A 115,343-nucleotide genomic window follows, 5' to 3' on the forward strand; every position below is an offset into this window, starting at 1 on the left:
ACGGCTTAATGGAACGTTCACTTCTGTTGTTGTCGATTTCTAAATGTCCGTCCAATAAAAAAGCTTCAAGATGATTCCATTGATTCAAACAATAAGTGATGGCTTTTCCTAGCGCGCTTTTTGGTAGAACGAGATCTTTTTATTCATAAATCCCAGCTGAAAAAAGGTCCAGAATGGGCCTGCTTTTTTCCAGTCGCTGCTCATATCGTTCTGTAGAGTCGACATGTTTTAGCTTTCTTTCGATAGAATAGAGATGATTACAGAAATACAACCCTTCGCTCGCCTTCACCTTTTTTCCCTGCTGTGAATCAGGTAAAGCCTTTAAGGCTTCATCAAACTTACGTCTGGCATGCGCCCAACATCCCACAAGGGTGACATCCGGTACTTGATTGTAACCACTATATCCATCCACTTGTAAATAACCTTGATAACCCGTTAAAAAACGTTTCGGGTGTTCGCCTGCTCTTGTTGAGAACAATGGGGATATCATCTCGCCCTGTGCGATATAACCACAGATAGGACTTGGTAGTTGCGGCACGACCAGGTTCACGTAAGACTTGGAAGGTTGTTTCATCCGCATGAAGGATGGTTCGAGCAAGTAGATGCTCATGCATCCTTTTATACAATATCACTAACCATTGACTAGCCCCGTATAATAACCAATTTCCCATCGTTTGACGCGATAAGTAGATTCCCATTCGTTCAAAATGCTTTTCCTGACGATAAAGAGGCAATCCTTCTACATATTTTTGAGTCATGATATACGCCATAATGGACGGGGAAGTTATACTTTTGGGAAAGGCAGGAGCTGGCATATTCGCAGTCACGATCGGTGTGGAAACCTCATCTAGTTCACACTTGCGGCAAGTATATATGTATCTCTTATGTTCTGTCACCTTTACTTCTGCAGGAACAATCGTCAGTTCCTTACGGACTTCTACACTCATCTCATGTAGAGCACCACCACAGCACGAACAAACCTGTTCCTCGTCAGCCAAACGATATTCAATCGTTTCGATAGAAAGGTTTTGGACGGACTCATCCCTATGGGACTTTAATTGATACACGTGCCGTTCAAAGAAGTATAAGTTCTGCAGGTACATCAAGATTTCCTGTTGCATCTACCAATGTAAATACTGCTGCTATTACTGGAACCACAACATATGAAATTAGAATCGCATATACAGTAGCATCAAATGTAACCTCATCAAGTGCTATAAATATCGATATTAACGCAATACGTTTTCCTTAATAAAAGTAAGGGTTCGATTCAGTAAATCAGTATGAAACATAAAAAAGAGCATCCTGTAATGATGCTCTTTTTTATAATAGATGAGATTCGTTTTTCTTTTAGTGAACTAACAGGTGCTTTAGCTTAAGATCAGAGCTGTCTTTAAGGCAGCTCTTTCTTTATGCAACTAACGGGGCAGGTTAGTTCAACAAGGATATAAAAAGCATTATGAAGTTCGGAAAATTACTGTCTCCTATATTTAGGTGTTACTTGTCCTACAATATGCAGAGGTATGGTTTTTCAATTTTAAAACCTGATTATTTTATATAGTTGACCCAGTCAACTATATGCATTATACTGTCATTAGTTCAAAGTTTCAGAATATTAAGGAGAATTATCTATGGAATCAAATAATTATGTAGAAAAAATTCGAAAATTCAACAGGTATTATGCAAATGTTCTGGGCAAAATTGATCAAGAAATTTATAATCAACCTTTTCCATTAACAGAGGCACGGGTAATAACAGAAATTAATTACAGAAATGGTTGTACTGCTACTGAAGTTAGAGAAAACCTAGGAATTGACCGAGGCTATATGAGCCGAATTGTCCAACGATTTGAGGATGAAAATATCATCATAAAAAAACAGTCAACAGAGGATAAACGACAGTATTCACTCTATCTCACCGAATTTGGAGAAAATATTTACAAAGACTTAGTTGAAAATGCAAATCGGGGAGTAGATAAAATGATTGATAATTTATCAAATGGTGATCTGTCTAAGCTAGTCACATCCATGGAAAGAATCGAATCCATTTACTCGGAAGAACGTTCCTCCCATTCAGAAGTCTTAATTCGACCATTTCAACCCGGAGATGTAGGATACGTCGCATACCTTCATGGGAATTTATACGATAAGACATATAAGTTCGGACAGATGTTTGAATATTACGTCATGAAAGGTTTAACAGAATTTATGATTAATACCGATGGGGGAGAGCTTTGGATTGCGGAAGTGAATGGCGAAATTGCCGGTTCGATTGCAATTACGAAGTTCAGTGATACAGTAGCACAGCTAAAATGGTTTGTTTTAAATGAAAATTATCAAGGCATGGGAATAGGGAAAAAACTTATGGAGACTGCCCTCAACTTCAGTAAAGAACAAAATTATCAGCATGTCTTCTTATGGACGGTAAGCACGTTAGAAACGGCTCGCCATCTTTATAAAAAATATAATTTTAGACTAACTGAAGAAAAACCGAATGAAGAATGGACTACAACTAAATTAATCGAAGAACGATGGGATCTCATTCTTTCCGATGAAAACCAAACAAAGTAAAGCAAAAAATCAAAATTAGAAACAAGGGATGAAAATTGTAAAGTTTGTGAGTGAGTACACTTAAACTAACGGGTGCGATAGTTCTATAAGAAAAGAAAAAAAGTCGATTCCTTTACGTAGAGGAAATCGACTTTTCAGCTTGGAATTTTCTTAGCGTACAAAATTTCCAAAATGTTGGCTGTACCCCTTTATAACGAAATAGCTCCTGTAAGTACAGCAATAGTAATCATGACTACACATGTTCCCACTGCCCACTTTAAGATGAATTTTTGATGTTCTCCAAAATCTACCTTTGCCATACTTACCAATAAATGAGTTGAAGCAATTAGAGGACTCATTGCATGGATCGGTTGCCCAAGTACCGAAGCTCGTGCTATTTCAACTGGATCTACTCCATAAGCTGCGGCAGTTTTTGCTATGATAGGGACTACTCCAAAATAATAAGGATCATTTGCCATTACGTATGTTAGTGGGAGACTTGTAATTGCAGTAATGAGCGCAAAAGATGAACCTAGTTGCTCAGGAATTATTGAAATTAGACTGTTAGCCATTTCATCAACCATGTGTGTTCCCGAAAGAATACCTGTAAAAACTCCCGAGGCAAAAATTAAAGCCACAACAATTACTACACTGTCAGCATGAGAAGAAAGTACTTTCTTTTGTACTTCTAAATTAGGGTAATTAATTAATAAAGCCAGTGAAAATGCGATGATAAACAATACTGATAGAGGCAGAACGCCTAGGACAAGAGCGACAATAAGTGAAAGCGTTAACAATAGATTGAACCATATTAATTTTGGACGTTTTAAATCTATTTCTATTGCGGAGGCTTGCTCTTGATTTGCTAGAAAATGTTGTGACAAATCAAGATCAAGAATCCCTAATCTTTTCCGTTCTTTTTTGCCCAAAACATATGCTGTGAATAATACCCATAGAAAACCACCTATCATTACTGGTACAAGAGGTAGAAAAACTTCATTAGCATCAAGTTTAAGTGCACTAATTGCTCTTGCAGTAGGTCCTCCCCATGGAAGAATATTCATTACCCCAAAGGCCATCATTGATACACATGTTAAGATGAGTGGGTTCATACCTAAACGGATATAAAGAGGTAACATCGCTGAAACTGTTATTATATAGGTTGTCGTACCATCACCATCTAAAGCAACTAGACTTGAAAGAACTGTTGTACCGATTACTACTTTCAAAGGATCTCCTTTGACAATATAAAGAATTTTAGATATAAGTGGGTCAAACAATCCAGCTTCTATCATTATTCCAAAATACATGACTGCAAACATTAGCATAATTCCTGTAGGAGCTACACCCAACAATCCTTCTAATACCATAGGACCTAAATCTTTTCCAAATCCACCGATTATAGCAAAGAATAGTGGAATAACAATCAATGCAATCAAAGCTGACATCCTTCTTGTCACTATAAAGAAGATAAAACACATCATCATTAAAAAGCCTAATAAAGCAATCACCAAATCCCCCCTGATCAATTGAATTCGCTTACAATTTGATTTATCTACAGTTTGTACAAATACATTTATTGTAAAGAAGGGAGATTCAAGACTAAAATAACTTCTCGAATCTCCATTGAAAAATAAATCTCCAACATTATTTATGAAAGACTTCTGGTTCTAAACTGCCATCTTCTTTTTTTACCAGTTGGCGTATAACAGTTTGCATAATTCCCCCATTATAGTAGTAATCAATATCTATCGAACTATCAAGACGAACAATAACATCAAATTCAAAGGAACTGCTATCTTCACGAATCACTTTTACTTTTATCAATTGACCTGGTTTAATTTTATTACTCAAACCGACAGTCTCAAAAGTTTCATTTCCAATAATGTTAAGTGATGAGGCATTTTGTCCTTTTAGAAATTGTAGAGGGAGAACACCCATTCCAACTAAGTTATTCCGATGAATACGTTCAAAACTTTCTGCAATAACTGCTTTTACCCCAAGAAGATATGGCCCCTTTGCAGCCCAGTCACGAGAGCTTCCAGTACCGTATTCTTTACCAGCCATAATGAATAACGGTGTACCATTTTCCTGATACTTTAAGGAAGCTTCATAAATGGACGTAATTTCATTCGTTTGAAAGCACCTAGTAACGCCTCCCTCAGATCCAGGAACTATTTGATTTCGAATTCTTATATTAGCCAATGCAGCTCGAATCATAACTTCATGATTCCCTCGACGCGATGGATAAGAGTTGAAATCTTTTATAGTTACTCCTTTCTGTTGTAAATAGATTCCTGAGGAACTATCAGGCTTTATGGCTCCAGAAGGAGATAAATGATCAGTAGTTACTGAATCACCAAGCTTCGCAATTAGACGGGCACCTTTAATATCCTTAATATCAGCAGGCTGTACTGGAAGATCTTTAAAGAACGGTGGCTCTTGAATGTATGTTGAAGATTGATCCCACTCATATAACTTCCCTTTAGGAATATTAATCGAATTCCAACTTACATTTCCATCGTATATGCTTTTATATCTTTCTCTGAATAATTCAGGTCGAACAGCATTATTTAACAATTCTCCAATTTCCAGAGAAGACGGCCAAATGTCTCGCAAATATACAGGTTGGTTTGCTTGATCATATCCAATGGGCTGACTTGAAAAATCAATATCAACCGTCCCTGCAAGTGCATATGCAATAACTAATGGAGGTGATGCCAAATAATTTGCTTTAATCTGAGGGTGAACACGGCCTTCAAAGTTTCTATTGCCTGATAGTACACCAGCTACAACTAAATCGTTATCCACAATTGCTTTGCTGACTTCAGGAAGAAGCGGTCCTGAATTTCCTATACAAGTTGCACAACCGTACCCTGCTATATGGAAGCCAAGTGTTTCCAGATGTCTTATAAGCCCCGATTCTGCTAAGTAGTCTGTTACAACACGTGATCCTGGTGTCAACGAGGTTTTCACATAAGCGGGTATTTGTAGCCCCTTTTCCACAGCTTTTTTTGCTACAAGACCTGCCATGATTAATACAGTCGGATTTGATGTATTTGTACAGCTTGTAATAGCAGCCAGAACAACTGACCCATTTTTGATTCCAGATTTTTTGTCAACAGCATGCTCTATTAGGACTTCTTTTGTTAAATCGAGTTCATTCAATCCATAGCCACCTTTATCAATGGGTGAACGGGCGACTTCTTTAAAATTTTGTTTCATCTCAGTTAATTCAACTTGATCCTGAGGGCGCTTAGGTCCTGCAAGGCATGGTTTTATCGTGGATAAATTGAGTTCAACTAAATCTGAATAAACGGGTTCAGAGCTATCTTGGTCCATAAACATACCCTGGGCTTTATAATAAGCCTCAACTAACGCTACTTGCTCTTCACTGCGGCCAATTAGCCTCAAATAGTTTAAAGTTTCCTGATCTATAGGAAAAAAGCCCATTGTCGCACCATACTCTGGTGCCATGTTGGCAACAGTTGCACGGTCAGCTATACTCATTTCCCCTACACCAGGTCCCAAAAATTCTACGAACTTACCTACAACCCCTTTTTTTCTAAGGAGACTTGTAACTGTTAGTGCAACATCCGTTGCAGTTGCACCTTCTGGGAGTGATCCTGTTAATTTGAATCCAACTACTTCTGGAATTACAAAATAGACTGGCTGACCTAACATCGCTGCTTCTGCTTCAATTCCTCCAACTCCCCAAGCCACGACACCTAGTCCATTCACCATCGTTGTATGTGAATCTGTTCCTACAAGTGAATCAGGATACACTACTGTGGTATCACTTTCCTCCTTTGTGGCTGCAACTGAAGATAGATACTCCATATTAATTTGATGCATAATCCCCGTTGCTGGAGGAACTACAGAAAAGTTATTAAAGGAGCCCTGAGCCCAGCGGAGAAAACGAAAACGTTCCATGTTTCTCTCAAAATTAAGCTTTTCATTTAGCTGCATCGCATCAGTTCTACCGAAATAGTCAACAGTTACGGAGTGGTCAACTACAAGGTCTACCGGTATTAATGGATTTATATTTGATACGTTCCCACCGATGCGATTCATAGTCTCACGCATCGCAGCTAAATCAACTATTGCTGGTAATCCAGTTGTATCATGAAGAAGGACACGTGCGGGTTTAAATGGAACCTCCTGATTTGGGTCTCGCTCGATTAACCAATTTGCTAATGCACTTACATGGCCTTCAGTTACACTTACACCGTCAAAATTTCGAATGGCTGCCTCTAATAACACCTTTATTGAGTACGGTAATTGAGAAATATTCCCTAATCCATTTTCCTCTAATATTTTAATTCGATAATAACTATATATCTTTTCATTAATGTAGAGCTCTGACCGAACATTAAATTGTTCTTCAATTCTACTTTTCAAGTTTCGTTCAACCCCTTTACTTAAGTTCTAATTAATTTCATTTTATTTCAAATTTCCTTATGCGAATAATATCAATATTTCATAGGGTAATATGAAACTTTTACATATTAAATCATCGGCTATTTTTCAAATTCTACTCTTTATGTTATTGTTCTAGTGTAATTGCATGAATAGTTACATAATTTGAAAGTAAATATAAAACTTAGGGGAGTTTAAAGCAAATGGATGATCGTGACTGGCTTATATTACATACATTATTTAATGAAAAAAGTATTACAAAAGCTGGACAAAGCCTATTTATTGCCCAACCTACGCTTACAAAACGTCTCAAGCAAATTGAAACAGAATTTGGGGTTAAAATTGTTGATAGGGGAATAAAAGGAGTACGGTTCACTCCAGAAGGGGAGTATTTAGCTAAGCGTGCCGAAGAAATGCTCAATTCCTTCCGCGAAATTAAAGAAGATCTAGAAAATTTTAACCATAGTGTATCTGGGACGTTAAGATTGGGTGTTTCCAATTTTATTAGTAAATATAAGTTACCACTCTTATTAAAGTTGTTTAAAGAACAATATCCAGATGTTGAGTTTCAAGTAGACACAGGCTATAGCAAAGATATTTTCAATTTAGTTTATAATCAAGTTTCTCATGTCGGATTTATCCGCGGAGATTATAGTTGGCCAGATGAAAAGCATTTACTATTTGAAGAAGAGCTTTGTATTGTATCTAGAAATGAAATAAACCTGACTGATCTTCCCAATCTCCCTAGAATTGACTACCGAACAGATCAACTCTATAAGCAAATCATTGAAAATTGGTGGGCGGAACATTATTCTCAGCCTCCATACATCGCTATGTCAGTTGACCAAGGTGATACTTGTAAGGAAATGGTTTTGAACGGATTGGGCTATGCTATTATGCCTTCTCTTTTTTTAGATGGCATTAAAGATATTCATAAAATTGACTTAAAAAATAAGAAAGGAAATCGATTAACTCAAAAAACTTGGATGTTTTATTATAAAGAATCAGTAGATATGAATGTTGTCCGAGCATTTGTAAATTTTGTAAAAACCTTAAATGTATATTCACTTTAAATTTCATTTTAAAAAACATTTGAAAGGATAGAGTATTACCTTCTATTCCTTCAAATGTTTATTTAAAGAAAAGACTATTTATTTGATAAATTCATATAGATATTTTCTTATTTCTTCTCGATTACCTGAAACTTTCTCTGCTCGCTTATTATCATTTTCTAATTTTCCTAATGATTGATCTAAAACCCTTTCTTCTAAAGCTTTAGGAATTACGACTACACCATCAATATCACCAACAACAATATCTCCCGGATGTATAGTTGTCCCACCACAAGAAATTGGGACATTAATTTCACCCATGCCTGCTTTTCCACTCGCAGCAATAGTTGTTCCCTTGCAAAACACTGGATAGTTCAAAGCCTTAATACCTTCAAGGTCGCGAACTACTCCATCTACAATAATTCCATTAATACCCAATGTTTGAGCCATACCAACAATAAAATCACCTGCTATTGCTCGATACGTATCTCCTTTTGCATCAATAACCAATACATCACCTGGTTTAGCCTCACGAATTGCTTTTAGGACAACAAGATTGTCACCTACAGGCATCTTCACTGTAAAAGCTCTTCCTGCAACTCGATAAGTATCCTTTACTGGTTTTATAGTAGGGGATAAGTTGTTAAGTCCTTTCATAGTATCTGATATACATGTTGTAGGAATTTTAGAAAACCTTTCAATAATATACAATTAAGACACCCTCTCTTTCAAATTAATTTAGAATGTTTTAGTATAAGACTTAATTTCATTATATTAATAGAAACAGTAAATATATAATTCAAACTTTTCATATCTATCTATTTAAAATTCGAATAACATTTATTTTAGTTAAAGAATTAAAATAAATAGAAGAACATGTCACGTACTGGTCGTTTCGTTCGTTGCAGGCTAGTTCCATAAACAATTGGTGTATTATGGTATAATTTGAGTGCTATTAAACAAAAATTTGTATTACTAGGAGATGGAATTTTGAGCAATCCTTGGAAAGAAATAAAACTCGAAATTTATGAAAACCACATGAAGTCTGATGCTGTATTTCAATTACAAACTTTAAATCAAATAACAAAAGAGCAATTTGAAAGTTATGGGCACGAAATTGTTGGCATCCTTGGTGTTGCTGGAGGAAATGGACTAGACGAGATTGATTTACATACAACTAAAAAAATATATGGTTTTGACATAAATAAAGATTACATAGATGCCTGTCAAAATAGATATTCTTATATGGGGAATACTCTTGAGCTAGTGCAATGTGATATTAGTGATAGTACATTTACATTACCAAAAACAGATTTACTAATTGCAAATTTAATTATTGAGTATGTTGGAGATTCGACATTTGTTTCCCTAATAAATCAGAACAGAAATCAAGTAGAAGTTGTTTCTTGCACTATTCAAAAAAATCAATCTGACGGCTTTGTAAGTCAATCAAATTACGTATCAGCCTTTGATCCATTACTTTCAATTTCACATGATGTTGATGCAAAAAAATTAATTGAACTATTTTCTAATGAAAAATTTAGTTGTATTAAAACCAAAGAGTACACTCTTCCTAATGGTAAAGAATTCATTAGACTAGATTTTAAAAAATCATAACAGATATTATGCAATTAGTTTTGATCACTAAAAAAGGGATAAGTTATTTAAAAAAGACATCACTTCTTAAAGAGTGATTCCTTATCTATTGAGTCATTAAATGCGTAGAGTTTGGATATGCCTTTAATCTCTTGTCAAAAGTGAATTGAGTTTATTCTTATTTTTATATTGGAAGTAGGTTTATATATCTTCAATGACATAAATGGGAATTGAAATATCACTATTCTATTTTACCTAATGGTTGCGTTAGCTGAAGATCGGAGCTGTCTTTAAGGCAGCTTTTTCTTTATGGAACTATCGGGGCAGGGTTAGTTCCATAACAAATGGATGTTATCCTTTAAAGGTATTATAAAAATTCGATGTACAGTTATTTAATTAAAGTCTAAGAATATGTTAGTGAGGTATTCAAAATAATGATGAAAATAGTATCCCCTAAGCCATTTTTTTATAAAGGTGGAGAGAAAGCCGTTTTACTTTTACATTCTTTTACAAGTAATACGATTGATATGAAAAAGTTAGGAAAGTATTTGCAAAAGAACAATTATTCTTGCTATGCACCATTATACAGTGGCCATGGCTTATCAGCAGAAGAACTTCTCACATATAGACCGTCAGATTGGTGGAAAGATGTATTAAACGGTTACCAGTTGTTAAAGGATGAAGGTTTTAAAAATATAGCTGTGATTGGTCTCTCTCTTGGTGGTGTGTTTGCATTAAAAGTTGGTCAAGAGTTGAAGATAAATGGTGTGGTGACAATGTCAGTGCCAATACATAGAGAAGCTACTTTTCTACAAAAACGTGTCTATCACTATGCAAAAGGATACAAACAACTTGAAGGGAAAAATGAAGAACAAATAAATTTAGAAATGAAATGTCTTAAAAATATATCTATCGATTCATTAGTTGAGTTCCAACAGCTAATTGATATAACGATGGATAAATTAGCACTTTTAACGTCGCCAATTCGTATATTATATGGTGAATTAGATGAACCATTGTATAAAGAGAGTGCAGAGGTAATTCTCCAAAGCGTTGAGACGAATCAAAAAACAATGAAGGGATATCCGAACTCTAAACATTTAATGACATTAGGCTCGGATATTAACGACGTGAACAAAGATATTCTTACCTTCTTAAATGATTTAATTTGGTAGTTTTAATGGATATTCAACTTTATAGTGTGAGCTATGGCTTCCAATGGATTCAATCTACTAAAGAAAAAAATCTTTTCAAATCATCTAATTAGAATCTGACAAAAAATCATCAAAAAGGGGATGGAACATTGATAAACCACTGTGTCCCTGCCTCTTCCTTCCTTTTAAAGTGTCCGATTCTTGACATTGTTATAAGAAATGGTCATGTAACAATTAAAATGCCCCCTCACTGAATGCTTTCATCCTAAAAATATGGTGTGTTGGATATTTCACTTATCTTTTTGGATGAAAGCATAGCATGAAGTATATTACATAATGTTGTAATTCCTTGAGTTAATAATTCCTCATTTAGATAAGAGTAACTAATCCGCAAATGATTATTTTCTTGCCCGGACGTGAAACATGCTGTTCCCGGTAAAAATGTAACCTGTTGTTTTTTTGCTTCAGATAAAAGAAAGTGACTATCTATCCATGATGGTAAACTGATCCATACATTTAATCCTCCCTCTGGTATCGTCCAAGATACACCCTCAGGAGAAAGACTTGTAAGTAAATCAAGAACTAAATCTCTTCGAATCTTTAGAGCTGTCCGCAACTTCTTTGTGTGGTCTATCATTCTTTTAGAGTTAATTAAGGGAATAATTGCCTTTTGCGTGAGCAAAGGACTTCCTAAATCAGCATTTGCCTTTGCTGCTAATAAACGATTGAAAATGGAGCCAGCAGCTGTTAATATTCCTATTCTACAACTTGGTGCAATAGTTTTGCTTAATCCTTTTAAATAAATCACATTCCCGAACTGATCCATACTTTTAAGGGTGACAGGTGGTTTTTTTTTAAAATAAATCTCGCTGCATGGATCGTCCTCTACAATAATACAATGGATGCTCCTGGCTATATCAAGTAACTGCTTACGTCGTTTTAGCGACATAACAACACCTGTTGGATTATGAAATGTAGGAATAGTAAAAATAACTTTTGGTTTATGTTTTTCACACATATTTTGGAGGATATCTATTCGCATACCATCTTTATCAACAGGCACTGTGAGTATGGTAGCACCTCTTCCACGAAAAATATCAATTGCCCCTGGGTAGGTAGGTGCTTCCATTATCACCACATCCCCGGGTCCAACAAATGTACGAGCAATAAGATCTATACCTTGTTGTAGACCACTTGTGACTAAGATGTTTTCGGGTGTAGAGAGAACCCCTGATTTTTTTAAATACGCAGACATTTCACTCCGTAGTTGACTATCACCTTGGATATTTCCGTATATAGACAATAACTCTGGGTTTTCTGAAAGAACCCGTTGAACCTCCTGCCCGAAATATCTATTTGGAAGAAGTTTGGGATCTATCATTGATGATGAAAGATGAACTTTTTGAGGGGCCATATGATAACGAGCAAACTGGGATCTGGGTAAATAATCTTGAAGCGATAATTGCCAATCATATGAAGGAAATGCTTCTTTTTCTCGCTTTTTCTCTCTTATTTTTGTTTTTACAAAAGTACCTTTTCCTTGGATAGAAGTAACAAAACCATCTAGTTCTAATTGCTTGTACGCCTTGACAACAGTAACCAAACTTACTTCCAGTTGTTTGGAAAGGGTGCGTACGGAAGGCAAATTCAATCCTTCTTCCAAAAGTCCTGAACGGATACGGTCAACAATGGATTGATATATTTGTTTAGATAGGGATACTCCTGTATTTCTTTGAATATCAATTTGCACCAAAAATCCTCCTCAGTGTTATACATTTATTTAGTGTTATAGTTCATTCCATATAGTTGATGATAAGATATTTATTTTAACACTTGAACGTATTTTAATCATGCTATTCTTCTATAAGGTAAAAAATGCTGGTAAGTAAATAATACGGGTATTTCTATAGATGAATATAAAAGGTTAAGTGTTATAGAAATGTATTGAGTGTTATATATACGTTAAAGTAAAATTGCACTTAAAGTTGAACATAACATTACACCTGGAGGGAGATTGGCGTAAAAAGTGGAAAAGATAAATTCAGATTGGGAAAACATGGGATTTTCTTATAGAAGGACAGATAAACGATATGTTGCTAATTTTAAGGATGGGAAATGGGATGAGGGAATCTTAACACAGGATAACACCATTGTTTTAAACGAATGTGCAGGTGTACTCCAGTATGCTCAGACTTGCTTTGAAGGGATGAAAGCATATACAACAAAGGACGGTAAAATTGTAATTTTTCGACCTGATCTAAATGCACATCGTTTAGAAGATTCTGCGAAGAGAATACATATGGCTCCATTTCCAAAGGATCGGTTTGTAGATGCCGTTATCCAGACAGTGAAAGCAAATGCTCCATACGTACCGCCATATGGCTCTGGTGGTTCATTATACATTCGACCTTATCTGTTTGGAACCAACCCAGTTATTGGAGTTAGACCTGCTGAGGAATTTCAGTTCAGAATATTCACTACACCAGTTGGTCCTTACTTCAAGAATGGACCAAAGCCCCTTACCCTTTGTGTTAGTGATTTTGACCGTGCTGCTCCTCACGGAACCGGAAATGCTAAGTTAGGACTTAACTATGCCATGAGTCTTCACGCTCTCGTAATAGCAAAGGAAAATGGATTTGATGAAAATATGTATTTGGATTCTGCAACTAGGACGAAAGTAGAAGAAACAAACGGAGCCAATTTTATATTTGTTACAAAGGATAATAAACTTATTACACCAAAATCAAAAACTATTCTTCCTTCCATTACTCGGCGTTCACTGATGGTCATTGCGAAGGATTACCTTGGACTTGAAGTAGAGGAAAGAGAAGTATATTTTGAGGAAGTAAAAGATTTTGCGGAATGTGGTTTGTGTGGAACAGCAGCCGTAATTTCACCTGTAGGTAAAATAAATGATCATGGAAATGAAATATGCTTCCCTAGTGGAATGACAGAAATGGGACCAGTATCCAAAAAATTATACGATACATTTACCGGGATTCTGTTAGGTCGCATCAAAGCCCCTGAAGGATGGGTTAAGGTGATTGAATAATCTAATCCACAGTGAAAGGAGGAGAACTTGTGAATCAAAAACGCTTATTCCTAACTTACGGATTAGTATTTTTTGTTACGGCTATTTGGGGACTAAATATTGTTATTATTAAAGTATTGGTGGAAGATTTACCTCCACAAACAATGACGGCATTTCGAATTATGATGGCTGGGATTACGGCATTAATCATAATTGTTCTTGGGAAATCATTTCGTCGCTTATCGAAAAGGGAATGGATTTATACACTACTCGGAATGTTATTTGGTGTAATTCTACATCACTTGCTTATAGCAGTAGGCCTAACAATGATTAATGCTTCGAATGCTTCTTTAATTCTTGCATTGGTACCACTTACAACAGCAATACTTGCCTTCCTCTTTTTAGGTGAACAATTAACAAGATTGCGAATGATTGGTTTTTTTCTTGCATTAACTGGCGTCTTTTTTATTCAGGGCGGTTCATTTAGTAATATGCAATTATCTCAAGGAGAATTGTTTTTATTTATTGCTATGTTTGTCCAAGCCATTAGTTTTATTTTTGTAAAAAAGGCAACAGCAACACTTGATTCAAAACAAGTAACAACAATAATGTACCTAGTAGGCTCAATTGGTTTGTTGATCATTAGTTTTATAACTGAACCTGGAGGAGTCAGTGAAATGACTTCAGCTTCTTCATTTACTTACTTCTTATTTATCGTATCAGGGATAGTGGCAACAGGAGTGGGGTATATCGTTTTTAATGCAGCTATTCAGCAGATAGGAGCAGGACAAACAGCCATATTTAATAACTTTGTTCCTTTTTTTGGTCTTGTATTCTCCGCACTGTTCTTAAATGAAACCATTACAACTTCACAATTGATTGGATTTGTGTTTATTATAGCTGGTGTTCTATTTGGTACAGGTTATATTGAAAAAATAAGGGATAAAAAGCATAAACAGATTAATCATACTAATAAGATTGTGGGATAAACTGACATCACATAAGTCGTTCAATCGTCACTTCCCGTGTTAATTTAAAAGCAAAGATACCACCTACTGATAATCCAATAAGAGAAATATGCATTTTGTTTTATCTTTGCACCAATCATTTATACTAGATTCATTTCTTTGGGGGTTCTTAATTACGGTGATTTACACAATACACAAAGAAAAGCATCCTTTTCAACAAGGGGCTTTAGATGCCATTCCTATTAGTGTCAGTACGTTTATATTTGGCGCTATTTTTGGTGTAGTATCCATTCAGTCAGGACTAACTGTATTAGAAAGTTCACTCATGTCGTTTGTATCCTTTGCTGGATCGGCACAACTTTCAGTCTTGGAATTATTAGGACATACAGGTTTTTTCACACTTTTTATGACGACATTTTTATTAAATGCAAGACACCTCTTATATGGCTTAACCTTAACACCTCATGTACAACATGAAAAAAAGGCAACAATCAATACCATAGCCTTTCTATTATCCGATTCCATGTTTGTTCTTGCAAATGCGAAACTAAAAAAAGAACCGATACAAAGCAGCTATTTAATTGGAGCAGGAGTTGTTGTGTACTTATCGTGGGGGATTGGTACAGCAATTGGAGCATATTTCACACAATTTATGAACAGTGACAATACATACGGTTTAGAATTTGCCAGTACAGCTTGTTTTATTTTGCTTGTCATCGGTGACCTCGTTTCACTTCGACGAATACTAACGCTGATACTTTGTGCCATTTTTGTACTTGTGTGCTATACATTCTTTCCAACAGGAGTACTATTACTCTTGTCTGGCCTAGTGGCATTTGTCATTGGTTATTTTTCAAGCGAGGACGTTTAATATGGATATGATGATACTGATTATTGTGTTAATGGCACTAGCTACATTTTTAACACGCCGATTAATGCTCATTGTACCAGAAAAGTATTTAACCCTAAGTGTGAAAAGGGGATTACTTTATGTACCCATTGGTGTCTTTGCAGGACTTATTTTTCCAACACTTTTCCTTGAAGAAGGACAGCTGGTATGGAAGATGGACTACTTATTAACTGCAGTTGTTTGTATTCTACTCATGCTATGGAAGAAAGATTTCTTATTTAGTTTTATTGGTGGGTTATTATTTATTGTTGCTTTACAATTTATTATGTAAAAATTAAGTGAATGGACATTTCTCCATTCGCTCTTTCATGCCTTCTACTTTGTATTGTAAACGCAGAACCACCAATCCGTGTCTTGGGAGACGTCCGGATAAACTAGAAACTAAAGATATTGAAATCGCTCATTGAAAATGGTACATCAATTAAAGATGTGGCGGAAAAATGGGCAGGTTAGCAAGATTGTGAATGGATGTACTTAAACTAACGGGTGCGTTAGCTGAAGATCAGAGCTGTCTTTAAGGCAGCTTTTTCTTATGGAACTATAGGGGCAGGTTAGTTGCATAAGACAAGTAGGATTAAATAAATCTATTATTGAAAAGGCTATGTTAAACGATTAGAGAAAGCAATCGGCTCCAAGTTATCTAAATCGAATACCCTTTGTACAGATGCTTGGCGGGCTTTCAAAACCTATGCAAAAGATAAAGGATTGGAGCACTATCCCCTTCAAATCAGATGGGAAGGAACGTGTAAAAGGGCTTTACCATATCCAAAATGTCAATAACTATCACAGCCGTATGAAAGGTTGGATGGACCGTTTTAATGGTGTGGCAACAAAATACCTCGACCATTATTTGAGTTGGTTTCAATTACTGGATTTAATTAGATTCCGTAATGATTCTACAACGGTAAGCAAAATGGTTATTGATAGCTGCTTGTTATCCACCGATGCTACTTATGATAAATTAAGATTATCGACATTTAAGTTATAGCTTGCCTTAAAAATAACCTAAGTAGGAGGGAAGAATTTGAAAAAAGATTATTTCGTTCAGAACTCACACGATAGCATAATAAATGATTTTGCCCTTCCCAAAGATATATTTAAATCAATCGATGTTGGAATTAGAGACATAGAAACTGACTTTCTTTTTACGTTGATTCAAAATATGTTAAGCTTTCCTGTTTTCTTTGTGCTGGAATCTGTGATTTTTGAACACATTGAAAGGATTATTTTAGAAAAGAGAATCCCTTCCTACAAATTTGCTTCTGACGGTTTAATTATCAAAGTTGATTCGGTTGACACACTAGAAGTAATTTGTGATTGTACGATTGATTTAGTTTTAAATGGATTGAGCGTGTTTATTTTCTTTGGACAGGGACTTTCTGAAGGGAATTTAGTTCCAACAAGAAGCTGGGATAAACCTACTGAATTTAAAAACCTTGATTTTGAAAAGGTCGATACATTTATTGATGTACACGAGGTTGGACTTACTATATTTAGTAAGAATGACAAATACAACTCCCCTAGAAAAGTTACACACTATATATCGGAAGCCTACTCGCTTGATTTGGAAAACAGTGACATTTGATGGGCGGATTAGCTTAAATAGGAACAAAATCAAGGACCTGATTTGAGGTCCTCAATTTATATTCTTTTATCAACAATATTATTTAACAGAGTACCTCTTTACGTTGTATATCCGTTTTTTCGGAAAAAAATTTCGCAAAATTAAATTGAAAAATCTCAGACTGATTACCTATTTATTAAAATACTATGCTATATTCAAAGGAAAGTTAGTTACTTAAAGGGGATACATAGTTATGACAGAAGAAAAGGAAGATAAGAAAAAGGTTGCAATACCTATAGAAGGCGAAGAAAAGAAAAAGAAAAAGTGGTATTGGGGCTGTGGTGGTTGCGGTTGTTTAGGTTTCATCTTAATAGTACTCATAGGGGGCTGTGTTGCACTATTTGGTGGTACCGATGAAGATGATTCCGATAAAAAGGTAGATAATAAAGTCGTCAATGTAAAGGAAGAAGAAAAGGACAAAGCTAAGAAAGAACAAGAAGAAAAAGAAAAAGCCGAACAAGCTAAAAAGGAACAAGAAGAAAAGGATAAAGCTGAACAAGCTAAGAAAGAACAAGAGGAACAAGAAAAGGCACAACAGGCAGAACAGGATAAAAAGGAAGCAGATCAGGCGAAAACTGAAAAAGCATGCCTTAATATTAAAGGTAATACATCAAGCTCGGGAGAAAAAATCTACCATGTACCAGGTGGACAATTCTATGACAAGACAAATCCAGAACAGACTTTTTGTACTGAAGGAGAAGCAAAGTCTGCTGGTTATAGAGAATCTAAAAGGTAAGAAAAAAGGGTGCTACTGTTAATTAAGTAGCACCCTTTTTCATTTATCAAGGTTTTGTGCAGTTATAATATAGATGTTTAATTTACAATATAGTTATATAAAAAATAATAAAGTTGTTTACTTCTTATGGAACTAAAGGGGCAGGATAGTTTAAGAGTGCTCTTTGACCTTTATTCAACAATTGGGCCAGTTTGTTGAAGAAGGATATTTTCTGTTTTTAGAGAAATAGAATTTAAGAATACAGGATATTGCAAAATAACAAAAGTTGTTCCGCAAACGGGCGCTATTCTTTAATAAGAATCGCTTTTTTAATGAACTAACGGGTGCGTTAGACGAAGATCGGAGCTGTCTTTAAGGAAGCTCTTTTCTTATCAGATATAAGGGGGGGAATCATTTTGTATCGAAAAGAGCTTTTTGTCTTCGACCAGGAGCAATCTGTCCCGGCCGTAATCCGAAATTATGAAGAAAAAGACTTTCCCGGCTTAATTCGCGTTCAACAGGAAAGTTTTCCACCACCATTCCCGTCTGAATTATGGTGGAATATGGAACAATTGCATAATCATGTTACCTTGTTTTCCGAAGGATCCTTATGCATCGAAATCGATGGTGAAATTGCGGGTTCAATGACTGGATTGTTGGTTGACTTTGATTCCAAGCATCCGGAACATACATGGGAGGAAATTACAGACAATGGGTATATTCGAAACCATAATCCATATGGTAATACGCTCTATGTCGTGGATATTTGCGTAAGTCCCTCCTATCGAAAATTTGGTTTAGGAAAGTGGCTGATGTTCTCGATGTATGACGTTGTTGTTCATAAAGGATTGGAACGGTTACTGGGAGGAGGAAGAATGCCTGGATATCATAAAAAAGTGAATGATCTGACGCCGGAACAATACCTTGAATCTGTCGTAAAAGGCGAACTGAAAGATCCGGTCATCACCTTCCTGCTCCGCTGTGGTCGTACCCCCGTTCAAGTAGTGGCAAACTATTTAGAAGATGAGGAATCACATAATTACGGGACACTGATGGAGTGGAAAAATCCTTTTTGCCCATCAAAGTCAAAACAAGGAGAGAGCTAAAATAAATGGAATATATCAGATGTTGAAGTAGGTCAAGTGGCATCTCTTTATGAATATGCCCCTCATATAAATGAAAATAAATATCCGGATGTAAAATGGGTTAAGTTAAACCAATTACACAAAGTTGTTCTATATCCCAATATACGTACGGAAATTCTTAAATACCACGAGCTAAAGGTAAATATTGAACTAACAGAAGAACATCTATTAGAAGAATATTCTTCTTGCTACAAATACATTTAAAATAAAGAACTAATATTAATTCAATAAAAGCCTACATCCTTATTGGGGATGTAGGCTTTTATCGTTTCTAATTCACTTACTAGTTTCAGAGGATATTGTATGAAACTATGGAAATTAACGATGATGATTGCCCAGGTGTGTGATTTGGTAGTTGGCGAACTTGTACATACTTTTGGGGATGTCCATATCTACTCTAAACACTTTGCAATGCCCCAACTTCACCATTTATAACAATGGTTTTTCGTGAATTTCCCATCCTTAACCTTCGTTTCCTGGTCCGATAAAAGCGACACACCATCTCCTGCAGCGTTAAACTATTAAAAATGTATGGTTTAGATATGAATAATAGCATTAAAATTGCAAGGCACCAAGATACCAGAGGTGTAGACGTACACGAATTGTTCGCATCCGGACATTTCGAATTGTATCAATCCTACCAAGAAAGAAATGAATTTAAAGATTGTGAGTACCTAGTTTCCACTTTAGGTATTGATAATAGCCAGGCCTTATTTATAGAGGTGTACGAGGTTAAAAACATAACTCCGGTAACTGGTTTTCCAGATCACTATGATGTACCTTTCAAGGGGAAAGCAAAGGTTAGAAGCAAATATAGATATGAATTAGAAAAATTAGTTGGATTCGAGGACTTGGAACACAGGCTTGTAATCCAGTGGGAGGGCGTTGCTCAAGGATGGTGTGTCAAAATTAATACATTTAACAATGAAGTTGTCCAATTGATGCCTAAAGGATATGTAAGAGACTTCCCTGGATATTTAGAAATCGATCTATCTTTTCGTGAACTGCAAGGCATAGTGAATGATCCTAACGCTAATGCGATTTGGCATAAAATGCTTTCTTCAGTTGGGGCTGTCTACCTGATTGTCGATACAAAAGAAGGGAAGCAATATGTTGGGTCCGCCTCCGGAAAAGAGGGTTTGCTCGGACGATGGAAAGAATACTCCATTAATGGTCACGGCAATAATAAAAAATTAAAAGAACTCATTGATGCTGACCCTCAACGAATACATTCATTAAAGTATACAATCCTTCAGCCTTTACCTAAACACTTAACGATAAATGAAATCCTTAAAGAAGAAATTAAATACAAGAATAAACTAGGAACAAGAGCATATGGGTTAAATTTAAATTGAATAGAAATAAAGCTGACACTTATCAGTCAACTTTTTCTTTAATATGGGTTGTTAAGAGAGTTTAGAATTTAAAAATACGAAATCAAAGAAATGATTCTGTCTTTTAACATTTACGGTTGTAATAATAGTTTGGTGTTTTGTTGAATATTAAAACGTCCAATAGCTTCTTTAATGATTTTAGCAATAGCTCTTGCAAGCGGTACTGGAATCCCGCTACATCCGTTACTAGAAAATCGATAAATAAAAATAAGAGATGAAACATATGGTAAAAAAGTAGTTCCATTATCCTTAACCTTGAGATAATATCATAACTAACACAATTGAAAATGTAGTAATAAGTATATAGAAATTCAAAAAGGGGATGAATTGCTTGATTATTAGGAAAATAGAACAATCTGAAATAGAAACTGTTCGTAAAAAAAGACTTGAGTGTTATGAAGAATATAAAAATTTGGTTTCAGAAGATCATTGGAATGCACTTAAAGGAACATTATCTTCAGAAAACGATTTAAAGCCGGGTGTAGAAATTTATGTGGCGGATATAGATGATAAAATTATAGGAAGTATTGTCCTGTTCCCAGGGAAAATGGAAGCATATGAATGGACTACGAATGTACCTGACTATCCAGAAATTCGAATGCTTGCTGTTGATAGGGACTATAGAGGAAAGGGAATAGGGAGATATCTAGTTCAACATTGTATTGAGACTTCCTATAAGCAAGGGTATAAATCCGTTGGATTACATACAGCTGAGTTTATGAAAGGTGCTCTTTCTTTATATACTAAAATGAACTTTGAAAGAGTACCGGAGTTAGACTTTGAACCTGCTAATGATGGTATTACTGTGAAAGGTTTTAAATATTCGATTCAGCAATAAATATCATTTCAAAGGTCTGAACAAGGATATCTAGAGATAAGGAACTGTGAACAGCAACATAAAAATTTTGTATTTCTAAATTTCAATTACAATTAAAAGATAAGCACTGTTAAGGATTTTGTTGATTTTCTTAATGAACTAAAGGGGCAGTTTAGTTCAACAAGGATTTGCTTACGAAGTTAAAGAATAACTAATGAAATACATTTTATAAGGAGTAATTTTAAAGCGATTAATGAGGAAGAAATCGTTTCGCTTATTAGAGAAGATAAATGGATGATGGAAATATTAGAATCTGCCAAATCATTGAATTTGCCTGATTGGTGGATATGTGCTGGTTTTATCCGATCAAAGGTCTGGGATGTATTACACGATTTTAGCGTAAGAACAACTATTCCAGATATTGATGTGATCTATTTTGATCCAACAAATATTGATAAATTAGAAGAAAAGAAAATCGAAAAAAAACTAGAATCCCTTATACCCACTATCCCTTGGTCGGTAAAGAATGAAGCGAGAATGCATGTTAAAAGTAATATGCCTCCTTATTCTTCGTCTGTAGATGCTATATCGAAGTTTCCAGAAACAGCGACAGCTTTAGGAGTAAAGTTAGATGAAGATGACAATGTAATATTAACAGCACCTTGTGGAATTCATGATGTTATTAATTTAGAGGTAAAACCAACACCTTATTTTAAAGAGACTAAAGAGCGAGTAGAAATTTACGAAGATCGCATAACAAAAAAGAATTGGAAATCAACCTGGAAAAAGTTAAAAGTTAACCACATCAAAACCTCTTCTTAAGCTAACAAGTGCATTATCTTAAGATCAGAACTGTCTTCAAGGCAGCCTTTTCTTTATGCAACTATCGGGGCAGGTTAGTTGAATAAGGAATTCCATTTTCCACACAAATGAAAAGGTGTTAAATGGTATGATTAAATAAAAATTGTACCAACATAATTTTTAGGGGGAAATATATTCTTGAAGATAGTTAGAATTATCTTAGCAATAATTGTTCTTGCTTTATCAGCCAATCAGCTAATTACTGGTAGTTTTGAGTTGATGCCATATTCTATGTTGTTCGTGGGTGCACTTATGTTAGCGACTGGATTAGCCGAACTTCAAAAAGATAGAATAGGAGGATTTTTGGGGTGTGTTGTTGTCTCATTATTTGTTTTCTTTGTTTCCATACAGGGTTTCTTAATGAACTAACGGGTGCGTTAGCTGAAGATCGGAGCTGTCTTTAAGGCAGCTTTTTCTTATGGAACTATCAGGGCAGGTTAGTTCCATAAGGATTTTGTTATGATTAATACAAACAAGTTATCGGAGGTCATAATGGATAAAGAACAAGAAAAAAGAATTGTAAAAAGGTTCTTTCCAAAAAGACTTCATACTTTGTATAGAAGTCTTTTTGTCTGTTATTATTTAGATTATTGGATAATTCAGCTCGTAACTTGGGTAGCAATAGTATGGTGGTCTCAGTCCTATTTTTGGCATGGGCCAGGAATCCTCCATATAGACCATCTTTACTTTTTCATTTGAATGGTTTACTAGCAATAGCTTTACTTCTGGATTAAATTCATATCTCAAAATGGTAACCCCCTTCCATTAGGAATGTGTTGATTCTCCCCCATCAACATGAAGAACTTGACCAGTAACAAAACGAGAATCATCAGAAGCAAGATAGACAAAGGTTGGTGCGAGTTCAAATGGATGGGCAACTCGTTCCATTGGATTAAATGCTCCATATACAGCAACTTGGTCTGACGAGAAACTTGCTGAAATAAGTGGAGTCCAAATTCGGCCGGGGGCGACGGCATTGACTCGGATCCCTTGTTTCACGACATTTTTAGCCAAGGCACGTGTCCAACCAACTATTGCTCCTTTTGTGGCCGTATAATCAATCATTTGCTGCTCACCTACATACGTCACCACTGAAGAAGTGCCAATGATTGAGCTGCCTGGTTTTAAATGAGGAAGCGCTGCTCTTGTTGTGTAAAAATGAGAGTATATATTAACTTTGAAGGTGTCATCGAATTGCTCATCTGTAATGTCAAGCAGACTTAGTTGTTGGAATTGGATACCAACGTGGTTACAAAGAATATCGAGACGTCCAAACGTATTTACTGTTTGTTCTACAATGGAGATACACTGTTGTTTGTCTCGCAAGTCACCAGGCATTAGAAAACAACGTTGTCCGAGTTGTTCAATCCTCGTTTTTGTTCTATTTGCATCCTCATGTTCATCTAAGTATGAAATAGCAACATCTGCACCTTCTTTAGCAAACGCAATTGCTACTGCTGCACCAATACCACTGTCACCCCCTGTAATAAGTGCTACTTTTCCTGTTAACTTTCCACTCCCTTTATAGTTCGGGTTTTCGATAATTGGAAGGGGTACCATAAATTTTTCCACTCCGGGATGGCGCAGTTGGCGCTGTTCAGGTAAACTTATCGGAATTTCTTCGTAACGTGTGATTTTCCCATAGTTTGGGTACATGGGATAAGGTTGAGTTTTCATGTTCGCTTTAAACATTTGTTGCATTTGCTTTATTTGGTCTAATTGACGACTTTGATCCTTTTGATCCATGGAAACCTCCTATAGAAATAATTTCTCTATAGAATGTTTATGTTGTTCACTACAAATAATGTAAAATAAGTGTGAAAAAAGTTGTTTACTTTCAACACAGAAGCGTATTCTTCCCAAAAGAGACACCTTTTTTCTCGCTGCATCTTTCGAACAAATTCAGGACCTAAACGAGGCACCCCTACTTGTTCGCAAAATTCGGGTAGATTCTCTTCATATTCATCCCATGAAATGAGTTGTTTTCGATTATCCTGAATACTCGGCAAATTATATTCCTTCTCTTTGTAAGAACTTTTTGATAACTTCATTTTATACTAAAATAAAAAACCTATCATCGGAGGTAGGTTAGGTTATCTTTAAATTACTATAATTTCCAGAGTGGCCTCTTAATCAGCGAATCGTTTCCTTACCCCTTAATGAACTAAAGGGGCAGGTTAGTTGAATAACAGTTACAGAAATCAGTATGAAATCCTTACTTCAATGCAGGAAGTAAGGATTTTTTGTTGAACAAATAAAATTAGAATATTATGGAATTTTTATGTGAATAGGAGAGTTTAATATGTCGTTTATGATGGTTAAAAAAGAATTTAAGCTTGTTGGATTAAAAGGTAGTGGGGAGTTTGTTAACTTTGGTAATTTAGTACCCTTGCTTGCAAAGCAACTATTAAGTCGATTAAACGAAATCCTAAATCTAACAGAGAACGAAATTGCATTATTTGAGCCTAAAAAGGATGAGGAGCATAGGATAGGTCATTATTATGTAGGGTTAATTGTGAGTGAGAAATTAAATGAAGTACCAATAGGAATGGATTATATTGAAATAAATAAAAGTTACATAACTACAAGAGGGAATATATCTAATTTGGGGGAACTTCATTTGAATTTATTGAATTGGGCAGAAGAACAAGGTTATCAAAGAGATCTCGATTCTTATATTATCGAGACATATCACCCTATGGGGGAAGGAGATGAAGAAGTACAGATTTATTTACCAATTCAAGCTTAAAAGACAAATCAAAAGCCTTCTTCAACAAACGGGTAGTTTAGTGAAAGAAAATAAGGGTCATTTTTTTATGCACCTCGAGTAGTTTACAATTATGAAAATTTGCCCAATTTGGAATAACAAAAGTTGGTGAAAGAATGTACTTAAGCTAACGGGTGGTTAGTTTTAGAACAGAGCTGTCTTTAAGGCAGCTTTTTCTTATGGAACTATCGGGGCAGGATAGTTCCATAAGTAGATGTTTTTAATGTGGTATTATATGGATATAGAAATAACTTACATAATTTGTAGGGAGATGATTTAATGTCATTTAATATTTTAATACCAATTATCATAATGGGTATCATAACTCTTTGCGGCTTTGGAATTTTCAAGATTGCCAAAATCATAAAAAGGTAATAACTTTCAATAATTTAAATATAGGTGCAATAGTTGAGAATTGAGGCTGGCGGATGTGGCAGCCTTTACTTAATGAATTGAGGGGGCAGGATAGTTGAACAGTTTACGGATTATAGAAAGTCATAAGTTGAGAGGAATATATAGATGTCAAACCATGAAAACGAAGAAATGCTAACTGGAGGGAATGTTTCAAATGTTTATCGTTCGGGAGATACTGTTCGACGAGAATTAAAGCCATATAGTCCCAAAATTCATAAGCTATTAAAGCATTTGGAGAGCAAAGGTTTCAGTTATGCACCAAAGTTTTTAGGTATTGATGAAAAAGGAAGAGAGATATTATCATTTATTGAAGGAGAAGCTGGTAATTATCCTTTAAAGGAATACATGTGGTCTGAAGATGTCTTAATAGAAATAGCGAAAATGCTCCGTCTTTATCATGATTCTGTCAGTGATTTTTCATTTGATGGTAGCTGGGAATCGATAGATAACACCCCCCAACAATTTGAAGTACTATGCCATAATGATTTTGCGATGTACAACATTATTTTTAATAATGAAAGACCAATGGGCATTATTGATTTTGATGTTGCTGGACCTGGTCCAAGACTTTGGGACATAGCTTATTCTCTTTATACTTGCGTCCCCTTAAGTAAATTTTATCTTTCTGAAACAGGTGAGAAAGTTTATTATAATTCATTACAGCATGCTAACTGTATAAAACAAAGAGTTAGATTGTTTTTTGATTCTTACGGTGAGGGAATAGAAGAAAATTATTTGGAAATGGTATTGCTACGATTAGAAGGGTTATGTAAAACCATTACAAGAAAAGCCAGTGAAGGTGATACTGCTTTTCAAAAAATGATTGCTGAAGGGCATCTCGAGCATTATGAAAATGATATCAGATTCATTCGACAACATGGAAAAGAGTGGATTTAAGGGTAGATTTTTGTTGAACTAACCGGTGCTTAACTTCATAAACAGGAGCTGATCAGCAGCTTACTTCTCATGCCACAAACGGGGCAGGTTAGCTTGAAGAGGGAAAAGCGAGTATTTGGGATATTTTTATAATGGACAAAAAAGGGGAGTGGAAAATGGAAAGTGAATCTTCGTTAAAAGAACATTTACGTCAACTGGAAGAGAAGTTGTTAAAACCAGAAATTCGTACATCTAAAAAAGAGCTTAATAATTTACTTGCAGACAATTTTTTTGAATTTGGAAGTTCTGGTAAAGTCTTGTACAAAGATGAGGGGATTGGCGAAGAAGGAATAGGGGAGGTAAAGATGACATTGAGTGATTTTGATATACATCCATTTTCTTTCGTCCCCTTTGATAACGACACTCATTGAATTCTCCTATTACTCAATCAACTCCTTCACATCCGTTAATACATATTTTATATTCTGCTAAATCTCCTGTTTTAAGTTTTTTCACGTTTTTCAGCCAAATAACAAGAGAATACTGATAAGTATGCCTGAATGTTTATCGACTGGACAAGGTTTATTATATATGATTGCTTATATTCTTGGGTTTTCCATACCTTTCTTAACAATGTCATTTTTTATAGGAAAATCAGGATGGATAAAAAAATATAACCACAAAATAGCTCAATTTGGTGGTTATATAACAATTATTATGGGGATTGTCTTATTTTTTGATTGGATGACCAAGATTACATCTTATCTAATAAATAATGTATTTGGTGGCTTTACGGGTTTCTAATGCTAATAGAAACGGGTGCTTTACTTCAATAAGGAAGGTTGCTAGGCAGCCTTTTTCTTAGGCACTAAAGGGGCAGGTTAGTTTAATAAGAATTTCTTCTCTAAAGAATTATTATTGATATTATGAATTACTTGTATACTTTTAATTACTTTTTGTGAAATAATATGTAAATGTGGAAATGTTACTGAAAAAATTTAATCACAGAACAAATAAAAAGAAAAAATAAAATCATAAAACAAAACAAAAAAAGATAACATTTTAAGCCTTTTTTAATTGGTTATCCTCCATACTTTTATTTAAAAAATTACATTTTTAGTAAAATTAAGTTAAGTTAAAAGATAATATTTACAAGGGGAAAAAATGAAAAATTCAAAGTTGGATTACAACCTAATTACACTTTTACTTTTACTATTTATAACAAGTTGTATAGCTATATTAAATGCTCAAGATTTTGGTCAATATGAAGGGAATTTTTTATTTAGACAAATAACCTGGTATATAGTGGGGATCGGAATAATTGCAGGAATTATGTATTTAGATTCTGAACAGATCTTTCGCTTGAATTGGTTTATATACTCATTTAGCATAATTCTATTAATCACGTTAATTTTGGCACCTGAATCAATAGCTCGTGAAATAAATGGAGCCAAAAGCTGGTTTCAACTTCCGGGAATCGGATCTCTACAACCAGCTGAATTCACAAAAATATCTTTAATAATTTGTTTAAGTTTCTTAGTACAAAAACATCATGAAAAATATTTAGATAAAACTTTAAAAACAGATTTGTTACTGTTAATTAAGATGGGAGCTGCTACAGCTCTTCCTATACTTTTAATTATGCTACAACCAGATTTAGGTACGTCTTTAGTATTAATATGTATTTTTACTGGGATTTTTATTATTTCGGGCATTTCATGGAAAATTATTAGTGTTATTTTTATTATTATTTCCTTGATTTCTAGTATTCTTATATACTTAGTCTTTTTCAACCCTGAAATGCTTCAATCAATGGGTTTCGCAACATATCAATTAGGAAGAATTTATGCTTGGATCGATCCAGAATCTTATGCATCAGGTGAAGGCTATAATCTAACCAAAGCATTATTAGCCATTGGTTCAGGAGGGGTATATGGTTATCTGGAAAAGGGTATATATGTTCCTGAAGCACATACGGATTTTATATTTAGCGTTATTTCTTCTAAATATGGTTTCTTTGGAGCTAGTATTTTAGTAACAATTTATTTTCTCCTTATTTCGAGTATAGTGAAGTTAGCTCTAGACGTAAAAAATAGTTTTGAATCTTACATATGTACCGGTGTTACTTCTATGATTTTTTTCCATGTTTTTGAGAATATAGGGATGAATATAGGCCTAGTACCTATAACAGGAATACCATTACCTTTTATAAGTTATGGAGGAAGCTCATTAATTGGTAATATGTTAGCGATGGGGTTAGTCTTTTCAATAAGCTATCGAAAAAAAACCTTTATGTTTGATTAAGATGGCTAAGTATTCCAGGATTAATTCTAGGTATGTTTTTATAAAGAAAGCTATTTATTAGACGGTAAAACCGTCTTTTTTTTATGTCTCAGTCTTTGTCAACTCAATAAAGCCTTATGCAACTAAATGGGCAGGTTAGTTCTATAAGAAATTGGAATATTGTGGTATTATATTTAGGTTATTGTCTTCAACACTCAATGTTAAGGTGGATCATTTAATGGTTTGGAATTCACATCCATTTTTTAGGAGGATAGGCCTTTGTTTACTTTGAAAAAGATCACAGTGGGGCTCCTGCTTTTAGGTAGTCTTGCTGCTTGTGAGACAGAACAAGTCAAACATACTGATAAGGTAGATAACCAAGAAGGAACAACTAAGGAAGAACCCACAAGAACTAACAGCGTTCCATCTTATGAAGTAACCAAGTATCATATTTACGGCGGTTGGATGACAGATAAGTCATACATAGTGATTTCATCTAATGGCGATGAGCTAAAGTACGAAAATATCAAAAAGAAAAACGAAAAAAAGGATATCAGATACTTTAAATTAGCAGAATCCACGGGAAACAAAATGACTGCGGTATTATACAGCAAAGAAAAGACCAATCGGACTTCATTTATAACTTTAGAGTTAAACAAGGATAGAACAGAATTAACTATCACTATGCCGAACGAAAAACCGGTAACCTACACAAAAGCAATGATGGATCCGGAAGAGTTTAATCCTGAATTTGAGTGGTGAAAATTTTTCCGTAAAATGGAATATATAAGTATAAAAGTTAAAAAATAAAGGGTGTTTTTTTGGGGGGAAATATTGGGGATTCAGATGTTTTTAAGCAAGTTGTAAAGAGACTTTGCAAAATCAAAAATATTTCTCCCCGGAAGCCCAAATTTGAAGTTATCGAGAACTTAATGGTTGTTAGTATAAAGAACCATTTAAAAGATGGAGTAGACTTAGATTGTTTTAATATTTTAAATCTGATTTACCAAATAATTGGACCTTTAGGGATAAGATTCAATCAACAAATGTACCACTATCCAAATTCGGAAAGACTGGCTAGAGTAACAGTATCTTTTAAAAAAGAAGATTATGATGATTTAAATATGAAAATGAAAGATATGATGACATAATTTTATATTGCAATCGGGCACGATTTTTGAATAAGGTTCGCTTTTCTTATAGAACAAACGGGTGCGTTAGCTGAAGATTGGAGTTGTCTTTAAGGCAGCGCTTTTTAAAAATTATATTATGTTTTACTGAGAGATAGAGGGAGGGGAATTTTCAATGAGTAAAGCAATTATTTTTGATATGGATGGAACCTTATTTCAAACAAATTTAATTTTAGAACCTGCCCTTGAAGAAACATTTGATGTACTACGAAAAGAAAGTTTATGGGATACAATAACACCGATTGAGCAATATAGGGGAATTATGGGTGTCCCTCTACCAGTTGTATGGGAAACACTTTGCCCAAACCACTCACTAGAAATACGAGTAAAGAGCAATGAGATTTTTCATAAAAAGCTTATTGAACTAATCCAAGCACAAAAAGGTGCATTATATGCTGATGTGGAGAGAACATTAAATGAGTTATGTAAAAAGTATCCCTTATTTATTGCCAGCAATGGACAGATAGAATATTTACAAGCAATTGTAGAAACCTATAATTTGGATAGATTTATTCAAAATACATATAGTATCCAACTGATTAAATCTGGGCATAAGTCTGATTTAGTGCAAATGGTGAAAAGTAAAAATCAAATTGGAAAAGGTTACGTTGTCGGAGATCGTTCTTCAGATATAACTGCTGCTAAGGATAATGAACTTATTGCCGTTGGTGTGAACTTTGACTTTGCTCAAGAAGATGAATTAAAACAAGCTGATTTTGTAGTGAATAATTTCAAAGAAATCTTAGAGTTAGTTTAAACTTCAAAAGGCTGCCAATTGGCGGCCTTTTGAAAATACGATTCTTAGCATTATCATACATTCGCATTAAAGTGAAAAAATACCCTTAATGAACTATCGGGGCAGGTTAGTTGAAGAAGGAACTATTTTGAACTATCTAGAAGTAAAGACTATAAAGAAAAAGGATAATGAGGTGTTTGTATAGAAAAGGTACCTGTTAAAACGATTAAGAAGATAGAAGAGGACATTGAAAAAAATGATTTAGGGAAAGCAAGGGATAGACTACACGGGTTAATTTCCACCTATCCTAATGAGTTAGAACTTCGCAGAAAGTTGGGGGACATTTATTTTGTATTAAAATACCCTTCGATGGCCGGTCGATATTGGTATCTAGAAAAGAATAAGACACCTGAAATGGTAGATGCGTGTATTCAGTTTGAAAATTCTATGGGTAACGATCCTATTAGAATAGCAAGAGTTCTAAAATTTAAAGGAGATAGTGAAATAATAAAAAGACTGCAAGATCAAGCAATTTCTCCTATACAAAATAAAGTTAAAGAAAAATTAACGGAAGAACCTGATGAGACATTGGAGGATAAGTTATTTACTATTGGGTGTATCACGATATTAATATTAATCATTTTCTTTACATTAATCGGAATTTACACTCTCTTTAGCTGGTTTTTTTGATCCCTAGAATCTGCGAGGTATTTATAGTTGTTGTTCTCCCTAACGCGTGCGTTGGCAGGAAATCGGAGCTGTCTTTAAGGCAGCTTTTTCTTTATGCAACTATCGGGGAAGGTTGGGGAGAAGGAAATTTCGGTAAGATAGCGAATTATGCAATAAAATGAAGCTAAAGGTGATTAGCTATGACCACAAATGATGTGCAATATCTACGCTCAGGATTAAGAGTCAGGTGTGAGAAGGATGTAAATCCATCAGTAATACGAACTTGTTTAAGCTTTGCGGTTTGGTTACGTATATACATGGAATTTCCTATAAGGGTTGTTGTATATCTAAAAACGGATTCTCAACTTAAAACCAGAGATACAAGAGAACTGGCAAATGCTACTTTTTTTGCACCTTATGATAAAACTGTTGAACCTTACATAAGAATTGCAACAGGAGATTATGAAGAATTAGTTTCAGAAAGGAAAAAATAATGCTTTATGGGCAATTTTACGCAGCACGGCTCATGAAATAATCCATTATCAACAATGGCTAGAAAATAAGGAAATGGATGAGAAAGAAGCAGAAAACAGAAGCGAAGAATTATTAGATAGTTACTATGAATTTTGTGATTTGATATTATTGTTTGAATAAACAGGTCCATTAGTTGAGATATAGAGTTGCCATGTGGTGGCTTTTTTCTTTATGGAACTAAGGGGGCATGATAGTTGCACGAGGCTTAATTATTTTCGTTGCAGAATATATGCTCATAAATAGTTCAGATTGAGGAGATTAGAACTATAAAAGTTGTGAGTTGAGTTTAGCTGTAATTGCAATTAGTTCAGTAGTAATAGCTTTGAGAATGGGCAATGTAGCTAATTACTTGTATGACTTAGTTATCAGGAAATCGCTAATCTTTTCTCATCCTGCTAGGCCATTTTCTTTTTAACTGACAGGTGCTTTAGTTCGTAAAAAGATAAAAGGAGAGTACATATTATTCATGGTTAATATGTGCTCTCCTTTAATATTAAGGTTTTTATAATTTTGGTCTTGATAATTGAAGTTCAGTTATAAAATCTCCATCTTCGAAGGGTTGCTCTGTTTTGTGTAATAGCGTTGGGAAGATAAACAAAGTTACCATCATAAAAAATTGTCGCACAAAAAATCAATATTCTCTTAGGTAGATAATGTAAAATCAAAGGGAAGGTGTTATTGATTCGAAGCACAAAGGAACAGGTACCAATGGTGGTACCCTAGTGATATAGCTTATTTCATTTAACTTCTTACAATTGTATTTTCTTCTTTGCATGCTTTAATGACTTCTAACCAATGATTCGGCTTTTGTCCTTTAAACTTCTCTTTCAAATTGAATGTAGCTAATCTTTCTAATTTGTTTTTTGCTGCCTTAGACATGACTGAATTAAGATTAGAAGCTTCTAACATTTGGATAGAACCATCTAGTTCAATTGATCTTCTTAATGCATGAATAGACGTTCCCGTTACTAATCGATTCATGGTTTCTTTAAAGCTCTTGCTATCCATAGTTTCACTTATCGAATCTAAAACCAATTCTTCTATATTAAATTCATGGGCGGCCTCTAACAACTCTAAATAAAGCGCGGCTACTCCCTTCATATAAATACTACGGACTAGTTTTATAGCAGAAGCGTCGCCAGGATTCTCACTCACCTTAGTTATATCCATGCCGTATGGAGTCATTAAGGCGATAAGCCGATCTACTCCGTTACCACTTGCTGAAATAGGAACTTTATGTTTATAAACTGGTAAGGGTCCTAACATTGCTGCGTCGACAAAAAATGCTTTTTTTTCTTGTATGTTTTTGTTAATATTTTGTTTTACTACAGGAGTCGAAGCCGATACATCAACGTAAATACAATCTTTCTTCAGATGAAGTTTTAACACTTCGCTAACCTCATAAGCTTTATCAGCTGGTACTGCTACCATGACTACATCAACTTCATTTAATACGCCCTCGGGATCGGAACGAAGCTCCACTTGCGCTTGTATAGCCCGTTCTTTTATTTGCGGACCGAAAGTAGGATGGTCTAACATGACATCATGAGCGAGGATCTTCTCTAAACCTTCTTGTTTTAATCCAACGGATAATTCAAAGGCTGCTTCTCCAAATCCAATAAAACCCAATTTCATTCTAAAGTTCTCCCTTCTTTTTATAGTCCATACGCTTTTATTTGTTCTCTCAACCAAGGAGGTTCAATGCTTCCTTCTGGTTTACCTTGCTTGCGGGTTGTTTCATAAGCTGTAATGGTTTCTATGCGCGTTTTCTCATAATCTAGTTTTTTCTCTGCCTTAGAAAGAGCCACTTCAATCTTGTCTCTTGGAACCACAATAACACCATCATCATCACCAATGATCAAATCTCCTGGAATTACAGATACCCCTCCACAAGAAATAGGTTTATGAAGCTCACCAGGACCATCTTTAAGAGGACCGTTTGGAATAAATCCTTTTGCAAAAATAGGGAATTTTAATTGGCTAAGTGTTTCTTTATCACGAACTAATCCATCAATGATGACTCCTTCAAGTCCAATGGCTTTCGCAGCTCCTGCCATCAATTCTCCAAGGTAGGCGTTTGAAGTATGTCCTTTTCCATCCGCAACTAATACATAACCTTCTTTCCCATCATAGATAGCTTGATGAAGGAACAAATTATCTCCAGGTCTTAAGCTTACTGTTAGAGCAGTACCAACTACTTTCATACCTGGTGCTACAGGCTTTATTTTATAATCCATAGAACCTGTACATCCCATCGCATCTGATATAAGTGTAGTGTTAAGACGTTTTGCTCTTTCGATAATTTCTTCCGACAATAACGGTGCTAAGTTACTCAATGACATGCACTCCTTTTACTTTTTTATGTTTCCAATAACTAAACAATTAGCTACTAAATGTAACTTGTTATCTTTGATGTACTATCAACTAAGATAACGCTTTCAAAAACTACATAATTTTTAGTGTATCTCCTGTCTTTTCAACACTTTGTCACGTTATTTTACTAAGTTTATTGACAAAAAAAGAGTTGTAGGTCATTGGAAAATCCACTATTTTTGTTAACTTCAGTTTCAAAGTAATAAATATTACTAAAACTTGTTTGGGGGTAATATTTATTACTAATAACTTAAATGTATACTAACAGCGTTATTTATTAAAGTAAACCCTTTTTTTTAATGACATTGAAAAGAAACTGAATTTTAAGAAGAAAAAGGGCTTAAGAACAAAGAAAGCGAATTAGATTGTTAACTTGAAAGGTTCAATCACCTTTATTAGCTCATTTATTCCGAAGTTCTAAAAGAAATTAATTTTATTTACTACTTATGAAGTAATCATGCATAACGTTTATGGATACGTTCTAGAAGTTTCAGGTAAGGAAATTATTAATACTCTTATTTAAGGGACTCCTTTTTACATTAATAAATAAAAATGCTAAAATTCAATTAAATATCGTAATAAATACTTTATTGGAATAAAAAAATATAAAATTTACACTATAATATGTTCAATTGGAGCGAATCTTATGGAAAACCCAATAATAAAATTAAAAAACAAGATATCAGAATTAACAGAAACACAACAAAGAGTTGCGGACTATATTATTAAAAATCCTGTGGATGTCGCTTTTTTAACCGTTGATCAGTTGGCTGGAATTGTAGGAACTAGTACTACCACCATTATGAGATTGACTTTTAGTCTGAATTATTCGGGATATACTGAATTTCAAAAAGGACTTCAGGAACTTTTACGTAATAGAGCAGCTCCTCAAATTAGATTAGAGGCAAATTTGAAAGATTTAAATGAAAGTGATTTGTGGATTCGCTCTGCAGAAAGTCAACTCGATAATATTCAATCTACAGTAGAGATGATTTCCACGGAGAGTTTAAATAAAACGATGGAAATGATTGTGTCTGCAGATCGAATATTTTGTACCAGTGTGAGAAGTGGATTACCAGTGGCACAACATTTAACTTTTGGACTTAATCGTCTACTTGGAAACTGTGAATTGATTGTTGCTGATTTAAGCGATTGGGTTGACAAAGGAATTAATTTTACTTCGAAGGATTTAGTCATCGCAACCTCTTTTCCAAGATACGCTAGAAGAATTGTTGAATTCGCGATGGTAGCTAAAGACAATAAGGCACAAATTATTTCTATTACTGATAGTTATTCTTCTCCTCTAGTTAAGTATTCGGATTTAGTATTGCCATGTAATTCTAGTAGTATCGCTTTTCATAATTCACCAATAGCATCTATGCTTGTAGCAGATTATCTTGTAAGCGCAATAGCCATTAATTATCCTGAAAAAACAAAAAATCGTCTTGATGAAATTAATTCAATTCTTACCAAAATGAATTATCACTATAGTGATTAAATTTAAAAGATGATAGGAGCAAGGATTCAATTGAACCCTTGCTCCTATCATCTTTTTATTTCTTCTTAACCAGATATCCTACTCACCATCATCTACTCTCTGCTTGATAAAAAAAGGTTTACTTTCAATAAGCATCCATGATAGTATGCTTTTAATAGTTAAAAATATTACAACATAAACTATAAAGGTAAAAAATATTACTACGAAAAAGGACGTTAATTCTTAGAGATATAGTTAGTTTTCTCCAATTTATGGTTTTGTTAAAAATATCACCAGTATATGCCTGAATTTTTTTACAAAAGAAATTATTATAATATGCTGAATGACTATTGGAATCTAAGAATCATCGAATATTGCTTTATTTTTAAAATTAAAGGTTTTTGAAAACGTTATCTTTTTGAGTTTTTTGTTTACAGATAATAAATGATCTTTATGTTACTTTAACTATTAGAAAAATTTCTTACATGTAATGAGCACTCTTTAATTAAAGTGGTGATTCATAAAAAAATTTTAAATGAAAAAGAGGTGTAATTAAGTGAATAATTTAAAACTGTAAAAATCAGATCAGACTATTAAAAGAGCAAGATACCAGCGTATTGGTAATATTATCTTAACGGATCTAATGTTCAATTGGATGTATAATTACTAGTACTTCAAGATATGGTTCATAGCAACAATTACAGGGGAATTCAATAATGTCAGTTTTGTAAACCCTTACAATGAAGTGGTGTTAAGAGTCCATTAAGCAGTGCTAACTTATATTATTGAAAATTTTCATATATGATTCGATATAACGTATTCAACATGTATTCTAAAAAGTCAGGGAAGATAAAGAGGGGGCATACTATGTTAACATTTCTGGGATTTGCCATGATTGTGGTCTTTATGTATTTAATCATGAGTAAGCGCTTATCAGCATTCAGTGCACTTACGGTTGTTCCAATAATTTTTGCGCTAATTGCAGGATTTACGGATTTAGGACCGATGATGTTAAAAGGTCTAGAGACTATAGCTCCTACTGCTATTATGATTATTTTTGCCATTCTTTATTTTGGTGTATTAATTGATACAGGATTATTTGATCCACTAGTATCAAAAATTTTAAAAATGGTAGGCGGTGACCCATTAAAAATTGTGCTGGGCACTGCGATTTTATCATTGGTAGTTGCTTTAGATGGTGATGGTACTATTACCTACCTTATTGTAGTAACAGCTTTTCTTCCTTTATATAATAAACTGGGTATGAATAAACTCATTTTGGCCTGCATTCCTGCGTTAGCGATGGGGGTTATGAACTTGTTACCGTGGGGTGGACCAGCTGCCCAAGCTACGGCGGCGGTAAAAGTGGATATAATAGACTTGCTTTTGCCAATCATTCCTTCTATGATTGCGGGTGTGTTATGGATTTTAGGAGTGGCATACTTCTTGGGTCGACGTGAGCGTAAGAGATTAGGAGTTATCAATATTGAAGCTAGCTTTAATGAAGAAGAACTTGCTGCTGCACTTGAGGTAGGAATGGACTCATCAATAAAACGACCTAAATTATTTTGGTTTAACCTAGGCCTTACGATTTTAGTATTGGCAGCTTTACTTACGGGCTTCCTACCGTTGCCTGCGTTATTCATGCTCGGCTTTGCCATCGTCATGATTGTAAATTATCCAAACTTGCAGGACCAGAAGGATCGCTTACACGCACATGCAGGTAATATATTAACTGTTGTCTCCATGATATTTGCAGCAGGTGTATTTACTGGGATTATAGATGGTACTGGCATGGTTAGCGCGATGGCAGATACCCTAATAGCAGTTATTCCAGACTCTCTCGGACCAAAATTAACAGTCATTGTTGCACTTATAAGCATGCCATTTACATTTTTCATGGCTAATGCTCCCTTTTATTTCGGGATTATTCCGATTATGGCAGAAACAGCTGCCAACTTCGGTATCCATCCGATGGAAGTTGGACAAGCTTCTTTATTAGGACAACCCTTGCACTTGTTAAGTCCACTCCAAGGTTCTATCTATATATTAATGGGGCTTCTTGGTATAGAAATAGGTGATCATATTCGCTTTACAGCCAAGTATGCGATAGGTACAGCATTAGTTATGATAATTGTTGGTGTTTTGTTCGGAGTACTATCCATTTAATCATATAAACATAATAAATTGCAGAGAGCTAGTAATTCAAAATAGCTCTCTCTTTTATTGGTCTAGAATTACTTATTATTGTAACTATTTTATTTCACTCTTATTTATAAAGTACTAAAGTTGATTTTACTTTTTAATTAACTTCTAATGCACCAGGATTAAGCAGCGTACAAAAGCTTTAAAAGAAGTCCAGGATGCTTAGTAGGCCTTGGTATAGCAATGGGTAATGCAGATGAATAATTAATTTTTTTTGCTGATCTTTACTAAAAAAACAGTGAATACGGTATAGCTTTTATATAGAAAAAGTAATTGAAATTTTGTACTTAAACTAACGGGTGCCTAAGTTCATTAACAGGGGTTGTTTCGGCAGCCTTTTTCTTATGGAACTAACGGGGCAGGTTAGTTGAATTAAAGGGGAAAAAAGAATGCAATAGTTTTCATTTTACTTAAAAGCTGTAAGTTATTATAACTAAGCATTTATATTACATAAATAATGACATGACTGTAGGCTATTTTTCATACAATATTTTTGGGGTGAAAAAAATGACAAGAGCAAACTACCGAAGTTCAGACGTTGACTTAATGGCAAGGATGATGAGAGCAGAAGCCGAAGGTGAAGGACAACTAGGAATGTTATATGTTGGAAATGTAATTGTGAATCGTCTTGTAGCTAATTGTTTAGACTTTAAAGGTTTAAGAACAATTCCACAAGTCATTTATCAAGTACAAGGAGGAAATTATTCTTTTGAAGCTGTTCAAAAAGGGAATGTATTTTATCAAAGAGCGAGAGGTATTGAAAGAAGATTAGCAGAACAGAATTTGAAGCACTGGAGACAGCATCCGGCTAGATATGCGCTTTGGTATTTTAATCCATATGCTCCATGCCCTCCAACATGGTATGATCAGCCACATACTGGTCAATTTAAAGACCATTGTTTTTATGAACCAAAACCTGGAACATGTGATAGTGTTTATAGAGGTTAAGCTTACTCTTTGAGTAAGCTTTTTTACATATTTAAAATATTTATACAATATAAAACTTTTAGTAATAGTTTTTATCTAAAAAAGTAAGATTGTGAATTATTGTACTTCAGCTAACGGGTGCGTTAGCTGAAGATCGGAGTTTACTTAAGGCAGCTCCTTTTCTATGCAATAAACGGGGCAGGTTAGTTCCATAAGCGTTGTGTACTCGAAATACGAAGGCTTAGTTTATTTATTTTTACCCAACTTCTCGTTACCCGTTTAAAGTTACCCGTAATTTTAGCTAACAATAACTGTAGTTCTGTTATTATATTTTCAACTTCATTGATTCTTTCTATTAGACGAAGAGCCTCCCTATCCTTTAAAAATTTAATTTGTTTACCTTTGTAATAGATTACTACTGTTCCTTTTTTCGTTATTCGATAAGTAAATGGTTCTTCACTTAATCTGTTTCGTTTGTCTATATCGCTCACTACACCGTCTCCCTACTTATTATAGTTCAAAGATTATATTCAAAAAAGGCAGTTGATTCTCCTGTTTTCTTTAAATATTTTTATTCACAGTCTGTGTCAAATCTGTGATAAGTCTTATAGAACTAACGGGTGTGTTCGTTAATAGCTGTGGCGATTGGCCTTTTTCTTATGGAGCTAATGTAAGCAGGGTAGTTTTAATTAGCTATAAAAAATGTCATTAATATTTCAAAATAGATGCATATCCGTTTCGGATCTATTCATTAGTTCATATCCTATTAATACTAGGGAGGAGATGAATAGATTGGCATCTAATGATGAATTGATTTGTCAAAAGTTTGCTAGGATTATCGGCGGCCAAGAAGGATTTGCGGGTGGCAAATGTGTGGCAACCATAAATCGAAATGAAATAAAAGTAAAAATTTTAGGGGAACGTTTTAGTGTAACCTCTTCTTTCTCATATGAATCCAGAGATAATCAGACTGGACGAGCATTGTGCCTAGGCAGGGTAGCACTCTTGCAAAAAGAAGTCGGGAATTTTGTTGCTTCCATTCTTAAACAAGGAATAATAGTTTCATCCGTACACAATGAGTGGCTATTCGATAATCCGAATTTGGTTTACGTTAATATCGAAGCTGTTGATGATCCATTAGTTTTTGCAAGGAAAGTCAGAAAAGCGTTAAGGAACTAATGGATTTCCCACTAATGGTAAAACGGAGCTGTCATAAAAGCAGCTATAAACTGATCACGGTAAAAACCGAGTTTTGTTGAACTAAAGGTGCGTTAACTGAAGATCGGAGCTGTCTTTAAGGCAGCTTTTTCTTATGCAACCATCGGGCAGATTAGTGGAAGAAGGTATTTATTGTTCAGCTAAAGAATAGTATTCGGTAAAGGTTGATTTTAAGGAATAAACTAACTTAATATCAGGAGGGGAAAATGGTTGATAATAGTTATGAGAAACAACATCTCAAAAAACTTAGGACTTTTACTTATATCACGATAGCATTAATATTTTCAATGATATTTCTATTTATTAGCATTTTTCTTTTGTATTTTCCTATGATAGGCATTTTAGACCTTGTGTACTTTACACCAAAAATAGCAATTTTCGCATTCTTGATTTCTTGTGTATTTTCTGTTTTAGCTATAAAAAATCTCTTTGGTAAGATATTGTTAGTATTAAACATATTTCTAATGCTATTTATGATTTTTTATGGACCATAACTAGATACAATTAAATGAGGACTACACATTTTAGATATCTAATATGTGTAGTCCTTTTCCTATCAATTGTGGAAAATGTTTGTTTTTTGAAGGTGATTCTCTTATTTTGTTGTATTTTTATTAATTGATGGATTAATAAAAATACAACAAACGGAGGGAAATCAAATGTTTAACAATTGGAAAAAAACACTGATGGCTGGAGTGATCAGCTTATCCTTGCTAGGTACTGGGTACGCCAGTCACGACCTGATCTCCTCGCAAAACGTCTCGGCTGAACCGGCAGCTAAAAATGCACCAGGGCATTTGAAAAAAGTGGAGTCTTCCCAGCTTGATGAAATTATCAAACGTGGATACATCAGGGTAGGAATGACCGGGGACTACAAACCCTTTACCTATTTGAACCCGGAAACAAATGAGTATGAAGGCTTTGACGTGGACGCTGCCAAAGAGCTTGGCAAAGACCTTGGTGTGGAGGTGAAATTTGTCGCTACCACATGGCCTGCGATGATGAAAGACTTGCAAGCGGACAAATTTGATATTGCTGTGGGCGGTGTGACTCGCAACACAGCCAGACAAAAAAGCGCTTATGTATCCCAAGGTTACCTTTCATTCGGTAAGGTGCCTTTGATTCGCAAGGAAAATAAAGACAAGTATCTTACCATTGAAGATATTAACAAGCCTTCTGTACGCATTGGCGTAAATCCAGGCGGAACAAACGAAGAATTTGTCCGTCAGTATCTAAGCAATGCTAACGTAACGGTTGTAGAAAACAATCTTGATATCCCACATCTTGTTGCAGATGGTACGTATGATGTTATGATCACAGACACAGTAGAAGCAATGCTGTATGCAAAAGATGATCCAAGATTGTATGCGGCTCAAACTGACAAGCCTTTCACAAACAGTGAAAAAGGTTATATGATCCCAAGAGGCGATTTCATTTATGCAAGCTACTTGGAAATGTGGATGGATGAAATGAAGCTCCAAGGGAAATTTGATGCTCTCTACAAAAAGTGGATGGAATAGAATCTGCCCTTAAAACTGCCGTGTAGGGAAGCATTTTTTCGCTAACAGGTGCTTTAGTTTGGTTAGAAGTGAATTAGAAGTTTTTTACGGTTTATAAAACTATAAGCTTGTCTCAGTATTACTCTGTGGACATTACGCCCGGTCACCCCAATTTCCATAGCACATTAGAAATAATGTCACAAAAGTCTATTCTTTAATTCCCACCGGTGTTTGTACCTTAAAAAAAGGCCATCATTTGATGGCCTTTTAAATGTAAAAAACATCCTTAATTTACTAAAGGGGCAGGCTAACTCATTAATTTTCAAGCAGAAAAATAAAAATCCACTCAGAGTGTTTTTTAATCGCGCATTGCTCCTGCCTCTCGGGAAGTCATTGCACCTTGTCCTTCGCTTACATCTTTTTGAATTTGTTGTTTTACTTTTTGTGCATCAGATCCGGCAAATTCCGGTTTCATAATTGAACCCAAGTTTCCTTTAGCTGGTTGATTTTGTTGCATACAAGTCCTCCTCAATTTATTGTTTGACAATCTTATTATTTACAAAAAAGTTCAAGAGTACTATTTGAAATTTTTTTAACAATTGGGCCCGATTGTTGAAGAAACTGAAGCAAATTACTTTTGCAAAAATAGCCCTGAAAACGAGTAACATCTCTCGGAAACTCAAGTGATGCTCTACATACTTCATCGTATTATTTTGTGGAATTGAAGGGAATAGCAGTTCCTTTTCTTATGCAGCTAAAGGGGCAGTGACTTCAAACAATTTAAGTTATTCAAATAGGTATTTTTTTGTTGAAAAACAATACTTTTAGTGTAAAATTACACTAAAAAGGAGAATTTAGTATATATGGAAAAAGAAGACTTCATCAATTTAATATCAGAAAAAATGAAACTTGTTCGCACAGAACAAAGTTTTTCTCAGGATAAGATGTCTGAAATTCTAGGGATTTCAAAAAAAACACTAGTTCAAATTGAAAAAAGAAGAACAGAAGCCAATTGGACCACCGTTGTTGCCTTTTGTGCTTTGTTTAATCATAGCCAATTATTGATATCATCAATTGGTGACAATCCAGTTGATTTTGTTCAGTTAATTGCTAGCAAAAATGGTGGTACGCCTAAAGAAAAAACAATGGGTGGTAAGATATGGTGGAAAGAAATCGAGTCTAGAGGGGATTTTCGTTTGCAACAAAATTTGATTAGTAACCATTACCGTATATTGGATCAATATGATTATCGTTGGCATAGTTCTTTTGATAAAGAAGAGAGTTTAAGTCGTTTAAATGAATTACAGGATATGGGGAATATCGAGATAGACAAAGGTATAGGGATATATGAAGAATAAGATTTTGCTTGTTCTATTGATAATAAGTTTAGGTGTGAATTTTTATATATTCGGAAAATGGTTTCTGACTGAACAAAGGTATGAACCTTCCTCTGAAGAAAAGGTTATTTTAAGTGAAATGTTACTGAAAACAATTGAGAGTGAAGAGTATAAAAGGTTAGCAGAAAAAGAGAATATCATTGCTATTGATGCAAACATGGATAAAAATAAAGGTGGAGTATTCCCCTACTATTTTGAGGTAAGTGTTCGTACTGACATACAAACCTATCTGTTTGCTTGCAGTAATGAACAATGCTCAGAAATGGAAAGCGCAGGAACGACTTATTCTCGATATAAAGAAGAAGTACCCAGAATTCCATTTAAAAAATAGAGAAAAGCCAAAAAATAACTGAAATAAAAGAAAGCCTACATCCTTTAATAGCAAGGGTCGTAGGCTTATTTTATTCTTATAGTTGTTTAATTTACAATAAAGTCGTACCGATTTAAAAAAAGTTTAACCGTTTTTCTAATAGGGGCAGGTTAGTTCAAGAAACCAAAAGGGGTTCTACCTAAATTTTAAAACAAACAAGACTAGATTATACTTAATGTTTTTTTTACTATAATCCTTATTGGATTGAAGAAATTTGCGACACTCCTGCCGAATTACTGGCTAGCCGAGACACCGCAGCCGCTCGCGGCGACGAGGCTTGGCAGGCAGTCGGCGGAAAGGGAGCGATTTCTGAAATCAACTGGAACGTTTTTAAAATAAAAAACTTCAGTCATTCTCGCTTTTCTTCGAATTTGTCTACAGTCTGAAACCATTCTATAATGAATGGTTTTTATCTTTATCATAATTTGGTGATGTACTGGAGTGTGTTAATATGCGGTCTAATACTTTTTCAGTAAAATGCATAAAGAAATTAAGTATTAGCCCCCCTAAACAAACGGTTAATAAAGTTCCAACGCCAATAGGTCCATTTGAAATCATTGCCAATATCAAGAATAGGAGGTAAATGAATGTTCTCGAAAGGAATATATTTGTTCTAGTTAATTCTTGTATGATTAATGTTAATCGGTCAACTGGGATCGGTGCAAAATTTGTGTGTAAATATGTTGCAGTTCCTAATCCTATAACAACTAAGCCGATTCCAAAACAAACAACTTTGCTGTACCAAAGTTCAGGTGTTATCAAATTGTGGAATAAAAAAAGCCACATATCAATACCGATACCAGTTATAAATGCTGTTAACAATCCCAATACTTCAGGTCTTTGTCTTTTTAAAAATGAATTACTGCATATCAATATTAAAGCTATTATTATTTCCCAACTTCCCACAGTAAGCCCCACATTTATGGACAGTCCCACCAAAAGTGCATCAAAAGGTGAAGTTCCAAGGTCTGATTGTATAGTGAAAGAAATACCAAGGGTTAATATTATAATTCCCAATACATAAAAAACATATTTCACTTTACTAGGCCCCTCCATCATATTTTTTTGTTGCAAACGCAACAAAGCTGAGTTAAATTAAATATATGGTATTTTTATTGCATTTGCAACAAAAATACACACTAAGGGGTTAATTATGAAGGAAATTCTTCGTGAAATTGGAATGATAGCAAGAGCATTAGATTCCATAAGTAATATTGAATTTAAAGAATATGACCTTACAAAAGGGCAGTATTTGTACCTTGTTCGAATATGTGAAAACCCAGGCGTCATTCAAGAAAAGTTAGCTGAGATGATAAAAGTAGATCGAACAACAGCAGCTCGTGCTATAAAAAAACTTGAAATCAATGATTTATTGTAAAGAAAGAAGATAAACATAACAAAAAAATTAAAAAACTCTTTCCAACAGAGAAAGGGAATAAAGTTTATCCTTTCATAAAAAGCGAAAATGATTATTCCAATATCGTTGCATTAGAGGTATTTTCCAAAAGAGAAGTAGAAACCATTTTCAATCTTCTTTAAAGAGTTAGAAGAAATAAAGGAGCGATATATTTAAATGACTATAAAAAAGTGTACCCTTGAAGATACACGCAAACTTCAAGAAATTAGTTATGAAACATTTAATGAGACGTTTAAGCATCAGAATTCTCCCGAGAATATGAATGCCTATTTGGAAAGGGCATTTAACTTAAAACAATTAGAAAAAGAATTATCCAATATTTCTTCACAATTCTTTTTTGTTTATTTTGATAATGAGGTCGCTGGATATTTAAAGGTCAATACCAATGATGCTCAGACTGAAGGAATGGGTGATGAATCACTTGAAATCGAGCGGATTTATATAAAGAACAAATTTCAAAAACTTGGGCTTGGTAAATATCTGTTAAATAAAGCTATGGAAATCGCAATGGAACGTAATAAAAAGAAAATCTGGCTGGGCGTATGGGAAAAAAATGAAAATGCTATTGGCTTTTATCAGAAAATTGGGTTTGTACAAACTGGAGCCCATTCTTTTTATATGGGTGATGAAGAACAAACGGACTTTATAATGACCAAAACACTCATATAATTTATCTTGAAAGGTACATCATTGATAAATAATGAAGGAAATCCAAATTCAAACAAATGGCAGATCTGATGGAAAAGAGATTTAAAAAATCACATATAGCCCACTTTTATTTAACCCTCAGGTTCAATAATTTTGGATGGTACTGCACGAACGGTTAAAAACAAATTGGAACTCATTACTCACTTTATTATTTACCCGAATTACATGACGGATTCATGCTACTGCCGGTTTTATTCGGAGTATATTTCTTCATTCTGATCTCATACTAAAGTTAAGAAGGAGGGGTATACATGGCAAAACGAACAAAGAAAAATGATGCAGATCAAAAAAACAAACAAGGGTTTGATTCAAGCAAAACTGATTCTGAATTCTCTAAGGAATTCGGCAGTGCAAATGCTAATCAAGCACATAAAAATAAAGTAAAAAAAGAAAAAGCATCTAAAAATCAAGGTGAGTGGAAAGGCATGCATTGATGCCTGCTCGAGTACGCTTATCGTGCTTCAAACTTTTTACTTAACTTTATGTAAAGGAGCTTATTTAGATGACTCAATCCAAGCGACAGCAAGAACGCCAATGGAAAGATCGTAAACAATCTCAGAATCCACATGGTAAGGTCAATTCCTTTGAACAATTAGCTGAAGATACGGGCAAAAATGAATCTGAAACTAAGTAAAACGGTTCTCTTTTCGTTACCTAAAAGGCCATAATCATCGATGATTATGGTCTTTTTAGGTTTATATATACGAGCTGGCTTTTTTTTAGGTAATAGAATGATTCGTATGTCATCCCCTTAAGTAGATACTGTAAAAGACAAAGACTACATAAAAATGCGGATTATTACAAAACCTTTTAGTAAGGAGTTTTTTGGAAGGGGGGAAAGATTAGATATATGTTTTCGTTACGGGGAGATGCTCATAAAATTTATCTTCAATTAAAAAAAGCCTCATACAAAGACCGATCTTTCAAAGGGATGAAGAAACTGATTGAAGTGGAAGAAATTCAAAATTTTTATAGTTCGATTGATAGTGATACGTTAAAAAAAATTTATTATTGTATGATAAAAGAGAAAAACGGATCGGGGATCATTCCTATTATAATATCCTCTGGGCCTTGGCTTTTTCTTCTGTTTTCAAATCAATTGCAAGATTTCCTTTTTAAAGATGGGAGTTTGCTTTGGGTCGTCTTTAGTATAATATATATTTCGATTCTTTCCATAAGTGTGTTTCTTCACTTTCATGAAAGATCATGGTCTTTTGTTCATATTGAAATCATTCAAGAAATTTTACATGATCGAAAAGGGATAAGGGAAAAGGCATGAGGTTCTCTCAATGGGGAGTTTTGCGGGAAAAACATATACTTTCTCACTGTTTTCTGGTGTATTATTAGCACGAAATATTATAGCAAAAATGAGGCATTGAAACCTTTAATGAATAGTGATTATTTTTCTACATATTCAATCTTAATCCCATTTACTCTTTCATCCAACTCGTAAGTTCGGATGTTTTTTTTATACAGTGGCATGTACAATTTGATCGTTGATTGGAACGTAGGGCACCCGCTCCAATCAACTTTGTTTTAACTTTTAGAAAGAACCCTTTTGTCTACAAACTGCGCGATTCTTAAAGAAGAATCGCTTTTCTTATTGAGCTTACGGGGCAATTACTTTAACAAAAGTAATGTAATATATAATAAAAAAGCGTGTAGTAGAGGAGTCAGAAAATAATATGGAATGTCATTGTGAACAAAAAGAAACAAGTGAGTTAAAAGTTGAAGGTGATGTTGGGGCGGACCGTATATGGTGCAATCAATGTGGTTGTAACTTGGAAATAGAGGATATTCCGATTTCAAATAAGTTAAGTAGAGAATTGATTGAATGGGTAAATATGTATGGTGAATGGATTGATTGGGATGAAGATAAATTGCTTCATAATGGGATTGAACTTGAAGAAGAACACAATAAACAAGGATTAAATTTAACAGAGAAAGTTAAGAAAGAACTTGAAGGGAAATATAGAATTAAATTTTCACCTTTGACAATGGCAAGAATGTATGCCAATAAAAATCATTAATCCTCATTCCACTAACAGGTGAGTTAGATGAATATCGGAGCTGTCTTAAGGCAGCTTTTTTATATGCAACTATCGCGGGAGGTTAGTTCATGAAGGACAAATGAAACTTTATATCGAAATTAATTAAGTAAGAGATTAAGTAAATGTAAAAGAGGTAGAACAATGGCTGTTTCAATCAACCCCATTTCCAAAGATGAAAAGCATATTCTTCAGAATTTATATTCCCTTTATTTACATGACCTTTCGGAGTTTACCGACGGTTTAGACATATCAACAGATGGTTCATTTGAATTTGATTCATTTGAATTAATTTGGAAGAGGGAAGGATTAACACCATATTTTTTGAAAAAAGATATGAAAATTGTCGGTTTTTTATTACTGTTAGAAAGGCCGTTTTTAAATAAGGACTATGATTACAGCATTAATGATATTTTTATTTTGAAAAAATATAGAAGAAAAGGTGCTGCAATTTCATTATTAAAGGAATTGTTTAAACAAAAAAAAGGTAGTTACTTTGTTGTTCAATTAGCCAAGAATATCCCTGCTGTTATATTTTGGAGAAAGATTTTTAGTGAGCTAAATATAGATTTTGAAGAAAAAAAGCAAATTGTCGATAATGAAGAATGTTTGGTTCAATCCTTTCAAATTTAAACAGATATTAAACAACGGGTGCATTAGCTGAAAATCGGAGCTGTCTTTAAAGAAGCCTTTTCTTTAGGATCTAAGATTAAAAAGCGATCTTAAGATCTTAATATATTCAATTGATTATAAAAAAGGTTCAGGTTAGCACAACCTGAACCCAAAATATTATTGAGGCGTATTTAGATTTTGTGCCCTTAAGTAACTTACAACTACCTCTCCAATTTGTCTGCCAAACCTTAAGCCTTCATTGTTATCCACGTTAAAATGTACGCCAGCGTACAAACGAGATTGAGCACTTTCTTCCATTATTTTTTTTATTTCTGAAGACTCTTGATGGAAGAAATAACTTAATACTGTCTCTGCACATCCCGCCACAGTTGCGTGTGCAGAAGGGTAAGCGGGAAAACGAGGGGTAAACAACACAGTAGACAGATTTCTGCCATATTGATTTGGACGTGCAACATCCCAATGATATTTAAGAAACCACGTGATAACAAAGGTATCATTCATAGCCGCGTGGAAATAACTCTGAACCCTTGCAACACTCGGTGATCCCAGCATATACTTTTCAGATAAATTGAAAATTAGAGTGGTAATTTTCGCCGTTAATTCACCTGTTCCCCAATATTGTGCGATGCTTATTTGCTGGGAAGTCAATGACTTTAATGTATCTTCTACAATGAATAACTCTGTTACCCAATCAATATCTAGAGGATTTTTAATTCGCCAAATGATTCGTTGATGAAAGGGGTCCAGGAACTCATTGTCTCTTCCCCTTGAAATAAAAAACATTGGCCAATTTCCTGCTTCTGGAGAACCTTTAGGGGGGTTACTTTCCCCTGGGTAAGGAAATTCTGTCCATCTTCTATAACTTGTTCTCATAAAGACCACCCCCTAATAAATGTTCTCCTTGTTCCTTATGATTAAGAGTAATGAAATATGACCATATAACTTTTTGATCCCTTATCAGAGAGAAAGATCAGGGGGTTGAGCCAATTTATGCCTTTATAGCTGATTCTCCCAGCTTTACAACATAAATTAACATTTCAAAGTTTTATTTGAAAAACTTCCAAATATTCTAAGGTATTTTAATGATCATATCCTGAAATAATAAAAAAAAAGCAGGAGAAATAATATGAACAGCAAAAAAAGTTATAAAGGATTTATCGCTATTTTTATATCTGTCTTAATGTTGAGTCACTCGGTCTATGCGAATGAATGGGAAGATAAAGAAGTACCTATAAACTTTAAAACTGAGATATTACCTTGGGAGATAGTAAACAACACTATTCCTAATAAAACGACTTTCACCATTATAGACATTGAAACGGGATTATCATTTAAGGTTCAACGAAGAGCAGGTAGTCATCATGTCGATGCTCAGCCAATAACCAAGGATGATACTCAGATTATGAAGAAAATTTATCATAATCAATGGAGCTGGAAAAGAAGAGCGATTATTGTATTAATTAATAATCAAATGATCGCTGCCTCTATGAATGGAATGCCACATGGTGCCGGTTCTCTTCAAAATGGTTTTCCAGGCCACTTCTGTATTCATTTCTATGGAAGTTTAACGCATCGTTTAAAAAACGAAGATTCCGCGCATAAATTGATGATACTGAAAGCGGCCGGTAAGCTTGATGAATATTTAGGCACGATAAGTCCCTACGAACTTATCCATATTTTTACCATTGCCATAAATCAAGGAGATCGAAAATTATTATCAATGACCTTATCAAATTCGGATCATTCCAAACGTTTCATTAAACTTGCTGAAAATATTACATACTTTGGGGTTGGAGATTTTTCAAGACAACCACTTGAAGACGCAAACAGGTTAATATTCGTGGATGTACCGGTTCAAGTGAAGGTTTATAAAGAGAGAAAAGGGAGTGAAAGCAAAATCATCCATTTTATGATCCGTAGGGAGAGTTTGACTGATTGTTGGTTCATTGATCAAGAGGCGATCTATGAAGCCTTAAAATAAGATTTGTGAAGATACCGAAAAATAAATTCCAATCCATTGTGGGGGTGCATTCTATGCGATTAACATGGATTGCCGGACTTTTACTATTCGTTCAACCTGTGAATATTTCTGAAAGCTTATCGGTAACCCACCAAGGACAAACGATTGCCAGTGTCAACCATGCTGATATTACTTTGCCCTTACTGGATGTTCCTATCATGGACGTGGATAAATACAATCAATTTGTCGAAAAAATAGATCGACAAGTGTACCAAAAACCTGTAGATGCCACAATAGACAAACAAGGTAATATTCTTCCAGGGCGGGTAGGTTACAAGCTATACCATCAAGCATTTAAAGAGCAATTTTATTCCTTTTTGTACAGTGGTAAAGCATATAAACTAGAAGTACCTTTGCTTGCTATTCATCCAAAAGTTGACAGCGAATTACTTGCAGAGATTCGTGAAAAAAAGATAGGTGAATATAGAACTTATTTTAATGTGAACAACAAAAATCGTACAAATAATATCTCGCTTGCTACAGAAGCCATTAATAATTATGTCGTGTTTCCTGGAGAGGTATTTTCTTTTAATCAAGCCGTTGGCAAGAGATCACTAAATAAAGGATATATGCTCGCTCGAGTTATCGTTAAAGGAGAGTTTTCTGAAGGGATTGGTGGAGGGATATGTCAGGTGTCATCCACCCTGTTTAATGCTATCGACAATGCAGGATTGAAAACTATTCAACGCTATTCCCATACTAGGAGCGTTCCGTATGTTCCATCTGGCCGCGATGCTACAGTAAGCTGGTATGGTCCTGATTTTAGTTTTAAAAACACATACAATCAACCTATTCTAATCCGAGCTACAACCCAAGGAGGAATGGTAAGTATCATGGTTTACTCTTCAGATATGATAAATTATAAGACACGAAAAGTTCCCGCTGCTTCAAATCAGAAATCAAAAGAACAGATTTACCGTTCCTAAAAGTACACTTTTACGAACGGTTACTTTTTTATAAAATCATCTACTAAAATATTTCTGAAAAATTTCATTTTCAATCCAACAATATGGACGGGATACGCAATAGCCTTTCGTTGTATAATTTCTGAGCCTTCCCCTTGCAGCTAATCTTCGGAGCTATAAATGAATTTCACCAACAATTATATCCTGATACTAGCTATAGAATTGTTTCCTGTCTGCAGGAGTGACAAACTCCATTATGCCGGCTGGCTTTATCCGGTTATTTTCTTCAATTCCTAGAAGCAAACCAATTTTGTCTATTCTTAATCCGGTTATTAATGCATTGGTATATTGAAAATTAATAACCGTATCAAGACCTAAATTATAAAAAAACTTAATAAATAAAGGAGAGCACATATTAGCCATGTATAATATGTACTCTCCTTTTCTTTTTATTTAACTAACGCAACTGTTAGTTTAAGTAGCTTTTGTAGAGTTGACACAATATGTACGGTGAACATTAATACTCCTTAAGAATAGTAATAAAATAAATGAATGTGGTATCCTATTGACTAGTAATATTATCCAAATGAGGATTAAAGAGGATGAACGACGACCAATGCCCTAACTGTAACTCAAACAATATTAAGAAAGAAGCTCTTGGAACCGGGTTTAAATTTGTTCAAATGTTTTCCTATGATAATTTAAGGAATAAACCTTCCAAGATTATTTCTCATCGGTAACTAGAGAGTGGAGGCCCGTTCATATGGGTGAATTATTATCGTTAGTATTAGATTTTTTATTCGTTGCATCAATGTCATTGCTTAATAGTAAGAAACATACGGACAAACACATTAAATTTTAAAAGAATACGATTGGTTTACGGCTTTGTATTACAATCCTAAATACACTAGGCTTTTTAATTACGACAAACAAATTAGAGGTAAATAACAACCAAGGGAGAGATAAGTATTTTTTTATACGTTTATGAAGCAGGAATAATTCTAGCAATGATTGTATTCGGACTCGCTTATGTATTTGTAAAAGGGATAGAGGATAGAACGCAACTCTTACTTCAATTTTCGCTAGGCATATTGATTTTAGTGTTTTCCTTATCTGTGATTGGTGGGTTTGAGGGAATGCCGTATGCTGTGTTGAGCCTTGGAGTATTCACACTGGCGATTCTATACTTTTTCTTAAAGAAATATGTTATAGGAAAGAAAATACTCTTTATAGGGGTTCCACTCATCGTCGTTATTCATATATTCATTGGGTTCATCAATCAAGTGGACTACTGGGTAGTGGATAAAGAAAGACTGACGGATGATGAAACCGGGGATTATATTGAAAAAATCGAGAAAGATACATCGATTGTCGGTTACAAAAAGTTTAATGGAGGTGAAGGGGAGGACTTTTTACTAATATCATTGGGTGGTGAAAGAAAGGGAAATACCATTGAAGTGTTGGAAGTGAAAGACGATAGTGAGAAGACTATCATTCGCATTCGGACATCTTATAATAAAAATCCTGAGCTAATCCGTATATAGCTGTAGCACTTACTCGTATTAAATCAAAGGTAGTCATTTTGGATACGGATGGAACAAATTATGGGGATGGTATATTTGATTAAACCTTTATAATTTGTTCATACTTGGATGGTTCCTTTTTCTTATGGAACTAACGGGGCAGGTTAGTTGTATAAAGAAAATTAAAATTTGGTGGTAAAATTAGTTGATTATGTAGATTAGGGAGAATATTGAATAAATGAGTGATTGGTTATACATTCTTTATGCTGTAATTTTAGGAATAGTATCTTGGTTTACTGAGGAAATAGTAACCTTTGTTATGTTGGGGGTTATTCTAATTGCATTGAATAATATAAATTCAACTCTTAAAAAGATCTATCTTCAAAATAATGAGAGAAGTAATAACGAAGATAAATAGATGTGAAAATAATTTGATTTAAAACTAAACGGTGCTTTACTTCAATAACAGAAACTGATTAGATTAGAAGCTCTTTTCCTTATGGAACTAACGGGGCAGGTTAGTGCAATAAAGCGTCCAGGGGTTATAATTAAGGATGCAGTTTTATTAAAAAACTAGCAAGTTATTATGTTAGAGAAGAGGTTAACAATGAAAAATAGAGAGGGAGCTATCGGTTACTGTTTGGGAATGGGTAATACATATGAAGATTATCCATTTCGTGATAAGAATTGGACGTTAATGCGACATATAGATAACAAGAAAGTGTTTGCGTGGATATTTGAAAAAGATGGACATATTTGGATTAATGTGAAATGTGAACCTGGTTTTTTAGATTATTGGCGTCAGATTTACCATTCGGTAGTTCCGGCATTTCATCTTAATAAGGACCATTGGAATTCGATAATTCTTGACGGTACTGTTCCAAAGGAAGACATTTACGAAATGATAAAACAAAGCTATATGATAACTAAAAAAAATAATAGTAAAGTTAATTTCAAAAAGTGAAGGCATTGATTCAGCAGGAAGGATTTATGCCTTTTTCTGTGGAACTTACTATGATTGTGAAATAATCTACTTAAAGTAATGGGTGCGTTAGCTGAAGATCGGAGCTGTCTTTAAGGCAGCTTTTTCTTATGGAACTATCCGGGCAGTTTAGTTGAATAAGAAATTTTGGATAATTATAGTAAATGTATACAAGAATAAGTATCCAAAATTAAGGAGGATTTCTTATGATATTTGATAATCTAAATAAAACAATTACCTCTAAAAGGCTAGTACTAAGACTGTTTCAAAAATCTGATGCAGTAGCTGTTACTAAACTTTGTAATAATTATAATATTTATAAAAATACATTGTACCTACCTTATCCATACTCTATAGAGGATGCTTTATCATGGATTGAGCATCATCTTGATAATTTTAATGCAAATATATCATATGAATTTGCTATAACAGATAAGGAAAGTGGAGAATTATATGGAGCTATAGCGTTATCTAACAACCAAAAGTTTAATAATGGTGAAATAGCCTATTGGATTGGTGAAAAATTTTGGGGAAATGGATATGCTACAGAGGCAGCGCAAGCTATATTACATTTTGCATTTGAAGAAAAGCAATACCATAAAGTATTTGCTCGTTACTTTAATTCAAATCCAGCTTCAGGAAGAGTGATGCAAAAATTAGGCTTGAAAAAAGAAGGGATATTAATTGACCATGTGAGGAAAGAAAATCGATTTGAAGATCTAGTATATTATGGAATTATTAACTCAGTAGGATTATAGATTATACTGCTTATTTGTAATCGGTTCCGTTTTTGGGTGGAGATATGCTGAATTATTCGCCAAATGGTGGGCCGACGGTGAATTAATGGGTTCAACCAGAAATATCTGGCTGCACTTATTCTACTAAAGGAAGGTTGGGTGAGGCAGCCTATTTCTTATGGCACTAACGGGGCAGGTTAGTTGAAGAAGGATTTTGTTTTTACGTTAAAACAGTTTAACGGTTTTAGGAGGTGAAAATGATGAAACGTGCGATAGGAATATTTCTTACTCTTTCATCTTTACTAACATACTTAATTGTGGACATGCTTTATGATCCTCTTGAGAATAAAATAATAACAACCGATATGAATTCAGTTACAACAGCAACAGTACTATATCAATATCCTTTGATGTATTGGGTAATTTGTGTCATTTTAATAATTACTTTTATTCTTGGGATTTACTTTATTTCTAGCAAAGGAAAAGCAATATGAGGAATGTCCACTCTGTGATACTCCAGAATATACTAGAAATAATTGAATCGAACTAATGGGTGCTTTACTTCAATAAGGGAGTTGCTTGCGCAGCTCTTTTTCTTATGGAACTAACGGGGCAGGTTTGTTGAAGAAGGATTGAAACTTTATTAATTTAGGAATCGTATAAAAGAGAGTAATACGGGTAGGAAACGATAACGATAAGGAATGATAAATAATGGAAACTTGTAGCAAATGCGGCAACGAACTTACTAGAGCCTATATTTCTGGAATTCAAGGTGAATTTCAGATAAACAAAGAACCAAGAGGTTTTTTCACGGATAGTCCGATTTACAGCAAAGTATCTACTTATGTTTGTTCTAAATGTGGGTATTTAGAGTTCTATGTAGAACAACCTGACAAATTCAAATAATGAAAGGAATTTCTACTTCTTGTAAAAGACTCAAGGTTGCCGAGGCAGCCTTTTTTTTATGGCACTAACGGGGCAGGTTAGTAGAATAAGACAAGTAGGATTAAATAAATCTATTATTGAAAAAAAGAGTGATTAACAGAGAAAATTTTATTAAGCTAACTTGTGCTATAGTTCAAGATGTGTGGCTGCCACCACCATTATCAAATGAATTGAGGATGGAAATTGAAATGAAGAAAAATATGTTTAGTTTTACGTCAGCCATAGTTGGAGTTATGGCTCCATTACTTTTATTTGCTGCAATTGAAATAATTAAGTTTAGTGATATATTACTAATTAGTAGTTTGAGCCTGTATGGTGTTTCTATTATATGTACGATTATCGCTGTGATAAGGAAAGAACAACATAAGATGAAGTACATCCCATTCCTTACACTAATCCCCTTTACTCTTTATCAATTATTAATTTTATTGGTTTATTCATTAGGGAAATTCATAAATGGGTAAACTAACGGGGCAGCATTCCTGTCCTGTATTAAATGAAATACTAAAAAGTTTGTGAAGAAATAAACTTAAACTAACGGGGCAGATTAGTTGTATAAAACATGTGTTTATCTTTAATTGGTAATATATTTGAAGCACATTTGCCTGTAAAAAATTTAGATGTTTCATTGGAGTTTTATAAAAAGCTGGGTTTGGAACTTGCATGGCGTGATGAAGAAACTGCTTTTTTTGGGATTGAAAAAGGAAAAAGTTGGTTAGGTTTGTGGGAGGGAAATGAGTATCAAACGCCATACCATCCTTCCTTACGACATATTGCTTTTCGAGTTTCATATGAAAATTTAAAAGATTCTTTAAAATGGTTAGATTCTATTCAAGTTAAAGTCTTGCCATTTGGTAGTAGAAAATCCATTGAGCCATTTATTCGACCATATCAAGAAAATGCTTCCGTTTACTTTGAAGACCCTGATGGTAACAGTTTGGAAATGATGTGTTCTGTTGAAGTTCCTAATGCTTTAAAACATATTACTGATAAGCTGTCCTTTGAAGATTGGGAGGAATTAGCTAAAAGTAAATTAAAAAAAGTGAAGGCATAATTATTTATTTTGCTTAATGAACTAACGGGTGCTTTAGATGAAAATCGGAGCTGTCTTTAAGGCAGCTCTTTTCTTATGGAACTAAAGGGGCAGATTAGTGAAAGAAGGAATTTCCATCTTTCACACAAATGAAAAGGTGTCAAATGGTATGATTGAAAAAGAAATTGTACAGAACTTAATTTTTAGGGGGAAATATATTCTTGAAAATGGTTAGAATTATCTTAATAATAGTGGTTATTGTTCTATCAGGTTATAGTCTAATAACTCAAACCTTGGAGTTAATGCCTTATTATATGTTTTTCCTTGGGGCACTAATATTGGTGACAGGATTAGCCGAAATTCAAAAAGACAGAAAAGGATTTTGGGGGTATATTAATATTGCTATCTCTTTATTTGTTTTCTTTGCTTCCATACAGGCTTTCTTAATGAATTAACGGGTTCGAGCTTGATGTAATAGCGATTCTTCGCTATTGGTGATACCGGTGGCCGGGGTCGAACCGGCACTCCAGAGGAACACGATTTTGAGTCGGGCTAAAAAATGTTAAATTCCCCATTTGCGGAAACCGATATCCCTTAAAAACCATCATATTTCTCCCTCTTTTTGAACCGCGCAATGGGGAAACAAGCAAAAATTAGTCTCAGAACTATGAAAAACCACCAAAAAAACAGTAAATTCCTAATCAAATGGCAACCCCAAGAGAACCACAAGCATAGAATTTCCAGATTCAGTGCCACTATGGTTTGATACTTATATCTTTCCGCTAAACTCCCACAGCCCAAGCTGCCCTTTTGCAGGAATATATTCATCGAGCATCCGCATGTCCTCAATTTCCCAGGCATAGCCGCCAACTCTGTAATCCCCTAAAAACAAGTCGTTCCCTGAAATAACCCGACTATCTTCTAAGACCGCCCAGTTTCCATTGTTTTCTTCTATTTTCAAACAGTTTTTCAGCTTGCAGACTCCAATTATCATTCCGGTCGGCAGATTATCTTCTGTATACCCATGCTTAGCCAGCAGCTCGGCAACTCCATCCAGTCTACAGGCGGGCTTATCTACTTTTTTGCTCGTATGAATAGCAAGAGGACCCCGATAATGCGTTCTCCAAGTCCTTGTTTCATATTCGGCTTCCCTAAGGACAAATAAGCTTGCCCAAGGCTGGATCATCGACAGTACTTTCATTATTAATCCCCCTGCTCCTGACATCATTAAGTTAATTGGTTATATAGTTCCCTTGAATAAGGATAATATAGACTGTATCTAGATTTAATGTTCTCTTTTGCCATAAAAAAGACAGCTAACCAAAATGTACGCTGTCCTCGTGGTCCTAACTATATTTTGTTGCAACACTAAGTGCATGTGGACATAATAGATGCTAGTGCATTATTTTGGCAGTTCTACAGTAAACGGTTCTAACTTTTCACTGTCCATAAAGCTAGAAAAATCGAATTGTAGAACAGTTTTCTCCTGCTTAAAATCAGCTATTTTTTCCTTTGTTTTGTCTATTAACTTGTGCTTAACGGCAGCTCACAAGGGAATACCCTAAAAAAGGCAATACTAAAGACACCTTGCAACATCGAATTTTTTTCCATACTATAGGGGTAAGGAAATTCCATATTTAGTTTTATAGGATTATTGATTTAAAATGTTTGGAGGCAGGGTATTGCGAGTACCTTGTCTTTTTTTTTTCATTCGACTTAATTTCGTACCCTTTTTTTATTTATATTTTCAATCGGTGAAAACTCTTTGTGCTTTCTGATAACGTCTTAAGAAAACAAATTTACATAGTGCTTTACCATTTCCATTGATGTATGTCCTAAAATTGCTTGAAGTTCAAAGATACCAGCAGATGCTTCTACAGATAATCGAGCAAAAGTATGTCTGAATTTATGACAAGTAGCTTGGATATTTATCGCTTTACCGTATCTGGATATTTGCGATTGCATCTGTCTTTTAGTTAATGGATCATTGTCGATATTTACAAATAGAAAATCATGTTCTAATACTCTCTAATCGAGAGGTATCGTTGGAGTTGTTCTTTCATCCTGTCTTGAATCGGTACGAAGCGTTGTTTGTATCCCTTTGTGTTTTGAATCAGTATTCTTGAGCGCGAGTAATCAATGTCTTTTATATTGATTCCTATACATTCAGATGCCCTTATACCTGTTTCAAGCAGCATCATAATTGTTAAGTCTCTGATGCCTGTAAATTTTCTGTGATTAGGTTGTTTAAAGAGAAGGTCAAGTTCATCATTTGTATATGTTGGAACAGCGCACTTCCTATCTTTTAACAGCTTTATTTCACTCATTGGATTTTGTTTCTTCGTTATTAGCCGCTCTCTAACGAGGAAATTAAAGAAAGCTCTTATCTCCCTTAAACGCGTGTTAATAGTTACGGTCTTACAATTCTTGCTTTTCATATAACGAATGTCGCTTCGATTCAATGGTTCGAATGAGGCAGGTAATTTTGTAGTAAGTGTAGAATTAACTGAGGAAGAAATTAAAGAACCTCGGGTTCAATGAGAAGGAGGAAGAAGAGTAATGAATAAAGACAACCTATTTATATATATTCATCCTGCTTCTACAAAGACTGATGTTGATTTCTTTGGATATGATCATGAGGACACCAAATTTGAAGCACCTACACTGGCTAAATTAGAAAAATTTGATGATCTTTCTAGTTGGCTTCATAAAATGCCTGAGGTCTCAAAAGTTCATTTAGCTGATATTACTTTAACTGTTTCAAATAACACTATTGAACTTAAGGATGAAGAATACACAAAAAAAGGCACAGAGATTTAGGAGTAACAAATAAAGATTCAAATTGAGGTTCAATTGTTTGCGAACGGTGCTAATTTCTTACAGTCTGGTAGTTGTTCAGTAATAACAACTGACTTTAGAAAAGAACCGGAATGGACTGCTGCTGTATCAGCATATGAGTGGATACAAAAGATAAAAAACACTGTTCGCTATCCAGACGACTTTCAAATTGTTAGAGTTGTTTACAACGGAGAAAATGACATTACAGATTTAGTAAGAAAAGTACGCCATATAATCAACTAATATTTTGGATTGGACAACCCTTAAACCAAAGAATTTAGAGGGCTTTTTTTTTATTTGTATCAATTTCTATTCTTTTTTTACATGCGATAATAAGGAAAAAAAGCTAATTTCGGGGGAGAGATATGTTTTTAATCGGAGCAGCAGTTCAAAGTTCAGGGTTACCACCCAGTTTTTATGGTTCATTAATCGGTTCATTTATATCAGGTTCGGTAGCAGTAGGCATATTGATTTACAACAACTGGCAAAAGAACAAGGAATTTAATTTTCGTTGCTATGGCACAATGAAAGTTATTAATGATCATTTGGTTTATCTATCTCAATGGGAACAATTGACATTGAAAGTATTAAGAGAAATGATAGATAAAGAAGGTTATGAAACGAAGGACTTTTAAAAATTCTTAAAAACAGCAAAGGTTTTTTCGAAGAACAACATACATTATTAGAAAAAGAGCGAGCAAATATTCCTTATGACTTTACAACCAGATACTTCACAATCGTAAGTGCCATCCATTCGGTCACTGTTGCATATGATCAGCTCATCGAGGAACCCGGCGATCCTGATAGATATGAAACTCTTGTTAATCAGATGAGTTATTGTAACAAGATTATAAAAGTATTTAATAAGAATACCACTCAATACCTGAAAAACGTGGAAAAGAAATATAAAATAAAGGATTTTTATTAATACACTAACCGGGAGGATGTAAATGAAAAATTTACTTAAATTATCTTTGATTCTTGCCTGTGCCTATTTTTTGATTCCGGCATCCGAAGATTGGATGACTTGGAAACCATCCCTTTACCTTTTCGATGAAAATGGAAAATTAGTGGATAAATTAGAAGATATACCTAAACATCCTCCAATTAATTTGGCAGATTTTTTTCCTTAATTCAAATAGATAAATTAGTAGATACACCTTAATGAATCTCTTTAGAGGTTCTTTTTTTATTCACCTTTCAATTGTGTAATTGTGGTTTTGTGTTATGAAAGCATTAAATGACTCTAGTGTGCATTTTTACATGTTCAACTAACGGGGCAGATTAGTTCAGGAAGCATAGTTTATTCGAACTGTGCAACATAATCATTTTAAATTACTTCAGAATATTTTTTGATCTACTACGAATCCTAATTTTAGGAGGCGACAAAAATGAAAAAACAAGAAAAATCAAAAAATCTTGGCCAAAAATCCGATTCAATGAATGCCTTGGATCAAGGGTTAAACTTGTTTCCACAAATAGTTAATAACGCTACTGGTATTGACAAGGGGAACGACGGTAAAATAAATAAAGATGATTAAATTGAACGCCTTTTTTGTGGCGTTTTTCTATCTTTTCTAATGATCCTCTCCATCCTACTCCCTCCTTCACTTGTCAACTCAACAATAAGTCTTATAGAACTATCGGGTGCGTTAGCTGAAGATCAGAGCTGTCTTTAAGGCAGCTTTTTCTTATGGCACTAACGGGGCAGGATAGTTCATTAAGAAACGCAATAAAATCTTGGTTTTATTGGTGATAATCAACGAACAGAATTAAATTCCAACAAAGGTATAATTTATGGTAAAATAAGGGTTTGTTTGAGCTGGAAGGAAGGGTTGATGGAGTGTATTTGATTAATGGTAGTTTACTTATTGGAATTGGAGTTATATGTTATTTGGCTGGAAGAGGTATTTTAATAGGGTTTAAATTAAAAAAACAAAAACAAGTATATTGGTTAAGGGAAGTTATTAATTTTCTTTTTGTTTTATACATACTTATGGTTGTTTCCGTTACACTGTTTCCATTAGCTTTATGGATTGATTTTAATATGCAAAATATTAAGTTTGGCTTAAATCTCATTCCATTTGTTGGAATTATAAACGATATTAAACAAATAGGTATTGCATATGACGGTGATACCGTGTTTATGATTAGTCTAATTATTAGAAATGTGGGTGGAAATATATTATTATTGATGCCTTTGGGTGTATTATCACCGATAATATGGAATAAATTTAAGGGTTTTAAAAATATTGTACTATTCGGTTTTGTTATATCAATTAGTATAGAATCTATACAATTTATTGAACTAATAGCAGGTGGTCGGGGAAGAACAGTTGATATTGATGACGTAATTTGTAATGTATTAGGTGTTATTCTTGGATACTTCATTTATAAATTTACGTTTAAAATAGCCGATAAATTTCAGATCGAAATATTACAAAATTTAAACTCTGGGAATTCAAGTTTGTTTGATAACGATAAAGGAACTAAAATATAAATTTTATTTAATAAACAGGTGCTTTAGCTGACGATCAGAGTTGTCTTTAAGGCAGCTTTTTCTTTATGGAACTATCGGGGCAGGTTAGTTCTAGAAGCGTAGCTTATTCGAACCTTGTTCATTGACTATTTATGTAATAACACCTAAAATTTAGTTAATGAAATTAATTGGGCGGTGTAAATTTGTTAACTACTATAAATATTCCAGGATTAATTCTATCTTCTCTTTTCGCAATATTAGTTTTGTTTTTACTTAGAAAACTAGTGCAATCTATTAGACGGTAAAGCCGTCTTTTTTTATGTAACAGTATATGTCACCTCTACAATAAGTATTATGGAACTAAAGGGGCAGGATAATAAAGGAGTGTTTTTTTGAAAAAGGTGTTAATAGGTATTATTAGTATTGTGGTTTTATTTATAGGTTTTTTCTTATATCTGAAATTAAACCAACCCTTAGTAGCTTATCCAAGTGCTTCAGCGAATGATAAACAGATACAATTGGTTTCGGTAGGAAATAAAAGTCCATTTGGGGATATTCAAATTGAAGAAGTTCTTGTCAATGATAAAGTTGTACCCTCCAAAGTGAAATTACAAGTGAGTTATCATCCAAAAGGGTTTATTATCTCTGACCATTTTAATGGCGAAGAAGAAAGTGAATATACCTTCAAAGGATTAGATTCTATAACTCTTAAACCAAAGACAGACCCACAAAAGCAACTCGATAAAGTAAATGCTGGTACTGCAACAGAATATGATACTATTTATGCTCTTTCGTTAGGGCATGAACATAGTATTGACAGAGTCATAATTAAATACCACCATCTTGGCATGTCACATGAATTGGTTGTGTCAATAGTTGGATTGTGAAATCCTATACTTAAACTAACGGGTGCGTTAGCTGAAGATCAGAGCTGTCTTTAAAGGCAGCTTTTTCTTAAGGAACTATCGGGGCAGGTTAGTTGAAGAAGGAAGGATTTTGTTTTTACGTTAAACTGTATACAGTTTAACGGTTTTAGGAGGTGAAAATGATGAAACGTGCGATAGGAATATTTCTTACTCTTTCATCTTTACTAACATACTTAAATGTGGACATGCTTTATGATCCTCTTGAGAATAAAATAACAACAACCGATACGAATTCAGGAGTTACAACAGCAACAGTACTATATCAATATCCTTTGATGTATTGGGTAATTTGTGTCATTTTAATAATTACTTTTATTCTTGGGATTTACTTTATTTCTAGCAAAGGAAAAGCAATATGAGGAATGTCCACTCTGTGATACTCCAGAATGTACTAGAAATAAGTGATTCGAACTAATGGCTGCTTTACTTCAATAAGGGAGTTGCTTCCGCAGCTCTTTTTCTTATGGCACTAATGGGGCAGGATAGTTGTATAAAGAAAATTAAAATTTTGTGGTAAAATTAGTTAATTGCGTAGATTATGGAGGAAATTGAATAAATGAGTAATTGGTTATACATTCTTTATGCTGTAATTTTAGGAATAGTAGCTATGTTTACTGGGGAAATAGTAACCTTTTTTATGTTGGGGGTTATTCTAATTGCATTGAATAATATAAATTCAACTCTTAAAAAGATTTATCTTCAAAATAATGAGAGAAGTAATAACGAAGATAAATAGATGTAAAAATAATTTGATTTAAAACTAACCGGTGCTTTACTTCAATAACAGGAGCTGATTAGAAGCTCTTTTTCTTATAGAATAATGATTACCTAATTTTAAGGTAGCAACAGTGACCCCTGCACTTTTTAATTTAACCCAAGCAGTATACAATCTAGCTCCATATTTTTTATCTTCATGACGATATGGTCCCATTTAAAAAAAAGCAAAAATAAAAGCCTAACCAAGACTTTTAGTCTCGAATAGGCTTTTATTTTTTGGCTTTTATTTGATTCATTTCTGCCAGAATTTCTTTAGCACGCTCCTCAGCACGTTCATAATTTCTTTCCTCAACTTCGATGAGCTTTCCATCAATTATAAAATTATAATGGTATTTCATTGAACAATTCCTCCTTCTTTGTTGTTCCATAATATAACATATTTTTATATGTTTTTTCCTTTGAAAATGTAAAGATTAGATTTTTAAAGTTCACGGTCAAACCGCGTTTTGGGTCCTGTAGTGTGAACGACACTTCACACGTTATTATAGGTAAAAAAGTGATTTTTTATGAAAGTGTTAGGGCGTACCTTTAAGTCTTTCCTCGAACTCATTTGGATCCCTGCGGATTTGTAACTGAATCTTCTATCAACGGAGGGTAAACATTGTTTACCTTGACCTGCTTGATATGCTTCTCTTCTTGTGCACTTTTACGAACTTTTTTGATTGAGATTATTTATATAATATTTACATAATTGATAATGAAAATCGTTTTCAATTGTGTTATTATATCTCCTAGTCATTATTTTTTAATTATAGGGAGGAAAAGTATGTTTATTGATCTTTTAAAGCTTAACAAAAATGTCTCCATTCTTTTGGCTGTGTTACGTGTGTATCTCGGATATACGTGGGTTATGGCTGGCTGGGGGAAGTTAACAGGCGGACAATTTGATGCTTCTGGTTTCTTACAGGGTGCGTTGGCAAATTCGACTGGAGATCATCCGGCTGTTCAGGGATGGTGGGTTGCATTCCTTGAAAATGTAGCCATTCCTAATGTCGAGATATTCAATACGTTAGTACCTTGGGGAGAATTCCTCGTCGGGATAGGTTTATTGCTGGGTTGTTTCACTAAAACAGCTGTCTTTTTTGGTCTGATTATGAACTTCTCTTATTTGTTTAGTGGCACGACAAGTACCAATCCACAACTTGTTCTATTATCCATGTTTATCCTTGTTTCTGCTATGAATGCAGGAAGATATGGAGTAGATGGTATGATTATACCTACACTTAAAGAAAAACTATTTGCTAACAGAACAAGAGAGGTAAAAAATGTAGCTTAACAAAGAGTAGAGTATTAAAAAAAGAGGTCGGGATAGTGGTCCTGACCTCTTTTTTGCCGATATAGCGCACAGTATGTGCCAACTCTACAATAAGCCTTAATGATCTAATGGGTGCTTTAGGCATTACCAGGAGCTGATTATCAGCAATTAATTTTTAAGGGGCGGTTTCGAATTGAAAAACAGTAACATTTGGATATTAAGCTTCGTTAGTTTTTTTACAGATATGGGCACTTATATGGTGACGCCTTTAATCCCAATTCTTCTTGCTTCGTCAGGCCCTTTAATTATTGGGATTGTAGATGGTTTATCAGAAACCTTGGCAAGTTTTTTGAAATTTTTCTCTGGTCGTCGTTCGGATCGTCGGAAAAATAGAAAAGGGTTTGCTTTGTTTGGTTATGGCTTATCAGGTTTAGGAAGAATATCTTTGATTATTTCAAGTTCCTGGGTCGGCGTTTTCATATGGAAACTGATAGATCGTACGGGAAAAGGGATACGGACGGCTCCAAGAGATGCTCTTATATCCGAGTCTGGAGGAAAAAATAAACAAGGAAGAGTTTTCGGATTACATCAAATGATGGATATGTTAGGTGCTTCCATCGGGATTGGAGCTGCTTATTTCATATTACAGATGAATGGAAATCAAAACTTTCATGATGTTTTCCTGTATTCTTTAATCCCTGTAATTATTGGTTGGTTACTGTTATTGGGCATAAAGGAAAGAAAGTATGAACCAATAGTTAAAGAAATGCCGCCTGCCACGAAATCTAAACTTGACGTGAAACTTCTAAATCCGAATGTGAAAAAATTATTATTTATTGTATTTCTCTTTACTATTGTTAATTCATCAAATTCGTTTCTTTTACTAAGAGCAGCAGATTTGGGAGTTTCTACTGCCAATGTTCTATTATTATATCTACTCTTTCACCTTACTGCGTCTTTATTTTCATATATTTCCGGAGCGTTCTCAGATCGATACGGACGAAGAGGTATACTAACTGTAGGATATGCGTTATATGGATTTGTATATATTGGTTTTGCGGAAGTAAATACAACGATTGGTTTAATAGGTCTATTTACATTATATGGGCTGTATTCAGCCTTTACTAAAGGGGTTGAAAAGGCGCTGGTTGCTGATATATCCAATCCAGAAAGTAAAGGAACTGCACTTGGTTTCTATGCTATGATTACGGGGATTGGTCTATTTCCGGCTTCTTTGCTTACAGGTTTGTTATGGCAGATATTTGGCGCTGAAGTTTCATTCCTTATTAATGGGATTATCGCTTTGATTGCATCTATTTTGTTATTTAGAATGCTCTCTATTAACGTAAGAAAAGCAACATAGAATTTAAATGATTGATAGCATGCTTACATATCGAGGCTGCTCTTATATAGCACATAAGTAGTTAGGCAGATTATGAACAAAAAATGAATATGCTTCCATTAAAGGGCCCGATTCTTTAATAAGAATCGCCTTTCTTAATGGGTGCGTTAGCTGAAGATCGGAGCTGTCTTAAGGCAGCTTTTTCTTTATGCATCTAACGGGGCAGGTTAGTTGCATAAGGATATACTTGTAAAACTTAAGAATTCTTAAGTTTTTTGTCGAGTTTTTCTTCAGGTTTGTTTTTTATGATTTGATTATGAATCACAAACCTAGAGGAGTAAGTACATGAAAAAATTTGATTTTTCTTTTATATATCAATACATTGTCAATCCTAAAACTGTCGGAGCAATCCTACCTAGTTCAAGATACCTTAGCAATAAAATGATAAAAGAAATTAACTTTAAGGATGCAAAATACATTGTGGAATATGGCCCAGGTACTGGAGTGTTTACAGAAAAGATCCTTGTACTAAGAAACCAAAGTACAATTGTTGTTTTAATTGAAAACAATAGGGAATTCTATTATTTACTGAAAAAAAAATTCTGGAATGAAAAGAACTTTATTGTTATACATGGTTCAGCTGAACATGTTCAACACTATTTAAATGAATATAAAATTCCTTATGCAGACTATATTATTTCTGGTTTGCCGTTTGCGAGTTTACCTCAGAATGTATCAAACAAGATATTATCAAGCACTTTGAACGTATTAAAAACAGGCGGGGAGTTTGTAACATTCCAATACACCAAGGTTAAAATACCATTATTGAAAAAGTACTTTTCAAAAATCACTTTAAAAAGAGAATATAGAAATATCCCTCCAGCTTATATTCTTAGGTGTGAACCACGAGAAAAAAACAAGGAGACATTAGATGCAATCTAACATACTTATAATTGATGATGATAAAGAGATAAGGAACCTTATTGGAATTTATTTAGAAAATGAAGGTATGGTAACGGAAAAATTTGAAGACGCAATTGAAGCCATGAAATTTCTACAAAAAAATGAAGTTGATTTGATCATTTTAGACATTATGCTGCCTAAAATGGATGGAATACAAGCTTGTATGAAAATTAGAGAAGAAAGAAACATGCCTATTATTATGCTTTCGGCAAAGTCTGAAGATATGGATAAAATACAAGGTCTTATGTCAGGAGCTGATGATTATTTATCAAAACCCTTTAATCCTTTGGAATTAATCGCCAGAGTAAAGTCTCAACTAAGAAGAACGAAAAAATATAATACTGATTTAAGCGCTAGTAAAAATGTTATTGAAATAGGAGAACTAAAAATAAATGTGGATACGAGACAAGTTTATGTGCAAAACCAAGAGGTTAGGCTGACTCCTATGGAATTTGACATATTAGAGTTGCTTGCACGAAACAAAGGGATTGTACTTAGCGTACAAAAGATATACGAAGCCGTCTGGAAGGAGGAATTTCTAAAATCGGATAATAATGTGATGGTCCATATTACGAAAATAAGGGATAAAATTGAACAGGACCCTAAACGACCCATATATGTCAAAACAGTTTGGGGAGTAGGTTATAAAATATGAAGATCGTTAAGTTTTCAAATAAATTATCCTTTCAATTACTTGGTGCATTTACACTAAGTCTACTTGTAGCTATACTCGTTTTTATTCCTTTTGCGCGTTTTATAGGCTATTTTTTGGAAAATAAGGCCCCTAATAATCTTAGTATTTCTGTATATTACTCATTAGCCATCTTCATTTTTTTATTTTTAATTTTAACGTTTATAGGAACCTTTATAATTTTAATAAGAAAAAAATTAGGTTATCTTAAATTGATCTCACTAAGTATTCAAAAAATCGCAAATGGAGAAATGGGGCTAACAATCGAATTGAGAGGCAAAAATGAATTGACTCAGCTTGCGGATAACATAAATTACATGTCTAAAGAGTTACATGACAAGTTTGAAAAAGAGAGACAATTAGAGCAAGAAAAGAACGAACTCATAACTAATGTATCTCATGATTTACGGACACCATTAACCTCCATTATTGGTTATTTAGATCTGTTAAAAAGGAAACAATACACAAACCAAAAGCAGTTACAGGAATACTTAGAAATAACATACCAAAAATCACATAGACTTAAATTATTAATTGATGAGTTATTTGAATATACTCGACTATCCAATCAGGAATTTAAGTTAAATAAAACTGTTGTTGATATTCGAGATTTAATAGAACAAGTAATAGGTGAATATATTCCCATTTTAGAGAGAGAACAGTTAAGCGTTAATAAAACAATCGAAGATAAAAATATTCCAGTATTAATGGACGCAGAGAGATTGGTTCGGGTATTCGACAATCTTATTAGTAACGCCATAAAATATAGTGATAAACCTTCAGAAGTATATATTAGCCTTCACAAGGAAGAAAAATCTGTCTATTTTGAAATCTTGAATAAAGTGGAAAATCCTCCGAGTCATGACATAAACAAGGTATTTGATCGGTTTTTTATGGGGGATAAAGCAAGAATGGGTAATAATGGGGCTGGACTGGGACTTTCCATATCCAAAAGAATCGTTGAATTACATGATGGGATAATATCTGTCGACTACAAAGATCACACGATTGTCTTTAAAGTGGAATTACCTTTATGTTTTAACATTTAATACAGTATCATCTTAAGAAATCTTAATATTTTTATGAAGTGTTTCTTTATTATTTTCTCTTACAATTACCCTAGTTAACATTTAGGGGAGTGAGGAAAACTGAAAATAAAATATGCTATTATTGCCATTTGGCTATTATCCTTTTTTGCTTTAGCATACTTTGATTTATTACCAACTGATATAAATACAATTAAACACTTTTTTTCTGAAAATCAAAAATATGCACTGGTTATATTTATTGGGTTATGGATACTTCGATTATTATTTCTTATACCTGGGACACCTTTAATGATTCTTGGTGGGGTATACTTCGGTCCAATAGAAGGGGCAATATTATCTACAATTGGATTAGTAATGAGTGCAACCCTGATATATTTCTTTTCAAGTGAAGTTTCTGTAAAAAAAGTAAAAAACTTAATGGAGAATAGGCATAAAGATTTAAGCATTCTTATAAAAACTTATAATTATAAGCTTCTGGCTTTGGGAATGATTTGTCCGATAGTTCCAGCAGACATGTTATGTTTCTTATCGGCTGCTAATGGAATTAAATATTCTACTTACATTTTAACTATAGTAATTGCAAATGCACCGATGAGACTTTTATATAGTTATATTGGTGTTAGTTTTACAAAATCTACTGTTGGGTTAATTTTAACTTTTGTATCAATAGCATTGATATTTATTATATCAATAAAAATGTGGAACACATTAAAAAAAACAAATACAGGCCTACCATTAAAATAAAAACTATTTTTTAAACAGTTGCTTTATAGGCAGCTGTTTTCTATGTTACTAACGGAGGAGCTTCATTGTAATATTTGAGCTGAAAATAATCAGTTTGTGAAGATATGTACTTAAACTAACGGGTGCGTTAGTTCATTAACAGGGGTTGTTTCGGCAGCCTTTTTCTTATGGACTAACGGGGCAGGTTAGTTCATTAAGCGTAGTGTATTCGTACTGTTCATCCAACATATGATATCTTCACCATTAAATCGTTACTGCATATACTAAAATTAGGTAGGATTGGCCTCCTATTTAGTAAGCGAAATTCAAAGTCCCATTATTTTGGAGTAATTATTCTTGACGGGAATAGTTACTTTTTTGTTGGACTGTAACAATCTTCGACCTCTCCTCTATTTCTACAAAATAATGAAGTACCCAACAAAAGTCAGGTACTCATTTCTTTAACTATATCCTTTCTGCGTAATTCATTAATAATCTACTCAAACCTGCAATCTCAGCACGGTCTTTATTAATAGAGAGATTAAATGAATACAAATTACCATGTTTCGCTATTACTAACCATTTGTTATTTCTAACACCTTCCACTTTTAAATTTATCACTCCTTTGATTTATCATTTGTTAAACACAACCTATAAGGCGCTAACCTTGATATATAAGGTTCTTAAAGCCTTTTTTTTTATTAGTTATAATACTCGAAAACAATTTAAACGCCTGTAAAAGCCGTTTAAGTTGTTCTAACTTTATAAAATCGTACTAAGAGATTTAAAACACGCAAAAAATATGTACTGGTGGCTTATTATTGAAATTTATTAATTACTGGTTGAAAAAACATCTAAAGGAAAATCAGAATAGGTCCGATCCATGAGTCTCTTAAAAGTACCTGTGAAATAACGAACAAGATTGTTTTTTCCTTTTCCTCGTTAATAGCTTCTTTTTGTAGTCCTACTTCAGCCCCGAGGTCTAAGAATTGCTTTGTGGTCTGCCGGCGAAGATCCCCGACGCGCAGTCCGGGTTCACAACTTTCAGCTCCCTTAGATACTTGTCCAATCCAATCCTGAAAAATCCCATATTCATAAGATATAGTAATGTTTTGAAAAGGAGGATATAAAAAAATTGGGTAAGGATGAAAAAGATAAAAAATGTAAAGATTGCGGCCATAGTAATTGTAAATGCAAATCTAAGCAAAAACATAGTAAATGTGCTCAGGGACCACCAGGGCCACCAGGACCTAAAGGTGTTCAGGGACCACCAGGACCACCAGGTGCTACTGGCGCTCAAGGACCACCAGGACCTGGATGCATAGAACCTTTACCAATAGCCACTCAAATAATTTTTGTAAATAAAGCTGGTAATGATGTGACTGCTGACGGTTCTGAATGTGAGCCATTCTTGACAGTCACTGCAGCAATGGCATCTATCACAGATGCTTCACCTACTAAACGGTATGCTATTTCTATTGGACCAGGTAACTACACAGAACCATTAATTCATTTAAAAGCAAATGTTCAATTGATTGGAACCAGTACTTTATTGACCAGACTAGCGATACCTTTCGATATTAATGATCCATCATGGTCTGAAACTGGATTTCAAAATGATAATCGATCTGGATTTGTGGATTTGACTTTGTTATCTGCACCTCTTGATTTTAACTTTGTGACAGCTAGTAGTTTTAGTGGTAAGTTATTCTTTGTCAGTATTAATCTAACCCCTGCTCCAACCTTCACTGCTTTAACCACTTCTGTTAATCAAGTCAATATTCGTGACTCGATGCTATCTTCTGGTTACACCCAAAATGGAATTAATATGGTGATGTTTGCATCATTTGTCTCTAGTGGAAATATTACGATTAATTCGCAAGCTACTACGGATACCCAAGTTAATTTAGTAGGTGGAGGAATAAATGGAAATATCATCATTAATGTTCAATCTGGTCATATTCCAATCGATCCTTTGAATTTAACCAGTTTTACTATTACGGAAAACATTTTCAATCCTTTTCCTAATTCGGGACGTTTAGTTGTTAATGGTGTTAATAATGTAATTACAAGGGTAAGAGCAACCGTTGATTCAATACCTATTCGTTCTCGAGTAACACTTGTAGGAACTAATACATTTTTGGTTAGGGTCGATGACGCTTTCGGGTTAGCTTATACACCTGCTAATCCAGGGGATTGGGTAGCTTCTCCACCAACAACAGTACAAGAAGCGTTAGATAGAATAGCAGCCAGTATTGGCCCCATTCCATAATTATGTTTGGAATCAACTCTACAATAAGTCTTATTCAACTACCAAAGGCTTAGCGCCATAGAAAGGCCGTCAATTGGCGGCCTTTTGAATGTGCGATCATTTCAATTATCATACATTCGAATTAAAAGAAAAAAGTATCCCTGATTCAACTATCGGGTCAGGATAGTTCCGATATTTCAAGAAGGAGGTCGCCTTTTTTCTTTTTTGCACAAGAAAGAATGTGAAATGGTGTACTTAAACTATAGGGTGCTTTAGTTCATTAACAGGGGTTGTTTCGGCAGCCTTTTTCTTATGGCACTAACGGGGCAGGTTAGTTCAACAATGAAAATGGTAATATAAGTTACTTCTTGGTATATGTTTCAATACATTGTTTGTTTCTTCTTCCGTAATGCCGATTTATCGCAGGGTAACGTTTGGCTTTTTCAGAGCCGATAATCAGGTTGGAGGTATTCCCTCCCTTATTTTTTGATGTGTGTAAGTAGAATGGATTTGCTCCCTAATTTTATAACAAAAGGTGGACAGACTATATGTACACACATAGAAAAAAGGGGGAGAAGATTGGCGCGTCGTCTTTTAACAAGAATTATGAAAGTTTATATGAGCTTTGCATGGTTAGCTGGTTTTTTATTTAGTTTTCACCTTGTTTTTTATCCAAATGGAGGGGGCATTTCTGTTGCTGAGGATTGGAAGAATATTATTTTTTATTTTAGCCAGGGATTAATATTACAGTATTGTATATTGCATTTTTTTAATATACAAGAACAAGATCAAGAAGGTAACTAAACTTATATAAAATTCCACCTGCAACCTTTAGCTGTAAAAGGGCTCCCTTCCTGGACGGAAATAAATAGGGACTAGGCGTACCCAAAGACCTCTACGAAGCAAATCGCGATAAACATGTCGCGGATTTTTTGCGTTTTGCCTTCCTTGCCCCGGAGAATCTTGCTTTGTTTGCTTTTAAGGTCCAGGATCTGCTTCGTGGTGATCTCGAGTAGGTCCCCGACCCGCAGACTGGTCTCGCAGCCTATAACAAACAGGATGTAATCACGTTCCGAACAATGGCGCTGAAGCGCCCATTTCATATCTTTTAACTGCTGTTGATCCCGGATCGGCTGCGCATCTTTTGGTTACGTATCTTCATCGACCTTTCCCTATTCAAACCTTTAGTACCAACGATTTGAATGTGCGATAATTCCCATTATCATCCATTCGGAAAATGAAGTGCAAAATCCTTATGAACTAAAGGGGGAGGTTATTTTCAAACATTAAAAATTAACGATACTTCCCCTCTAAGATGTATTCGTCTCGATTTGCTTTCTCAATATTGCACCTAACAGAACAATAGTATATTCTTCTGTTAGGTTCAATGGTTCATTAAATTAAACGATTAAACTGATTACTGGAGGTATTTTACTGGATGAATAAACAGGACCAATTAAATATTATCAAAGAGGATTTTATTAATTGTCAAAAAGTACTATTGGCAATTGGTGATGAAACACGTCAATCGATCTTGTTAGTTCTAATGGGGACGGATTGTCAAACAGGATTACGTGTGGGTGAAATCACTAAACAAACACATCTTTCTCGACCTGCTGTGTCCCATCATCTTAAGGTTTTACGAGATGCCGGTGTTATTTTAATGCGTAAAGAAGGGACCAAAAACTTTTATTATATTAATGTACGTACAGAATTAGGTTTATTAAAAACGCTTGTGTTGGATATTGATCAGTTCATGCAGAATTTTTAATGATGGAATATAAACATACATTAGTTGGAGGTATAGGTATGAGAGCAATGGTTATTGATAGGTATGGGAAAGTTCCAATGCGTTTGGTAGAAATGTCCACACCTGAAATTGGTGAATATGAGGTACTCGCAGAAATTCATGCAGCTAGTATTAATCCTGTTGATTTTAAGATACGTGATGGGAAAGTGAAATTGTTAGTTAAATATAAAATGCCTCTTATCTTAGGAAATGACTTTTCTGGTGTCGTTGCAAAGGTTGGCGCAAAAGTGACTCGTTTTAAAGTTGGTGATGAAATATATGCACGTCCACGTAAGAGTAAAATCGGTACTTTTGCTGAATATATCGCCATTCATGAAGATGACATCGCTTTAAAACCTAAAAATTTAAGCTTTGAAGAAGCAGCATCGATCCCACTGGTTGGGTTAACCGCCTATCAAGCCCTAACTGACATTTTGCAATTACAAAAGGGACAAAAGATTTTAATTCAAGCTGGGGCTGGTGGTGTCGGTACCTTTGCTATTCAACTGGCCAAATTAATGGGTGGCACTGTTGCAACGACTGCCAGTGAAGCTGGTACGAATTTAGTAAAATCTCTTGGTGCAGATGAAATTATCAATTACAAGACAGAAAAATTTGAAGAGATACTGAAAAATTATGATGCTGTATTTGATACACTTGGGGGCGAGATACTTGAAAAATCATTTGAAGTGATAAAAAGCGGAGGGAAAATTGTTTCCGTTTCGGGATTACCGAATGCTCGTTTTGGTAAAGAATATGGTTCCGGATTTTTTAAAACGTTGTTGTTTTCAGCAGCAAGTAATAAACTTACTGCGCTTGAAAAAAAGCATAATGTTCAATATACGTTTTTGTTTATGAAGCCGAGTGGAGAGCAATTACGTATAATCGCAAACTTTATTGAGACTGGTAAAATCAAACCTATAATTGATAGAGTTTTTCCTTTTGAAGATGCTCAAAAGGCGATGGAATATGCGGAGTCAGGAAGGGCGAAAGGGAAAATAATATTAAAAATCAGATAGTTCTCAAACGAAGTAAAAAAATTTCCCAACTTTCCTTTTTTTCTTTTTAATAACTCTATAAAGTCACTCCCTTTTAATCAATCTTTTTTCAGGATGGAGTCTTTTGTATGGATGTTAAATAAAGGGTAAAGGTAACTTTTCGACCATCCACAAATGATCTCAACGAACAGGCGCTTCAATGAAGTAAGCAAAGCCTAAATTCACACTTATAACACCGGGAATCTAGCCTTTATGTATTGTGGTTTCCTTAACGTTGTAAATACTTTCCTGACGCTACCTCTTAATGAACTATTGGGACAGATTAGTTCAATAAGAAAACAGTAATGGTTGAAGCTCAAATCTTATTATCCAATCCAATTTTACCGGATCGTTGATCTAAGGATTTTCGTCCATAATTAAATTCCCGTAACTAAACCCGAAACTGTTTTAAATGATGGTCAAGATGCTTATAAATTCCATGTCCCCATTGCTCGGAAGAAAGTTTTCCGAAAAAAGGATGTGGGTGACTTGTACAAGCCCCTGGTCCATTCTTTTGGAAGGTTGTAATTTTTTCTTTCAATCTTTCTCTTTCTATTTCAAAATCTTTTTTATCGGTTATTAAAATGCTTGGAATAGTAGACATATTATGTGGTAGGGGCTTGTCATTATAAAACATGGTTTTTGCAAACCGACCTACTAATAGCCCTAACCAACCTCTTGGAGGCATAGAATAGCCCATAGCAATGTCTTGGAAGGATGAGCAATGAGCTAACATTTGTGCGACATCCATTTTTCCCCATGATGGTTTTGAATTTGCGCTTAAGTTGTCGATACGTTTTAAAATTTCTTCTGTAAACAAGACCTCAAAAATATTATTCATTAGAATAACTCCTCTAATTTTGTTGATTTAAAAAAGTAATTGATTATTTAATGTATATTCAACGTCAACATTATTTTATCCTTCTAAGCCAAAGGGGGACTGTTCCAGGAGGGATTGAAGTCCTGTGGTTGGGCTAATATGAAGAGGCAGCATTCCTATAATAAAAGAAATAAGAAAAGACAAGTTTGTGAAATAATGTACTTAAACTAACGGGTGCGTTAGTTCATTAACTTGGGTTGCTTCGGCAGCCTTATTCTTTATGCAACTATCGGGGCAGGTTAATTCAGTATCGTGGCATAAGGCATATATTAAACGAAAAAAAGAGACAGTGTACCACGCTGCCTCTTTTTGTATTTTTCAAATCTCATCTGGTGAAATGATTCTATGTTTTAATTCTGAATTCATATCTAAAACACCTATCACAATTTGATTATCTTCCGTCAATGTTATGTATCTGAAATAATCATCATCAGAAATCAACAAATCGGTTTCATTCGTCGTTTTTTCCATTTTGGCAAATACATCTACTGTGTACTCAAGGTGAAAAAAATCATCCAATCCCTTGCTTGAGCTACCTACCCAGGTATATAGAAAATCTTTCAGTGTGATTTGTTCAATAACCGATAATTGTTTCTTAAATTTTAACTTATCTACTGTTACGCTTATCATCTTTCATCACTCCTTAACGAGTCTTAATTATATATATTGAAGTCTCCTCCAACAATGCTATTAGCGTAACAATCCGTTTACAGTTTAGTTACTATACTAAAGGGGCAGGTTTGTTGAAGAAGAATGTCCATATTCTACCTAAAGGCTAAATGATTGTTTTCTGATAAAATGATGTGAATTACAGCCTTTTAGGAGGAGAAAGATTGGATGCTTTGGTTAAACGGGAACAAAAGTCGAAGATCCAGCTGCCATAAATGGTGGCTTTTTTATTGACTAAGGTGCAGATTTGGTCTTTATATAGAGGGGGGAATCGAGGATTAAATATTTTGCCCCCTTAATACTAAGGTTCAATTCGAATTAATATAAATGGACTGTGTAATGGACTTAAAAAAATGAAATTTTCTATACACGCTTTGATATATATCTTTTTAGGCTGTATCTATGGTATTCATGAAAAATTTTAGATGGTACACAAAGGTATTTTTCAAAAATAGTAGGAACGCTATCCAGCATTTATCAACATGGGTATTTGCTTCATGTATAACGTCTTTGAAAGACAAAGCTGGTCGATAATTGCATTCTTATTCAGTATAAATTTTAAGACTATTCGCTTCAAATAAGTAGACGTGTTTCCCTACTTAAGACAATCAGAAGTTGTTCTCGAAAGGGGGATCTAATTTGAAGAAATTTATTGTTTGTTATACCTTGGATAATGATATTAAACGAGAAAAAATAATAAAAGGGCCAGATGTAAAGAAGGAAGACGTTCTAAAAGATGTATTAGATAAGATAGTACGAAGTAATTACTTTATTGCGAAAACCGACCAAGGAGAGTATAGGATAAATTCTTCCTTAATACGTTATATACAGGTTTTGAATGAAATGCATTGTTTTAAATACCATACTGATCATCAATGACTAGTGAGTAAATAAAAGGTTATTTGCATAGTTTTCTTCAATTTTATTGAGTAACTTGAATATGGGAGAGAAGATTAATGTCAGAAACGTATCGTTCTCGTCAGGAACGAAAACAAGTGGAAAAAACAAAACAAGATCAAAAAAAAGGTAAAACACCCCCTAAAAGAAGGTCTTTCTTGAAAAAAGTTTTACTTTGGTGTTTATTATTAGGTGTTGTTTCAATTGGAATAGGGGCAGTTACGGTTGCAGCAATGATTAAGGATGCACCTGAAATAGATGCTTCAAAACTAGTCGACCCGCTTTCTACCAAATTATACGATAAAAACGGGAATTTCATTTACGAATATGGTAAAGAAAAGCGGACAAAAATTAAATATTCTCAAGTTCCAAAAATGTTGGAACATGCTTTCATTGCCACGGAGGATGCACATTTTTATGAACACAATGGCATTGATATAAAAGGAACTTCGAGAGCAATCTTCAAGAACCTAAAAGGGGATTTCGGATCTCAAGGCGGAAGTACGATTACACAGCAGGTCATTAAAAACTCCTTTTTGTCACCTCAGAAAACAATAAAGCGAAAGGTACAGGAATGGAGCTTGGCCTATCAGCTTGAGCAAAAGTATTCCAAACATCAAATCTTAATGATGTATTTAAATAAGATCTACCTTGGAGACGGGGCATATGGTGTAGCAGCTGCCGCCAAAAATTACTACGGAATCGATGCCGATCATCTAAATAAATTAACGCTTCCGGAGGCCGCTATGCTGGCGGGGCTCCCACAGAGTCCAAGTTATTACGATCCCACTGAACCCGAACATGTGAAAGCTGCAACAAATCGTCGTAATATTGTTTTAGAAGCTATGTATAAACAAGGGTATATTACGAAACAGCAATTGGAGGATGCAAAGAAGGTTCCAGTTACAGCAGGACTTGTTCCAAAAACGAAACAACAAGGAATGCCGTACGAGGCGTTTTTGGACGCTGTTGTAAAAGAAGTTGAAAGAAAGCTGAAAAATGTAGATATCAATTCGGATGGATTATCTATTTATACGACGCTAGATCCAAAAGCTCAGACCTTTGCGGACAAAATAATGAACACCGATACGATTATTTCTTATCCAAATGACAATTTTCAAGGAGCCTTCGTATTTTTAGATACAAAAACAGGAGAAGTTCGAGCTATTGGAAGCGGTCGAAACCAATATAAAGCTTCCTTCCGAGGCAACAACTTTGCGGTTGATATTAAACGTCAACCAGGATCTACTTTCAAGCCAGTCTTTGATTATGGTCCGGCTATTGAAAATTCAAAATGGTCTACAGCACACCAAATTAATGATCATGAGATAACCTACTCAAATGGTCAATCTATTTCTAACTGGGATCATCAATATCACGGAATGTTGTCTATTAGAACAGCACTTCAATGGTCATACAATATTCCAGCACTCCTTACCCTTCAAGAAGTAGGGATGGATAAAGCACAAAACTTTGCAGAAAATCTGGGTATTACTTTTAGTAATAATAAGGTGTACGAATCATATGCGATTGGAAGTAATACGGTTAATCCATTAGAGTTGGCAGGGGCATATAGTGCTTTTGGAAATAACGGTGAATACAATACACCACATTTTGTTCGTAAAGTTGTCTATCCTGATGGCAGAGTAGTTAATTTAACTCCAAAGCCAAAACGAGCTATGCATGATTACACAGCTTATTTGGTGACGGATATGTTACGGACAGTCGTAAAATCTGGTACAGGAAAAACAGCAAATGTCCTTGGACTAGATGTGGCTGGAAAAACTGGCACAACTAATTTTGACAGTAAAACCAGAGCACAATATGGATATCCATCCGGTTCGGTAAATGATAGTTGGTTCGCTGGTTATACACCGCAATACACTATGGCGGTTTGGACTGGATATACTAAAAATGGTCCAGGTAATTATATGGATGGAAATACAACTAAAATCTCGCACCAAATGTTTAAGGTCATGCTGGAAGCGTTTGGAACAGACCAAAGTAGCTTCCAGCAGCCTAGTGATGTATACCAGGTGAATAATGAACTGTTCATTAAAGGTGCAAATCCTGAAGAAGGTCCACCAGTTACAAAAAATAATAAAGATAAACCATTTTATATTGGTGGAAATAAAGAGGATAAAAAACATACACAACAAGAGGAAAAGAAATACCAACAAGAGGAAGAGAAGCATAAACAACAAGAGGAAAAGAAACACAAACAAAAGGAAGAGAAGCATAAACAACAAGAGGAAAAGAAACACGAACAATGAAGATTTTTAGGATGGGATCGCATTGGTTCCATCCTTTTTTATGATACACATAAGAGAATGTGAAGGTTTCTACTTAAACTATAGGGTGCGTTAGCTGAAGATCTGAGCTGTCTTTAAGGCAGCTTTTTCTTATGGAACTAAAGGGGCAGGTTAGTTGAACAAGTAAAAGGTTTTTGTGGTGGTTATCTCGAAACTAAATGAGTAGGAAAATCATTTTAACATCAGGGAGGATGGCTGTTGTACTTAATTTAGGGATCCATATTCTAATTAGAATTGAGGAGTGAATAGAATGACCAACGTAAAAGATATTATTTCTGACCAGTTCTTAGCGAATGCTAATGACCCTAGTTGGTACAAACCATTTTCAGAATCAGTTGAAAATTTGACGGAAGAACAGGCTTTATGGAAGCCAAGCAAAGATAGTAACAGTATAGCTGAAATTGCACAACATCTGATTTATTGGAATCAAACTTGGCAAACCAGGTACGAAAAATCCAACGTAGACGCTGTATCTTCAATCGGAGATAATAATCGGAGCTTTTTAAGTACTGAATATATGTGCTTTAACGATTTGAAAAAAATCTTATTAGAAGTCCTTTTAAAGTGGGAAGGGTTATTAACTAATGAAAAAATAGAAAGTGATGTTATAGGTTTTCCTGAAAAAGTTAAGTGGTGGCAAATTCTTGGAAATGCAACTACCCATAATGCATATCATATCGGTCAAATTATTTATATAAGGAAACTGCAAAACAGTTGGAAGGCGAATGCATGAGAAGTTGACTTAGCTGCTAATTGGAACTTTTCGCTAGAATGGATTGCTGCGGCAATCCTTTTTTCTTCATCAACTAAAGGGGCAGCATTCCTGTAATGAACGAATCGGTTTATTTATGCAAAGCCAACTAAGTTTGTGAATAAGTACACTTAAACTAACGGGTGCGTTAGCTGAAGTTCGGAACTGTCTTTAAGGCAGTTTTTTCTTTATGCAACTAAAGGGCAGGTTAGTTCAATAAGAAGGGCTATTATAAGACCTAACCAAACCTATTTTAAGGAGGCAAACATGAGCTTGGATCATGAGTTTTATCTTATTTCTAAGACAACTGGCATAAAGGATTTTTGGATGTACAGAGAAAGAAATAGCAGTGTAATCGATAGTATTGTTATACATGATGATTTGATTCAATATATTATGGACTCATTGGAATGGATTCCAAGTAAAAACCCATCATTGCAAGGAACTCCAAGTGGCAGGGGTATTAACTATCATGGAGAAACCCTTTTTGATAATCACTCTTCTGAAACTTTAATAAGTATTTTTTCGTCATGGAAGAGTCTTATTAAAAATGCACCTGATAAATTTGAACTCACTGGAAAATTCGTTTACGGCGAAGCTGACAATCAGGAGGGGGACTATAAAAAATCAGTCTTCAACCGGGATGAAGTAATTACAAAATTTGAAAAAATGATTTTAATGTCAGAAGCTTTGGCTAAAGGTGAATTTTATTTGTACCATTGTGGAATATGATTGGTTTAAAAAAACTATTCAACTAATAGGTGCTTTACTGTAATGCAGAGGTTGCTACCGCAGCCTTTTTCTAATGGAACTAACGGGGCATATAAGTTGAACAAGCAAATCAATGTCTATGCTACAATTATTACAAGCGTAGCCATTAATATAAGTTGATGTTTGGGAGTTCACTATGGGAAAAATAAAAATAGCTTTATTACACCTATTGCCTATCGCTGGTGATGTGGAGTATAACCAAAAACTAATTGAACAAGCCATTCATATAGCATCAAATAATAATGCCGAATGGATTATAACACCCGAACTATGTGTTAGCGGACTTCAATTCAATCATAAGATTGGGACTGGATGGATTAACCGGCAACCTGATGCTTGGATGGGTAATTTGAGCCGTAAACTAAAGAGTTTGAAAAGCACTGTATTTTTGGGTTGCCCTGAAAAAGGCAGTAACGGAGAGTTGTATAATTCTGTGTTTGTCATAGATAAACAAGGTCATTTATTAGGCAAACAGAGAAAAATAAGTGTTATTGATGATTAGTCAGCATCAGGGGATGTAATAGAGACAATAAAAACAGACAATGTTGAGGTTGGTATTATGATTTGTGCAGACGCCTATCCCAAAGATATTGCTTACAGCTTTTTTGAAAAGGGAGCAGAAATATTAATTGCACCGTCTTCCTGGGGTCCCGGATTACACGGTCCAGAGGGAGAATGGGAACAAAGGTCATTAGAAACAGGACTGCCCGTATTTGTCTGTAATCGTACTGGAGAAGACGAAACTGTCCGTTTTTGGGATGCAGAAAGCATGATCATAAAAAATGGAGTACGCCTTTTGACACATAAATCAAAACAATCAGCCATCCTTACTTTTGAATGGGATTTACAAATCATGGAATTAATATCCCCTCATTTCGATATCGATTACATATAATGAGTACATACTAATATACTACACTCTTGTTGAATTAAAGGGTGCTTAGCTAAAGATCGAAGCTGCCTTTAAGGCAGCTTTTCTTTATGTAATTATAGGGGCAATTTTTATTGCCGAAATTATCTTCAGAATATAGTACAGGCTACTGGAATCAATCTAATCACCTCCTTATTTGCATGAGGGTAATTGATAAAATTCGATATAATATTATGGATTTTATATCTTTTGAATAGTTTCACATGTATCCAGATAATTAACATGAGAAATTTGAGTGAAACAAATGAGGGGCTTAAATGAACCAAGCTAGTGTTAATAACTTCGGAAAAAAAACTTTAGGACTATGATTGTCCAATATTCATATTGGACAAATTACGAGCTTACCAGAATATTTCAGTAAGATGCTTTTACTGACGGAACGATTATATAATCTAGATGGCTAAAAACCGATTGACATTGATAATCATTATCATTATTATATAAAGTAATATTTGATATTGATAATCATTTTCAATTAATACCTTGCAAATTCCTATTCCCTGTCAATAAATATTAAAAGGCGTCAACATATTGAGTAAACAGTTTTGGATCAGGAAGAAAAATGAAAATAGTTCAACCTTAAAAGAATAGAAAGGTAAGTCTGACAAAAAACAGTCAACTGACTAAGTTAGCGATAACAAATAAAATTCAATAAATATTGAATATGGGTGGAGGAGGAAAATCTGTGGATAAAAAATTTATAATATTGGAACAATTTCAGCATCAAGTAAGCTGCTGCTGTCCTGGGCAAAAGCACCAACATATGATTGAGTTCCTTCAAGGTGATGTTTGGACAATTACAAACGAGCGGAAGTATGTTGATTGCTTAGGATGGCACTTTTTAATAGATATCAATAACGAGTTTCAGTTTTTTATGCATGTGGAAGATATTGAGGAACTGTATTTCAAGGGAAGCATTTGCTCCATTTTGGATTTGAATCTAAAAATTAACCATTTAAGCTTTAAAATAAACGAAGCCCTCGATGCACATGATAGGCAGTCGTTTCTTTCATTTGCCGATGAACTGAGTAACATACAGAAAATAAAGAATAAAATCAACACTGGAGATTTACATGCTTTTTGGGAAAACACGACAATTTTATGAACATATTCAATAAAGATGTAATTGACTTTTATATTTTAAAAACAACGATACCTATCTTTTTTGCTAATAGGTCTGGAAATTCAATTTCACCAAAGTTTAATTAAAGGTGATAATGCTGCTGAGTAGTTTGAATTTTTACTAATAATCATCAGTGTTGGAAGGGGAACTTATCATGTCTAAAATCATTATGATTTTTGCCAGTATGAGTGGAAATACAGAAGAAATGGCGGATATCATTATAGAAGGAATCACAGAAATCAGTGATGTGAATATCGAAAGGATAGATATAATGGAAGGTCCTGAAGCCTCCATACTTGGAGAGTACGATGGTATCTTATTAGGTGCATATACGTGGGGAGACGGAGAATTACCGGATGATTTTTTAGACTTTTATGAGGAAATGGATCATATTGATTTAACTGGCAAGAAAGCTGCGGTGTTTGGATCCTGCGATTCATCGTACTCACAATATGGTGCAGCCGTAGATATTTTGACCGAAAAATTAAGGGAACAGGGTGCTGATATCGTCCTGGAAGGGTTAAAAGTAGAATTAAACCCAGATGATGAGGATATCAAAAACTGCCGAAATTTCGGGAGGGATTTTATAAAGAATAGTCTTGTCTCTTCAATATAGAATTAGCTATTTTATGAGGAAAGAGAGGTGAGGGGAATGATGGGTAAGGAACATCGGATTTCCATTGCTACTTTAACTGATTACCATTTACAAGATTTTATAAGATGTCCTTATCAATTTTACTTTCATCATATAGAAGGAAAAATCACAACTCGATTGGATTGGAGGAAAATGGTTCAAGCTGTGGTTAATCAAGTTGTAAGCCGCTATTATAAACTGCCTCCAATATGTCAGACATCTAAGAAAGTTATGGAGTTAATAGATGATCATTGGAGTGCCATTGATGTACGTCAGTTCGAGTCAAGGAGTCATTATTATATGGCTCTTGCTAATATAACTGACCATTTACTCCAATTTTTAACTTCCAAAAAAATTCAAAATCCACCTTTATTTTTATATGAAAAGTTTAACATCAATATTGAGGAGTTGGGGACCGAACTCTCCTTGACTTTTGAAGTAGCAGAATGGTCCAGCGGCTCATACATCATAAAAAAATATGTAGTTGATACACACGAAGAAATGAACTTATTATTTACTAATATGATTTCTGTGTTTTGTGAAAGGGCATTTGGTCAATTACCGGCAAGAATAGAGATTTTCTCGCTTATGGAAGGCAAAATAGAAACTTATATTCCAACCATGAATGATGTTTCGGATGGATTGGAATACCTCAACATAATCAAGAATCTTTTACAAGAACCAAAAAAGTATTTGAAAACAAATTCTTTACTGGTTTGCAAAAGCTGCTCTTATCAAAAAAGGTGTTATGACGGTAATAATAAAAACCAAGAAATGGCTAATTTTCAATAATTTTATATATGTTCAGAAAACCTCGGATTATATCAGGTTATGGACAAAAGTATACATACAGATCAAGGTTGTTCCAATACTTACTCTTAGTATATAAAAGGTGTGTATAAGGATGGATTACAAGATTGGTGCCAATAAGATTCTAATTGTGCTTACTAAGGGAGGTTGCTGAGGCAGCCTTTTTCTTTTTGGCTCTTTCTAGGCAGGATAGTTGAATAAAGATATCAAATATAAGTATTGGGGAGTTGAAAGAAAATGAATGACGAAAATATCGGCTCGGCTAGCGGAGTAGTAATAGCTGTAAGTAAAAGTGATAAACACACATTCAGCAAGGAAAATTGCAATAGTATAAAACTGTTGAAGGGTTTGGGCGTTGAAGGAGATGCCCATTCGGGTAAAACTGTTAAGCATCGTTCACGTGTAGCGCAGAACCCAAATCAACCTAACCTGCGGCAAGTGCACCTAATCCACTCAGAATTATTAGATGAATTGAAAGACAGGTTTAATGTTTCAACTGGACAAATGGGTGAAAATATTACCACAAAAGGTATCGATCTGCTTGAATTACCGAAGGATTCGTTACTATTTATTGGGGAAACAGCAGTTATTAAAGTAACAGGCCTACGAAATCCATGTGCCCAGATTGATCAATTTAAATCAGGACTTATGAACGCTGTTTTGGACCGGGATCTGCATGGGAACTTGATACGTAAAGCAGGAATCATGAGCATAGTTTTGGAAAGTGGTGTGGTTCACCCCGGGGACCTGGTTAGAATTCAATTACCACCGTTACCTCATACACCACTTGAGAGGGTATAGTGTTTTCAATAGAACTGTTTTTATTTTCTTTAAAACAATTAGGGGGTTGCTGAGGCAGCCTTTTTCATATGCATTTAAAAGAAATTCGTTTGAAATATAGGTAAATTATGGTAATCTAAAATTAGAGGTGATTACTTGAGGAGATGCTTTGTTTTTATAAGCCTATTTTTTGTTTTATTCTTTTTATCAGCTTGTTCATCAAATCCTTCTCTGGAACTAGTGGATGCGAAAGTTGATATTGTTAAAGATAAGGATTTGCTCGGTGCAATTGTGATAACTGAAGGGGAAAGAAAGGGAGATGAGCTGATCCCGACAGCTTTATTTTACGAATTCACCATTAAAAATACAGGTAATAAAACAGCAGATATTGAAGAAGTTGATAAAGGAATTGAACTTAAGATTGAGCCCAAAGACAAATTAAAAGCCGTGTCGGAAGACGTAATAGGCTTCAATATTTATGATCCTGAAGATTATAACGGGAGTGGTGTAGGGTTCGGTCATTCATTTTTACCGGTTCTTAATCCTGATCAAAAGGGTGAGTATACTCTTAACTACGATTTAGGTGTAAGCGAAGAAAATTCCCAAGTTCCACTGCGGGTACCTTCAAAAGAAAAATTAGCTAAACTTAAAGAGTATGCATTTGATGCTTTTTTAGTTGTGACAATTGATAATCAAGAAATAGCAAGATTTGACCTGAGTAAACTTAAAAACTAACGGGTGCTTTTTGAAGGTGGATTTAAAAGGTAAATTAAACTTGGTTCTGATATAAATTTGTTTGAAGGAAGGTTGCTGAGGCAGCCTTTTTCTTATGGCACTAAAGGAGCGGGATAGCGGAAGCAAGCAATGGAATGATATGGTATATAGATAAGCAAACTGCTGAATAAGGAGGTTATTATATGAGTTATAAGAACACACTTATTACCATTTCAGAGGATTCAAAAGTTACTTCAGCAAAGGTACCTGTCATAAAAAACGAAAAACCCACAATTGCTTATATTGAACATGATTTAATTAACAATAACCCATATAAATTTACACAAGAAGACGTCCAATTTAAAACTTTTTTAATCAAGAGTCAAATAGAAGAGGAAAATACAGCTGAACTTCGAGAACAGTTCTTTTCAAAACCCAAGGCATGCTTCAGAGCTTCTCCTTTGGTGAAAAATTATGGTTGGGGAATTCATTATGATAATCAAGGGAAAATTGCCATATATGATGTTAACAGTAAAATGTATAACCAATTGCTTAAGCAAGCTGACATTACAAAACTTAAAGGTATGCGTTCTAAAAGAAAATAAATACAAAATTACTTTTATATACGGGGCAGGTTAGAATGCGTAAGAGATTGTATTATAAATACAAGGGGGGATATATAGAAATGATGAAAAAAAGTAAACAAAATGCTGAACATTACATATGGGGAGATAATTGTGATGGGAGTTTAGCGTAAGAAGGTATAGAATAACAGAATATTTCCAACAGAACCTATTCATAGGGGGTGCTTAGTCTGAATAATCACAATGAAACGCCTGAAGAGAAAAGAGAGAGATTAAGACAAGAAGAACTTAAAAAAAATCCAATAGGTACATTAAAAGATGGATTTAATGGAAATGGCAATTTAGCAGACTTAGTTGGTGGTTTAGGTTGGAAAGGAATGGGGATATTAATTGTTGTTTTAATAGTTGGATATGTTTTATATAAACTGTTTTTTTAAAGATGTTACTTAACCTTCTTCAACTACTTACTTCATATCACGAGCTGATCAGCATCTCCTTTTCTTATTAGTAACATAAGTACCTTTCAGAAATAATGAAAATATAAAAAAACTTGGCGTGATCAACAATATTTAAATGATTAAGGGAGGAAGAATTATGTCAATTAACGTAAGACCAAGAAGAATGATTTTAGATTTAGCAGTTACTTTAGATGGTTTTATAGAAGGGGAAAATGGGGAAGTTGATTGGTGCATCATGGACCCTGAGATGGGGTTTATTAATTTCTTAAATCAAATTGATACTATTTTATATGGAAGAAAAAGCTATGATTTATGGGGACAATTCACTCCAGGAATTGAAGATGCCGATACTGAAAAAGAACTTTGGGAAATGGTTCATAGTAAAGAAAAATACGTGTTTTCCAGAACGCAAAAAGGGACTGATAATAAAGCGATCTATATAAATGATAATATTGTTGAAGAAGTAAATAAATTAAAGAATAAACCTGGTAAAGACATCTGGCTATATGGCGGAGCAAGTCTTATTACAACATTTATCAATTTAGGGCTTGTTGATGAATTTAGATTATCTGTTCATCCTGTTATTTTGGGAAAAGGAAAACCTTTGTTTATTGATATAAAGCAGAGGTTGAATCTAAAATTGGTTAATACAAGAACGTTCTCCTCTGGCGTTGTGCAACTAATATATCATTTGAATGAAAATTAATTATAGTGTTCATTCGTAAATATGCGATAGTTATTGTTGTCATTTCCCTTCAACAATCGGGCGCTTTAATGGTGCAATGAAAAAGCTTAATTTCTTAATGCTCAGAAATTAGGCTTTTTAATATTGTGAGCATGATTTAATTAAATAACCTATATAAATAAGAAGAAACCGAAATTATAGATGAACTTTAATTAAGCAAGGTTGATGAAGATGACGCAACAAAAGATGATTGAATTTAAGAAACTATAGTCATTTTTAATCATTTTAATAGTCAGTTTATTCTGATATTATGAAAGGGATAAAGATTGGAGGAGGAAATAACATAAAAAGCTTATTTTTAATCTTAAGTACCTTTGTGTTAGTTCTGGTAAGTGGAATCGTATTTGGTACTTCTGCTGCTCAAGCAAGTGTTCCTCAGTATTCTTTTCAAACAGAAGATGGAAAATGGGATGGTGAAATTGGAAATCCTAACAAAGGTAGTGACTTAGAGGTAGAACTGGTTTCCCCAATCTATTTAAAGACCTCTTCTGGAAGTAAGTTATTGACTAATTATAGTAACATATGGTCTCGTCTCTGCAATGCTAGTACTGGAAAGTGCACAGGCTATCATAGTTTAGCAGGTGGAAAGTCATTATTCACAGATATGAAAATAGGTAAATTTTATGTTGATGTGAAAGATGGATACTCTTCTGGTAAAGTATCTGGAAAACTACAGATTGTTTTCAAATAACTTGTATTACTTGCTACCCACACTTGATGGGTAGCTTTTTTTATATGAAAAGTTTCTGAAATAAATTAATTCTAAGTAATTTTGTATAATTTTTTACGAAGATTGAGCTTTACCACTGCCTTTTACGGAAAAGAAGTGAAGTTTACTGACATGACTAGTACGTTACAAACGCTACAAAGGGTGTCGAGCTAAATGGTGTTTGTGTAGACATGAACTAAAGTTTGATATTTTGTTAATGAACTTATGGGGCAGGTTAGTTGAACAAGGATTGAAGCTTTATTAATTTAGGAATCGTTTAAAAGAGAGTGGCGGGTAGGAAACGATTATGGGTGGTGGTAATTGAAACTTTTAGTAAATGCGGCAACGAACTTACGAGAGCCTATATTTCCGGATTTCAAGGAGAATTTCTGATAAACAAAAAACCAAGAGGTCTTTTCACGGATAGTCCGATTTACAGCAAGTATCTTCTTATGTTTGTTCTAAATGTGGGTATTTAGAGTTCTATGTAGAACAAGCTGTGAAAAGGATTTCTACATCTTGAAACGACTCAAGGTTGCTGAGGTAACCTTTTTCATATGTTATTAACGGGTGCGTTAGCTGAAAATCGGAGCGTCTTTAAGGCAGCTCTTTTCTTATGAAACTAAAGGAGCAGGTTAGTTGAATAACAATTGTTGAATTTTATTAAGAAAAATAAATAAAAATTGACTAGAGAAAAAGTTAATGCTAAATTTAACTAACGAACGGTCGGAAGGCTGGGAAATTGACTGCAGAGCGAATTAAAGAAGTTGCCTTAAAGTATTTCGCACAAAATGGATATTGGCGTGGACTTTCTAATGATTAATGGTCTTGGAGGGGATTTTATGAAACGAAATTGGGCATATGTTATCATTGCCGGTATTATTGCTTGGTATTTGCATTGGCGTGGACTTTCTAATGATTAATGATCTTGGAGGGAATTTTATGAATCGAAATTGGGCATATGTTATTATTGCCGGTATTATTGAGGTAATGTGGGCAATGGGGTTGAAGTATTCAAATAATTTGATTACTTGGGCCGGTACATTTTTTCTTATATATGTATCCTTTGTTGTATTGATGAAAGCTACAAAAAAACTACCCGTTGCTACTGTCTATGCTGTCTTTACAGGAATAGGAACAGCGGGAACAGTCTTGGTGGAAATGGTGGTTTTTGGAGAACCTTTCAGTTGGACAAAAATATTGTTTATTCTCCTGCTTCTGTCTGGTGTAGTAGGATTAAAACTTGTCACAACTGAATCAAGCAAGAAAGAAGGTGCAGTATAAATGGCTTGGTTATATCTTATCTTGGCTGGAACTTTTGAAGTAGTTGGGGTTACGGGTATGAATAAAGTTGTTAAAGATAAAAACTTACAGTCGTATATAGTATTGTTTATGGGATTTATAATTAGTTTTGGTTTTCTAAGTCTGGCTATGAAAACTCTCCCTATGGGAATCTCCTATGCGGTATGGACAGGGATTGGAACTGTGGGAGGAGTAATTATTGGAATGTTGTTTTATGGAGAATCAAAAGATTGGAAACGAATTTTATTTATAGGGGCAATTTTAGTAGCGGTAGTGGGGTTGAAATTGACATCATAAATAATATACGTTATTGAACTAACGGGTGCTTTAGCTTATGATCGGAGCTGTCTTTAAGACAGCTTTTTCCTTATGCAATTAACGGGGCAGGATAGTTGAAGAAGAACTGATAAATAAAAACAGCCAGGTTCTGGCTGTTTTTATATGAAAAATCCAAATGCTTGAAATAAAAACTAAAATTCAAGCAGACTTATGGGATCATTATATTAATTCCAGTTTTTCTCTATAAATTGAACTGCGGGTTGTAAATTTGTTTTGTTAGCAATTGAAATGACAGCTGGAACCACAGAAGGGTCCGTTTTGGAGAAATTAGGGATCCGTGGATTTAACCGAAAAAAACGATTTCCTAGAAGCTGAGAACTGACTATGGATTCATAGTAACCGGATCCACTAGCGACAATCTGTAGAAATGGCAGTAAGGGTTCATTGGGCGATCGGTCCAAAAGAACTCCCCAATTTGGGGGAAGGTTCTTCATATTTTCGGGACGTATGTTATCTGCACTTACCATCCCCCACCCCTTCGTATCTCTTCTTAATCGAGTCGGCTCTTCACCTGTTCCAATGGATAATACCGCAATTTGATCCAACGGCTGTTTGGCTTTCCCCACTGCAAACGCGATACTGGCTGTACTGGGGTTAGTTGCTACTGTATACCCATCCACGTAGTTTTGATAGGCTCGTTGCGTCGCGGGAGCACCACTGCTCCGTAGTATTACATCACTCGCTTTCTCATTTAAATAGGGAGATCCAGGAAAGTTGTGGAATAACACAGGAGTCCAACGATTCAGCTCCGGTGAGAATAAATGAAATGCAGGGACAACAATTCGTCTTTTTAAGTTTTTGAGGAGAAGATCTGATGGAAAAAATGTTTGTACCGCTTTAATGAAACCAGAATATGGCAATTGTTGGTTGAAAACAGGTCCACCTGGTCGGGAAACGCTGAAAGCCGGCAGGATTTTATCCTTAAAAAACTGAAGTGTCTCCTTCGGCGATCTTCCACTTGCTAACGCAAGGGCAGTGAATGAACCGATTGAATTTCCCGAAAAAACATTGGTTCGACTAATTAATTTTGGGTTTTGCTGAGCCAGTCTGTTCAAAAGTTGTAAACTTAAAGCACCTAAGGTGCCGCCTCCATCAAAGGACATGATCCGATATTTTGTCAAAGCTGATTTCTCCCTTCTAATCAGGTCACAAGTATCATTCAGTATATGTTTATTTTTCAGGGGCAGGATTATGTAGCTAAACATCCAAGAAAAGACTTCATCGAGTATAAAAAAAAACTACGACGAGGATAGAGGAGACTACGTTTGAGTGGCAGTACGGGCAAGCCGAACAGGAATTATGCACGTACTTTGTTTGTAATGGGTGATGAGAAAGTCAGAAAGTACAACCAAAAAAACTTGAAAGAAAATAAAAAAGCCATAGCGTCCTCAAACAGGCTATTTTGCAACCTTATACACAAAAGGTTATTGATGAAATATCTTGCGATCCTTTAAGATGGAGATCGCTTTTTCCAACAACAGGATTGTGAACAATTAAATTAATTAATTGTCTTTTTGCTCTGTTATTACTGTCATAAATGCACACGGTGCTTCGGCATCTCTTTTTCTTATTCAACAAACGAAGCAGTAGAGTTGAATAAGAAATAACTTTACAAGGCTCTGTTAAATAACTGTGTCGATTTGCAGCTGAAATAATAGCTTGGAAAAAAACGCCAAGCTATTATTATTTGTTTGGTTAGTACGTTGGTTTGACTATATTTCATATCTTCCATAGTCATTACCCTATATTTATATCCCCTATTAAGTAGAGTGTTGCTTTTCCAGCCATCTTTACCCGTGTGTCCTCGTGCTTACAAAAAAGTGTACCGCCTCTATTGGATAACTGTCTTGCTACCATTTCACGTTTCTTTAGTTTCTCTGCCCACAAGGGCACTAAACCGCAGTGTGCAGAACCGCATACTGGGTCCTCATTTACCTTTAACTTTGGGAAAAATGCTCTTGAAACAAAATCATAATCATTTCCTTTGGCAGAAACAATAACTCCAAGACCCTCTGGCAACTGTTCTAGTTTTGAAAAGTCAGGACTTAGATTTTTCACTGCTTCTTCTGACTCTACTACAAATAACAAATCTCTATTTAGATATGCTTCTATCGGTGTGGTTCCCAAAGCATCAATCATTTGTTCAGTAATAGGTATCTCCTTTGAAGGGACAGTTGGGAAATCAAGTTCATACAAATCATCTTTTCTATTTACTGTAAGTACCCCACTCATCGTGTCGAATTGAATGGTTTTCAATTGCTTTTCAACATAGTTCATAATGATAAAAGCAGTTGCTAAAGTTGCGTGACCACAAAGGTTGATTTCTCCTCCAGGCGTAAACCATCTAAGTTTATAGTTTTCCGCACCTTTTACTGCAAATGCCGTTTCAGAAAGGTTATTTTCGATAGCAACCTTTTGCATAATATCATCAGAAATCCATTCATTCATAACACAAACCCCAGCAGGATTTCCTTCAAAGACTTTTTCTGCAAATGCATCAACCACATAATACTTCATAATTTTTTCCTCCTAGATTAATCAAATTGTACGTAAAATGTTCAGGTGTTATACTTGAATATCCTTATATTAATGGGTATATATGTATAACAGTCAACTTGATCATATAACACTTAACTTTCAACACAGTGCTGATGGAGGCTTTATTATGAAGATTGAAATAAACAGGAACTCCAATATCCCGATTAATCAACAAATTTATGAGAATATAGCGGATAGAATAAGGTCAGGGGGGTTATCGGAAGATGAACGTTTGCCTTCCGTTAGAGCGTTAGCAAAACAATTAGGGGTAAGTGTACTTACGGTTGTAAGAGTGTATGCATTGTTAGAAAAAAATGAGTTAATTGAACGGATACAAGGGAAGGGGACATTTGTTAAAGCTAATATTACATCAGAAGATAAAGATAATAATAAAAAGAACAATTTCGAGTGGCAATTATCCGTTTTAGATTATCTTCCCCGGACTCAATTTGGTACACATTATGGTTCATTTGAAAACTGTATTCAGTTTTCTGTTGCAGCGATTTGTCCATCCTTACTTCCGAATCATTATCTGGAGAAAGAAATCCATTCAAATTTAGAAAAGAATCCCAGTATTTTATCAAGTTATGGACCTGCTCAAGGGGATGAGGAACTTAGAAAAGCTATGAGCGAGTATCTTCGCAAACAAGATTTAAATATTGACCATAAAGATATATTGGTAACTAATGGCACTCAACAAGGAATAGATTTGGTGGCGAAAACTTTTATAGGACCAGGAGATGTGGTGGTTACAGAAGCACCCACTTATCCTAATGCAATTGATACATTTCGTGCTCGTGGGGCTACTATTATTCCTGTTCCATTAGATAAAGAAGGAATGAGAATGGACCTGTTACAAAGAGTTTGCGAAATATATAAACCCAAAATGATATATACCATCCCTAACTTTCAGAATCCAACTGGAAGGGTTTTAAGTCGAAAAAGAAGGGAGCAATTATTAATATTTGCCCAAGAACATCAAATAATCATTGTAGAAGACGAACCCTGGAGTGAGATATTTTTTGACAAGAAACCTCCATCACCTATAAAAAGTCTTGATACAAATGGTTTCGTCATTTATTTAAAGGGGCTAAGCAAGACATTGGTTCCTGGTTGCCGGATAGGACTGCTGGCCGCAAATGGCACTCTGTTTAATCGTTTAGTGGCATCTAAAGTGAATACGGACCTTGGTAGTCCATTATTAACACAAAAGGCAATTCTCCCATTTTTTCATTCGAAAAGGATGGAGGACCATATGGAAAAGCTGAGATTTGCTTTGAAATTAAGAAGGGATAAAGTTATAGAGCTCTTCAATTCCCATATGCCGAATGAAGTTCAATGGATAGAACCAACAGGTGGATTAAATATATGGGTATCCATTCCATCAGAGTGGAACACGAACCATTTATTAATCGAATGTCAAAAAGAGAATATTTACTTTCTTCCTGGTTCAGCCTGTTTCGCTGGAGAACCCGAAAACCATCATTTAAGGTTAAACTTTTCTTATTTATCGGATAGTGAATTAGAAAATGGAATTTTAAAATTTTGCAATATCACAAGAAAATTTTTATCTTCAAATCAACTATTTAGACAATCCCCCATTATGTAAGGAAGGCTGCAATAAAAATACTTTCAGAATAAAGTTTGATGGTTGTAAATTTTTTCGGTTCATCTCATAGAAATTATATAAAGACCCCGTTTTCCTGCTTACATAAGGAGATCAGGGTTTTGACGTATCAGCACCCTGAATTTATAGAGTTATCTTTACAGAAGCAATATATAACCCTGCAATAACATACTATATGCTATTAAAGTTAGGATGTACAATTACATGAGGATATCTCGAAAGGAGTTTACCTCATGAATATTACATCTTTTGTATTTTACTGTTTTATTGTTACATTTACACCAGGACCCACTAATATCGTCATATTATCCACCGTGCATAACTCTGGGACAAAAAAGGCAATGGAATATACGTATGGAGCAACGATTGCTTTTGGTTTCTTACTTGCTATTTCTGCTATGTTAAATACGATACTTGCAACGATCATACCAAAAATTTTAATTGTTATGCAGATAATCGGAAGCTTTTATATGTTGTATCTTGCTTATCAAGTTTACAAAATGGATTCATCAAAACCAACTGTAAACCAAACGGGTACCTTTATGTCTGGATTTCTTACGCAGTTTTTAAATCCAAAGGTAGTACTATTTACAATGACTGTCATTCCCACCTATATTATGCCCTATTATGTCTCAATGCCTGCGGTTACAATAAGCGTTATCGCTATAACTGTTATAGGATTCTTAGCATTTATTACATGGGTACTTTTTGGTGCAATCTTCAAGGAGTTTTTACTGAAGCATAAAAAGATTGTTAATATATTGATGGCAGTGTTTTTAGTTTATGCTGCAATCATGATCTGGATGTAGGTAGCTACTTAAGAGGTGAATGAAATGGATAAATTTATCTATAAAAAATCGGCGGGTATTACGGCTTTGTCAGCAAGTATTACTGATTTCACATATAAGAAGCACTCTCATAAAGAGTATGCAATAGGAGTCACATTGCGTGGCATTCAACACTATAACTTGGATGGCAGTTTACACTTGTCTTATCAAAATGGCGTTATGCTTTTTAATCCGGAACAGGCACATGACGGAATGGCACATGATGAGACAGGACTAGATTATGTGATGCTATATATTGAGCCACAATTGCTTCTGGAGGTTATTGAGCAGAAGGATATCATACGCTTTTCAACCCCCATTGTGTATGATTATAGGCTTAAGCAAGGAATACTAAGTCTTTCTAATGCAATATTAAGCGAAAAAGACGAGGCATTGTGCAGTGAATTACTGTTATCCCTCACAGATAACCTTATTCAAACTGATCTTTCTACAGACTATAAGAAAGATAACACTCTAATTAGAAAAGCGAAGGATATGCTTCACACCAACTTGGAAACTATACCCAAACTTGACGAGATATGTAAAGAGCTTGATTTATCGAAATTTAAGTTTATCCGGTTATTCAAGACTCATACTGGCATTTCACCATATCAATACTTTCTTAACTGCAAGATAGAATATGCAAAGCAGTTAATAGAAAAAAATAGAGATATTCATTCAGCTGTAGCTGAATGTGGTTTTGTTGATTTAACCCATTTAAATAAACACTTTAAAAGCGTATACGGAACAACAGCCTTTGAATATATTTCACATTTAAATTGATTAGTAGTTTGTTCGATTATTATTGGTTAGTCTATTTGAATTTAAGGAGGAATGGCTTATTAAAAAATCCAGTATTATTTTCTTTGAAAGAAAATTCCCAAGTGCAAACATGATCCTTATTAAGGATCAGTTCCCGGTCCTTATTGATACTGGTTTTGGAAGTGATGTGAAAGATACAGAGCAATTAATTAAAGAAGTAGGCATTTCACCAGAAGAATTACACCTTATTGTGAACACGCACTATCATAGTGACCATGTAGGAGGCAATTTTCATTTTCAAAAAAATTTTGGAGTAAGGATTGGTGCTCATAAATGGGAAGCAGAATTAATTAATTCTTGCGACTCGGAAGCCTGTAGTTCAGAATGGTTAGATCAGCCTGTAGAACCTTATCGAGTCGATCTAAAGTTCTCTGATAACGATGATATTAATACAGGAAGCAGAACGTTGAAAATCTTGCACACACCAGGACATACGTTAGGACATATTTCTTTATATGAACCGGAAGAAGAATTATTAATTTGCGGGGATCTCTTCCACAAAGGTGATATCGGATGGTTAAATATCTTTCGAGAGGGTGTTTCATCTATCCAACGATCGATAGAAAGTTTGGATCGGTTGTCCATGCTTCGAATTCAACAGGCATATTCAGGACATGGACCGCAAATAGAGAATCCTCTGACTGCCATTGATGCAGCAAGGAAACGGTTTGAAAAGTGGCTCAGAATGCCAGAAAAAGTTGCATGGCATGCCTGCAAAAGGATTTTTTCATTCACATTAATCATTAAAAACGGATTGACAAAAGAAGAACTCGATAACTACCTACTAAAGTGTGGTTGGTTCCAAGATTTTGCACACTACTCTTTCCAACTTCAGCCAGAAGAATTTATCCCAATCCTGCTCGATGAAATGATTCGTTCCGGAGCAGCAAGCTGGCACAATAATCATTTAATTGCCTCCACCCCATACCAAGCACCACAAAAGAAATGGATGAATAAGAACATAAAGCCGAAAGATTGGAACCCTCAAGATTTTCTTACATAAGGATATCTGAAAAACGTTTCTGGTTTCTATGCAGCGTAATTATCTTCCTTTCCTCAGATAATTATCTTATATCCAAAATCCGAAAACAAATTACCAAAACAATACTTCAACGACGCTGTTAGTTATTAAGATATAAATTCGCGTTTTGTCCGCGGGTATTAATCAACTTTATAAAACCTTCAGGGGGGATTTTATATGTCATTAAAAGTAGGAGATATCATTACGTTTGAACGGACTTTTACAGTAAGGGATGTTGAATTATTTACAGAGATTTCAGGTGATGAAGGGAATCATCATATAACCCCAGATGAACAGGGAAGACTTGTAATTCAAGGGTTATTAACGGCAACTCTACCAACAAAAATAGGTGGAGATCATCACGTAATGGCTCGTACTATGAATTTTGAGTTTTTAAGACCTGTGTTTACCGGGGATACAATAATATGTGAAGTTAAAATTGAAAAATATGAAAGGCAAGAAAATAATAGAACAGCTATTATTGCATTCTTTTTATGTAAAAATCAGTATGAAAAAGAAGTATTAAAAGGGGATTTTTCAGGTGTAATACTTTAAATTTTGGGGTTAATATGTGTCTTAATGAACTAACGGGTGCGTTAGCTGAAGATCGGAGCTGTCTTTAAGGCAGCTTTTTTTTTATGGAACTAACGGGCAGGTTAGATACATAAAGAATATCTAAATATTAGATCTAATAGCATCGTTGGGAATGATGGTATCCATAAAAGACAATTTTTTTGGACAGGATAAAAAGAAAAAGGAATGAAAGAGGTCCGGTCTATGGTTTCTTTTTTCAAACAAAAAGGACAAATGAAGAAATGTGAGAAGCGAAGGATTGATGAAAAGGACCAATCTAAAGGTATAACAACTGAACTTATTGACAGCTCCATTTCAGCCAATCTGGAAAAGGTGAGGCAGAAAACAGGTAACAGCCCCGACATTATTATCCGAAATTTGAAAATCAGTCAAAATCCTGAGATTAAAACGGCTATTTTGTATGTGCAGGGTCTGATTGATAATCCAAGCGTTACTGACTTTTTAATTGAATCCATCATGAAAAATCCTCATCTTAAAGAAAAACTACTTCCACAAGAAGCGTTGGAGGTGATCTCTAAAGACGTGGTTTCTCTCGGTGGTGTAGAATCCGTAACGGACTGGAAACAAATGGTTTTGTCATTATTATCAGGAGATAGCATCATTTTTGTTGACGGAATAAACATAGCCCTGGTTGCAAGTACAAAAGGGGGAGAAAGGCGTTCCGTTCAGGAACCTAGCACAAATTCGGTAGTTCGCGGTTCAAGAGAGGGATTTACGGAATCGAATGTAACAAACATAGCACTGGTACGCCGCATCATTAATAGTACGGATTTATGGATAGAGTCGATGAAAATTGGGACGGTGACAAAGACGGATGTTTCCATCATGTATATAAATGGGATTGCCAAAGAAGGAATCGTCGAGGAGGTTAAAAAGCGCTTAAAAGGAATAAATATTGATAGTATTCTTGAATCCGGATATATTGAACAATTGATAGAAGATCAGGTCATGACCCCATTCCCCACCCTGGATCATACAGAAAGACCGGATAAGGTCGCAGGCAATCTACTTGAAGGAAGGGTAGCCATTTTTGTTAACGGAACACCTTTTGTCTTGGTGGCACCTGCGTTATTTATTCAGTTCTTTCAATCTGTCGAGGACTACTTTGCTCGCTTTGATATAGCCTCATCTATACGTTTTTTACGTATTTTTATTTTCTTTATTTCGCTAATTGCCCCATCTGTATATGTGCTACAACGTATCATCAAGAAATGATTCCAACAAAGCTGCTCGTCATTCTTGCAGCCCAACGGGATTCCGTTCCTTTTCCGGCAGTTGTCGAAGCATTCATAATGGAAATAATATTTGAACTCTTACGAGAAGCAAGCCTAAGGATGCCCAAAGCCATTGGCGCGACTATGTCCATTGTTGGTGCTCTGGTGATTGGGCAGGCGGCAGTCCAAGCTGGAATTGTATCACCGGCAATGGTCATCATCGTATCGATAACGGCCATTGCAAGTTTTGCCACCCCTTCCTACGCCATGGCAATTTCGGCTCGCTTGCTGCGGTTCGTATTTATCATTTGCGCAGGCACAATGGGTTTATATGGTATGATTTTAGTATTTTTTGTCGTCGTAGTTCATTTATGTAGCCTACGTTCATTCGGAGTTCCTTATATGTCACCACTTGCTCCACTTAACCCGGAAGGACTAGGTGATACATTCTTTAGGAGACCAATGTGGGCGTTAAAATACAGACCCGAATTTTTAAGCTCCGATAATAATTTGAAAAGGGAAGGCGATAATCAAAGGCCACTACCTCCTACATCACGTGGGATGAAGACTTTTAACATGAAGAAGGGTGACGGCACTGAATCGTGACATGCTTTTTTCAAAACGGGTGCGTTAACTTAAGATCAGAACTGTCTTTAAGACAGCTTTTTCTTATGGAACTAACGGGGCAGGATAGTTGAAAAAGGAATATTAATTTTATTGGGTTATGGAAAGAACAAAATATAATAAAAAACTCGCCAAAAACTGAACGAGTTTTAAATACCTATTTTTATTGCTGGTTGAAATAATAATGCGCTCAACATAAAACGATTATACGATAGGGTGTGGTTTGAGCAGGGATACTTCTTGTGGCAGGTCCATAGAAAACAATTAAATCTCGGTTCGCTGGATATCTTGAAAAGAGTTGCCCATTTGTTAATAATATTTGGGTATAGGGAGATAATTTTAATAGTAATTGTCCATCACTACTCACCAATTGGTTATTAAAATAATCAACTTTTACATTCTGATTTGGGTTATCTTTTACCATGACAAGCGCTTGATATTGTGGAGGGTAAATAAGAATAGCAGGTAAATCTCCATCATAATATCCTGTCACGCGATCTCCTACTATGACCATTTCATGGTCAACGAAGTAAGTTGAGGGTGAAACCACGAAATTTACTATTGAACCCAATTCATTTTCTATTGTAAATAATTTATAACAACCTTCTCTTTCACCATTTTGACCTGTAAAAAAATCACTAATCACCGTGACAGTTCCATGAAATGAATAAAAAGTTGTCATACAATACCTCCAAAATTAAAAGATAAGGGCGATCTTTTATTTTGAGACTATTCGAGATAAGGCTTTTTTAGGATTTTAGTATAATGTAGGGATAGGAGGACAGGTAACAGCATCTATAAGTCTTGGGTCAATACCGTAGAATTGCCAGAAAGCACCGTTCCATCTATATCCAGATACTTCTCCATATTCCACACGAGTAGGGTAAAACCAAAATTGTCTGCCATTTATAAGCCATACATAAGTGTTTTGATATAGACAGTCGACGATATAGGACACAGAAGGTTTTGGTGGAATGAATGTTGGAGGAGGGGATTGTGGACTCATTGTCCCCTGGCGTGGGAAATATCTCATGTGATTTCACTCCTTTTAGTTAGGTTCTCAACATTATATGTTGAGAAGAAGTAAAAGGATTATTTAACGCGAAAACTAAAGATTGTGAAGAATTGTACTTAAACTAGCGGGTGCATTACTTGAATATCCTACTGGATTGAAAGCAATTCTCAATAAGGAGAATTGCTTTATTTTGGTATTATTCTATCCAATATCCATTTCAATTTCTCTTCTTAAGATACTTATCTCAATTCATCCCAATATAAAAAGACATACTCTGGTTCATGCTCTTTTTTCAACTCATCAACACTTGCTATTATATCCAAAGTTTTCTGTTTATTCGTACGTAAAGTATTACTAGCGTTCTGTTTTAAACCCTTTTCATCCATAATATACACTCTCCTTTTTAGCATAGTTTGTGTCCTGCCCCTCTTCTTATTCTTGTTTTTGCAAGGAATGTAATCAGTTGAAATATTCAAAATAAAAGAAGAAAAATGGAATGTAGGATAGTTAGTCTAGTATGAGGGCTGATTATCCTTTTTTATTTATATAATTGAACGAATAAATAATGATTGAAAATATGGTTAAAAATGTATCCCTTGGACAGATGATTGGCAAAAGGAATTTTTATCAGAGAAAGAGAAAATTCACGAGGTAATTGGTCAGCATATATTAGCAATTCATCATATTGGAAGTACAGCAGTAAAACATTTAAGTGCAAAACCCATTATTGATATTGCCGTCGAAATCAAAGCATTCCAGGAGGGTGAAAAGTGTGTCAAACCTTTAGAGTCACTGGGTTACTCATATAAGGGGACAGATATTTTGCCAGATAGACATTATTTCAACAAAGGTGAACCAAGAACTCACCAAATTCATATATACCAAAGTGGAAATAAATATCTTCTTGAACAGTTGAATTTTAGAGATTATATAAGGACTAATGAAGCAGCCAGAATTTAATATGAACAACTTAAATTGGAACTATCAAAAATAAATAAAGATAATAAACATAAGTATGCGAATGATAAAACTAATTTTGTGAAATCAATATTGGATAAAATTATAAAGTGATTTCAAATAGATACTCAACTAACAGGTGCGTTAGTTTAAATACAAGTTAATTAAAGAACGCACATATTAGATAAATCGTTGACATTGTTTTTTATCCATGATAGGGTTTAACCATCAATTATATGCATACGCATGCATTTAAATATTTGAGTGAGGGATTCACTTCCCTGTCACTTATATCATTTATATATTCATTAATGTTATCAAGTAATAGCACTTTTTCTCCAATGTCAAGTCAGTATCTTTGTGAAATTTCTTCATCATTTAAACAGGTATTCAAAAAATTACCACAAGAGATTCACTGTTGTCCTAAGTATACAGTTTCATTCTAAACCTGTTATTGACTATAGTGATGTATTTTGATTTAGAAAGGGAGCCAATGAAATGACAAATATAAAAATACCGGTTTCTGTCTTAAACCTTTCCCCGATTCGTCAAGGACAGGAACCTAAGGATGCAATTGATGCGATGGTTGATTTAGCAAAAGCTACGGAGGAACTGGGATATAATCGCTATTGGATTGCAGAACATCATAATACTCCTACACTTGTAAGTTCAGCTACCTCCATTTTAATTAAGCATACATTGGAGCATACGAAAACCATCCGTGTTGGATCTGGCGGGGTTATGCTGCCTAATCATTCTCCATTAGTCGTTGCCGAACAATTTGGAACGATGGCAACCATCTATCCAAACCGTTTGGACTTAGGACTTGGAAGAGCACCTGGTACTGATATGATGACGGCAAGTGCGTTAAGACGTTCACAGAAAGATTCAGTTTATACATTTCCTAATGACGTAAATTCCTTGCTTACATACTTTGGACCTGAAGAAAAACAGGGTTATGTCAAAGCGTATCCAGGTGTTGGTACTAAAATCCCATTATATATTTTGGGGTCATCGACAGATTCGGCGTATTTAGCTGCTCAATTAGGGTTGCCGTATGTGTTTGCCTCACACTTTGCACCTAGGCATATGGAGGAAGCCATCTCGATTTATCGAAATCGATTCCAACCTTCTGACTATCTTGATTCTCCATACATGATGGTTTGTTTAAATGTGATTGCAACTGAAACAGATGAGGAAGCGAAAAGAGAATCAACAACGATGCAACAATTTTTCCTAAATGTAGTACGAGGTACACAATTTCCATTGCAGCCACCAGTAGATAGCATGGATAACCTATGGAGCGAACCTGAGAAAGAAATGGCTTCCTCGATGACCAGTGTAGCGTTATTGGGAAGTAAAGAGACAGTAAGAGAACAATTAACAAATTTTCAAGAGAAGTATAATGTAGATGAAATAATGGCTGTTTCCTATATCTTTAATCCTGAGAAACAAAAGCGGTCATATCAAATCTTTAAGGAAATTGTTGAAGGTAAATAAATAGCAGGAAAACACCTTTGTTATGGAGTTAAGGGGGGATGGTATCGCGTTATCTTATAAATTAAATTGTATTTTTTATATAACAGACGTTAAAGCCGTGGTTTAGTAAATGTGATCACGGCTTTTTCTGTTTGCCTTAATTTACTTAATATGTGACGAAATACGCTTGAACGATAACGTTCTTTAATCCATAAAGGATTAAGGCTAATATTGAAGAAGTCTTTATTGAACTACCATGAAAATAAGTTTCTTTAAAAATGAAAAATAACAATACTTAAGAAGACCCTGCTCAATCGTTTTAAAAAAAGAGGAGAGCGTTAATTAATTAGTCTATGGATTAGGGTTGACTGGATTAAGGTCAGTATCAGTATTGACACTTCCTAACCATTTTCATTCTTTGTGGTGAATCGCCGATTTTTGCGATTCATGGATGGCTAACGGGTGCGTTAGCTGAACCCATCGGAGCTGTCTTTAAGACAGCTTTTTCTTATGGAACTAATGGGCAGGATAATTCAGTAACCGTCAAATAAGACATATAGTGAACAAATAAAAAAAGACAGTGTACCACGCTGTGCTAGATGGTGACTTATCACCAATTTTAGACCATCCAACAATCCGAAGTGTAGGCTTTATGAATAAGAGACATTACAATATTAAAGATGATAAGATGGATGCTTTGTTAAATGATAAAAATGGTGGAGAAGAATTTAAAACTGTTATCAAGTATGGAAAATATGAGACTTTTAGATATATTTATTAACTCAATTGTTAATGAACTAACGGTTGCTTTACTTCATTACCAGGAGCTGATCAGCAGATCCTTTTCTTATGCAACTATCGGGGCAGGTTAGCTCCATAATAAACAAGTGATTTATCTATTAATCATATATGTTAATATACAAAATAAACCAATACAAAAATTTAGGGGGATGAGTATGTTCATACATAAGATTGATGAGGAGTTATCATTGAAACTGTTAGAATTAAAGGATGCAGAAAGAGTTTTCGAAATAACAAATCAATCCAGGGAATACCTACAAGAATGGCTTCCTTGGCTGGATAATACAACAAAACTTGAAGATACAAAAGGGTTTATTAATATGTCTTTAAAAGGTTTTGCTGAAAACAAGAGTGTCAATACAGTTATTATGTATAAGGGACAAATTGTTGGTGTAGCAGGTTATAATCAAATTAATTGGTCAAATAAAACTGCATATATTGGTTATTGGCTCGGAGAAGAATATCAAGGAAATGGAATTATGACAAGAGTAGCTAAGGCATTGACTGATTATGCATTTATTGAATTGAAACTAGATAAAGTGGAAATAAGGGTTGCTGAGGAGAATAAGAAAAGTAGAGGAATTCCCGAAAGATTGGGTTTTGTTAATGAAGGTTGTATAAGACAAGCAGAATGGTTGTATGACCATTATGTTGACCATATTGTTTACGGTATGTTAGCTAAGGATTGGAATAAGTAGTAATACCTTATAGAACTAACGGGTGCGTTAGCTGAAGATCGGAGCTGTCTTTAAGGCAGCTCTTTTCTTATGGCACTAACGGGGCAGGATAGTTGAAAAGTGCCGTTTGATCTTTGTTCAACAATTGGGCCAGATTCTTGAGGATTTCTTTCAAAGGGGGGCGTTTATTTATGTTAAAATATTGCAAGTGAAAAACAGAGACAAGAAGGGAAGGTGCAAACATGGATAACGAATCAAATGTAGATAAATTGGAATTAATAAAGTCCTTTAAATCGACAATTAGAAAACTTGAAAACTCCTTGGATACGATGACTAAAAAAGGCGCAAATACTACGTTAGTAAAGAAACGACTTAAAGCTAATTATATCGGCTTGGCCATACTAGAAAACGTTTGGAATCAAAGACCCCATCAATACACCCAGGAAGATTTAGTAGGATCTCGCAATGTTCTTACTGGTTTACTTCCATCAATTGAGAGCAGTTATGCCAAGTTAAAGGCGGGTAGTAGTCCCCAAAGAACGCTTTTGGAACGAAGAATTAAAGCGTTGGAACTGGCTGTTCAAGCGATTGACGAACTTTTCAATGAATAACTGATCTAGCTAAAAGAAACTATCAACTTTAGTTGTAAAGATTAAGTTATTTTAGGATTGAAAGCACAATTTTGTTATTCAAGATAAGGGCGCGATTCTTTAATAAAAATCGATTTTCTTAATGAACTAACGGGTGCTTTACTTCAATAAGGGAGTTGCTTTGGCAGCTCTTTTTCTTATGGAACTATCGGGGGAGTATAGTTCAATAAGGTTTCATTACTTTATATGGGTTATTTTAGAAATAAATGAATTGAAACATCATTGATTCGGAAAACGTATAAGAGGAAACTCTAAAAAAGGAATTGAAGAATTTTGGCACAGTATTTCTCTTTACTAATCTTATCATTTGTAATGCTTGTGGGAATGTCAGCTTACTTTTGGCATTTTTATAAATTGAAAAAGAAAAACGGAGATTCGTATAAGATACCGATCAAGGACATTCTTGGAGTCGCCTCTTTATTTCTCCTATCAGGGTCCCTATTTGTTTATTCTTTGTTAGACCTGCCTAACGTTTTAGCTGATAAGACTAAACAATACAATGGGAACTGTGAGATCGTTATATTCAGTAACGTAAGAGGAGGACATCAGGAAGCCAACTTTGGAAACCATAGCATATCGTTTCCTAAGAATTATCAGGGTGCAAAAGAAGGCAGCTACTACTGCGAAGTGGAGTATTATTCACGAACTGAACTGGGAAAGTCCTTGAAACTTTATCAATCAAAGGGCGGAAAACTAATAAATAATAAATAGTGTTTCACCTTCAACTAACAGGTGCTTTTGTTGAATATCCAGCAGCTATCGATTTCAGCTCTTTTTATACAACTAACGAATCAGGTTACTTAAAGAAGTAGGAGAAAAATGAAAATATAGATGGTATAAAAGGAGAGCTTATTATCAGATGGACTTTATATTAGGTGAAACTTTAAAGTTTGAAGAAATCTGGGTCAAAGTAATTGAAATTAAAGATGAGTCAATTGTATTTGAAGTCTTATTTACAGGTCACGAGGAAGATGAAGGGGACTTGATGGAAGTTCCAATGTGGTATCTAAAAGCAAATAAAGACCAAGTAAAAAGATAGAAGACCTTATTCAACTAACGGTTGCTTTACTTCATTATCAGGAGCTGATCAGCAGCTCCTTTCTTATGCAACTATAGGGGCAGAATTGTGCAATAAGGATTACAAAATAGATAAAGACAAGCTCATTTAATCTTCGTTTATTTTGGCTTAGATTTTTTTTTAGAAAAAATAAAAAAATCTAAGCCAAATGAAACTCTAGTTTGTCTAATGAGTGTAAGACTTAAAAGGGAGAGGGTGAATGATAATTATTAAATTAGTGAAAAAAGCTCAAAAAGGTGATGATACAGCCTTTTTAAAACTTTTCCAACAATATGAAGAAGATATTTATCGGATGGCTTATGTATATGTCAAAAATGAAAGTGATGCCTTAGATGTGGTTCAAGAGGTGGCATATCGCTCATTCAAAAAAATAGAAACATTGAAAAATCCAGAGTATTTCAAGACGTGGTTAATAAAAATAGCAATCACTTGTTCCATTGATTTAGTTAGAAAGAATAAAAATGTGGTCCAACTTAAACCAGAGTATGATGAGTGCATTAGCTTTGAGGATGAAGATATTCCTCTTTCAATAACACTTCAAGAATTACTAGATCAGTTAAATGAAGATGAAAAAAGTATCGTTATTTTAAAGTTCTATGAGGGTTATTCATTTAAAGAAATAGCAGACTTGTTAAATATGCCTATAGGATCAGCAAAATCGGTGTTATATCGTGCGTTAGGTAAACTTCGAAAACAATTTAAGGAGGCTGATCTTTCGTGAGTAATATAAAGCAAGAGTTAGAAAAAATTAAGATTCCAAAAGAATTACACGAAAGAACAAAACTTGGCTTAGAAAAAGCAAAATTAGAGCAACGAAGCAACAAGAAAAGAACACTTTACAAAAGTTTTTCAATAGCTGCAGCAGTTTGCTTGATTGTTGTTTCGACATTAACTTTTACACCCGTATTAGCAGCTATTCAAGAGGTATATGATAAAATATTTTCGAGTAAGCATATTGATGATACAGGTGTAAGAACTGCAATTAATCTAGGACATGGTCAAGCTGTTGATCAAACATTTTATGATGAAAAGCATGACATAACCGTGCATTTTGAGAGTGTGATGATGGATGATAAGGAGACAAAACTCTTATTAACCTATCAAAGTAAAAAAACAAATTTAAAAAACTTTTATATCGACCTTTTTGAGGGTGTAAGTTCAATCTACTTGATTGTTGGAGATGAACGAAAGAAGTTAGACAATGTGGGATGGGGAAGTAGTTATTACGATAGTAAAGAAAACAAGATGGCTGAAGCCTTATCCTTTGAATCAATCAAAAAATATGAAGGCCAAGACATTCGTTTAGAAATCGAAAATTTGACAATTTGGAATGACAGTGGGATGGACAGCGTACAAACAACATGGCCACTCGATTTCAAGCTCGATAAATCTGCCATCTCAGAAAGAGAAACAGTAGCAGTAAATAAAGATTTTGTTTTTGAAAAAGTAACATACAAGATTAAGCAGGTAGAGTTTTCAGCACTAGAAACAAGAGTTGTTGTTACAGGAAATGATACTAAGCCTATGAAGGATGAAACCGGAATGAAATATAGAGTGATGAGTAAATTGGAACATCAATTCCTTAATGCAAGGAGAGTAGATGAAGAAGACGGTTATGTCGTGAATCATAAGAAATCCGGTGTATTTCTAAGATCAGCTGGTGAAAAAATTGAACCGGTTTTTAGTAAAGGGGAAGTAGAAGGCGAAGACGATGAATATATTATGATTTTTGCTCCGGTTAAGGATCCCCAAGCCTGTATTCTTGAAGTTGGAGATGAAATTAAAATACCATTAACTAAGTAGGCGCGTGTTTCCTGATTGGTTAGTGAAAAGCTTCATTTTTACTAACTGTTCAACTAATGGGTAGCTTTACTAATAAGGGAGGTTGCTGAGGCAGCCTTTTTCTTATGGCACTAACGGGGCAGGGTAGTTGAGGAAGGTGTGAATTTTTAAGATATATAACAATATGAGTCAGTATATGTTAAAGTGTGATTCTTTCTTTTCTAAAAGGTGGAAAATTATGATGGTGTAAATAGATTTATGGATTAGAATTGATTGAGGAGATAAAGTGAATCTAATGGTGCAATTGGGCTAAAGAGGAGAAAATCTATTATGAAAAAACCTGATTTTTCAATGCAATCATTTTGGGCTGCATGCATTGCATCAGCATTATGTAACCTGGGATTTGAAACTGGAATAGTGGATATACAATCAAACGGTCCACGACTAATAATAAGCATTTTGGTGAGCATGGTAGTTTTCTTCGGCTATTGGTGGTATCGACTCTCCAAAGTGATGGAGGAGCCGAGTTTTAAAGGGATGGATGTGTTTTCCATTTTTTAGGGCTCGGTCGTAGCACAGTGGGCAGGAGTCGTAATCATTTTTTTATCTCCGTTGTTTGGTGGAGGGGTAGAACCTGTAGATGGAATCGACAGGGAGGAGCCTGTATTTTACCAAAACTGTGATGAAGCAAGAGATTATGGAGCTGCCTCTGTATACGAAGATGACCCAGGCTACCATTCAGGACTTGACCGAGATGGGGATGGAGTAGCTTGTGAACCATTGTACGGAGATTGAAGCGAGTGCGAAGCAAACAGATTCTCATATTGTGCTAACGGAGTGCTTTAATTTAATAACAATTTTCCACAATCGGGCGCGATTCTTGAAGAAGGTTAGCTTTTCTTATAGAACAAACGGGTGCGTTAGCTGAAGATCGGAGCTGTCTTTAAGGCAGCTTTTTCTTTATGCAACTAAAGGGGCAGTTTGGTTGAGTAAGGACTCAGATGTTTTTTTTCTAATTGCTGTTTCTTGTTTATTTGGTATGAGTGCATCTGTAAAAGAGTTTGATCCATTAATTGTATAGTGGAAGAAAACAATCCTGAAGAAACTAAACGAATAAAGAAATGCTTGGCGGTACCCCTAGGTGAAAGTTAAAGGATAACATTGTGATATGTAGCAAATGTGTTGGGGATTATTGGGTAGTTATAATTCTTTACTAATCGTTCTAAAAAGGGTATTATTTAATCATGGTTTGAAATTCATGTGTTTGTTTTAGAACGTTCATTCTACAATGGATTATGACGTTTGTTTTTGTTAGTATTGGTTCATGGATTTTTTTTAAGGAGAAATAAAATGGCTAGAAGTAAAGAGTTTGACGAAAAAGCAGTATTAAGAAAAGCAATGGAGCTTTTCTGGGCACAGGGTTATGAAAAAACATCCATGCAAGATTTGGTGGATCATATGGGGATACACCGCAGGAGTATATATGATACATTTGGTGATAAGCGTTCATTGTTTTTAGCTTCCCTTAATCACTATGAAGAGCTCATCGTCAATGAGATGGAAAGCATAATTAGTAGCACTTCATCCATTAAACAGACGATACGTGATGTTTTTATTTTCGTACTGAATTCCATTGAACAATACCCAAAAGGTTGTCTATCAGTAAATGCAGCCATAGAATTATCTTTGCTGGACAAAGAAATCGGACGCATAGTTACTAAAATGTTTAACCGTACTGAAGATATGTTTAATAACCTTATAAAACGGGGCCAGACTAGTGGAGAGCTATCAAAAGAAATCGATTCTGATAACACATCTCGTTTCTTACACAACAATTTGGTAGGTATAAGGGTACTAATAAAAACTAATTACAATAAAAAAGAATTAGAAGGCATCATCACTCTAGCACTTTCAGTGTTGGACTAGCTTTCTTTTTTTACCCTTTTTAGAACGTTCATTCTAAAATTAGCATGAAACAAACCATCATAATGATACTTATAAAATCGTTTTTTAATTTCTAAGGAGGAACACAAAAATGACAAACTTTAAAATACCAACAGAATCAGAATTTATTGAAGCAGATGGAACTCGTTACGCATATAGAAAATTTGGTACACAAGATGGTATACCAGTAGTATTTCTTGTTCACTTTAGAGGAACGATGGAAAACTGGGATCCAAACATGCTTGAACCTATTGCAAATACACGCCCAGTAATCTTATTTGACAATAAAGGGGTTGGTGAGACCGATGGACTAACGCCTACTACAATTGCTGATATGGCAAAAGATACAGCAACATTTATAAAAACTCTTGGATTAGAACAAGTTGACATTCTTGGTTTTTCCATTGGTGGCATGGTTGCACAAGAGCTAGCTCTACAAGAAGGAGATTTAGTAAGAAAAATTATTATGGCAGGTACTTCGCCTGAATCTGGTATTAATCCAAATCCAGAGATTTTTGAAAGAATGAATCGTCACGGCGGAACGGAAGAAGATGGAATAAATGATTTTATGTTCTTTTTCTACGGACAAACCGAAACAAGTAAATCTGCAGGAATGGCTTCACTACAAAGAATTTTTAATCAGAAAAAAGTTAACAGTTCAGAACAAGTAAAAGAGGCACAATTACAAGCCATTGCAAAATGGGCTAAACAAAGATCCAATCATGATTATGAATGGTTACAAAACATCAAACACCCTGTACTTGTTACTAATGGTGTTAATGATGTGATGGTACCGACTAAAAACAGTTATATCTTAACAGAGAAATTACCCAAAGCACAGCTGATTATATATCCTGATTCTGGTCACGGGCACCTGTTTCAATTTCCAGAAATATTTGCAGAACACGTAAATTCATTCCTTGATTCTAATTCTTATTAAAAAGGAGATTCATATGAGCAGATTATTTGAAAAAGTTCGTATCGGAAACATTGACCTAAAAAATCGTATAGGAATGGCTCCGATGACTAGAAGTAGAGCTTAACCAGATGGTACGCCGAGCGATTTAGTAGCAGAGTACTATGGTCAGCGTGCTTCAGTCGGTTTAATTATAAGCGAAGGAACCCAACCTTCAGATGATGGGCAAGGTTACACTAATACACCTGGTATTTATAAAGAAAATCATATTAAAGGGTGGAAAAAAGTAACTTCTAAAGTTCATAGTGAAGGCGGTCATATTTTTGTTCAGCTTATGCATGTGGGACGTGTATCACACCCTGATAACACACCTCACCCCCGCCAAGCAGTTGCACCGTCAGCTATTGCACCTGGTGTAGAAATTTTCACGGCAGAAGGAGTGAAAGATATTCCAACACCAAGAGAATTGAGTGGGCTTGAGATAAAGGATGTATCAATGAGTTTCGTTTAGCAGCACGTTCAGCAATTGAAGCTGGTGCAGACGGAGTTGAAATTCACGGAGCGAATGGTTATCTGATCCAACAATTCCTTAGTGAAAACTCCAATCATCGTCAAGATGCATACGGTGGTACGATTGAGGGGCGTTCTCGATTCGCTATTGAAGTAGCTAAAGCAGTTGTTGATGAAATAGGAGCAGAAAGAACAGGCATCCGTTTTTCTCCTCAAGGAACACTGCAAGGCATTGATGAGGGGGAAAATAGCCTTGAGATGTATCGTTATTTAATAAGTGAATTAAATAAGCTTAACCTTGCATATCTGCATTTAATGCACTTTGGAAACGAGCAATTCCTAAAAGATGTGCGTCAACTTTGGGATCAATCACTTCTTGTTAACCGTCCAGGTCGTCCTCTAGATCAACTTTCGTCTGATGTAGATAATAATCTTGCAGATGTAGTCACAGTAGGCACTTGGGTACTAGCTAATCCAGACTTTGTAGAACGGATTCAATCAGGGGCTCCCCTAAACGAACCTGATAAAAACACGCTCTATGCAGGAGGAAAAGAAGGTTATACAGATTATCCTTTCTTAAAATAATTTATTTAATATGAATATCCCATCTAGGGATATTCATAATCTTTTTTCTTAGGTTCGTTATGAAAAGATACATGTGCGTTAAATAAAAATGTGGAGGATTGTAATGAAAGCTTTAGCAATTGAAACCTACGGTAAAAATCCAAATTTTTTAGACTTCCCTATGCCCAAAATAAATAATGACGAGGTCTTAGTTGAGATATATGCGGCAAGTATAAATCCTCTTGATACAAAAATTCGAAAAGGTGAATTAAAATTAATATTGAAATACAAGATGCCGTTAATTTTAGGAAACGATTTTTCTGGAAAAATTGTCGAAGTAGGTACTAGTGTCACGAAGTTTAAAGTCGGTGATGAGGTATATGGTCGACCTAGAGCAAATAAAATGGGAACTTTTACTGAATATATCTCTGTCAGCCAAGAAGATATTGCATTAAAACCTAAAAATTTAAGTTTTGAAGAATCCGCCTCCATCCCTCTAGTCGGATTGACATCCTACCAAGCTTTACATGATATTCTGCGAATTGAAAAAGGACATAAAATATTAATACATGCAGGATCAGGGGGAGTAGGAACATTTGCTATCCAACTTGCAAAACATATGGGGGCTTTTGTCGCAACTACAGCTAGTGATGGTAGTGATTTGGTAAAATCTCTTGGCGCTGACGAAGTTATTAATTACAAGACAGAAAAGTTCGAACATTCTATTCGTGACTACAACGCAGTTCTTGATACCATTGGGGGGGCGACGTTAGAGAAATCATTTGTAACATTAAAAAAAGGAGGAAAGATTGTTTCTATATCTGGAATCCCGAATGGTCGCTTTGCTAAAGAAAACGGATTTAGCTCATTAAAAAAAACCTTATTTTCCATTGCAAGTTATAAACTTACGAAGCTAGAAAAAAAACATAATGTCCAATACACGTTTCTTTTTATGAAGCATAGTGGGGAGCAGTTGAAAATTTTAACAGAAATGTTAGAGTCAGAAGTAATTAAGCCTACACTTGATAAAGTTATTATTTTCGAAGATGCCCAAAAAGCATTGGAGTATGCAGAGACTGGAAGAGCAAAGGGAAAAATAATACTTAAATTGAAATAATCAGTCTTATCTAACAAACCTGTAGAAAGTGTTTGTTTTTTTAACTTATCGAGGTTGCTAATAGAACTAACGGGGCAGGTTAGTTTAAGATAAACCATGCAAACATCATTAAAAAGAAAAAGCTAAAGATCAGTATAGGCTTTAGCTTTTTCTTAATTCCTTATATTTTTTCCCCCACTCGCCCATACTCTCTAGTATAGGAATAAAACTTTTCCCTAAAGATGTTAGCGAATATTCTACCTTTGGAGGAACTTCTTTATATACTTCTCTGTGAACCATTTGGTCTTCTTCCAATTCTCTCAACTGACGTGTCAGTATTCCTTTTGAAATATCAGGTAAAAGCCTTTGTAGTTCATTTAATCTTCTTGTCTGTCTGCTTAAATGCCATAAGATAATTATTTTCCATTTTCCTGCAATTATGTCTTGAGTTTCTGTAACTGGACAAACCTCTATTTGGTCCTCTGGAGGTTCACCGAACCTACTTCGTGCCATAATCAATACCTCTCTTTCTTGATGGTACTATTTTTGTGACTATGTTATAAAAAAGTGACTACTTTTAAAAAAACGTCTAACACTATAATATTAGATTACGATTAGTAATCAAATAAAAGGTTATTAAATATTTGGAGGTTATTTTAAATGAAACATCTTGTTGTTTATGCACATCCAAACCCTGAAAGCTTAAATCATTCTATCTTGGGAACAACAGTCAATACATTAAAGAAAAATGGTCACGAAGTTGTTGTCCGTGATTTATATGCACTTGATTTTCAACCTGTACTTAAACCAGAAGATACAGCAGCTATGAAAGTAGGAAAAACTCCTGATGATATTAAAATTGAACAAGAATTTATTGCTGAAGCAGACGTAATAACATTTATTTACCCTATTTGGTGGACAGGTCTTCCAGCTATTCTTAAAGGATATGTAGACAGAGTATTTGCATTTGGGTTTGCTTATTCTGCTGGACCAGAAGGTGTAATTAAGTTATTAGAAGGTAAAAAAGGTTTTATCATCAATACACATGGTACTCCTAATGAGCTTTACGATGAAATCGGTATGACAGCAGGTTTGAAAGTAACTTCTGATATTGGAATATGGGATTTTACTGGAATTGAACCTGTGGACCATTTACTGTTCGGAAGTATTGGATACCTTGATGAAGAAGCATATAAAGGTATGTTAAAGAAAGTTGAAGATACAATTAATTCCCATTTTGCATAAACACATACAAAAATAACAAAAGACTACTCATAATTGGGTAGTCTTTTATTATTTTTGAAAGGGTCCTTATTTCACTTATGGGTGCGTTAGTTCTTTAAGAGCTGTGACGATCACTCTTTTTCTTGTGGAGCTAACGGGGTAATATTTAATATAATAAGAATTATAGATAGTATAAAGGACCGGAAATTCACTATATTAAAGGTGGGAAAGGACATTGCAAGAAAGTACCGATTATATTAAATTGATTCATTTACGAAAGAAAAGTTATCGGGTAATCCTGCTGGCGTAATTGCAAATGCAGAAGGTCTATCTTCGGGTGAGATGCATAGGATTGCTAGAGAGCTTAACTATTCGGAAACGGCATTTATATTTAAATCAGACAATAGCGAATCTGATGTACATATTCGTTTTTTACGCCAACTCATGAGGTGCCCATCTGTGGACATGCGACTATTGCTGCCCACTATGCTCGTGCAGTTGAAAATAGTTTAAATACAGGTAAAGTTTATCATAAAACTGGTGCCGGCATTTTACCAGTCGATGTGATTAATGAAGATAATGATTACAAAATTATAATGACGCAGGGTAGTATAAGTTTTGGTGCGGTGATTGACGGTCTAGCTTTAGAAAACATATTTACACCTTTCAATATTGCGGGAAATGCTGTAATCGTATTTAAGTCCGAGTTCAGTATCAATCAATATTTTAGGAGGGATTCAAATGGATAAAAGAGTTCAATTTGACTTTGAAATAGAGTTTACTAATGGCGGTGGGCTTCAAGGGCAGGAATTCCGCCTTGATATTGATGGAGATGACATTACTGACCAAGAGTTAGCCAAGTATATTGTAGAGGATATGAGGTTACTAATGGTTGGGGAAGTTAAGATATTTAATAAAAAAATAATTAATGAAAAACATAAACGAAAACCTGTTGATGAGAACTCTGAAAAGTAATCGACTTCTTCAGCTAACAAGTGCGTTAGCTAAGATTGGAGCTGCCTTTAAGGCAGCTTTTTCTTATGCAATAAACGAGGTTGTTGAACAAACCTACATATATATTGTTGCAGTGTTTATTGAAAACGAAGAATTAAATTTGAAACCATAGAATAAGTATTAGATGGTAAAAGGGATTTCCTTAGTTATTTTTTCTTCTTTTGAATTTCTTTCCTGCTTATAAAACTACCCTAAGGTGAGTGAACATGAAAAATAGAATAAAAACAAAAATGATAAAAATACTCAGCGGAAACAGGGAAACTAGATTAACCGTTCAAGTTGCAGATACTCAAAGAAAAAGAGATAAGGGCTTAATGTTTGTTGGGAAATTACCCGAAAACGAGGGGATGTTATTTGTGTTTCCAGTAAAAATATATGGTGGCTTTTGGATGAAAAACACATTAATTCCTTTATCTATTGCTTTTCTTGATTCAGATGGGGAAATTCTAAAAATACTACATATGGAGCCTTGTAAAGAAGATATATGTCCTACCTATGATCCAGAAATTTCTTATCACTATGCAATTGAAGTGAATCTTGGCTGGTTTGAAAAGAATCAAATTAAAGAAGGGGATTATGTAAGATTTTATTGAAATTCATCTCACCTTACCTCTAGTTTTAGTGGTGAGGTGATTTTTTAGGTAAAATTACTGAAAAAAGGGTGCATTGGCTGAAGGTAGGAGCTGTCTTTATGGCAGCTCTTTCTTATGCAGCTATTG

The 115,343-nt window shown here is 34.7% G+C and carries 120 protein-coding genes and 11 pseudogenes; 108 read left to right on the forward strand and 23 right to left on the reverse strand.

The window, feature by feature from the left end:
* Positions 1–1,055: pseudogene (gene tnpC / locus ACQKMF_RS23330) on the reverse strand (IS66 family transposase); the annotation flags it as partial.
* 576 nt (positions 1,056–1,631) lie between these two features.
* Here tnpC and ACQKMF_RS23335 point away from each other — a divergent pair.
* Positions 1,632–2,570, forward strand: a complete 939-nt coding sequence (locus ACQKMF_RS23335) for a bifunctional helix-turn-helix transcriptional regulator/GNAT family N-acetyltransferase (RefSeq protein WP_402940316.1) — start codon at positions 1,632–1,634, stop codon at positions 2,568–2,570.
* Between the two features lie 188 nt (positions 2,571–2,758).
* Here the strand turns inward: ACQKMF_RS23335 and ACQKMF_RS23340 are convergent, their stop codons facing one another.
* Complete coding sequence (locus tag ACQKMF_RS23340) at positions 2,759–4,060, reverse strand: CitMHS family transporter (protein ID WP_427575165.1); 1,302 nt, start codon at positions 4,058–4,060, stop codon at positions 2,759–2,761.
* A 136-nt stretch (positions 4,061–4,196) separates the two neighbouring features.
* Positions 4,197–6,950, reverse strand: coding sequence for an aconitate hydratase AcnA (gene acnA / locus ACQKMF_RS23345; protein WP_427575167.1), 2,754 nt, complete (start codon positions 6,948–6,950; stop codon positions 4,197–4,199).
* 221 nt (positions 6,951–7,171) lie between these two features.
* Between acnA and ACQKMF_RS23350 the strand changes: the two genes are divergently transcribed.
* Positions 7,172–8,041 (forward strand): LysR family transcriptional regulator, encoded by an 870-nt coding sequence (locus ACQKMF_RS23350; RefSeq protein WP_427575169.1) that lies wholly within the window; start codon positions 7,172–7,174, stop codon positions 8,039–8,041.
* 78 nt (positions 8,042–8,119) lie between these two features.
* Here the strand turns inward: ACQKMF_RS23350 and ACQKMF_RS23355 are convergent, their stop codons facing one another.
* Positions 8,120–8,731, reverse strand: a complete 612-nt coding sequence (locus ACQKMF_RS23355; protein WP_427575171.1) for an RraA family protein — start codon at positions 8,729–8,731, stop codon at positions 8,120–8,122.
* A 279-nt stretch (positions 8,732–9,010) separates the two neighbouring features.
* On the opposite strand from ACQKMF_RS23355, the gene ACQKMF_RS23360 reads away from it, so the two are divergent.
* Together ACQKMF_RS23360 and ACQKMF_RS23365 are read left to right on the forward strand one after the other, a co-directional pair.
* Complete coding sequence (locus ACQKMF_RS23360; RefSeq protein ID WP_427575173.1) at positions 9,011–9,637, forward strand: class I SAM-dependent methyltransferase; 627 nt, start codon at positions 9,011–9,013, stop codon at positions 9,635–9,637.
* Between the two features lie 413 nt (positions 9,638–10,050).
* Entirely contained in the window at positions 10,051–10,791 is a 741-nt protein-coding gene (locus ACQKMF_RS23365; protein ID WP_427575175.1) for an alpha/beta hydrolase, read from the forward strand.
* Between the two features lie 244 nt (positions 10,792–11,035).
* Here the strand turns inward: ACQKMF_RS23365 and ACQKMF_RS23370 are convergent, their stop codons facing one another.
* Positions 11,036–12,520, reverse strand: a complete 1,485-nt coding sequence (locus tag ACQKMF_RS23370) for a PLP-dependent aminotransferase family protein (protein WP_427575177.1) — start codon at positions 12,518–12,520, stop codon at positions 11,036–11,038.
* Positions 12,521–12,796: 276 nt separating this feature from the next.
* Between ACQKMF_RS23370 and ACQKMF_RS23375 the strand changes: the two genes are divergently transcribed.
* The 13 genes and pseudogenes from ACQKMF_RS23375 to ACQKMF_RS23435 all read left to right on the forward strand — a co-directional run bounded on the left by ACQKMF_RS23375 (position 12,797) and on the right by ACQKMF_RS23435 (position 22,604).
* Positions 12,797–13,822, forward strand: coding sequence for a branched-chain amino acid aminotransferase (locus ACQKMF_RS23375; protein ID WP_133348136.1), 1,026 nt, complete (start codon positions 12,797–12,799; stop codon positions 13,820–13,822).
* Positions 13,823–13,851: 29 nt separating this feature from the next.
* Positions 13,852–14,790 carry a DMT family transporter gene (locus ACQKMF_RS23380; protein WP_427575179.1) on the forward strand — a complete coding sequence of 313 codons (939 nt, stop codon included), beginning with the start codon at positions 13,852–13,854 and terminating at the stop codon, positions 14,788–14,790.
* A gap of 157 nt (positions 14,791–14,947) precedes the next feature.
* Positions 14,948–15,640 (forward strand): AzlC family ABC transporter permease, encoded by a 693-nt coding sequence (locus ACQKMF_RS23385; protein ID WP_427575181.1) that lies wholly within the window; start codon positions 14,948–14,950, stop codon positions 15,638–15,640.
* A gap of 1 nt (position 15,641) precedes the next feature.
* A complete protein-coding gene (locus ACQKMF_RS23390; RefSeq protein WP_427575183.1) occupies positions 15,642–15,950 on the forward strand; it encodes an AzlD domain-containing protein in 309 nt (102 codons plus the stop codon).
* 338 nt (positions 15,951–16,288) lie between these two features.
* A pseudogene (locus ACQKMF_RS23395) lies at positions 16,289–16,667 on the forward strand (IS1595 family transposase); the annotation flags it as partial.
* A gap of 36 nt (positions 16,668–16,703) precedes the next feature.
* The gene (locus ACQKMF_RS23400; protein ID WP_427575185.1) at positions 16,704–17,264 is read left to right on the forward strand and encodes a hypothetical protein; all 561 of its coding nucleotides are present in this window, start codon (positions 16,704–16,706) and stop codon (positions 17,262–17,264) included.
* 232 nt (positions 17,265–17,496) lie between these two features.
* Positions 17,497–18,039, forward strand: coding sequence for a hypothetical protein (locus ACQKMF_RS23405; RefSeq protein ID WP_427575187.1), 543 nt, complete (start codon positions 17,497–17,499; stop codon positions 18,037–18,039).
* Positions 18,040–18,434: 395 nt separating this feature from the next.
* Positions 18,435–19,124, forward strand: coding sequence for a GNAT family N-acetyltransferase (locus tag ACQKMF_RS23410; RefSeq protein WP_427575189.1), 690 nt, complete (start codon positions 18,435–18,437; stop codon positions 19,122–19,124).
* A 357-nt stretch (positions 19,125–19,481) separates the two neighbouring features.
* Positions 19,482–19,586 (forward strand): annotated as a pseudogene (locus tag ACQKMF_RS23415) (thymidylate synthase); the annotation flags it as partial.
* Between the two features lie 119 nt (positions 19,587–19,705).
* A complete protein-coding gene (locus ACQKMF_RS23420) occupies positions 19,706–20,518 on the forward strand; it encodes a GIY-YIG nuclease family protein (protein WP_427575191.1) in 813 nt (270 codons plus the stop codon).
* A 361-nt stretch (positions 20,519–20,879) separates the two neighbouring features.
* Positions 20,880–21,395 carry a GNAT family N-acetyltransferase gene (locus ACQKMF_RS23425; protein ID WP_328145930.1) on the forward strand — a complete coding sequence of 172 codons (516 nt, stop codon included), beginning with the start codon at positions 20,880–20,882 and terminating at the stop codon, positions 21,393–21,395.
* Between the two features lie 273 nt (positions 21,396–21,668).
* Positions 21,669–22,196: a nucleotidyltransferase family protein gene (locus tag ACQKMF_RS23430; protein WP_427575193.1), complete on the forward strand. Its 528-nt coding sequence runs from the start codon at positions 21,669–21,671 to the stop codon at positions 22,194–22,196.
* Between the two features lie 177 nt (positions 22,197–22,373).
* On the forward strand, positions 22,374–22,604 hold the full coding sequence (locus ACQKMF_RS23435) for a DUF3953 domain-containing protein (RefSeq protein WP_063596864.1): 231 nt from the start codon (positions 22,374–22,376) through the stop codon (positions 22,602–22,604).
* 396 nt (positions 22,605–23,000) lie between these two features.
* Here the strand turns inward: ACQKMF_RS23435 and ACQKMF_RS23440 are convergent, their stop codons facing one another.
* The gene (locus ACQKMF_RS23440; RefSeq protein ID WP_048687630.1) at positions 23,001–23,981 is read right to left on the reverse strand and encodes an SDR family oxidoreductase; all 981 of its coding nucleotides are present in this window, start codon (positions 23,979–23,981) and stop codon (positions 23,001–23,003) included.
* Between the two features lie 556 nt (positions 23,982–24,537).
* Between ACQKMF_RS23440 and ACQKMF_RS23445 the strand changes: the two genes are divergently transcribed.
* From ACQKMF_RS23445 to ACQKMF_RS23490, 10 genes and pseudogenes are all read left to right on the forward strand, one after another.
* Complete coding sequence (locus ACQKMF_RS23445) at positions 24,538–24,984, forward strand: GyrI-like domain-containing protein (RefSeq protein WP_402940321.1); 447 nt, start codon at positions 24,538–24,540, stop codon at positions 24,982–24,984.
* Between the two features lie 537 nt (positions 24,985–25,521).
* Positions 25,522–26,313: a phosphotransferase gene (locus ACQKMF_RS23450; protein ID WP_402940324.1), complete on the forward strand. Its 792-nt coding sequence runs from the start codon at positions 25,522–25,524 to the stop codon at positions 26,311–26,313.
* Positions 26,314–26,468: 155 nt separating this feature from the next.
* Positions 26,469–26,693 (forward strand): annotated as a pseudogene (locus ACQKMF_RS23455) (DUF4440 domain-containing protein); the annotation flags it as partial.
* Between the two features lie 151 nt (positions 26,694–26,844).
* Positions 26,845–27,096 (forward strand): cytochrome c biogenesis protein CcdA, encoded by a 252-nt coding sequence (locus tag ACQKMF_RS23460; protein ID WP_402940330.1) that lies wholly within the window; start codon positions 26,845–26,847, stop codon positions 27,094–27,096.
* Between the two features lie 360 nt (positions 27,097–27,456).
* The gene (locus ACQKMF_RS23465; protein ID WP_402940333.1) at positions 27,457–28,596 is read left to right on the forward strand and encodes an FtsW/RodA/SpoVE family cell cycle protein; all 1,140 of its coding nucleotides are present in this window, start codon (positions 27,457–27,459) and stop codon (positions 28,594–28,596) included.
* Positions 28,597–28,854: 258 nt separating this feature from the next.
* Positions 28,855–29,337 carry a hypothetical protein gene (locus tag ACQKMF_RS23470; protein WP_427575197.1) on the forward strand — a complete coding sequence of 161 codons (483 nt, stop codon included), beginning with the start codon at positions 28,855–28,857 and terminating at the stop codon, positions 29,335–29,337.
* Between the two features lie 59 nt (positions 29,338–29,396).
* Positions 29,397–29,726 carry a hypothetical protein gene (locus ACQKMF_RS23475; RefSeq protein WP_427575199.1) on the forward strand — a complete coding sequence of 110 codons (330 nt, stop codon included), beginning with the start codon at positions 29,397–29,399 and terminating at the stop codon, positions 29,724–29,726.
* Between the two features lie 154 nt (positions 29,727–29,880).
* On the forward strand, positions 29,881–30,522 hold the full coding sequence (locus ACQKMF_RS23480) for an HAD hydrolase-like protein (RefSeq protein ID WP_230177728.1): 642 nt from the start codon (positions 29,881–29,883) through the stop codon (positions 30,520–30,522).
* A 180-nt stretch (positions 30,523–30,702) separates the two neighbouring features.
* Positions 30,703–31,191 carry a DUF6584 family protein gene (locus ACQKMF_RS23485; RefSeq protein ID WP_402942859.1) on the forward strand — a complete coding sequence of 163 codons (489 nt, stop codon included), beginning with the start codon at positions 30,703–30,705 and terminating at the stop codon, positions 31,189–31,191.
* Positions 31,192–31,370: 179 nt separating this feature from the next.
* Positions 31,371–31,664, forward strand: coding sequence for a hypothetical protein (locus ACQKMF_RS23490; RefSeq protein ID WP_402940340.1), 294 nt, complete (start codon positions 31,371–31,373; stop codon positions 31,662–31,664).
* A gap of 781 nt (positions 31,665–32,445) precedes the next feature.
* Here ACQKMF_RS23490 and ACQKMF_RS23495 read toward each other — a convergent pair.
* Together ACQKMF_RS23495 and ACQKMF_RS23500 are read right to left on the reverse strand one after the other, a co-directional pair.
* On the reverse strand, positions 32,446–33,339 hold the full coding sequence (locus ACQKMF_RS23495) for a prephenate dehydrogenase/arogenate dehydrogenase family protein (protein ID WP_101224749.1): 894 nt from the start codon (positions 33,337–33,339) through the stop codon (positions 32,446–32,448).
* 20 nt (positions 33,340–33,359) lie between these two features.
* The gene (locus ACQKMF_RS23500; RefSeq protein ID WP_101224748.1) at positions 33,360–34,040 is read right to left on the reverse strand and encodes an RraA family protein; all 681 of its coding nucleotides are present in this window, start codon (positions 34,038–34,040) and stop codon (positions 33,360–33,362) included.
* A 683-nt stretch (positions 34,041–34,723) separates the two neighbouring features.
* Here ACQKMF_RS23500 and ACQKMF_RS23505 point away from each other — a divergent pair.
* From ACQKMF_RS23505 to ACQKMF_RS23515, 3 genes are all read left to right on the forward strand, one after another.
* Positions 34,724–35,575 (forward strand): MurR/RpiR family transcriptional regulator, encoded by an 852-nt coding sequence (locus ACQKMF_RS23505; protein WP_101225846.1) that lies wholly within the window; start codon positions 34,724–34,726, stop codon positions 35,573–35,575.
* Positions 35,576–36,421: 846 nt separating this feature from the next.
* Positions 36,422–37,723: a CitMHS family transporter gene (locus tag ACQKMF_RS23510; RefSeq protein ID WP_402940345.1), complete on the forward strand. Its 1,302-nt coding sequence runs from the start codon at positions 36,422–36,424 to the stop codon at positions 37,721–37,723.
* 543 nt (positions 37,724–38,266) lie between these two features.
* Entirely contained in the window at positions 38,267–38,707 is a 441-nt protein-coding gene (locus ACQKMF_RS23515; protein WP_402940348.1) for a cell wall hydrolase, read from the forward strand.
* Positions 38,708–38,889: 182 nt separating this feature from the next.
* On the opposite strand, the gene ACQKMF_RS23520 is transcribed toward ACQKMF_RS23515, so the two are convergent.
* Positions 38,890–39,177: a hypothetical protein gene (locus ACQKMF_RS23520; protein ID WP_427575204.1), complete on the reverse strand. Its 288-nt coding sequence runs from the start codon at positions 39,175–39,177 to the stop codon at positions 38,890–38,892.
* A 301-nt stretch (positions 39,178–39,478) separates the two neighbouring features.
* On the opposite strand from ACQKMF_RS23520, the gene ACQKMF_RS23525 reads away from it, so the two are divergent.
* Positions 39,479–39,865: a DUF1259 domain-containing protein gene (locus ACQKMF_RS23525; RefSeq protein WP_101225786.1), complete on the forward strand. Its 387-nt coding sequence runs from the start codon at positions 39,479–39,481 to the stop codon at positions 39,863–39,865.
* Between the two features lie 698 nt (positions 39,866–40,563).
* Positions 40,564–41,424, forward strand: a complete 861-nt coding sequence (locus ACQKMF_RS23530; protein WP_427575206.1) for a transporter substrate-binding domain-containing protein — start codon at positions 40,564–40,566, stop codon at positions 41,422–41,424.
* Positions 41,425–41,761: 337 nt separating this feature from the next.
* Here ACQKMF_RS23530 and ACQKMF_RS23535 read toward each other — a convergent pair whose 3' ends face one another.
* Entirely contained in the window at positions 41,762–41,920 is a 159-nt protein-coding gene (locus ACQKMF_RS23535; RefSeq protein WP_202190661.1) for a hypothetical protein, read from the reverse strand.
* Positions 41,921–42,266: 346 nt separating this feature from the next.
* Here ACQKMF_RS23535 and ACQKMF_RS23540 point away from each other — a divergent pair, with 346 nt between their 5' ends.
* Positions 42,267–42,761: a helix-turn-helix transcriptional regulator gene (locus ACQKMF_RS23540; RefSeq protein WP_101225789.1), complete on the forward strand. Its 495-nt coding sequence runs from the start codon at positions 42,267–42,269 to the stop codon at positions 42,759–42,761.
* On the forward strand, positions 42,751–43,131 hold the full coding sequence (locus tag ACQKMF_RS23545; protein ID WP_427575209.1) for a hypothetical protein: 381 nt from the start codon (positions 42,751–42,753) through the stop codon (positions 43,129–43,131). The genes ACQKMF_RS23540 and ACQKMF_RS23545 overlap by 11 nt, the downstream gene beginning before the upstream one ends.
* A gap of 432 nt (positions 43,132–43,563) precedes the next feature.
* Here ACQKMF_RS23545 and ACQKMF_RS23550 read toward each other — a convergent pair whose 3' ends face one another.
* Positions 43,564–44,208, reverse strand: coding sequence for a YczE/YyaS/YitT family protein (locus tag ACQKMF_RS23550; RefSeq protein WP_427575211.1), 645 nt, complete (start codon positions 44,206–44,208; stop codon positions 43,564–43,566).
* A gap of 115 nt (positions 44,209–44,323) precedes the next feature.
* On the opposite strand from ACQKMF_RS23550, the pseudogene ACQKMF_RS23555 reads away from it, so the two are divergent.
* From ACQKMF_RS23555 to ACQKMF_RS23580, 6 genes and pseudogenes are all read left to right on the forward strand, one after another.
* Positions 44,324–44,706 (forward strand): annotated as a pseudogene (locus tag ACQKMF_RS23555) (MarR family winged helix-turn-helix transcriptional regulator); the annotation flags it as partial.
* Positions 44,707–44,743: 37 nt separating this feature from the next.
* Positions 44,744–45,256 (forward strand): GNAT family N-acetyltransferase, encoded by a 513-nt coding sequence (locus tag ACQKMF_RS23560; protein WP_101225793.1) that lies wholly within the window; start codon positions 44,744–44,746, stop codon positions 45,254–45,256.
* Between the two features lie 290 nt (positions 45,257–45,546).
* A complete protein-coding gene (locus tag ACQKMF_RS23565; protein ID WP_427575213.1) occupies positions 45,547–45,729 on the forward strand; it encodes a hypothetical protein in 183 nt (60 codons plus the stop codon).
* Between the two features lie 68 nt (positions 45,730–45,797).
* The gene (locus tag ACQKMF_RS23570) at positions 45,798–45,929 is read left to right on the forward strand and encodes a DUF6254 family protein (RefSeq protein WP_350301337.1); all 132 of its coding nucleotides are present in this window, start codon (positions 45,798–45,800) and stop codon (positions 45,927–45,929) included.
* A gap of 1,051 nt (positions 45,930–46,980) precedes the next feature.
* On the forward strand, positions 46,981–47,325 hold the full coding sequence (locus tag ACQKMF_RS23575) for a hypothetical protein (protein ID WP_427575215.1): 345 nt from the start codon (positions 46,981–46,983) through the stop codon (positions 47,323–47,325).
* Between the two features lie 162 nt (positions 47,326–47,487).
* A complete protein-coding gene (locus ACQKMF_RS23580) occupies positions 47,488–47,976 on the forward strand; it encodes a GNAT family N-acetyltransferase (protein WP_402940375.1) in 489 nt (162 codons plus the stop codon).
* Positions 47,977–48,132: 156 nt separating this feature from the next.
* Here the strand turns inward: ACQKMF_RS23580 and ACQKMF_RS23585 are convergent, their stop codons facing one another.
* Entirely contained in the window at positions 48,133–48,849 is a 717-nt protein-coding gene (locus ACQKMF_RS23585) for a vanadium-dependent haloperoxidase (RefSeq protein ID WP_427575217.1), read from the reverse strand.
* 253 nt (positions 48,850–49,102) lie between these two features.
* Between ACQKMF_RS23585 and ACQKMF_RS23590 the strand changes: the two genes are divergently transcribed.
* The 10 genes from ACQKMF_RS23590 (at position 49,103) to ACQKMF_RS23635 (ending at position 56,576) form a co-directional block, all read left to right on the forward strand.
* Positions 49,103–49,957, forward strand: coding sequence for a hypothetical protein (locus ACQKMF_RS23590; protein WP_427575219.1), 855 nt, complete (start codon positions 49,103–49,105; stop codon positions 49,955–49,957).
* Between the two features lie 53 nt (positions 49,958–50,010).
* Entirely contained in the window at positions 50,011–50,922 is a 912-nt protein-coding gene (locus ACQKMF_RS23595; RefSeq protein ID WP_427575221.1) for a VanW family protein, read from the forward strand.
* 977 nt (positions 50,923–51,899) lie between these two features.
* Positions 51,900–52,445: a YesK family protein gene (locus ACQKMF_RS23600; RefSeq protein WP_427575311.1), complete on the forward strand. Its 546-nt coding sequence runs from the start codon at positions 51,900–51,902 to the stop codon at positions 52,443–52,445.
* Positions 52,446–52,662: 217 nt separating this feature from the next.
* Positions 52,663–52,842 carry a hypothetical protein gene (locus tag ACQKMF_RS23605; RefSeq protein ID WP_427575223.1) on the forward strand — a complete coding sequence of 60 codons (180 nt, stop codon included), beginning with the start codon at positions 52,663–52,665 and terminating at the stop codon, positions 52,840–52,842.
* A 189-nt stretch (positions 52,843–53,031) separates the two neighbouring features.
* Positions 53,032–53,388, forward strand: a complete 357-nt coding sequence (locus ACQKMF_RS23610; RefSeq protein ID WP_427575225.1) for an MmcQ/YjbR family DNA-binding protein — start codon at positions 53,032–53,034, stop codon at positions 53,386–53,388.
* 224 nt (positions 53,389–53,612) lie between these two features.
* Complete coding sequence (locus tag ACQKMF_RS23615; RefSeq protein WP_328138870.1) at positions 53,613–54,164, forward strand: GNAT family N-acetyltransferase; 552 nt, start codon at positions 53,613–53,615, stop codon at positions 54,162–54,164.
* Positions 54,165–54,403: 239 nt separating this feature from the next.
* On the forward strand, positions 54,404–54,637 hold the full coding sequence (locus ACQKMF_RS23620; RefSeq protein WP_427575227.1) for a hypothetical protein: 234 nt from the start codon (positions 54,404–54,406) through the stop codon (positions 54,635–54,637).
* Positions 54,638–55,276: 639 nt separating this feature from the next.
* Positions 55,277–55,552 (forward strand): hypothetical protein, encoded by a 276-nt coding sequence (locus tag ACQKMF_RS23625; RefSeq protein ID WP_053345726.1) that lies wholly within the window; start codon positions 55,277–55,279, stop codon positions 55,550–55,552.
* Positions 55,553–55,650: 98 nt separating this feature from the next.
* Positions 55,651–56,142, forward strand: a complete 492-nt coding sequence (locus tag ACQKMF_RS23630) for a VOC family protein (protein WP_427575229.1) — start codon at positions 55,651–55,653, stop codon at positions 56,140–56,142.
* A gap of 206 nt (positions 56,143–56,348) precedes the next feature.
* Positions 56,349–56,576 carry a DUF3953 domain-containing protein gene (locus tag ACQKMF_RS23635; protein ID WP_427575313.1) on the forward strand — a complete coding sequence of 76 codons (228 nt, stop codon included), beginning with the start codon at positions 56,349–56,351 and terminating at the stop codon, positions 56,574–56,576.
* A gap of 314 nt (positions 56,577–56,890) precedes the next feature.
* Here ACQKMF_RS23635 and ACQKMF_RS23640 read toward each other — a convergent pair whose 3' ends face one another.
* From ACQKMF_RS23640 to ACQKMF_RS23650, 3 genes are all read right to left on the reverse strand, one after another.
* Positions 56,891–57,322, reverse strand: a complete 432-nt coding sequence (locus ACQKMF_RS23640) for an ASCH domain-containing protein (protein ID WP_063577328.1) — start codon at positions 57,320–57,322, stop codon at positions 56,891–56,893.
* Between the two features lie 584 nt (positions 57,323–57,906).
* A complete protein-coding gene (locus ACQKMF_RS23645) occupies positions 57,907–58,086 on the reverse strand; it encodes a site-specific integrase (protein ID WP_402940389.1) in 180 nt (59 codons plus the stop codon).
* A gap of 53 nt (positions 58,087–58,139) precedes the next feature.
* Entirely contained in the window at positions 58,140–58,559 is a 420-nt protein-coding gene (locus ACQKMF_RS23650) for a tyrosine-type recombinase/integrase (RefSeq protein WP_402940392.1), read from the reverse strand.
* Positions 58,560–58,680: 121 nt separating this feature from the next.
* On the opposite strand from ACQKMF_RS23650, the gene ACQKMF_RS23655 reads away from it, so the two are divergent.
* The 8 genes from ACQKMF_RS23655 to ACQKMF_RS23690 all read left to right on the forward strand — a co-directional run bounded on the left by ACQKMF_RS23655 (position 58,681) and on the right by ACQKMF_RS23690 (position 63,100).
* Entirely contained in the window at positions 58,681–58,941 is a 261-nt protein-coding gene (locus ACQKMF_RS23655) for a hypothetical protein (RefSeq protein ID WP_427575232.1), read from the forward strand.
* 383 nt (positions 58,942–59,324) lie between these two features.
* Complete coding sequence (locus tag ACQKMF_RS23660) at positions 59,325–59,594, forward strand: hypothetical protein (protein WP_427575234.1); 270 nt, start codon at positions 59,325–59,327, stop codon at positions 59,592–59,594.
* Between the two features lie 315 nt (positions 59,595–59,909).
* Positions 59,910–60,092 (forward strand): hypothetical protein, encoded by a 183-nt coding sequence (locus tag ACQKMF_RS23665; RefSeq protein ID WP_095396578.1) that lies wholly within the window; start codon positions 59,910–59,912, stop codon positions 60,090–60,092.
* Positions 60,093–60,350: 258 nt separating this feature from the next.
* Complete coding sequence (locus ACQKMF_RS23670; RefSeq protein WP_402940400.1) at positions 60,351–60,500, forward strand: hypothetical protein; 150 nt, start codon at positions 60,351–60,353, stop codon at positions 60,498–60,500.
* Positions 60,501–60,802: 302 nt separating this feature from the next.
* Entirely contained in the window at positions 60,803–61,459 is a 657-nt protein-coding gene (locus ACQKMF_RS23675; RefSeq protein WP_427575315.1) for a VanZ family protein, read from the forward strand.
* Between the two features lie 371 nt (positions 61,460–61,830).
* Positions 61,831–62,325, forward strand: coding sequence for a hypothetical protein (locus ACQKMF_RS23680; RefSeq protein ID WP_427575236.1), 495 nt, complete (start codon positions 61,831–61,833; stop codon positions 62,323–62,325).
* A gap of 161 nt (positions 62,326–62,486) precedes the next feature.
* The gene (locus ACQKMF_RS23685; RefSeq protein WP_144530050.1) at positions 62,487–62,723 is read left to right on the forward strand and encodes a hypothetical protein; all 237 of its coding nucleotides are present in this window, start codon (positions 62,487–62,489) and stop codon (positions 62,721–62,723) included.
* A 197-nt stretch (positions 62,724–62,920) separates the two neighbouring features.
* Positions 62,921–63,100: a hypothetical protein gene (locus ACQKMF_RS23690; protein ID WP_427575238.1), complete on the forward strand. Its 180-nt coding sequence runs from the start codon at positions 62,921–62,923 to the stop codon at positions 63,098–63,100.
* Positions 63,101–63,350: 250 nt separating this feature from the next.
* On the opposite strand, the gene ACQKMF_RS23695 is transcribed toward ACQKMF_RS23690, so the two are convergent.
* Positions 63,351–63,479, reverse strand: coding sequence for a hypothetical protein (locus tag ACQKMF_RS23695; RefSeq protein ID WP_301291960.1), 129 nt, complete (start codon positions 63,477–63,479; stop codon positions 63,351–63,353).
* 428 nt (positions 63,480–63,907) lie between these two features.
* Between ACQKMF_RS23695 and ACQKMF_RS23700 the strand changes: the two genes are divergently transcribed.
* The 10 genes from ACQKMF_RS23700 to ACQKMF_RS23745 all read left to right on the forward strand — a co-directional run bounded on the left by ACQKMF_RS23700 (position 63,908) and on the right by ACQKMF_RS23745 (position 74,223).
* Positions 63,908–64,417, forward strand: coding sequence for a DoxX family protein (locus ACQKMF_RS23700; protein ID WP_427575240.1), 510 nt, complete (start codon positions 63,908–63,910; stop codon positions 64,415–64,417).
* A gap of 172 nt (positions 64,418–64,589) precedes the next feature.
* A complete protein-coding gene (locus ACQKMF_RS23705; RefSeq protein ID WP_427575242.1) occupies positions 64,590–65,759 on the forward strand; it encodes an MFS transporter in 1,170 nt (389 codons plus the stop codon).
* Between the two features lie 324 nt (positions 65,760–66,083).
* Positions 66,084–66,680 (forward strand): class I SAM-dependent methyltransferase, encoded by a 597-nt coding sequence (locus ACQKMF_RS23710; protein WP_427575244.1) that lies wholly within the window; start codon positions 66,084–66,086, stop codon positions 66,678–66,680.
* Positions 66,670–67,356, forward strand: coding sequence for a response regulator (locus ACQKMF_RS23715; RefSeq protein WP_427575246.1), 687 nt, complete (start codon positions 66,670–66,672; stop codon positions 67,354–67,356). Before ACQKMF_RS23710 ends, ACQKMF_RS23715 begins: the two co-directional genes overlap by 11 nt.
* Entirely contained in the window at positions 67,353–68,441 is a 1,089-nt protein-coding gene (locus ACQKMF_RS23720; protein ID WP_427575248.1) for a HAMP domain-containing sensor histidine kinase, read from the forward strand. Before ACQKMF_RS23715 ends, ACQKMF_RS23720 begins: the two co-directional genes overlap by 4 nt.
* A 270-nt stretch (positions 68,442–68,711) precedes the next feature.
* A complete protein-coding gene (locus tag ACQKMF_RS23725) occupies positions 68,712–69,185 on the forward strand; it encodes a TVP38/TMEM64 family protein (RefSeq protein ID WP_427575317.1) in 474 nt (157 codons plus the stop codon).
* Between the two features lie 1,114 nt (positions 69,186–70,299).
* Positions 70,300–71,436, forward strand: a complete 1,137-nt coding sequence (locus tag ACQKMF_RS23730; protein ID WP_427575250.1) for an exosporium leader peptide — start codon at positions 70,300–70,302, stop codon at positions 71,434–71,436.
* Between the two features lie 558 nt (positions 71,437–71,994).
* A complete protein-coding gene (locus tag ACQKMF_RS23735; protein ID WP_427575252.1) occupies positions 71,995–72,219 on the forward strand; it encodes a hypothetical protein in 225 nt (74 codons plus the stop codon).
* 634 nt (positions 72,220–72,853) lie between these two features.
* A complete protein-coding gene (locus tag ACQKMF_RS23740; protein ID WP_253510472.1) occupies positions 72,854–73,186 on the forward strand; it encodes an ArsR/SmtB family transcription factor in 333 nt (110 codons plus the stop codon).
* Positions 73,187–73,224: 38 nt separating this feature from the next.
* Positions 73,225–74,223, forward strand: a complete 999-nt coding sequence (locus ACQKMF_RS23745; RefSeq protein ID WP_427575254.1) for an NADP-dependent oxidoreductase — start codon at positions 73,225–73,227, stop codon at positions 74,221–74,223.
* Between the two features lie 409 nt (positions 74,224–74,632).
* Here ACQKMF_RS23745 and ACQKMF_RS23750 read toward each other — a convergent pair whose 3' ends face one another.
* Together ACQKMF_RS23750 and ACQKMF_RS23755 are read right to left on the reverse strand one after the other, a co-directional pair.
* Positions 74,633–75,082, reverse strand: a complete 450-nt coding sequence (locus ACQKMF_RS23750; RefSeq protein WP_427575256.1) for a DUF1569 domain-containing protein — start codon at positions 75,080–75,082, stop codon at positions 74,633–74,635.
* Positions 75,083–75,439: 357 nt separating this feature from the next.
* Positions 75,440–75,751: a hypothetical protein gene (locus ACQKMF_RS23755; RefSeq protein WP_402940403.1), complete on the reverse strand. Its 312-nt coding sequence runs from the start codon at positions 75,749–75,751 to the stop codon at positions 75,440–75,442.
* Positions 75,752–76,429: 678 nt separating this feature from the next.
* On the opposite strand from ACQKMF_RS23755, the gene ACQKMF_RS23760 reads away from it, so the two are divergent.
* From ACQKMF_RS23760 to ACQKMF_RS23835, 16 genes and pseudogenes are all read left to right on the forward strand, one after another.
* On the forward strand, positions 76,430–76,669 hold the full coding sequence (locus ACQKMF_RS23760; RefSeq protein ID WP_101225802.1) for a hypothetical protein: 240 nt from the start codon (positions 76,430–76,432) through the stop codon (positions 76,667–76,669).
* Positions 76,670–76,785: 116 nt separating this feature from the next.
* Complete coding sequence (locus ACQKMF_RS23765; RefSeq protein ID WP_427575259.1) at positions 76,786–78,960, forward strand: transglycosylase domain-containing protein; 2,175 nt, start codon at positions 76,786–76,788, stop codon at positions 78,958–78,960.
* A 289-nt stretch (positions 78,961–79,249) separates the two neighbouring features.
* Positions 79,250–79,732, forward strand: a complete 483-nt coding sequence (locus ACQKMF_RS23770; RefSeq protein ID WP_427575261.1) for a DinB family protein — start codon at positions 79,250–79,252, stop codon at positions 79,730–79,732.
* 285 nt (positions 79,733–80,017) lie between these two features.
* On the forward strand, positions 80,018–80,482 hold the full coding sequence (locus ACQKMF_RS23775) for a hypothetical protein (protein ID WP_427575263.1): 465 nt from the start codon (positions 80,018–80,020) through the stop codon (positions 80,480–80,482).
* A 175-nt stretch (positions 80,483–80,657) separates the two neighbouring features.
* A pseudogene (locus ACQKMF_RS23780) lies at positions 80,658–81,416 on the forward strand (carbon-nitrogen hydrolase family protein).
* A 721-nt stretch (positions 81,417–82,137) separates the two neighbouring features.
* Positions 82,138–82,557, forward strand: a complete 420-nt coding sequence (locus ACQKMF_RS23785; protein ID WP_402940414.1) for a hypothetical protein — start codon at positions 82,138–82,140, stop codon at positions 82,555–82,557.
* 172 nt (positions 82,558–82,729) lie between these two features.
* Entirely contained in the window at positions 82,730–83,191 is a 462-nt protein-coding gene (locus ACQKMF_RS23790; RefSeq protein ID WP_402940417.1) for a flavodoxin, read from the forward strand.
* A 36-nt stretch (positions 83,192–83,227) separates the two neighbouring features.
* Positions 83,228–84,001: a hypothetical protein gene (locus ACQKMF_RS23795; RefSeq protein ID WP_427575265.1), complete on the forward strand. Its 774-nt coding sequence runs from the start codon at positions 83,228–83,230 to the stop codon at positions 83,999–84,001.
* A 255-nt stretch (positions 84,002–84,256) separates the two neighbouring features.
* Positions 84,257–84,820, forward strand: coding sequence for an MOSC domain-containing protein (locus ACQKMF_RS23800; protein WP_101225810.1), 564 nt, complete (start codon positions 84,257–84,259; stop codon positions 84,818–84,820).
* 219 nt (positions 84,821–85,039) lie between these two features.
* On the forward strand, positions 85,040–85,534 hold the full coding sequence (locus ACQKMF_RS23805) for a hypothetical protein (protein ID WP_402940427.1): 495 nt from the start codon (positions 85,040–85,042) through the stop codon (positions 85,532–85,534).
* 182 nt (positions 85,535–85,716) lie between these two features.
* Positions 85,717–86,118 carry a DUF6157 family protein gene (locus ACQKMF_RS23810; RefSeq protein ID WP_402940430.1) on the forward strand — a complete coding sequence of 134 codons (402 nt, stop codon included), beginning with the start codon at positions 85,717–85,719 and terminating at the stop codon, positions 86,116–86,118.
* A gap of 209 nt (positions 86,119–86,327) precedes the next feature.
* Entirely contained in the window at positions 86,328–86,534 is a 207-nt protein-coding gene (locus ACQKMF_RS23815; RefSeq protein WP_101225813.1) for a DUF6366 family protein, read from the forward strand.
* Between the two features lie 157 nt (positions 86,535–86,691).
* Positions 86,692–87,261 (forward strand): dihydrofolate reductase family protein, encoded by a 570-nt coding sequence (locus tag ACQKMF_RS23820; RefSeq protein WP_402940435.1) that lies wholly within the window; start codon positions 86,692–86,694, stop codon positions 87,259–87,261.
* 289 nt (positions 87,262–87,550) lie between these two features.
* Complete coding sequence (locus ACQKMF_RS23825; RefSeq protein WP_402940438.1) at positions 87,551–87,991, forward strand: hypothetical protein; 441 nt, start codon at positions 87,551–87,553, stop codon at positions 87,989–87,991.
* A 960-nt stretch (positions 87,992–88,951) separates the two neighbouring features.
* Positions 88,952–89,293, forward strand: a complete 342-nt coding sequence (locus ACQKMF_RS23830) for a DMT family transporter (protein ID WP_402940441.1) — start codon at positions 88,952–88,954, stop codon at positions 89,291–89,293.
* Entirely contained in the window at positions 89,294–89,608 is a 315-nt protein-coding gene (locus ACQKMF_RS23835) for a DMT family transporter (RefSeq protein WP_101225815.1), read from the forward strand. It abuts the gene before it with no gap.
* A gap of 206 nt (positions 89,609–89,814) precedes the next feature.
* On the opposite strand, the gene ACQKMF_RS23840 is transcribed toward ACQKMF_RS23835, so the two are convergent.
* The gene (locus ACQKMF_RS23840) at positions 89,815–90,771 is read right to left on the reverse strand and encodes a patatin-like phospholipase family protein (protein ID WP_402940445.1); all 957 of its coding nucleotides are present in this window, start codon (positions 90,769–90,771) and stop codon (positions 89,815–89,817) included.
* Positions 90,772–91,387: 616 nt separating this feature from the next.
* Positions 91,388–92,167 carry a PhzF family phenazine biosynthesis protein gene (locus tag ACQKMF_RS23845; protein WP_402940448.1) on the reverse strand — a complete coding sequence of 260 codons (780 nt, stop codon included), beginning with the start codon at positions 92,165–92,167 and terminating at the stop codon, positions 91,388–91,390.
* Positions 92,168–92,315: 148 nt separating this feature from the next.
* Between ACQKMF_RS23845 and ACQKMF_RS23850 the strand changes: the two genes are divergently transcribed.
* The 6 genes and pseudogenes from ACQKMF_RS23850 (at position 92,316) to ACQKMF_RS23875 (ending at position 98,899) form a co-directional block, all read left to right on the forward strand.
* The gene (locus ACQKMF_RS23850) at positions 92,316–93,797 is read left to right on the forward strand and encodes a PLP-dependent aminotransferase family protein (protein WP_427575270.1); all 1,482 of its coding nucleotides are present in this window, start codon (positions 92,316–92,318) and stop codon (positions 93,795–93,797) included.
* Positions 93,798–94,048: 251 nt separating this feature from the next.
* On the forward strand, positions 94,049–94,624 hold the full coding sequence (locus tag ACQKMF_RS23855; protein WP_402940454.1) for a LysE family translocator: 576 nt from the start codon (positions 94,049–94,051) through the stop codon (positions 94,622–94,624).
* Between the two features lie 24 nt (positions 94,625–94,648).
* A complete protein-coding gene (locus ACQKMF_RS23860) occupies positions 94,649–95,425 on the forward strand; it encodes an AraC family transcriptional regulator (protein ID WP_402940457.1) in 777 nt (258 codons plus the stop codon).
* A gap of 109 nt (positions 95,426–95,534) precedes the next feature.
* Positions 95,535–96,467: an MBL fold metallo-hydrolase gene (locus tag ACQKMF_RS23865; RefSeq protein ID WP_427575273.1), complete on the forward strand. Its 933-nt coding sequence runs from the start codon at positions 95,535–95,537 to the stop codon at positions 96,465–96,467.
* A gap of 195 nt (positions 96,468–96,662) precedes the next feature.
* Positions 96,663–97,040, forward strand: a complete 378-nt coding sequence (locus tag ACQKMF_RS23870; protein WP_101225823.1) for a hotdog domain-containing protein — start codon at positions 96,663–96,665, stop codon at positions 97,038–97,040.
* A 252-nt stretch (positions 97,041–97,292) separates the two neighbouring features.
* Positions 97,293–98,899: pseudogene (locus ACQKMF_RS23875) on the forward strand (spore germination protein).
* Positions 98,900–99,107: 208 nt separating this feature from the next.
* Here ACQKMF_RS23875 and ACQKMF_RS23880 read toward each other — a convergent pair.
* Positions 99,108–99,599 (reverse strand): hypothetical protein, encoded by a 492-nt coding sequence (locus ACQKMF_RS23880; RefSeq protein WP_427575275.1) that lies wholly within the window; start codon positions 99,597–99,599, stop codon positions 99,108–99,110.
* 572 nt (positions 99,600–100,171) lie between these two features.
* Positions 100,172–100,318: a hypothetical protein gene (locus ACQKMF_RS23885; protein WP_176526417.1), complete on the reverse strand. Its 147-nt coding sequence runs from the start codon at positions 100,316–100,318 to the stop codon at positions 100,172–100,174.
* 205 nt (positions 100,319–100,523) lie between these two features.
* Between ACQKMF_RS23885 and ACQKMF_RS23890 the strand changes: the two are divergent.
* From ACQKMF_RS23890 to ACQKMF_RS23955, 14 genes and pseudogenes are all read left to right on the forward strand, one after another.
* Positions 100,524–101,003 (forward strand): annotated as a pseudogene (locus ACQKMF_RS23890) (GrpB family protein).
* Positions 101,004–101,387: 384 nt separating this feature from the next.
* Positions 101,388–102,389, forward strand: a complete 1,002-nt coding sequence (locus ACQKMF_RS23895) for an LLM class flavin-dependent oxidoreductase (protein WP_063576580.1) — start codon at positions 101,388–101,390, stop codon at positions 102,387–102,389.
* A gap of 935 nt (positions 102,390–103,324) precedes the next feature.
* A complete protein-coding gene (locus ACQKMF_RS23900; protein WP_402940471.1) occupies positions 103,325–103,867 on the forward strand; it encodes a GNAT family N-acetyltransferase in 543 nt (180 codons plus the stop codon).
* 221 nt (positions 103,868–104,088) lie between these two features.
* A complete protein-coding gene (locus ACQKMF_RS23905; protein ID WP_402940474.1) occupies positions 104,089–104,457 on the forward strand; it encodes a hypothetical protein in 369 nt (122 codons plus the stop codon).
* A gap of 312 nt (positions 104,458–104,769) precedes the next feature.
* Entirely contained in the window at positions 104,770–105,207 is a 438-nt protein-coding gene (locus ACQKMF_RS23910; RefSeq protein ID WP_427575278.1) for a hypothetical protein, read from the forward strand.
* Positions 105,208–105,355: 148 nt separating this feature from the next.
* Positions 105,356–105,535, forward strand: coding sequence for a hypothetical protein (locus tag ACQKMF_RS23915; protein WP_063574992.1), 180 nt, complete (start codon positions 105,356–105,358; stop codon positions 105,533–105,535).
* A 238-nt stretch (positions 105,536–105,773) separates the two neighbouring features.
* Positions 105,774–106,295 carry an RNA polymerase sigma factor gene (locus tag ACQKMF_RS23920; RefSeq protein WP_427575280.1) on the forward strand — a complete coding sequence of 174 codons (522 nt, stop codon included), beginning with the start codon at positions 105,774–105,776 and terminating at the stop codon, positions 106,293–106,295.
* Positions 106,292–107,377, forward strand: coding sequence for a DUF4179 domain-containing protein (locus ACQKMF_RS23925; protein WP_427575282.1), 1,086 nt, complete (start codon positions 106,292–106,294; stop codon positions 107,375–107,377). The genes ACQKMF_RS23920 and ACQKMF_RS23925 overlap by 4 nt, the downstream gene beginning before the upstream one ends.
* Positions 107,378–107,686: 309 nt before the next feature.
* Positions 107,687–107,917, forward strand: a complete 231-nt coding sequence (locus tag ACQKMF_RS23930) for a hypothetical protein (RefSeq protein WP_427575284.1) — start codon at positions 107,687–107,689, stop codon at positions 107,915–107,917.
* Between the two features lie 102 nt (positions 107,918–108,019).
* Positions 108,020–108,151: pseudogene (locus tag ACQKMF_RS23935) on the forward strand (excalibur calcium-binding domain-containing protein); the annotation flags it as partial.
* Between the two features lie 555 nt (positions 108,152–108,706).
* A complete protein-coding gene (locus tag ACQKMF_RS23940; RefSeq protein WP_101226031.1) occupies positions 108,707–109,282 on the forward strand; it encodes a TetR/AcrR family transcriptional regulator in 576 nt (191 codons plus the stop codon).
* Between the two features lie 109 nt (positions 109,283–109,391).
* Positions 109,392–110,240 (forward strand): alpha/beta fold hydrolase, encoded by an 849-nt coding sequence (locus tag ACQKMF_RS23945; RefSeq protein ID WP_427575286.1) that lies wholly within the window; start codon positions 109,392–109,394, stop codon positions 110,238–110,240.
* Positions 110,241–110,409: 169 nt separating this feature from the next.
* Positions 110,410–111,311: pseudogene (locus ACQKMF_RS23950) on the forward strand (alkene reductase).
* Positions 111,312–111,414: 103 nt separating this feature from the next.
* Complete coding sequence (locus ACQKMF_RS23955; protein WP_427575288.1) at positions 111,415–112,407, forward strand: NADP-dependent oxidoreductase; 993 nt, start codon at positions 111,415–111,417, stop codon at positions 112,405–112,407.
* Between the two features lie 141 nt (positions 112,408–112,548).
* Here the strand turns inward: ACQKMF_RS23955 and ACQKMF_RS23960 are convergent, their stop codons facing one another.
* Positions 112,549–112,899, reverse strand: a complete 351-nt coding sequence (locus tag ACQKMF_RS23960) for a winged helix-turn-helix transcriptional regulator (protein WP_427575290.1) — start codon at positions 112,897–112,899, stop codon at positions 112,549–112,551.
* 147 nt (positions 112,900–113,046) lie between these two features.
* Between ACQKMF_RS23960 and ACQKMF_RS23965 the strand changes: the two genes are divergently transcribed.
* The 4 genes and pseudogenes from ACQKMF_RS23965 to ACQKMF_RS23980 all read left to right on the forward strand — a co-directional run bounded on the left by ACQKMF_RS23965 (position 113,047) and on the right by ACQKMF_RS23980 (position 115,217).
* Complete coding sequence (locus ACQKMF_RS23965; protein ID WP_101226026.1) at positions 113,047–113,631, forward strand: NAD(P)H-dependent oxidoreductase; 585 nt, start codon at positions 113,047–113,049, stop codon at positions 113,629–113,631.
* A gap of 240 nt (positions 113,632–113,871) precedes the next feature.
* Positions 113,872–114,302: pseudogene (locus ACQKMF_RS23970) on the forward strand (PhzF family phenazine biosynthesis isomerase); the annotation flags it as partial.
* Between the two features lie 49 nt (positions 114,303–114,351).
* A complete protein-coding gene (locus ACQKMF_RS23975; RefSeq protein WP_101226025.1) occupies positions 114,352–114,585 on the forward strand; it encodes a cyclase in 234 nt (77 codons plus the stop codon).
* Between the two features lie 245 nt (positions 114,586–114,830).
* The gene (locus ACQKMF_RS23980; RefSeq protein WP_101226024.1) at positions 114,831–115,217 is read left to right on the forward strand and encodes a DUF192 domain-containing protein; all 387 of its coding nucleotides are present in this window, start codon (positions 114,831–114,833) and stop codon (positions 115,215–115,217) included.
* Positions 115,218–115,343 lie beyond the last annotated feature (126 nt).

It is taken from the genome of Peribacillus sp. NPDC101480, assembly GCF_050277335.1.
GTDB lineage: Bacteria > Bacillota > Bacilli > Bacillales > DSM-1321 > Peribacillus.

Coding starts and splice junctions, on each gene's coding strand:
- ACQKMF_RS23980 (WP_101226024.1), top strand. CDS start 114,831: ATGAAAAATAGAATAAAAACAAAAATGATAAAAATACTCAGCGGAAAC.
- ACQKMF_RS23670 (WP_402940400.1), top strand. CDS start 60,351: ATGAAAAAACAAGAAAAATCAAAAAATCTTGGCCAAAAATCCGATTCA.
- ACQKMF_RS23645 (WP_402940389.1), bottom strand. CDS start 58,086: ATGCAATCGCAAATATCCAGATACGGTAAAGCGATAAATATCCAAGCT.
- ACQKMF_RS23905 (WP_402940474.1), top strand. CDS start 104,089: ATGGATAACGAATCAAATGTAGATAAATTGGAATTAATAAAGTCCTTT.
- ACQKMF_RS23855 (WP_402940454.1), top strand. CDS start 94,049: ATGAATATTACATCTTTTGTATTTTACTGTTTTATTGTTACATTTACA.
- ACQKMF_RS23755 (WP_402940403.1), bottom strand. CDS start 75,751: ATGATAAGCGTAACAGTAGATAAGTTAAAATTTAAGAAACAATTATCG.
- ACQKMF_RS23615 (WP_328138870.1), top strand. CDS start 53,613: ATGATATTTGATAATCTAAATAAAACAATTACCTCTAAAAGGCTAGTA.
- ACQKMF_RS23640 (WP_063577328.1), bottom strand. CDS start 57,322: ATGAAAGTACTGTCGATGATCCAGCCTTGGGCAAGCTTATTTGTCCTT.
- ACQKMF_RS23960 (WP_427575290.1), bottom strand. CDS start 112,899: ATGGCACGAAGTAGGTTCGGTGAACCTCCAGAGGACCAAATAGAGGTT.
- ACQKMF_RS23605 (WP_427575223.1), top strand. CDS start 52,663: ATGAGTGATTGGTTATACATTCTTTATGCTGTAATTTTAGGAATAGTA.
- ACQKMF_RS23515 (WP_402940348.1), top strand. CDS start 38,267: ATGACAAGAGCAAACTACCGAAGTTCAGACGTTGACTTAATGGCAAGG.
- ACQKMF_RS23365 (WP_427575175.1), top strand. CDS start 10,051: ATGATGAAAATAGTATCCCCTAAGCCATTTTTTTATAAAGGTGGAGAG.
- ACQKMF_RS23465 (WP_402940333.1), top strand. CDS start 27,457: ATGAAAAATTCAAAGTTGGATTACAACCTAATTACACTTTTACTTTTA.
- ACQKMF_RS23945 (WP_427575286.1), top strand. CDS start 109,392: ATGACAAACTTTAAAATACCAACAGAATCAGAATTTATTGAAGCAGAT.
- ACQKMF_RS23810 (WP_402940430.1), top strand. CDS start 85,717: ATGAGTTATAAGAACACACTTATTACCATTTCAGAGGATTCAAAAGTT.
- ACQKMF_RS23595 (WP_427575221.1), top strand. CDS start 50,011: ATGCGATTAACATGGATTGCCGGACTTTTACTATTCGTTCAACCTGTG.
- ACQKMF_RS23900 (WP_402940471.1), top strand. CDS start 103,325: ATGTTCATACATAAGATTGATGAGGAGTTATCATTGAAACTGTTAGAA.
- ACQKMF_RS23570 (WP_350301337.1), top strand. CDS start 45,798: ATGACTCAATCCAAGCGACAGCAAGAACGCCAATGGAAAGATCGTAAA.
- ACQKMF_RS23955 (WP_427575288.1), top strand. CDS start 111,415: ATGAAAGCTTTAGCAATTGAAACCTACGGTAAAAATCCAAATTTTTTA.
- ACQKMF_RS23585 (WP_427575217.1), bottom strand. CDS start 48,849: ATGAGAACAAGTTATAGAAGATGGACAGAATTTCCTTACCCAGGGGAA.
- ACQKMF_RS23540 (WP_101225789.1), top strand. CDS start 42,267: ATGGAAAAAGAAGACTTCATCAATTTAATATCAGAAAAAATGAAACTT.
- ACQKMF_RS23650 (WP_402940392.1), bottom strand. CDS start 58,559: ATGAAAAGCAAGAATTGTAAGACCGTAACTATTAACACGCGTTTAAGG.
- ACQKMF_RS23685 (WP_144530050.1), top strand. CDS start 62,487: ATGAAACGTGCGATAGGAATATTTCTTACTCTTTCATCTTTACTAACA.
- ACQKMF_RS23495 (WP_101224749.1), bottom strand. CDS start 33,339: ATGAAATTGGGTTTTATTGGATTTGGAGAAGCAGCCTTTGAATTATCC.
- ACQKMF_RS23700 (WP_427575240.1), top strand. CDS start 63,908: ATGTTTATTGATCTTTTAAAGCTTAACAAAAATGTCTCCATTCTTTTG.
- ACQKMF_RS23440 (WP_048687630.1), bottom strand. CDS start 23,981: ATGGATCAAAAGGATCAAAGTCGTCAATTAGACCAAATAAAGCAAATG.
- ACQKMF_RS23535 (WP_202190661.1), bottom strand. CDS start 41,920: ATGCAACAAAATCAACCAGCTAAAGGAAACTTGGGTTCAATTATGAAA.
- ACQKMF_RS23405 (WP_427575187.1), top strand. CDS start 17,497: ATGACAGAAGAAAAGGAAGATAAGAAAAAGGTTGCAATACCTATAGAA.
- ACQKMF_RS23885 (WP_176526417.1), bottom strand. CDS start 100,318: ATGGATGAAAAGGGTTTAAAACAGAACGCTAGTAATACTTTACGTACG.
- ACQKMF_RS23690 (WP_427575238.1), top strand. CDS start 62,921: ATGAGTAATTGGTTATACATTCTTTATGCTGTAATTTTAGGAATAGTA.
- ACQKMF_RS23940 (WP_101226031.1), top strand. CDS start 108,707: ATGGCTAGAAGTAAAGAGTTTGACGAAAAAGCAGTATTAAGAAAAGCA.
- ACQKMF_RS23510 (WP_402940345.1), top strand. CDS start 36,422: ATGTTAACATTTCTGGGATTTGCCATGATTGTGGTCTTTATGTATTTA.
- ACQKMF_RS23590 (WP_427575219.1), top strand. CDS start 49,103: ATGAACAGCAAAAAAAGTTATAAAGGATTTATCGCTATTTTTATATCT.
- ACQKMF_RS23845 (WP_402940448.1), bottom strand. CDS start 92,167: ATGAAGTATTATGTGGTTGATGCATTTGCAGAAAAAGTCTTTGAAGGA.
- ACQKMF_RS23975 (WP_101226025.1), top strand. CDS start 114,352: ATGGATAAAAGAGTTCAATTTGACTTTGAAATAGAGTTTACTAATGGC.
- ACQKMF_RS23770 (WP_427575261.1), top strand. CDS start 79,250: ATGACCAACGTAAAAGATATTATTTCTGACCAGTTCTTAGCGAATGCT.
- ACQKMF_RS23895 (WP_063576580.1), top strand. CDS start 101,388: ATGACAAATATAAAAATACCGGTTTCTGTCTTAAACCTTTCCCCGATT.
- ACQKMF_RS23660 (WP_427575234.1), top strand. CDS start 59,325: ATGTTTTTAATCGGAGCAGCAGTTCAAAGTTCAGGGTTACCACCCAGT.
- ACQKMF_RS23505 (WP_101225846.1), top strand. CDS start 34,724: ATGGAAAACCCAATAATAAAATTAAAAAACAAGATATCAGAATTAACA.
- ACQKMF_RS23870 (WP_101225823.1), top strand. CDS start 96,663: ATGTCATTAAAAGTAGGAGATATCATTACGTTTGAACGGACTTTTACA.
- ACQKMF_RS23745 (WP_427575254.1), top strand. CDS start 73,225: ATGAGAGCAATGGTTATTGATAGGTATGGGAAAGTTCCAATGCGTTTG.
- ACQKMF_RS23695 (WP_301291960.1), bottom strand. CDS start 63,479: ATGAAATACCATTATAATTTTATAATTGATGGAAAGCTCATCGAAGTT.
- ACQKMF_RS23915 (WP_063574992.1), top strand. CDS start 105,356: ATGGACTTTATATTAGGTGAAACTTTAAAGTTTGAAGAAATCTGGGTC.
- ACQKMF_RS23835 (WP_101225815.1), top strand. CDS start 89,294: ATGGCTTGGTTATATCTTATCTTGGCTGGAACTTTTGAAGTAGTTGGG.
- ACQKMF_RS23425 (WP_328145930.1), top strand. CDS start 20,880: ATGAATTGCTTGATTATTAGGAAAATAGAACAATCTGAAATAGAAACT.
- ACQKMF_RS23460 (WP_402940330.1), top strand. CDS start 26,845: ATGCCTGAATGTTTATCGACTGGACAAGGTTTATTATATATGATTGCT.
- ACQKMF_RS23610 (WP_427575225.1), top strand. CDS start 53,032: ATGAAAAATAGAGAGGGAGCTATCGGTTACTGTTTGGGAATGGGTAAT.
- ACQKMF_RS23750 (WP_427575256.1), bottom strand. CDS start 75,082: ATGAATAATATTTTTGAGGTCTTGTTTACAGAAGAAATTTTAAAACGT.
- ACQKMF_RS23800 (WP_101225810.1), top strand. CDS start 84,257: ATGAATGACGAAAATATCGGCTCGGCTAGCGGAGTAGTAATAGCTGTA.
- ACQKMF_RS23575 (WP_427575215.1), top strand. CDS start 46,981: ATGGAATGTCATTGTGAACAAAAAGAAACAAGTGAGTTAAAAGTTGAA.
- ACQKMF_RS23565 (WP_427575213.1), top strand. CDS start 45,547: ATGGCAAAACGAACAAAGAAAAATGATGCAGATCAAAAAAACAAACAA.
- ACQKMF_RS23850 (WP_427575270.1), top strand. CDS start 92,316: ATGAAGATTGAAATAAACAGGAACTCCAATATCCCGATTAATCAACAA.
- ACQKMF_RS23880 (WP_427575275.1), bottom strand. CDS start 99,599: ATGACAACTTTTTATTCATTTCATGGAACTGTCACGGTGATTAGTGAT.
- ACQKMF_RS23790 (WP_402940417.1), top strand. CDS start 82,730: ATGTCTAAAATCATTATGATTTTTGCCAGTATGAGTGGAAATACAGAA.
- ACQKMF_RS23830 (WP_402940441.1), top strand. CDS start 88,952: ATGAATCGAAATTGGGCATATGTTATTATTGCCGGTATTATTGAGGTA.
- ACQKMF_RS23795 (WP_427575265.1), top strand. CDS start 83,228: ATGATGGGTAAGGAACATCGGATTTCCATTGCTACTTTAACTGATTAC.
- ACQKMF_RS23430 (WP_427575193.1), top strand. CDS start 21,669: ATGATGGAAATATTAGAATCTGCCAAATCATTGAATTTGCCTGATTGG.
- ACQKMF_RS23335 (WP_402940316.1), top strand. CDS start 1,632: ATGGAATCAAATAATTATGTAGAAAAAATTCGAAAATTCAACAGGTAT.
- ACQKMF_RS23740 (WP_253510472.1), top strand. CDS start 72,854: ATGAATAAACAGGACCAATTAAATATTATCAAAGAGGATTTTATTAAT.
- ACQKMF_RS23490 (WP_402940340.1), top strand. CDS start 31,371: ATGACCACAAATGATGTGCAATATCTACGCTCAGGATTAAGAGTCAGG.
- ACQKMF_RS23390 (WP_427575183.1), top strand. CDS start 15,642: ATGGATATGATGATACTGATTATTGTGTTAATGGCACTAGCTACATTT.
- ACQKMF_RS23710 (WP_427575244.1), top strand. CDS start 66,084: ATGAAAAAATTTGATTTTTCTTTTATATATCAATACATTGTCAATCCT.
- ACQKMF_RS23920 (WP_427575280.1), top strand. CDS start 105,774: ATGATAATTATTAAATTAGTGAAAAAAGCTCAAAAAGGTGATGATACA.
- ACQKMF_RS23420 (WP_427575191.1), top strand. CDS start 19,706: ATGAATAATAGCATTAAAATTGCAAGGCACCAAGATACCAGAGGTGTA.
- ACQKMF_RS23825 (WP_402940438.1), top strand. CDS start 87,551: ATGAAAGGGATAAAGATTGGAGGAGGAAATAACATAAAAAGCTTATTT.
- ACQKMF_RS23965 (WP_101226026.1), top strand. CDS start 113,047: ATGAAACATCTTGTTGTTTATGCACATCCAAACCCTGAAAGCTTAAAT.
- ACQKMF_RS23580 (WP_402940375.1), top strand. CDS start 47,488: ATGGCTGTTTCAATCAACCCCATTTCCAAAGATGAAAAGCATATTCTT.
- ACQKMF_RS23350 (WP_427575169.1), top strand. CDS start 7,172: ATGGATGATCGTGACTGGCTTATATTACATACATTATTTAATGAAAAA.
- ACQKMF_RS23865 (WP_427575273.1), top strand. CDS start 95,535: ATGATCCTTATTAAGGATCAGTTCCCGGTCCTTATTGATACTGGTTTT.
- ACQKMF_RS23450 (WP_402940324.1), top strand. CDS start 25,522: ATGTCAAACCATGAAAACGAAGAAATGCTAACTGGAGGGAATGTTTCA.
- ACQKMF_RS23560 (WP_101225793.1), top strand. CDS start 44,744: ATGACTATAAAAAAGTGTACCCTTGAAGATACACGCAAACTTCAAGAA.
- ACQKMF_RS23620 (WP_427575227.1), top strand. CDS start 54,404: ATGAAACGTGCGATAGGAATATTTCTTACTCTTTCATCTTTACTAACA.
- ACQKMF_RS23625 (WP_053345726.1), top strand. CDS start 55,277: ATGAAGAAAAATATGTTTAGTTTTACGTCAGCCATAGTTGGAGTTATG.
- ACQKMF_RS23635 (WP_427575313.1), top strand. CDS start 56,349: ATGGTTAGAATTATCTTAATAATAGTGGTTATTGTTCTATCAGGTTAT.
- ACQKMF_RS23530 (WP_427575206.1), top strand. CDS start 40,564: ATGTTTAACAATTGGAAAAAAACACTGATGGCTGGAGTGATCAGCTTA.
- ACQKMF_RS23715 (WP_427575246.1), top strand. CDS start 66,670: ATGCAATCTAACATACTTATAATTGATGATGATAAAGAGATAAGGAAC.
- ACQKMF_RS23820 (WP_402940435.1), top strand. CDS start 86,692: ATGTCAATTAACGTAAGACCAAGAAGAATGATTTTAGATTTAGCAGTT.
- ACQKMF_RS23480 (WP_230177728.1), top strand. CDS start 29,881: ATGAGTAAAGCAATTATTTTTGATATGGATGGAACCTTATTTCAAACA.
- ACQKMF_RS23860 (WP_402940457.1), top strand. CDS start 94,649: ATGGATAAATTTATCTATAAAAAATCGGCGGGTATTACGGCTTTGTCA.
- ACQKMF_RS23655 (WP_427575232.1), top strand. CDS start 58,681: ATGAATAAAGACAACCTATTTATATATATTCATCCTGCTTCTACAAAG.
- ACQKMF_RS23630 (WP_427575229.1), top strand. CDS start 55,651: ATGTGTTTATCTTTAATTGGTAATATATTTGAAGCACATTTGCCTGTA.
- ACQKMF_RS23665 (WP_095396578.1), top strand. CDS start 59,910: ATGAAAAATTTACTTAAATTATCTTTGATTCTTGCCTGTGCCTATTTT.
- ACQKMF_RS23545 (WP_427575209.1), top strand. CDS start 42,751: ATGAAGAATAAGATTTTGCTTGTTCTATTGATAATAAGTTTAGGTGTG.
- ACQKMF_RS23445 (WP_402940321.1), top strand. CDS start 24,538: ATGTCGTTTATGATGGTTAAAAAAGAATTTAAGCTTGTTGGATTAAAA.
- ACQKMF_RS23720 (WP_427575248.1), top strand. CDS start 67,353: ATGAAGATCGTTAAGTTTTCAAATAAATTATCCTTTCAATTACTTGGT.
- ACQKMF_RS23930 (WP_427575284.1), top strand. CDS start 107,687: ATGAAAAAACCTGATTTTTCAATGCAATCATTTTGGGCTGCATGCATT.
- ACQKMF_RS23775 (WP_427575263.1), top strand. CDS start 80,018: ATGAGCTTGGATCATGAGTTTTATCTTATTTCTAAGACAACTGGCATA.